Annotated in this window: 98 protein-coding genes, 1 pseudogene and 1 riboswitch (1 of these 100 only partly in view); of the genes and pseudogenes, 70 read left to right on the top strand and 29 right to left on the bottom strand. The window is 68.2% G+C overall.

Annotated features, from left to right (window positions below):
- Positions 1 to 596 carry the start of a HelD family protein gene (locus ACZ7KI_RS28630; RefSeq protein ID WP_470276163.1) on the bottom strand. Its footprint begins 1,519 nt before the window's first position, so the window shows 596 of its 2,115 coding nt (coding positions 1–596); it begins with the start codon at positions 594 to 596; its stop codon lies beyond the left edge, outside the window.
- Positions 597 to 719: 123 nt separating this feature from the next.
- Here ACZ7KI_RS28630 and rsmD point away from each other — a divergent pair, with 123 nt between their 5' ends.
- The 13 genes from rsmD to ACZ7KI_RS28695 all read left to right on the top strand — a co-directional run bounded on the left by rsmD (position 720) and on the right by ACZ7KI_RS28695 (position 10,538).
- Complete coding sequence (gene rsmD, locus ACZ7KI_RS28635; RefSeq protein WP_470276164.1) at positions 720 to 1,274, top strand: 16S rRNA (guanine(966)-N(2))-methyltransferase RsmD; 555 nt, start codon at positions 720 to 722, stop codon at positions 1,272 to 1,274.
- A gap of 53 nt (positions 1,275 to 1,327) precedes the next feature.
- A complete protein-coding gene (coaD, locus tag ACZ7KI_RS28640) occupies positions 1,328 to 1,810 on the top strand; it encodes a pantetheine-phosphate adenylyltransferase (RefSeq protein ID WP_470276165.1) in 483 nt (160 codons plus the stop codon).
- A gap of 99 nt (positions 1,811 to 1,909) precedes the next feature.
- A complete protein-coding gene (locus ACZ7KI_RS28645; protein ID WP_470276166.1) occupies positions 1,910 to 2,614 on the top strand; it encodes a ribonuclease domain-containing protein in 705 nt (234 codons plus the stop codon).
- Positions 2,615 to 2,681: 67 nt separating this feature from the next.
- The gene (locus ACZ7KI_RS28650; protein ID WP_470276167.1) at positions 2,682 to 3,197 is read left to right on the top strand and encodes an RNA polymerase sigma factor; all 516 of its coding nucleotides are present in this window, start codon (positions 2,682 to 2,684) and stop codon (positions 3,195 to 3,197) included.
- Positions 3,197 to 3,961 (top strand): hypothetical protein, encoded by a 765-nt coding sequence (locus ACZ7KI_RS28655; RefSeq protein WP_470276168.1) that lies wholly within the window; start codon positions 3,197 to 3,199, stop codon positions 3,959 to 3,961. Before ACZ7KI_RS28650 ends, ACZ7KI_RS28655 begins: the two co-directional genes overlap by 1 nt.
- 121 nt (positions 3,962 to 4,082) lie before the next feature.
- On the top strand, positions 4,083 to 4,808 hold the full coding sequence (locus ACZ7KI_RS28660; RefSeq protein ID WP_465501541.1) for a DivIVA domain-containing protein: 726 nt from the start codon (positions 4,083 to 4,085) through the stop codon (positions 4,806 to 4,808).
- A 905-nt stretch (positions 4,809 to 5,713) separates the two neighbouring features.
- The gene (locus ACZ7KI_RS28665) at positions 5,714 to 6,331 is read left to right on the top strand and encodes a YceD family protein (protein WP_470276169.1); all 618 of its coding nucleotides are present in this window, start codon (positions 5,714 to 5,716) and stop codon (positions 6,329 to 6,331) included.
- Between the two features lie 72 nt (positions 6,332 to 6,403).
- Positions 6,404 to 6,586, top strand: coding sequence for a 50S ribosomal protein L32 (rpmF, locus tag ACZ7KI_RS28670; RefSeq protein WP_005160412.1), 183 nt, complete (start codon positions 6,404 to 6,406; stop codon positions 6,584 to 6,586).
- A gap of 15 nt (positions 6,587 to 6,601) precedes the next feature.
- Positions 6,602 to 7,348: a ribonuclease III gene (rnc, locus tag ACZ7KI_RS28675; RefSeq protein WP_470276170.1), complete on the top strand. Its 747-nt coding sequence runs from the start codon at positions 6,602 to 6,604 to the stop codon at positions 7,346 to 7,348.
- Between the two features lie 79 nt (positions 7,349 to 7,427).
- Positions 7,428 to 8,288, top strand: coding sequence for a bifunctional DNA-formamidopyrimidine glycosylase/DNA-(apurinic or apyrimidinic site) lyase (mutM, locus tag ACZ7KI_RS28680; protein WP_470276171.1), 861 nt, complete (start codon positions 7,428 to 7,430; stop codon positions 8,286 to 8,288).
- A gap of 66 nt (positions 8,289 to 8,354) precedes the next feature.
- Positions 8,355 to 8,795 carry a helix-turn-helix domain-containing protein gene (locus ACZ7KI_RS28685; protein WP_037311474.1) on the top strand — a complete coding sequence of 147 codons (441 nt, stop codon included), beginning with the start codon at positions 8,355 to 8,357 and terminating at the stop codon, positions 8,793 to 8,795.
- 1 nt (position 8,796) lies between these two features.
- Positions 8,797 to 9,360, top strand: coding sequence for a hypothetical protein (locus tag ACZ7KI_RS28690; protein WP_470276172.1), 564 nt, complete (start codon positions 8,797 to 8,799; stop codon positions 9,358 to 9,360).
- Positions 9,357 to 10,538: an MAB_1171c family putative transporter gene (locus ACZ7KI_RS28695; protein ID WP_470276173.1), complete on the top strand. Its 1,182-nt coding sequence runs from the start codon at positions 9,357 to 9,359 to the stop codon at positions 10,536 to 10,538. The genes ACZ7KI_RS28690 and ACZ7KI_RS28695 overlap by 4 nt, the downstream gene beginning before the upstream one ends.
- 69 nt (positions 10,539 to 10,607) lie before the next feature.
- Here ACZ7KI_RS28695 and ACZ7KI_RS28700 read toward each other — a convergent pair whose 3' ends face one another.
- The 3 genes from ACZ7KI_RS28700 to ACZ7KI_RS28710 are packed head-to-tail and all read right to left on the bottom strand — an operon-like array spanning position 10,608 to position 12,555.
- Complete coding sequence (locus tag ACZ7KI_RS28700) at positions 10,608 to 11,297, bottom strand: ABC transporter permease (protein WP_470276174.1); 690 nt, start codon at positions 11,295 to 11,297, stop codon at positions 10,608 to 10,610.
- Positions 11,294 to 12,181 (bottom strand): ABC transporter ATP-binding protein, encoded by an 888-nt coding sequence (locus ACZ7KI_RS28705; protein WP_470276175.1) that lies wholly within the window; start codon positions 12,179 to 12,181, stop codon positions 11,294 to 11,296. The genes ACZ7KI_RS28700 and ACZ7KI_RS28705 overlap by 4 nt, the downstream gene beginning before the upstream one ends.
- On the bottom strand, positions 12,178 to 12,555 hold the full coding sequence (locus tag ACZ7KI_RS28710) for a GntR family transcriptional regulator (RefSeq protein ID WP_470276176.1): 378 nt from the start codon (positions 12,553 to 12,555) through the stop codon (positions 12,178 to 12,180). Before ACZ7KI_RS28710 ends, ACZ7KI_RS28705 begins: the two co-directional genes overlap by 4 nt.
- Positions 12,556 to 12,719: 164 nt before the next feature.
- On the opposite strand from ACZ7KI_RS28710, the gene ACZ7KI_RS28715 reads away from it, so the two are divergent.
- Together ACZ7KI_RS28715 and ACZ7KI_RS28720 are read left to right on the top strand one after the other, a co-directional pair.
- Positions 12,720 to 13,043, top strand: coding sequence for a PadR family transcriptional regulator (locus ACZ7KI_RS28715; protein WP_470276177.1), 324 nt, complete (start codon positions 12,720 to 12,722; stop codon positions 13,041 to 13,043).
- On the top strand, positions 13,040 to 14,260 hold the full coding sequence (locus ACZ7KI_RS28720; protein ID WP_470276178.1) for a DUF1700 domain-containing protein: 1,221 nt from the start codon (positions 13,040 to 13,042) through the stop codon (positions 14,258 to 14,260). Before ACZ7KI_RS28715 ends, ACZ7KI_RS28720 begins: the two co-directional genes overlap by 4 nt.
- 110 nt (positions 14,261 to 14,370) lie before the next feature.
- Here ACZ7KI_RS28720 and ACZ7KI_RS28725 read toward each other — a convergent pair whose 3' ends face one another.
- Complete coding sequence (locus tag ACZ7KI_RS28725) at positions 14,371 to 14,895, bottom strand: YflT domain-containing protein (RefSeq protein ID WP_470276179.1); 525 nt, start codon at positions 14,893 to 14,895, stop codon at positions 14,371 to 14,373.
- A gap of 228 nt (positions 14,896 to 15,123) precedes the next feature.
- Between ACZ7KI_RS28725 and ACZ7KI_RS28730 the strand changes: the two genes are divergently transcribed.
- The 13 genes from ACZ7KI_RS28730 (at position 15,124) to ACZ7KI_RS28790 (ending at position 31,299) form a co-directional block, all read left to right on the top strand.
- Positions 15,124 to 16,488, top strand: a complete 1,365-nt coding sequence (locus ACZ7KI_RS28730; protein ID WP_470276180.1) for a glutamine synthetase family protein — start codon at positions 15,124 to 15,126, stop codon at positions 16,486 to 16,488.
- A complete protein-coding gene (locus ACZ7KI_RS28735; protein WP_470276181.1) occupies positions 16,469 to 17,182 on the top strand; it encodes a gamma-glutamyl-gamma-aminobutyrate hydrolase family protein in 714 nt (237 codons plus the stop codon). Before ACZ7KI_RS28730 ends, ACZ7KI_RS28735 begins: the two co-directional genes overlap by 20 nt.
- Positions 17,179 to 18,543, top strand: coding sequence for an aldehyde dehydrogenase family protein (locus ACZ7KI_RS28740; RefSeq protein WP_470276182.1), 1,365 nt, complete (start codon positions 17,179 to 17,181; stop codon positions 18,541 to 18,543). Before ACZ7KI_RS28735 ends, ACZ7KI_RS28740 begins: the two co-directional genes overlap by 4 nt.
- 3 nt (positions 18,544 to 18,546) lie before the next feature.
- Entirely contained in the window at positions 18,547 to 19,314 is a 768-nt protein-coding gene (locus ACZ7KI_RS28745) for a 3-oxoacyl-ACP reductase (protein WP_470276183.1), read from the top strand.
- Positions 19,315 to 19,672: 358 nt separating this feature from the next.
- Complete coding sequence (locus tag ACZ7KI_RS28750) at positions 19,673 to 20,047, top strand: four-helix bundle copper-binding protein (protein WP_470276184.1); 375 nt, start codon at positions 19,673 to 19,675, stop codon at positions 20,045 to 20,047.
- 125 nt (positions 20,048 to 20,172) lie between these two features.
- Positions 20,173 to 20,266: riboswitch (glycine riboswitch) on the top strand.
- A 141-nt stretch (positions 20,267 to 20,407) separates the two neighbouring features.
- On the top strand, positions 20,408 to 23,242 hold the full coding sequence (gcvP, locus tag ACZ7KI_RS28755) for an aminomethyl-transferring glycine dehydrogenase (protein ID WP_470276185.1): 2,835 nt from the start codon (positions 20,408 to 20,410) through the stop codon (positions 23,240 to 23,242).
- Between the two features lie 8 nt (positions 23,243 to 23,250).
- On the top strand, positions 23,251 to 24,342 hold the full coding sequence (gene gcvT, locus ACZ7KI_RS28760; RefSeq protein WP_470276186.1) for a glycine cleavage system aminomethyltransferase GcvT: 1,092 nt from the start codon (positions 23,251 to 23,253) through the stop codon (positions 24,340 to 24,342).
- Positions 24,343 to 24,359: 17 nt separating this feature from the next.
- Positions 24,360 to 24,737 (top strand): glycine cleavage system protein GcvH, encoded by a 378-nt coding sequence (gene gcvH, locus ACZ7KI_RS28765; RefSeq protein WP_465460971.1) that lies wholly within the window; start codon positions 24,360 to 24,362, stop codon positions 24,735 to 24,737.
- Position 24,738: 1 nt separating this feature from the next.
- Positions 24,739 to 26,007 carry a serine hydroxymethyltransferase gene (gene glyA, locus ACZ7KI_RS28770; protein ID WP_470276187.1) on the top strand — a complete coding sequence of 423 codons (1,269 nt, stop codon included), beginning with the start codon at positions 24,739 to 24,741 and terminating at the stop codon, positions 26,005 to 26,007.
- Positions 26,004 to 27,005, top strand: a complete 1,002-nt coding sequence (lipA, locus tag ACZ7KI_RS28775; RefSeq protein WP_470276188.1) for a lipoyl synthase — start codon at positions 26,004 to 26,006, stop codon at positions 27,003 to 27,005. Before glyA ends, lipA begins: the two co-directional genes overlap by 4 nt.
- A gap of 16 nt (positions 27,006 to 27,021) precedes the next feature.
- Positions 27,022 to 28,395, top strand: a complete 1,374-nt coding sequence (locus tag ACZ7KI_RS28780) for an L-serine ammonia-lyase (RefSeq protein WP_470276189.1) — start codon at positions 27,022 to 27,024, stop codon at positions 28,393 to 28,395.
- Between the two features lie 88 nt (positions 28,396 to 28,483).
- Positions 28,484 to 29,206, top strand: coding sequence for a FadR/GntR family transcriptional regulator (locus tag ACZ7KI_RS28785; protein ID WP_470276190.1), 723 nt, complete (start codon positions 28,484 to 28,486; stop codon positions 29,204 to 29,206).
- A gap of 152 nt (positions 29,207 to 29,358) precedes the next feature.
- On the top strand, positions 29,359 to 31,299 hold the full coding sequence (locus ACZ7KI_RS28790) for a transglycosylase domain-containing protein (RefSeq protein WP_470276191.1): 1,941 nt from the start codon (positions 29,359 to 29,361) through the stop codon (positions 31,297 to 31,299).
- A 184-nt stretch (positions 31,300 to 31,483) separates the two neighbouring features.
- Here the strand turns inward: ACZ7KI_RS28790 and ACZ7KI_RS28795 are convergent, their stop codons facing one another.
- The 3 genes from ACZ7KI_RS28795 to ACZ7KI_RS28805 all read right to left on the bottom strand — a co-directional run bounded on the left by ACZ7KI_RS28795 (position 31,484) and on the right by ACZ7KI_RS28805 (position 35,700).
- Positions 31,484 to 32,140 carry an O-methyltransferase gene (locus ACZ7KI_RS28795; RefSeq protein WP_465504465.1) on the bottom strand — a complete coding sequence of 219 codons (657 nt, stop codon included), beginning with the start codon at positions 32,138 to 32,140 and terminating at the stop codon, positions 31,484 to 31,486.
- 142 nt (positions 32,141 to 32,282) lie between these two features.
- Positions 32,283 to 34,556 carry an NACHT domain-containing protein gene (locus tag ACZ7KI_RS28800; protein WP_470276192.1) on the bottom strand — a complete coding sequence of 758 codons (2,274 nt, stop codon included), beginning with the start codon at positions 34,554 to 34,556 and terminating at the stop codon, positions 32,283 to 32,285.
- Between the two features lie 316 nt (positions 34,557 to 34,872).
- On the bottom strand, positions 34,873 to 35,700 hold the full coding sequence (locus ACZ7KI_RS28805; protein WP_465504466.1) for an ABC transporter ATP-binding protein: 828 nt from the start codon (positions 35,698 to 35,700) through the stop codon (positions 34,873 to 34,875).
- Positions 35,701 to 35,787: 87 nt separating this feature from the next.
- Here ACZ7KI_RS28805 and ACZ7KI_RS28810 point away from each other — a divergent pair, with 87 nt between their 5' ends.
- Positions 35,788 to 37,116 (top strand): aminotransferase-like domain-containing protein, encoded by a 1,329-nt coding sequence (locus tag ACZ7KI_RS28810; RefSeq protein ID WP_470276193.1) that lies wholly within the window; start codon positions 35,788 to 35,790, stop codon positions 37,114 to 37,116.
- Between the two features lie 4 nt (positions 37,117 to 37,120).
- Here ACZ7KI_RS28810 and ACZ7KI_RS28815 read toward each other — a convergent pair whose 3' ends face one another.
- From ACZ7KI_RS28815 to ACZ7KI_RS28825, 3 genes are all read right to left on the bottom strand, one after another.
- Positions 37,121 to 38,935: a hypothetical protein gene (locus ACZ7KI_RS28815; protein WP_470276194.1), complete on the bottom strand. Its 1,815-nt coding sequence runs from the start codon at positions 38,933 to 38,935 to the stop codon at positions 37,121 to 37,123.
- Between the two features lie 113 nt (positions 38,936 to 39,048).
- On the bottom strand, positions 39,049 to 41,034 hold the full coding sequence (locus ACZ7KI_RS28820; RefSeq protein ID WP_470276195.1) for an SDR family oxidoreductase: 1,986 nt from the start codon (positions 41,032 to 41,034) through the stop codon (positions 39,049 to 39,051).
- Positions 41,035 to 41,092: 58 nt separating this feature from the next.
- Complete coding sequence (locus ACZ7KI_RS28825) at positions 41,093 to 41,311, bottom strand: hypothetical protein (RefSeq protein WP_037303652.1); 219 nt, start codon at positions 41,309 to 41,311, stop codon at positions 41,093 to 41,095.
- Positions 41,312 to 41,528: 217 nt separating this feature from the next.
- Here ACZ7KI_RS28825 and ACZ7KI_RS28830 point away from each other — a divergent pair, with 217 nt between their 5' ends.
- Complete coding sequence (locus ACZ7KI_RS28830) at positions 41,529 to 42,752, top strand: NAD(P)/FAD-dependent oxidoreductase (RefSeq protein WP_470276196.1); 1,224 nt, start codon at positions 41,529 to 41,531, stop codon at positions 42,750 to 42,752.
- 47 nt (positions 42,753 to 42,799) lie between these two features.
- Here ACZ7KI_RS28830 and ACZ7KI_RS28835 read toward each other — a convergent pair whose 3' ends face one another.
- Entirely contained in the window at positions 42,800 to 44,044 is a 1,245-nt protein-coding gene (locus ACZ7KI_RS28835) for a Bcr/CflA family multidrug efflux MFS transporter (protein ID WP_470276197.1), read from the bottom strand.
- 230 nt (positions 44,045 to 44,274) lie between these two features.
- Here ACZ7KI_RS28835 and ACZ7KI_RS28840 point away from each other — a divergent pair, with 230 nt between their 5' ends.
- The 6 genes from ACZ7KI_RS28840 to ACZ7KI_RS28865 are packed head-to-tail and all read left to right on the top strand — an operon-like array spanning position 44,275 to position 50,810.
- Positions 44,275 to 45,135: a fumarylacetoacetate hydrolase family protein gene (locus ACZ7KI_RS28840; protein ID WP_470276198.1), complete on the top strand. Its 861-nt coding sequence runs from the start codon at positions 44,275 to 44,277 to the stop codon at positions 45,133 to 45,135.
- Positions 45,135 to 46,439, top strand: a complete 1,305-nt coding sequence (locus ACZ7KI_RS28845) for an enolase C-terminal domain-like protein (protein ID WP_470276250.1) — start codon at positions 45,135 to 45,137, stop codon at positions 46,437 to 46,439. Before ACZ7KI_RS28840 ends, ACZ7KI_RS28845 begins: the two co-directional genes overlap by 1 nt.
- Positions 46,432 to 47,190 carry an SDR family NAD(P)-dependent oxidoreductase gene (locus ACZ7KI_RS28850; RefSeq protein ID WP_470276199.1) on the top strand — a complete coding sequence of 253 codons (759 nt, stop codon included), beginning with the start codon at positions 46,432 to 46,434 and terminating at the stop codon, positions 47,188 to 47,190. Before ACZ7KI_RS28845 ends, ACZ7KI_RS28850 begins: the two co-directional genes overlap by 8 nt.
- 40 nt (positions 47,191 to 47,230) lie before the next feature.
- The gene (locus ACZ7KI_RS28855; RefSeq protein WP_470276200.1) at positions 47,231 to 48,274 is read left to right on the top strand and encodes a sugar ABC transporter substrate-binding protein; all 1,044 of its coding nucleotides are present in this window, start codon (positions 47,231 to 47,233) and stop codon (positions 48,272 to 48,274) included.
- Positions 48,271 to 49,794: a sugar ABC transporter ATP-binding protein gene (locus tag ACZ7KI_RS28860; protein WP_470276201.1), complete on the top strand. Its 1,524-nt coding sequence runs from the start codon at positions 48,271 to 48,273 to the stop codon at positions 49,792 to 49,794. The genes ACZ7KI_RS28855 and ACZ7KI_RS28860 overlap by 4 nt, the downstream gene beginning before the upstream one ends.
- Positions 49,791 to 50,810, top strand: coding sequence for an ABC transporter permease (locus tag ACZ7KI_RS28865; RefSeq protein ID WP_470276202.1), 1,020 nt, complete (start codon positions 49,791 to 49,793; stop codon positions 50,808 to 50,810). Before ACZ7KI_RS28860 ends, ACZ7KI_RS28865 begins: the two co-directional genes overlap by 4 nt.
- Positions 50,811 to 51,011: 201 nt before the next feature.
- Here the strand turns inward: ACZ7KI_RS28865 and ACZ7KI_RS28870 are convergent, their stop codons facing one another.
- Positions 51,012 to 51,722 carry a FadR/GntR family transcriptional regulator gene (locus tag ACZ7KI_RS28870; protein ID WP_400935533.1) on the bottom strand — a complete coding sequence of 237 codons (711 nt, stop codon included), beginning with the start codon at positions 51,720 to 51,722 and terminating at the stop codon, positions 51,012 to 51,014.
- Between the two features lie 106 nt (positions 51,723 to 51,828).
- On the opposite strand from ACZ7KI_RS28870, the gene ACZ7KI_RS28875 reads away from it, so the two are divergent.
- Genes ACZ7KI_RS28875 through ACZ7KI_RS28885 form a run of 3 tightly spaced genes read left to right on the top strand, consistent with a single transcriptional unit; the run spans position 51,829 to position 53,920 of the window.
- Positions 51,829 to 52,131: an L-rhamnose mutarotase gene (locus ACZ7KI_RS28875; RefSeq protein WP_470276203.1), complete on the top strand. Its 303-nt coding sequence runs from the start codon at positions 51,829 to 51,831 to the stop codon at positions 52,129 to 52,131.
- Positions 52,128 to 53,099 (top strand): aldo/keto reductase, encoded by a 972-nt coding sequence (locus ACZ7KI_RS28880; RefSeq protein ID WP_470276204.1) that lies wholly within the window; start codon positions 52,128 to 52,130, stop codon positions 53,097 to 53,099. Before ACZ7KI_RS28875 ends, ACZ7KI_RS28880 begins: the two co-directional genes overlap by 4 nt.
- Positions 53,096 to 53,920, top strand: a complete 825-nt coding sequence (locus ACZ7KI_RS28885; RefSeq protein WP_470276205.1) for an amidohydrolase family protein — start codon at positions 53,096 to 53,098, stop codon at positions 53,918 to 53,920. The genes ACZ7KI_RS28880 and ACZ7KI_RS28885 overlap by 4 nt, the downstream gene beginning before the upstream one ends.
- 84 nt (positions 53,921 to 54,004) lie before the next feature.
- Here ACZ7KI_RS28885 and shbA read toward each other — a convergent pair whose 3' ends face one another.
- The 4 genes from shbA to ACZ7KI_RS28905 form a co-directional block, all read right to left on the bottom strand.
- Complete coding sequence (shbA, locus tag ACZ7KI_RS28890) at positions 54,005 to 54,664, bottom strand: RNA polymerase sigma factor ShbA (RefSeq protein ID WP_470276206.1); 660 nt, start codon at positions 54,662 to 54,664, stop codon at positions 54,005 to 54,007.
- A 249-nt stretch (positions 54,665 to 54,913) separates the two neighbouring features.
- Positions 54,914 to 55,210: a DUF202 domain-containing protein gene (locus tag ACZ7KI_RS28895; RefSeq protein ID WP_470276207.1), complete on the bottom strand. Its 297-nt coding sequence runs from the start codon at positions 55,208 to 55,210 to the stop codon at positions 54,914 to 54,916.
- Positions 55,211 to 55,223: 13 nt separating this feature from the next.
- Positions 55,224 to 55,574, bottom strand: a complete 351-nt coding sequence (locus ACZ7KI_RS28900; protein WP_470276208.1) for a YidH family protein — start codon at positions 55,572 to 55,574, stop codon at positions 55,224 to 55,226.
- Between the two features lie 10 nt (positions 55,575 to 55,584).
- Positions 55,585 to 56,040: a GtrA family protein gene (locus ACZ7KI_RS28905; RefSeq protein WP_470276209.1), complete on the bottom strand. Its 456-nt coding sequence runs from the start codon at positions 56,038 to 56,040 to the stop codon at positions 55,585 to 55,587.
- 171 nt (positions 56,041 to 56,211) lie between these two features.
- On the opposite strand from ACZ7KI_RS28905, the pseudogene ACZ7KI_RS28910 reads away from it, so the two are divergent.
- Both ACZ7KI_RS28910 and ACZ7KI_RS28915 read left to right on the top strand, forming a co-directional pair.
- Positions 56,212 to 56,412 (top strand): annotated as a pseudogene (locus ACZ7KI_RS28910) (hypothetical protein); the annotation flags it as partial.
- A gap of 96 nt (positions 56,413 to 56,508) precedes the next feature.
- Positions 56,509 to 56,814 carry an iron-sulfur cluster biosynthesis protein gene (locus ACZ7KI_RS28915; RefSeq protein ID WP_465504487.1) on the top strand — a complete coding sequence of 102 codons (306 nt, stop codon included), beginning with the start codon at positions 56,509 to 56,511 and terminating at the stop codon, positions 56,812 to 56,814.
- Positions 56,815 to 56,893: 79 nt separating this feature from the next.
- On the opposite strand, the gene ACZ7KI_RS28920 is transcribed toward ACZ7KI_RS28915, so the two are convergent.
- Complete coding sequence (locus ACZ7KI_RS28920; protein WP_470276210.1) at positions 56,894 to 58,018, bottom strand: glycerate kinase; 1,125 nt, start codon at positions 58,016 to 58,018, stop codon at positions 56,894 to 56,896.
- Positions 58,015 to 58,980 (bottom strand): 2-hydroxyacid dehydrogenase, encoded by a 966-nt coding sequence (locus ACZ7KI_RS28925; protein ID WP_470276211.1) that lies wholly within the window; start codon positions 58,978 to 58,980, stop codon positions 58,015 to 58,017. The genes ACZ7KI_RS28920 and ACZ7KI_RS28925 overlap by 4 nt, the downstream gene beginning before the upstream one ends.
- Positions 58,981 to 59,137: 157 nt before the next feature.
- Here ACZ7KI_RS28925 and ACZ7KI_RS28930 point away from each other — a divergent pair, with 157 nt between their 5' ends.
- The 13 genes from ACZ7KI_RS28930 to ACZ7KI_RS28990 all read left to right on the top strand — a co-directional run bounded on the left by ACZ7KI_RS28930 (position 59,138) and on the right by ACZ7KI_RS28990 (position 68,257).
- Positions 59,138 to 59,665: a hypothetical protein gene (locus tag ACZ7KI_RS28930; RefSeq protein WP_470276212.1), complete on the top strand. Its 528-nt coding sequence runs from the start codon at positions 59,138 to 59,140 to the stop codon at positions 59,663 to 59,665.
- A 196-nt stretch (positions 59,666 to 59,861) separates the two neighbouring features.
- On the top strand, positions 59,862 to 59,984 hold the full coding sequence (locus ACZ7KI_RS28935; RefSeq protein WP_470276213.1) for a hypothetical protein: 123 nt from the start codon (positions 59,862 to 59,864) through the stop codon (positions 59,982 to 59,984).
- A gap of 108 nt (positions 59,985 to 60,092) precedes the next feature.
- Positions 60,093 to 60,902, top strand: coding sequence for a CoA transferase subunit A (locus tag ACZ7KI_RS28940; protein WP_470276214.1), 810 nt, complete (start codon positions 60,093 to 60,095; stop codon positions 60,900 to 60,902).
- The gene (locus tag ACZ7KI_RS28945) at positions 60,899 to 61,654 is read left to right on the top strand and encodes a CoA-transferase subunit beta (protein WP_470276215.1); all 756 of its coding nucleotides are present in this window, start codon (positions 60,899 to 60,901) and stop codon (positions 61,652 to 61,654) included. The genes ACZ7KI_RS28940 and ACZ7KI_RS28945 overlap by 4 nt, the downstream gene beginning before the upstream one ends.
- A complete protein-coding gene (locus ACZ7KI_RS28950) occupies positions 61,651 to 62,829 on the top strand; it encodes a thiolase family protein (RefSeq protein ID WP_470276216.1) in 1,179 nt (392 codons plus the stop codon). The genes ACZ7KI_RS28945 and ACZ7KI_RS28950 overlap by 4 nt, the downstream gene beginning before the upstream one ends.
- Positions 62,830 to 62,857: 28 nt before the next feature.
- Positions 62,858 to 63,592 carry a protocatechuate 3,4-dioxygenase subunit beta gene (gene pcaH, locus ACZ7KI_RS28955; RefSeq protein WP_470276217.1) on the top strand — a complete coding sequence of 245 codons (735 nt, stop codon included), beginning with the start codon at positions 62,858 to 62,860 and terminating at the stop codon, positions 63,590 to 63,592.
- Positions 63,592 to 64,140: a protocatechuate 3,4-dioxygenase subunit alpha gene (pcaG, locus tag ACZ7KI_RS28960; protein ID WP_470276218.1), complete on the top strand. Its 549-nt coding sequence runs from the start codon at positions 63,592 to 63,594 to the stop codon at positions 64,138 to 64,140. The genes pcaH and pcaG overlap by 1 nt, the downstream gene beginning before the upstream one ends.
- A gap of 7 nt (positions 64,141 to 64,147) precedes the next feature.
- Positions 64,148 to 64,927 carry a 3-oxoadipate enol-lactonase gene (gene pcaD, locus ACZ7KI_RS28965; protein WP_470276219.1) on the top strand — a complete coding sequence of 260 codons (780 nt, stop codon included), beginning with the start codon at positions 64,148 to 64,150 and terminating at the stop codon, positions 64,925 to 64,927.
- On the top strand, positions 64,924 to 65,328 hold the full coding sequence (pcaC, locus tag ACZ7KI_RS28970; protein WP_037303613.1) for a 4-carboxymuconolactone decarboxylase: 405 nt from the start codon (positions 64,924 to 64,926) through the stop codon (positions 65,326 to 65,328). Before pcaD ends, pcaC begins: the two co-directional genes overlap by 4 nt.
- A 9-nt stretch (positions 65,329 to 65,337) precedes the next feature.
- Entirely contained in the window at positions 65,338 to 66,144 is an 807-nt protein-coding gene (locus ACZ7KI_RS28975; RefSeq protein WP_470276220.1) for an IclR family transcriptional regulator domain-containing protein, read from the top strand.
- Positions 66,137 to 66,706 carry a nucleotidyltransferase family protein gene (locus ACZ7KI_RS28980; protein WP_470276221.1) on the top strand — a complete coding sequence of 190 codons (570 nt, stop codon included), beginning with the start codon at positions 66,137 to 66,139 and terminating at the stop codon, positions 66,704 to 66,706. Before ACZ7KI_RS28975 ends, ACZ7KI_RS28980 begins: the two co-directional genes overlap by 8 nt.
- Before the next feature lie 31 nt (positions 66,707 to 66,737).
- The gene (locus ACZ7KI_RS28985) at positions 66,738 to 67,610 is read left to right on the top strand and encodes an AAA family ATPase (RefSeq protein WP_470276222.1); all 873 of its coding nucleotides are present in this window, start codon (positions 66,738 to 66,740) and stop codon (positions 67,608 to 67,610) included.
- A gap of 71 nt (positions 67,611 to 67,681) precedes the next feature.
- The gene (locus tag ACZ7KI_RS28990; protein ID WP_470276223.1) at positions 67,682 to 68,257 is read left to right on the top strand and encodes a TetR/AcrR family transcriptional regulator; all 576 of its coding nucleotides are present in this window, start codon (positions 67,682 to 67,684) and stop codon (positions 68,255 to 68,257) included.
- Here ACZ7KI_RS28990 and ACZ7KI_RS28995 read toward each other — a convergent pair.
- A complete protein-coding gene (locus ACZ7KI_RS28995) occupies positions 68,247 to 69,281 on the bottom strand; it encodes a nucleoside hydrolase (RefSeq protein WP_470276224.1) in 1,035 nt (344 codons plus the stop codon). The genes ACZ7KI_RS28990 and ACZ7KI_RS28995 overlap by 11 nt on opposite strands.
- A gap of 100 nt (positions 69,282 to 69,381) precedes the next feature.
- Here ACZ7KI_RS28995 and ACZ7KI_RS29000 point away from each other — a divergent pair, with 100 nt between their 5' ends.
- The 3 genes from ACZ7KI_RS29000 to ACZ7KI_RS29010 all read left to right on the top strand — a co-directional run bounded on the left by ACZ7KI_RS29000 (position 69,382) and on the right by ACZ7KI_RS29010 (position 72,883).
- Complete coding sequence (locus ACZ7KI_RS29000) at positions 69,382 to 70,593, top strand: FAD-dependent oxidoreductase (RefSeq protein WP_470276225.1); 1,212 nt, start codon at positions 69,382 to 69,384, stop codon at positions 70,591 to 70,593.
- Positions 70,594 to 70,674: 81 nt separating this feature from the next.
- Complete coding sequence (locus tag ACZ7KI_RS29005) at positions 70,675 to 71,778, top strand: vWA domain-containing protein (RefSeq protein WP_470276226.1); 1,104 nt, start codon at positions 70,675 to 70,677, stop codon at positions 71,776 to 71,778.
- Positions 71,771 to 72,883: an XdhC family protein gene (locus ACZ7KI_RS29010; protein ID WP_470276227.1), complete on the top strand. Its 1,113-nt coding sequence runs from the start codon at positions 71,771 to 71,773 to the stop codon at positions 72,881 to 72,883. Before ACZ7KI_RS29005 ends, ACZ7KI_RS29010 begins: the two co-directional genes overlap by 8 nt.
- Here the strand turns inward: ACZ7KI_RS29010 and ACZ7KI_RS29015 are convergent.
- Positions 72,861 to 73,340, bottom strand: coding sequence for an Lrp/AsnC family transcriptional regulator (locus ACZ7KI_RS29015; protein WP_470276228.1), 480 nt, complete (start codon positions 73,338 to 73,340; stop codon positions 72,861 to 72,863). The two genes, ACZ7KI_RS29010 and ACZ7KI_RS29015, sit on opposite strands and share 23 nt — an antisense overlap.
- Before the next feature lie 70 nt (positions 73,341 to 73,410).
- On the opposite strand from ACZ7KI_RS29015, the gene ACZ7KI_RS29020 reads away from it, so the two are divergent.
- From ACZ7KI_RS29020 to ACZ7KI_RS29050, 7 genes are all read left to right on the top strand, one after another.
- Entirely contained in the window at positions 73,411 to 74,346 is a 936-nt protein-coding gene (locus ACZ7KI_RS29020) for a threonine ammonia-lyase (protein WP_470276229.1), read from the top strand.
- Positions 74,347 to 74,427: 81 nt separating this feature from the next.
- On the top strand, positions 74,428 to 75,093 hold the full coding sequence (locus ACZ7KI_RS29025) for a TNT domain-containing protein (protein ID WP_470276230.1): 666 nt from the start codon (positions 74,428 to 74,430) through the stop codon (positions 75,091 to 75,093).
- A gap of 227 nt (positions 75,094 to 75,320) precedes the next feature.
- Positions 75,321 to 75,851, top strand: a complete 531-nt coding sequence (locus ACZ7KI_RS29030) for a (2Fe-2S)-binding protein (protein ID WP_037303592.1) — start codon at positions 75,321 to 75,323, stop codon at positions 75,849 to 75,851.
- Entirely contained in the window at positions 75,851 to 78,289 is a 2,439-nt protein-coding gene (locus ACZ7KI_RS29035) for a xanthine dehydrogenase family protein molybdopterin-binding subunit (protein WP_470276231.1), read from the top strand. Before ACZ7KI_RS29030 ends, ACZ7KI_RS29035 begins: the two co-directional genes overlap by 1 nt.
- Positions 78,286 to 79,140 carry an FAD binding domain-containing protein gene (locus ACZ7KI_RS29040; RefSeq protein WP_470276232.1) on the top strand — a complete coding sequence of 285 codons (855 nt, stop codon included), beginning with the start codon at positions 78,286 to 78,288 and terminating at the stop codon, positions 79,138 to 79,140. Before ACZ7KI_RS29035 ends, ACZ7KI_RS29040 begins: the two co-directional genes overlap by 4 nt.
- A gap of 22 nt (positions 79,141 to 79,162) precedes the next feature.
- On the top strand, positions 79,163 to 79,795 hold the full coding sequence (locus ACZ7KI_RS29045) for an SRPBCC family protein (protein ID WP_470276233.1): 633 nt from the start codon (positions 79,163 to 79,165) through the stop codon (positions 79,793 to 79,795).
- A 42-nt stretch (positions 79,796 to 79,837) separates the two neighbouring features.
- A complete protein-coding gene (locus ACZ7KI_RS29050; RefSeq protein ID WP_470276234.1) occupies positions 79,838 to 80,896 on the top strand; it encodes an NAD(P)-binding domain-containing protein in 1,059 nt (352 codons plus the stop codon).
- Here the strand turns inward: ACZ7KI_RS29050 and ACZ7KI_RS29055 are convergent.
- The gene (locus ACZ7KI_RS29055; protein ID WP_470276235.1) at positions 80,865 to 81,731 is read right to left on the bottom strand and encodes an alpha/beta hydrolase; all 867 of its coding nucleotides are present in this window, start codon (positions 81,729 to 81,731) and stop codon (positions 80,865 to 80,867) included. The genes ACZ7KI_RS29050 and ACZ7KI_RS29055 overlap by 32 nt on opposite strands.
- 170 nt (positions 81,732 to 81,901) lie before the next feature.
- On the opposite strand from ACZ7KI_RS29055, the gene ACZ7KI_RS29060 reads away from it, so the two are divergent.
- The 4 genes from ACZ7KI_RS29060 to ACZ7KI_RS29075 all read left to right on the top strand — a co-directional run bounded on the left by ACZ7KI_RS29060 (position 81,902) and on the right by ACZ7KI_RS29075 (position 88,063).
- A complete protein-coding gene (locus ACZ7KI_RS29060) occupies positions 81,902 to 85,705 on the top strand; it encodes a non-ribosomal peptide synthetase family protein (protein ID WP_470276236.1) in 3,804 nt (1,267 codons plus the stop codon).
- A 17-nt stretch (positions 85,706 to 85,722) separates the two neighbouring features.
- Positions 85,723 to 86,469, top strand: coding sequence for a maleate cis-trans isomerase family protein (locus tag ACZ7KI_RS29065; protein WP_470276237.1), 747 nt, complete (start codon positions 85,723 to 85,725; stop codon positions 86,467 to 86,469).
- Positions 86,470 to 86,523: 54 nt separating this feature from the next.
- Positions 86,524 to 87,102: a TetR/AcrR family transcriptional regulator gene (locus tag ACZ7KI_RS29070; RefSeq protein ID WP_465504519.1), complete on the top strand. Its 579-nt coding sequence runs from the start codon at positions 86,524 to 86,526 to the stop codon at positions 87,100 to 87,102.
- Positions 87,103 to 87,196: 94 nt separating this feature from the next.
- Positions 87,197 to 88,063 (top strand): NAD(P)-dependent oxidoreductase, encoded by an 867-nt coding sequence (locus tag ACZ7KI_RS29075; protein WP_470276238.1) that lies wholly within the window; start codon positions 87,197 to 87,199, stop codon positions 88,061 to 88,063.
- A 4-nt stretch (positions 88,064 to 88,067) separates the two neighbouring features.
- Here ACZ7KI_RS29075 and iolD read toward each other — a convergent pair whose 3' ends face one another.
- From iolD to ACZ7KI_RS29110, 7 genes are read right to left on the bottom strand one after another with little or no spacing between them, the layout of a single operon-like run.
- Entirely contained in the window at positions 88,068 to 89,912 is a 1,845-nt protein-coding gene (gene iolD / locus ACZ7KI_RS29080; RefSeq protein ID WP_470276239.1) for a 3D-(3,5/4)-trihydroxycyclohexane-1,2-dione acylhydrolase (decyclizing), read from the bottom strand.
- The gene (gene iolB / locus ACZ7KI_RS29085) at positions 89,909 to 90,799 is read right to left on the bottom strand and encodes a 5-deoxy-glucuronate isomerase (RefSeq protein ID WP_470276240.1); all 891 of its coding nucleotides are present in this window, start codon (positions 90,797 to 90,799) and stop codon (positions 89,909 to 89,911) included. The genes iolD and iolB overlap by 4 nt, the downstream gene beginning before the upstream one ends.
- Complete coding sequence (iolC, locus tag ACZ7KI_RS29090) at positions 90,796 to 91,728, bottom strand: 5-dehydro-2-deoxygluconokinase (protein WP_470276241.1); 933 nt, start codon at positions 91,726 to 91,728, stop codon at positions 90,796 to 90,798. The genes iolB and iolC overlap by 4 nt, the downstream gene beginning before the upstream one ends.
- Positions 91,725 to 92,510 (bottom strand): ATP-binding cassette domain-containing protein, encoded by a 786-nt coding sequence (locus ACZ7KI_RS29095; protein WP_470276242.1) that lies wholly within the window; start codon positions 92,508 to 92,510, stop codon positions 91,725 to 91,727. The genes iolC and ACZ7KI_RS29095 overlap by 4 nt, the downstream gene beginning before the upstream one ends.
- Positions 92,507 to 93,541, bottom strand: a complete 1,035-nt coding sequence (locus tag ACZ7KI_RS29100; protein WP_470276243.1) for an ABC transporter permease — start codon at positions 93,539 to 93,541, stop codon at positions 92,507 to 92,509. The genes ACZ7KI_RS29095 and ACZ7KI_RS29100 overlap by 4 nt, the downstream gene beginning before the upstream one ends.
- Entirely contained in the window at positions 93,538 to 94,524 is a 987-nt protein-coding gene (locus ACZ7KI_RS29105; protein WP_470276244.1) for a substrate-binding domain-containing protein, read from the bottom strand. Before ACZ7KI_RS29105 ends, ACZ7KI_RS29100 begins: the two co-directional genes overlap by 4 nt.
- Before the next feature lie 24 nt (positions 94,525 to 94,548).
- Positions 94,549 to 95,439 carry a sugar phosphate isomerase/epimerase family protein gene (locus ACZ7KI_RS29110; protein WP_470276245.1) on the bottom strand — a complete coding sequence of 297 codons (891 nt, stop codon included), beginning with the start codon at positions 95,437 to 95,439 and terminating at the stop codon, positions 94,549 to 94,551.
- Between the two features lie 140 nt (positions 95,440 to 95,579).
- Here ACZ7KI_RS29110 and ACZ7KI_RS29115 point away from each other — a divergent pair, with 140 nt between their 5' ends.
- Positions 95,580 to 96,578 (top strand): LacI family DNA-binding transcriptional regulator, encoded by a 999-nt coding sequence (locus ACZ7KI_RS29115; RefSeq protein WP_470276246.1) that lies wholly within the window; start codon positions 95,580 to 95,582, stop codon positions 96,576 to 96,578.
- Between the two features lie 13 nt (positions 96,579 to 96,591).
- Positions 96,592 to 97,593 carry a Gfo/Idh/MocA family protein gene (locus ACZ7KI_RS29120; RefSeq protein ID WP_470276247.1) on the top strand — a complete coding sequence of 334 codons (1,002 nt, stop codon included), beginning with the start codon at positions 96,592 to 96,594 and terminating at the stop codon, positions 97,591 to 97,593.
- The last annotated feature ends 405 nt before the right edge of the window (positions 97,594 to 97,998 follow it).

A 97,998-nucleotide genomic window follows, 5' to 3' on the forward strand; every position in this document is an offset into this window, starting at 1 on the left:
CGGATGACCTCGTCCTGCTCCTTCTGGATGGTCGCGACGATGTCGCGCATCTTCTCGCCACGCGAACGTCCGAGCGCGGCCATCAGCGCGCCTTCGCCGACGATCTGCATGTCCTCGGGGACCGCGTCGGCGATCAGGACGTCGTCGTCGACGTCGAGCACGTTCTGTCCCGAGCACCGGATCACCCGGCGCCGGACGACGTCCATCGGCTCCTCGGCGGTCGCCTGGTAGAACGCCGCCGCCGCGGGCGCGCGCCAGTCGGTGACGAGGTTGTCGAACTCGGCGTCGCGGATGCCGAGACGGCCGACGTAGATGTGGTCGTTGTCGAGGTGGTCGAGCCTGCCGAACACCAGGCCCTCGTACTCCGCGTCGAGGGTCTGGAGGGTCTGGTTGGCGTGATAGACCATCATGTCGCGCTCGAACAGCATCGACGCCTGTTCGAAGATGGCTTCACGACCCGCGCCATGGCCGATCTCATAGCCCTTGGTACGCATGGCCTCAGCCTGGGCACGCAATTCGGCGAGCCGGGTGTAGACCTTGTCCACATGGGCTTGCTCGATGGCGATCTCGGCCCGTCTGACCCGAGGTTCGGACACGCAACGCTCCTAAACGCTTCTATCGCCTCCGAGGGCGAAGGACGACTCTACGCGAGGTGAGCGGCGGGTTCACCAAGTCCCGTCCAACGTCCACGGCGGATGCCGTTGAGGCACGATGCTCCAATGACCAGGATCGTGGCGGGGACCGCGGGCGGCAGGCGGTTGAAGGTCCCTCCGAAGGGCACGAGGCCCACGTCGGAACGCGTACGCGAAGCGCTGTTCAACGCGTTGGAGGTCGCCGGCGAACTGCAAGGGACCCAGGTCCTCGACCTTTACGCCGGTTCGGGCGCGCTCGGGCTGGAGGCGTTGTCGCGCGGCGCGGCGGGCGCGCTGTTCGTCGAGTCCGACCGCCGCGCGGTCGAAGTGCTCAAGGGGAACGTCGCCGCGCTGGGGCTCGGCGGCACGGTCCGCGCCGGGGCAGTCGAGTCCGTCGTCGCCGCCCCGGCGCCGGAAACCTTCGACGTCGTCCTCGCGGATCCGCCGTACGCCGTGGATTCCACCCGCCTGGGGGAGGTCATGGCCGCGCTCGCGGCAGGCCGGTGGGTCGCGGACGGTGCGCTGGTGGTGATCGAACGGGCCGCGCGGGACGGCGAACCGGACTGGCCGCCGGGGTTCGAGCCGATGCGGACGAAGCGCTACGGCGACACCGCCCTCTACTGGGCGGAATATCAGGTGTGAGACGGCGCACGGATGAACGCGCAGGGGGCCCCGCTCCTTGGTAGCGTCCGCGCATGCGGCGTGCGGTCTGTTCCGGGTCCTACGACCCGGCCACCAATGGACATCTCGACATCATCGAACGGGCGGCCAAGCTCTTCGACGAAGTCGTCGTCGCGGTGGGGGTGAACAAGAGCAAGAAAGGCCTGTTCACCGTCGAGGAACGGATGGACATGCTGCGCGAGATCACCGCGAAGCTGCCGAACGTGCGCGTCGACTCCTGGCAAGGCCTCCTGGTCGACTACTGCCGCGAGAACGACATCGTCGCCGTCGCGAAGGGGCTGCGCTCGGTCAGCGACTTCGACTACGAACTCCAGATGGCGCAGATGAACCGCGAGCTGACCGGGCTCGAAACGCTGCTGATGGCGAACAACCCGGCGTACGGCTTCGTGTCCAGCTCGCTGGTCAAGGAGGTCGCCGCGCTCGGCGGCGACATCGAGCACCTGGTTCCGCCGATAGTGTTCAAACGGCTCATGGAGAAGTACGCCGAACGAGATTGACCCGAACGGCCGAAGCCGTTGGTCGGTCAGCGGTGAGCGGCGGTGAAGAGTTCATCTCGGCGCCTTCTGGTGAATACGCGATCGGGTTACGGTCCGAAAATGACCAACAAACGATCGCGGATCTCCGCCGCGCTGCTCGTTCTGGTAGTCACCTTCTTCGGGGGGATCGGTGCCGCGCAGGCCACGGCCGCGGACACGCCCGTCTCCCTCCAACAGAACCCCTGTGGGGATCTCACCGGATTCAAGCATTCGGCGCTCTCGTCGCTGCCCGCCGAGGCCACGACGACGTACAACCTCATCAAGAAGGGTGGCCCGTTCCCGTACCCGGACAAGGACGGAACGGTCTTCTCGAACCGGGAGAACATCCTCCCGAAGTGCGCTTCGAGCTACTACCACGAGTACACCGTGCCGACCCCGGGCTCGCCCGACCGCGGCGCGCGCCGCATCGTCACCGGGTCCGGCGGCGAGTTCTTCTACACGGGCGACCACTACGCGACCTTTTCCGTGATCGACGTCGACGGCACGCCCGCGCCGACGCCGACCTGCGGTGACACCTCGAAGCTCGCCAAGGTCGGCTACTCCACGCTGTCCGCCGCGGCGAAGTCCGTCGTGAACAAGGCCCGCAACGGCGCCACCGGCACGGTCTACGAGAACCGCGAAGGTGTGCTGCCGTCGTGCGCCGCCGGGTACTACCAGCTGTTCCCGGTGGGCACGAACGACCGCGTGATCTCCGGCAAGGGCGGCGAGATCATCTACACGCCGGACCGCTACGCGACCTTCAAGCTGGTGAATCTCGTCGGCTGACCCTCCCATGCAACATTTCGTGCCTCCCCGTCCGTGAGTTACACCGGAACACTGACGAGGAGGCACGATGCGGTCTGGGGACGATGCGAGCTTCAGGGAGTTCGCCAGGGAAAAGGCGCTGCCGCTGAGGCGGACGGCGTACTTGCTCTGCGGCGACTGGCATCTCGCGGAGGACCTGGTCCAAACCGCGCTCATCAAGCTCTACCGGGTCTGGCCGAAGGTCCGCCGGAAAGGGCCCGTCGACAATTACACGAGGCAGATCCTGATGCGCTGCTGGCTCGACGAGCGGCGACGACCATGGCGGAGCAGAGAGAACCGCGACGGCGTCGTCCCCGAAGAGTCAGTGGCCCCGGCCGATGCCGGGATCTCGGATTCGCTGCTTCGCGCCCTCGCCGAGGTTCCACCGAAACAGCGTGCCGCCGTCGTGCTGCGCTACTGCGCCGATCTCCCGGTCGCGGAGGTCGCCGTCGCGCTGCGTTGTTCGGAAGGGACGGTCAGGAGCCAGGCCGCGCGGGGACTCGACGTCCTGCGCGCGGCCCTGCAGAGACAGCACGACGAGGCTGTCTCCGGGAGGAGCGCGTGATGGACGAACTCGAAAACAGGCTGCGGGGGATCAAACTGGCCGAGCCCCCGCTCGGCTTCGACCCGGACGAGGTCGCCGGGACGGCGGCGAAGAAGGTGCGAAACCGGCGGGCGGTGGCGGCGACGGGGGCCGCGACGCTGGCGGTGATCGCGGCGGCGGTGGTGTTCGTGGCGCCGGGCGAGGGTCCGGCACGGATCTCGCCAGCCGCTTCCTCGGCGCAGCCCGCGCCGAAGGACGACCTCCAGCACCTGAAGGAGGTGCTGCCGAAGGTGATCACCGGCGCGAAGAACATCGAAGTGGGGAACTTCGCGGCGGCGCAGGGGGACCTGAAGACCTCGCAAATCAGGTACACCGACGCCGACGGGAGGCAGCGGGGCGTCAACCTCACGATCAGCGGTCCGGAGAGCACGAAGGGGGGCTATCCGCGTGAAGACCGGTGCAACCCGGAGAAAATGGCCGACGGGATCGGGCCGGACAGGAAGCCGATGCGGTGCGTGGAGCTTCCCCAGCCGGACGGAAGCTTCGTGGTGATCTCCGAAACCACTCCGAAGTCGTCCGGAGCCGAGGAGGGCGACATCATCGTCGGCCAGGGTGTCTCCACCGGGAAGGTCATCAGCCGCAACGCGATCGCCTTCCGGCTTGGCGGGGGCGCGGTCAACGTCTTCGATCTCGGCACGCTGGACGACGACACCCGTGGTGGCCCGTCCCTGACCGACCAGCAGCTGCTGGCGCTGATCCTGGATCCGGCGTTCGACCCGAGGTGATCATGGCGCGCGGTACCGGGCGGGACACGCCCGGTACCGCGCGCTTTCACCCCTTACGGCGGTGATGAGGGCAAACTGAGCGCAGGGAATGTGGGGATCGCTGTTAGGTAGGGAGTGGGCCGTGTACCGGGTTTTCGAGGCGCTCGACGAGCTCGTCACCATCGTGGAGGAAGCCCGCGGCGTGCCGATGACCTCCAGTTGCGTCGTACCGCGGGGGGACACCCTCGAACTGCTCGACGACATCCGCGACGCCCTGCCGGGTGAAGTGGACGACGCGCAGGACGTCCTCGACAAGCGCGACCAGCTGATCCAGACCGCCCGCACCGAGGCTGCGGAGACGATCTCCACGGCGAACACCGAGGCGGACCGCACGGTCGCCGAGGCGCAGGCCGAAGCCGAGCGGATCCTCGCCGACGCCCGCGCCCGCGCCGAGCAGATGATGAGCGACGCGCACGGCGAGGCCGAGCGCATGGTCGCCGCCGGACAGGCGGAGTTCCAGAACCTCACCGACCGCTCGCGGGCCGAGTCGGAGCGGATGATCCAGGCGGGCCGCGACGCCTACGAGCGCGCCATCGAGGACGGCCGCGCCGAGCAGGCCCGGCTCGTCTCGCAGACCGAGGTCGTCCAGGCCGCGCACGGCGAGGCGGCGCGCATCGTCGACGAGGCGCACGTCGAGGCCGACAAGCAGCGCAGTGACTGCGACGCCTACGTCGACGGCAAGCTGGCCGAGTTCTCCGAACTGCTGGCGACCACGCTGCGGACGGTCGACTCCGGGCGCAACCACCTGCGGTCCCCGGTCAACCTGCCGGGCAACAGCCGGACCTCGCTGTACGACTACCAGTCCTAGCCGCGGTCGCCACACGCGCCAACCTGACCAGAAAAGTCCGTGAAGGCCTCCTTCCCTACGATCAAGGCAGGGTCTCGGCAAAGTCGCGATCTTGCAGGTCAGGCGACTATTCCTGCACTGTCACGGGCCGCGCACCAGGGGCGGAGCTTGATCAACGGAAGATCGGGGACATTGAGTGTCCCCGATCTTCCGTTGATCAAGGTCGGGCCGGGGTAGAGCAGGCCTGATTCTGGACACCAGTCGGGCTTCAGTGCCCACAAGGGACACCGCCACCCGATCGACTGTCCGATTGATGCCGCTAAATACGTTTCCGTGCGGGGTCGTGAGTGTTAATGAGGGTTATTGAGGGGTAAGTCAAACGTGTCGTGTCGCGGGCTGTGGTCGCTGCTGCCTACGCGTTTCCCCGGTGGTGAAGGCTTCCTTGCCTACGCTGACGGTAGTGAAGGAGCCCTTCACTACCGTCAGGCGTGATCCCTGGTGACAGTGGGACGGCTGTGACATCAACGTCCCGTCTTGAAGTCCGTGAAGGCCTCCTTGAGGGACCCAGAGTCCCTCAAGGAGGCCTTCACGGACTTACCACCCACCACGCCACCTTTGCCTTACCCCTCAATAGAACGACCCACATCACTCACGACCCCCTCGCCACACCCCACAACTCGCCCAAATCGGGCACATTTGCCCCGAAAAGTGTCCCTTATGGACAGTCAGGAGCCAGGTGAGGCCCCTTTTACGTGAACCCGCTCCCGCCGGGTACGCCACGACACGTTCGCCTTGACCCGCTCTAGTAATGGAGCTGACCTGCAAGATCGCGACTTTGCCGGGACCCTGACTTTCAAGGTAGGGAAGGAGGCCTTCACGGACCGTGCCCGTAAACCGGTGGCGGCACCTGCGTACCCTGGTATCCGATGTCTGAGAACAAGTCGCCGCAGGCCAGGCCTGCGCAGCTGGACGGCCGGAACCCTTGGGTGCTCGACACCCGTGAACTCGGCCGTCACGCCGGCCTGAGCAAGGCCGTCCACCGCGCCATCCCCGTCGAGACCGCACTCGGGGTGCCCGACGTCATCACCATCGACGCCGGCTCCAGCCTGGAGCTCGACCTGATTCTCGAGTCCGTCGTCGAGGGCGTGCTCGTCAGCGGCACGGCGTCCGCCGTCGCGACGGGTCACTGCTCGCGGTGCCTCGACCCGATCACCGAGGACGTCGAGGTCGACCTGACCGAGCTCTTCGCCTACCCCGGCTCCGCGACCGAGGAGACCACCGACGAGGACGAGATCCCTCGCCTGGTGGACGACCGGATCGACCTCGAGCCGACGGTGCGCGACGCGGTGGTGCTCGCGCTCCCGCTGGCCCCGCTGTGCACCGAGGACTGCCAGGGTCTGTGCATCGAATGCGGCGTCAAGTGGGCCGATCTCGAGCCCGGGCACGGGCATGAGAAGATAGACCCTCGGTGGGCCACGCTGGTGAGGCGTTTCGGCGACGAAACGGGCGATGACCAGGCTGATGGCCCCGGAAAGCAAGCCTGACGAGCACCAGCTCGTTCCGGAGAAGCAAGTTCGCTCGCGACCGCGGGCAGACCGTCTGAAGGAGATCTACTCGTGGCCGTCCCGAAGCGGAAGATGTCGCGATCCAACACCCGCGCGCGCCGCAGCCAGTGGAAGGCGGCTCCGGTGCAGCTGGTGCCCTGCTCCAACCGCGCCTGCAAGCAGCCGAAGCTCCAGCACATCGCGTGCCCGGCCTGCGGCCAGCACAACGGTCGCCAGGTCGTCGAGCCCGCCTGATCGGCGGCTGACGACATGGGGGGTAAGTCGGCCGGTGGACCGCCCGCCGACCCCGCACCGTTGCTCGAAGCGCTCGGGATCACCATCGAACCCGAGCTGCTGACGCTGTCGCTGACCCACCGTTCTTATGCCTATGAGAACGGTGGGTTGCCACCGAACGAGCGCTTGGAGTTCCTCGGGGACGCCGTGCTGGGTCTGGTCGTCACCGACCACCTCTACAACACGCATCCCGACCTGGCCGAAGGTCAGCTCGCGAAGCTCCGTGCCAGCGTGGTCAACATGCACGCGCTGGCCCGGGTCGCGCGCGGCCTCGGCGAAGGTGGGCTGGGCAAGCACCTGTTGTTGGGCAAGGGCGAAGAGCTCACCGGCGGCAGGGACAAGCCGAGCATCCTCGCCGACGGGCTGGAAGCCGTCATCGGTGCCGCGTATCAGCAGCACGGCATCGACACCGCGCGTCAGCTCGTGCACCACCTGTTCGATGGCCTGCTCGCCGAAGCACCGCTGCGTGGTGCCGGACTGGACTGGAAGACCAGCCTCCAGGAGCTGACGGCGTCGGCAGGGCTCGGTGTTCCCGAGTACAAGGTCGAGGACACCGGTCCCGATCACCGCAAGGAGTTCAGCGCCACCGTGCTCGTCGGCGGGCGTGAACTCGGCTACGGCTCGGGGACGACGAAGAAGGAAGCCGAGCAGAAGGCCGCCGAGACGGCCTGGCGTCAGCTTTCGGCCGAACTCGACATCGAGCAGCCGCCGAAAACGACCTGAATCCGCCCTCCCTCGTGAGTGGTAATGACGGTTCCGACCACCATTACCACTCACGAGGGCCGGTGGGAGAATCGACGTCATGCCCGAACTCCCCGAGGTCGAGGTGGTCCGCGCCGGACTGGAGGCGCATGTCTCCGGTCGGACGATCACCGAGGTCGAAGTCCTGCACGCTCGCGCGATCCGCCGCCACGAACTCGGCGCCGAGGACTTCACCGGACGGCTTTCCGGTACCAAGATCGTCGCCGCGCGCCGTCGCGGCAAATACCTTTGGCTCGATCTTTCGGACGGCCAGGCCATGCTCGCCCACCTCGGGATGAGCGGCCAGATGCTCGTCCAACCCGATGACGCGCCCGACGAGAAGCACCTTCGCGTGCGTTTTCGCTTCGCCGACAACGGTCCGGAGCTGCGCTTCGTCGACCAGCGGACCTTCGGCGGTCTCGCCCTCGCGGAACTCACCGAGGTCGACGGGACGGCGCTGCCCAGCACCATCGCGCATATCGCCCGCGATCCGATGGACCCGCGGTTCGACCTCGACCAGGCCGTCCGCGCGCTGCGGTCACGGCGGACCGAGATCAAACGCGCCCTGCTCGACCAGACCCTCGTCTCCGGTATCGGCAACATCTACGCGGACGAAGCCCTCTGGCGGTCGAAGCTTCACTGGGCCCGCCCGACCGACAGGCTCACCGCGGCACAGGGCCGGACGGTCCTCACCGCCGCCAGTGAGGTGATGGCCGCCGCACTCGTCGCGGGCGGGACGTCCTTTGACGCGCTGTACGTCAACATCAACGGCGAGTCCGGGTATTTCGACCGTTCTCTCGACGCCTACGGCCAGGAAGGCCTGCCCTGCGGCCGATGCGGGACACCGATCCGGCGCGATCCCTTCATGAACCGTTCGTCCTTTTCGTGCCCGCGATGCCAGCCGCGTCCGCGCTTGAGGTGAAAACTGTCGTGTACGGCGCGGGCGTCGCGTCAACTAGCATGAACGGGCACGACATGTAGGGAGTGGATGGTGGCCGCGACCGAGCCCGGCAAGACGACGCTCGCCGAAAAGATCGACAAGCTGTTCCAGATCGTGCTGAGACCCGATCGCGAGCCGTACAGTCACGAAGAAGTCGCCAAGGCCTGCCGAGAGGCCACCGGCGAGAGCTTCTCGACGACCTACCTGTGGCAGTTGCGCACCGGTCGCCGCGACAACCCCACGAAACGCCATCTCGAGGCGCTGGCCCAGTTCTTCGGCGTCTCGCCGGCGTACTTCTTCGACGACGAGCAGAGCGCCAAGATCGCCGAGGAACTCGCGCTGCTCGGCGCACTCCGTGACGCCGGCGTCCGCGATGTCGCGCTGCGCGCCGTAACACTTTCCCCCGATGGACTCGACACCATCAGCGACATGATCGACGCGATCGCCCGCAGGGAATCCGGACGGGGCGGCACGAAGAGGGAGGCGTGAAGTGGACCGCCGCCATAAAGAGTTGTGGCGCCGCTGCCGGAGTCTCGCCGACGGCGTCTCCCTTCCCGAACCCTTCGACGCCGAGGCCTTCATCGCCGAACTCGCCGCCGAACGCGGACGGCCGATCGAGTTGATGCAGGTCAACGTCCCCTCCAGTGGCCCGTGCGGGCTCTTGATGAGCACCGAGCGCGCGGACTACATCCTCTACCCGACCAACACCACCGCCCTGCACCGGCGGCATATCCTGCTGCACGAGGTCGGCCATCTGCTGTGCGGCCACGTCGGCTCCGACTCCGGCACCGACGGCATCGCGCTCGACGCCGCCGCCAGCAAGGCCCTCATGCCGAACCTGTCGCCCGAACTCGTCCGCCGCGTCCTCGGCCGCACGAGCTACAGCGCCGTCGAGGAACAAGAGGCCGAACTGCTCGCCAGCCTGCTGGCACAACGTGTCGCCAGGACGGCGGTGCGTGGTACGGCGCATACCGACGAGAGCGGAAGCGACCTCGCAGGCGGGATGGCCAGGGTCGACAATCTCTTCGGCAGCCGGAAGCGACGCCTGCCATGACCGAGACCATCGCGTACTTCTGTTGCGTGGTGGCCTTCGCGGGCTTCGGTTACAAGCTGATCCAGGCTCGCCATACCCAGCCGTTGCGGCGGATGTGGTTCCTCAGCGGCTTCGGGATGTGCATCGCGGGCGGGATCATGCTGCTCACCCCCGCCATGGAGAACGCCGTCGGCATCGAGGAACCCATCGGCAGCCTCCTCAACCTCGCGGCCGACCTGCTCAAGATCGGCGCTATGGGCTTCGCGGTCGCGTTCGCGCATTCGCTGAAACTGGGGGAGGGCAAGCGGATCGGCTGGCACGCCGTGCTTTCCTGGCTCGTGGTCGTCGCCGAGACCGCGCTCTTCTTCTTGTCCGACAGCTATCGCGTCGGCGAGCACACCGCCGCCGGGCCGGGCAGGCTCGGCTGGTTCGTCGCGTACAACGTGCTCTTCCTCCTTTACGGGCTGATCAGCCTGCTGACCTTCTCGATCGTCTTCGCCCGTTTCGCCCGCCACGCCGAGCCCGGACCGCTTCGCATCGGGCTGTGGCTGCTCGTCGGCGGCGGGGTCGCCGCGCTGGGCTGGACCTTCTGGGACGTTGACGACATCTACATCCTCGCCACCACCGGCGAGGTGAACGCCGGTGAGGAAACGGTTTCGTCGATCCTGGCGGCGCTGAGCGTCGGGCTCGCCGGGGCGGGCGCGACGCTCAGCGTGTGGGGGCCGGCGCTGGCGACGCCGTTCCGCCTGCTCGGCACGTACCGGACCTACCGCCGGATCGAGCCACTGTGGACGGCGATGCGCGAAGCCGTCCCGGGAATCGCGCTGGACCCTGGCCCCGGTATGCCGGGCGGCGTCGAATTCGCCCTGTACCGCAGGGTCATCGAGATCCGTGACGGCCACCTCGCGTTGCGCCCGTACTTCGATCCGGACGTGCCACCGGTCGCTGAAGCCGAGGCCCGCAAGGCGAAGATCCCCGAAGCCCGTGTCCCCGCGACGATCGAGGCCGCGGCCTTGGCCGCCGCGCTCGTCGCCGCCGAGACGGGCCGCCGGTACGCCCCCGACGACGTTCCGGCGACCTACCTCGACGAGCCCGACATCGCCACCGAAGCGGCTTGGCTGGTCGAGGTCACGCACGCCTGGCGACGGTCCACTGTGGTCGGACGTATTCGCGAACGGGCGCGCGAGACCGCGGCGTAGGCGGGCGGCCAGCACAGCCCGGCCCGACCATGACAGAACTCCTTGGTGTGGAAGGGTTTCCTGGCCAGGTCAGACGGTGACGCGGCGCATGGTGGCGAATCCGCCGACGGCCGCGACACAGACCAGCAGTGCGAGCACCCCGGTCATCCCGCCCACGGTCAATGTGCTGAAGAACGCGCCGATCTTCGACCAGGAATCGGTCCAGCTGAGCACCAGCACCCCGGCCAGTAGCACCAGTACCTGTGCGGCGGAGAACAGGACGACGCCCACGACCGCCGCGCGGCGGTAGATCAGGCCGTACCACATGCCGTAGACGAACATCAGCGTCAGCAACACGAACGACGTGAGCAGCGTGAGGTACCAGGAGCCGTTGAGCAGCCAGGGGACCCGGAAGTAGTGGAGGCCGAGCCCCCAGCCGCCGGTGCCCGCCTCGATCGCCTGGAACACGGCGATCCCCACCGAGTACAGCGCGGACAACCCGATGATCAGCAGGATGGTGCCCAGGTAGTACGACCGCCTCGACACGCCCAGCGCCAGCCCGAACGGCAGCGATTTCGTCATGCTCAAGGCGCCGCAGACGAGCATGAAGACGTAAATCGTCGCCAGGCCGCCCGAGTAGTTCTCTTCGGGAGTATCGGGCAGCAGCGAGAAGATGGCGAGGTTGACGAAGAACGCGAAGAACGTGACACCGATCGGGAGGACCACGAACTGGATCCGGTCCACCAGGTGGTAACGCGCGACGTTGATCAGGATGTTCATGCGGACGCCTCCTCGGCGATCTGTCCGGTGGAGGTGTGCACCATCAATTGCTGCAGTGACAACGGTTCCAGCTTCAGATGCAGGGCCTGTGCCCGCGCCTTCGCCGCGGCGTCGAGCGCGTCGGCGACGGTGACCGAAGCCCGCGAACCGATCTTGCGGCGGTGCAGTACCCGGCGTCCGGCGACGAAGTCTTCCACCGCCGTCGCCGGGCCGCTGACCGTGGCGGCGGTGCCGCGCAGGTCGTCGGCGGGCGCGTCGAGGACGACGCGGCCCTTGTCGATCATCACGACGTGCTCCAGCAGATCGGCCACCTCGTCGATCAGATGCGTGGAGAGCAGCACCGTGCGCGGATGAGTCGCATAGTCGTCGAGCAACCGGTCGTAGAACAGTTGCCGCGCGACGGCGTCGAGGCCCGCGTAAGGCTCGTCGAGGAGAGTGAGTTCCGCCCGCGCCGCCAGTCCGATGGTGATCGACAGCGCGGATCGCATCCCTCGTGAGAGCTTCTTGATCGGCCGCTTCAGTGGCAGATCGAAGTCGCGAAGCAGTGTGTCGGCCAGTTCGGCGTCCCAGTTCGGGTAGAACCACGACGCCGCCGCGAGGGCGTGCCGCACCTTGAAGTCCGGGAACTGCTGGTCCTCGCGGACGAGCACCAGGCGCTGGAGCACCCGTTCGTTCTCCACCGGGCTTTCGCCGAACACGCGGACCGTGCCCGCGCTGGCGAACTCCTGCGCGGTGATGATGCGCAGGAAGGTGCTCTTGCCCGCGCCGTTGCGGCCCAGCAGGCCGGTGATCTTGCCTTCTTCGATGTCGACCGTCACGTCGCCGAGCGCGAGGTGGTCGCCGTAGCGCCGGGTCAGGCCGGTGGTCGAAATGGTCGGCGTCATGCGTCCGGTCCTCCGTTCTGGTGTCCGTTCCCGCGGATGAGCGAGATCAGGGTTTCGTCGTCGATGCCGAGGCGCCTCGCTTCGACGAGCATCGGGTCGAGATACTGCTCGGCGAACCGTCTCCGCCGGTCGGTGAGCAGCTTCTCCCGTGCTCCGGCGGCGACGAACATCCCGATGCCACGGCGTTTTTCGAGCAGGCCGTCGTCGGCGAGCACGTTGATTCCCTTGGCCGCCGTCGCCGGATTGATCCGGTAGAAGGCGGCGAGTTCGTTGGTTGACGGCACACGTTCCCCCTCGGCCAGGCTTCCCTCGGCGATGTCGTCGGCGATCTGTTCGGCGATCTGCGCGAACAGGGGTGTTCCTTCGTCGAGCACGACACCTCCGTCCCCAGAGTCGTGCACCCGATGTCGGGTGCGGTGGTTCATTACTGGACTAAGTAACCCATGAACCACCCGATGGGCGCAAGTGGCTTCCGCCGTGCGCACTACTGTGCAGTGCGTGGTACCTTCTGTTGCGTAAGACTGGGAGGGACGCGACTGTGGAGATCAGTCAGCTACTCAAAGGCGTGCTGGACCTCGCCGTTCTCGCCGTACTTCGCGGAGAGGACGGCTACGGCTACGACGTGCTCCGAAGACTTCGCGTCGCGGGGTTGCAGGAAGTCGGCGACGCTTCGGTGTACGGGACGCTCCGGCGGCTGTACAAGGCAGGCCTGCTGACGTCGTACGTGGTGCCGAGTGAAGAAGGCCCGCACCGCAAGTACTACAGCCTCAACGAACCGGGTCGTCAACGCCTCGAAGAGTCGGGGCAGACCTGGCGGAGTTTCGCCAAGACAATGAACAGCCTGTTGGGAGAGGCAGCATGAGCACGCAGAATCCGACCGCCGTGCGGGTGTATCTGGCGAGGGTCAGGAGCGCGCTCGCCGACCTGCCCGAGAGCGAAGTCGAGGAGATCCTCGAAGACGTCCGTCCCCATCTCGCGGAGATGGAGGCGGAACTGGGGGACAACGCAAGAGTCGACGCCCTGATCGAACGTCTGGGCAGCCCCGAGAGCTACGCCGCCGAACTGCGGGCGTCCGGTGGCTACCCGCCGCGTCCCGCCGAAGCGGGCGACAAAACCACCGCGCTGACCGCGAAGACCGGGATCGGCGGAGCGCGTTTCGCGTTCTGGGGCTTGATGTTCTCGGTCGGCGGATTCGCGCTGTTCGGTTTCGCGGCCGCGGTGTGGGTCCGGGTGGAACCGTTGCTGGGCCTGCTTTTCGTGGCACCCGTGTTCGCGATCAGCGTCACCTACGTGGTGCGGAAGGGGGTCGGCCCGATCGCGGAACTGCCCGAGGTCGGCAAGCTCCGCGAGTTCGGGACGTCGTTCCAGACCGCTCGCGACGGTAAGGCGCTGGCCTTCCTGCGTTCGCTCAAGCCGGCGTGGTGGGTGCTGTGCGCGGCGGTGCTGGTCGTGTTCGGCCTGCTGCTCGTGCTGCGCGACACCGAGGCCGTGCTGTTGCTGCCGCTGCTCATCGTCGCGGGGGCCGCGGCGGTGTGGGCGGGGCCGAAGGTGAAGGGCGACCGGCGGTTGCTGTGGGTGCTGGTGCCGGTCTCGGCGTTCGTCATCGGCAGCATGCTCGGTGGCGCGGGCGCCGCGGTCGACCTGATCGCGAAACGGTCTTACGGCAGCGGCTCGCCGTATAGCGGCTACACGCCGAACTACAACGACACCTACGGCAATCCGCAGCTGATGTACGGCAGCCAGAGCGTGGAGAACATCTACGCGTTCGACGGCGAGGGCAAGCCGCTGACCGAAATCTACCTCTACGACGAGGAGGGCCGCCCGCTCAGCACCACCCGGTACGCCTGTGAGAAGAACACGGGCGAGAAGCGGAAGGTCGGCGACGACAACCGCTATCCGCGGCCACGGGTCGATCGGGGTGTCCAGGACGGCGAGGGAAACCTCAACGGCTACAACGGTTCCCGCGGTTACTGCCAGGAGAAGACCGACGTCCCGTTCAGCGCGGCGATCCCGAAGGGCGCGCCGATGCCGCCCGCTTCGGCGGCCCCGCCGTCGAACTCCACCCAGCCGACGCGCTAGGTGGTCCGGGTGGAGGCGGCTGTCGGGGGCGCCTCCACCCACTTCTCGCGGATGCGGAAAGCCGCGAGCCGGCACCTCGCGATGAGGTGCCGGCTCGCGTGGGAGCAGGCTCAGCGGGTGAACGCGCTCCTGGCGGCCAGGTCGGCCAGCAGGGCGCGGCCCTTCTCGGCGTTGCGCGGCTGGGCCAGGACGTCGTAACGCCGGGCGACCAGCTGGCTCTGCGAGACGAACCCGCGCTTGTTCTTCGAATTCGCGTACCCCAGCGCGCCGAACAGCAGGTTGAACCCGATACCGCTGACGAGGCCGACGAAGATCGGCACCAGTCCGGCGCCCGGGTTCAGCAGGCTCAGCACCAGGCCGAGGAACATACCGAACATCGCGCCCGCGAGCGCCGAGCTGGTCAGCACCTTGCTCCAGCCCATCCGCCCGGCGATCCGCTCGACCAGCATCGGTTCGACACCGACGATGGTGACGTCGGTGATCGGGAAGTCCGTTCCCGCGAGGTGGTCGACGGCACGCTGCGCTTCGGAGTACGACTCGTACGAGCCGATCGGCCACCCGCTGGGCAGCGTCGGGAGCTGAGCCCGTCCCTGGGGCTCGGTGAACGTGGTCTGCTGCGTGAATGCCTGTGTCATTCCTTCTCACCTCTCTTGATCCGTACAACGTTCCGGATGTGCGGATCTCCTCCCGATACGGCGGGATTCACAGCATCTTCTCAGCCGGGCATCACAGACAATCCGCCCAGGGATCAATTACAGTCCGCAATGGATAACGAACTAGACCATTGACCGAGTTGACCAGGCCAGGCTGACCGGGTAGGAAGAACCCGCAAAGGTACCGCTTCGAACCTTTAGGTGAGGCTGATGGCGAACAGGCGCGGCATGCTCACGCTGGATCGGCTCCGGGAACTCGTCGAGGACGGCACCGTCGACACGGTGTTGGCGGCGATCACCGACATGCAGGGCAGGCTGCAGGGCAAACGCTGCGCCGCCGAGTACTTCCTCAACGAGGTCGTCCCGCACGCCACCGAAGCGTGCAACTACCTGCTCGCGGTCGACGTCGACATGAACACCGTCGACGGCTACCCCATGTCGTCCTGGGAGACCGGCTATGGCGACTTCGTCATGCGCCCGGACTTCGAGACGCTGCGCCTGCTCCCGTGGCAGGAAGGCACCGCCCTCGTCCTCGCCGACCTCGAACGCGTGCAAGGCGGGGCGGTGGCTCCTTCGCCCCGCCAGATCCTGCGCGGGCAACTCGACCGGCTCGCCGCGCTCGGTCTCGCCGCCTACGTCGGCACCGAACTCGAGTTCATCGTCTTCGACGACACCTTCGAGTCCGCATGGGACAAGCGCTACCAAGGCCTTCGTCCGGCCAACCAGTACAACGTCGACTACTCGATGCTCGGCACCTCGCGGATCGAGCCGCTGCTGCGCCGGATCCGCAACGACATGGGCGGCGCGGGGCTGTACGTCGAGTCGGCCAAGGGTGAGTGCAACCCTGGCCAGCACGAGATCGCCTTCCGCTACGCCGACGCGCTGACCACCTGCGACAACCACAGCGTCTACAAGACCGGGGCCAAGGAGATCGCCGCGCAGGAGGGCAAGAGCCTCACGTTCATGGCGAAGTACAACGAACGTGAGGGCAACTCCTGCCATATCCACATCAGCCTGCGCTCGATCGGCGGCGAGGCCGTGCTGGCCGGTGACGGCCCCGGCGGGTTCTCCCCGCTGATGGAGCACTTCCTCGCCGGTCAGCTCGCCGGATTGCGTGAGCTCACTTACTTCCTCGCGCCGAACATCAACTCCTACAAGCGTTTCGTCCCCGGCAGTTTCGCGCCGACCGCCGTCGCGTGGGGCATGGACAACCGCACGTGCGCGCTCCGTGTCGTCGGCCACGGCGAATCGCTCCGCACCGAGAACCGCGTTCCCGGCGGCGACGTGAACCCGTACCTCGCGGTGGCCGCGCTGATCGCGGCCGGGTTGCACGGTATCGAGAACGAACTGGAGCTGGAGCCGGAGTTCCACGGCAACGCCTACGGCTCCGACAAGCCGACCGTGCCGACCACCCTGCGGGAGGCGGCCGCGCTGCTGGACCAGAGCGAGCTCGCCAGGACCGCGTTCGGGGACGAGGTCGTCGACCACTATCTGAACGCGGCGAAGGTCGAACTCACCGCCTACGACGCCGCCGTCACCGACTGGGAGAGGATCCGTGGCTTCGAACGGCTGTGAACCCGTCATCGGTCTCACGTCCTATCTGGAGCCCGCGAAGTTCCTGGTGTGGGAGACCGAGGCGGCGCTGCTGCACCGCGTCTACGTCGACGGGATCGTCGCGGCGGGCGGGATCCCGGTCCTGCTGCCGCCGGTGAGCGACGCGCACGACAGGCTGGTGTCCGCTGTGGACGGTCTCGTGCTGGTCGGCGGCGCCGACGTCGATCCGGCGCGGTACGGCCAGGAGCAGCATCCGACGACCTACCTCCGGCCGAACCGGGACGCCTTCGAGTTCGGCCTGCTGCGGTCCGCTTTGGCCGCGGGCAAACCGGTGCTCGGCGTGTGCCGGGGGCTGCAGGTGCTCAGCGTCGCGCTCGGCGGCACGCTCACCCAGCATCTCCCGGAAACGTTGGACAGCAAGGATCACCAGCCCGCGCCCGCGACCTTCGGCACCACTACGGTGACCCTTGCCGGGGGCAGCCGGGTCGCCTCGATCCTCGGCACCGAGACCAAGGTGCCGTGTTACCACCATCAGGCGATCGACAAGCTCGGCGACGGACTGGTCCCGGTCGGCTGGGCCGCCGACGGCACCATCGAGGCGGCCGAACTGCCCGGCGACGGGTTCGCGCTCGGCGTCCAATGGCATCCGGAACAGAACCCCGACGACATCAGGCTTTTCGAGGCCCTCGTAGCAGCGGCGAAGGAGACGAAGTGACCACCTTCGAGGTCATCAACCCCGCCACCGAAGAGGTGGTGAGGTCGGTCGAGCTGACCTCGGCCGAGGAGGCCGATGCGGCCATCGCCCGAGCGCAGGCGGCGTTCCCCGCCTGGCGTGCGGTGGCCCCCGGAGACCGGGCGCGGCTGCTGCGCCGCTTCGCCGACGCGGTCGACGCCGACATCGAGAATCTCGCCCAGCTCGAAGTCGCCAACGCGGGCCACACGATCGGCAACGCGCGCTGGGAGGCTGGCAACGTCCGCGACGTGCTGACGTACTACTCGGCGTCGCCGGAACGCTTGAGCGGCAAGCAGATCCCGGTGCCCGGCGGGGTGAACATGACATTCCACGAACCGCTCGGCGTGGTCGGGGTGATCGTGCCGTGGAACTTCCCGATGCCCATCGCGGGCTGGGGTTTCGCGCCCGCGCTCGCCGCCGGGAACACCGTCGTCCTCAAACCCGCGGAACTCACCCCGCTGACCGCGATCCGGCTCGGCGAACTCGCCCGTGAGGCGGGGATCCCCGAGGACGTCTTCCAGGTGCTTCCCGGCAAGGGATCCGTGGTGGGACAACGTTTCGTGGACAACCCCGCGGTACGCAAGGTCGTCTTCACCGGCTCCACCGAGGTCGGCAAGCAGATCATGGCGGGCTGCGCCGCGCAGGTGAAGCGGGTGACCCTGGAACTGGGCGGGAAGAACGCGAACATCGTGTTCGCCGACGCCGATTTGGAGAAGGCCGCGGCCTCGGCGCCCTACGGCGTGTTCGACAACGCCGGACAGGACTGCTGCGCGCGGTCGCTGATCCTGGTGCAGGCGAGTGTGTACGAGAAGTTCATGGAACTGCTCGAACCCGCCGTGAACGGCGTCGTCGTCGGGGATCCCCGGCTGGAGATGACCGAGATGGGGCCGCTGATCTCGGCCGGGCACCACGCGAAGGTGTCGTCCTATGTGGACGATTCCACGCCGGTGGCGTTCCGGGGGAGCGCGCCGCTGGGACCGGGCTACTGGTTCCCGCCGACCGTCGTCACCCCGCCGGACCTGCGGCATCCGCTGGCCGCCGACGAGATCTTCGGCCCGGTCGTCGCCGTGGTCCCGTTCGCCGAAGAAGCGGACGCGGTGACCATGGCCAACCACACCGAGTACGGCCTGTCCGGCTCGATCTGGACCCGCGACGTCGGCCGCGCCTTCCGCGTCGCGCGCGGCGTCGAAGCGGGGAACCTTTCGGTCAACTCGCATTCGTCCGTCCGGTACTGGACGCCGTTCGGCGGGTTCAAGCAGTCCGGGTTGGGCCGCGAACTCGGCCCGGACGCCGTGGATGCCTTCACCGAGACCAAAAACGTCTTTATCAGCACGGAGGACTGAGCAATGGTGCAGCGTTTCGAAGGCCGCGTCGCGGTCATCACCGGCGGCAGCAGCGGTATCGGACTCGCCACCGCCCGCAGGCTGGCGAGCGAGGGCGCGAAGGTCGTCATCGGCGACATCTCCGCGGAGACGGGCAAAGCCGCGGCCGACGAGGTCGGCGGCCTGTTCGTGCAGGCAGACGTCACCGACGCCGATCAGGTCGAGACCCTGTTCCAGACCACAGTGGACGAATTCGGCTCGGTCGACGTCGCGTTCAACAACGCCGGCATCTCCCCGCCCGAAGACGACTCGATCCTGACCACGGGCATCGACGCCTGGGAGAAGGTGCAGAAGGTCAACCTGACCTCGGTGTACCTGTGCTGCAAGGCCGTGCTGCCGCATATGCAACGGCAGGGCAAGGGATCGATCATCAACACGGCGTCGTTCGTCGCGGTGATGGGCGCGGCGACGTCGCAGATCTCTTACACCGCGTCCAAGGGCGGGGTGCTGGCGATGAGCCGGGAGCTGGGCGTGCAGTTCGCGCGGGAGAACATCCGGGTCAACGCGCTGTGCCCGGGCCCGGTGAACACGCCGCTGCTGAAGGAACTGTTCGCGAAGGACCCCGAGCGGGCCGCGCGACGGCTGGTGCACGTGCCGGTCGGGCGGTTCGCGGAACCGGAGGAGATCGCGGCCGCGGTCGCGTTCCTGGCCAGCGACGACGCCTCGTTCATCACGGCTTCGCAGTTCCTGGTGGACGGCGGGATCTCGGGCGCCTACGTCACGCCTCTTTGATCCCGCATTTAGTCCTCTGAATGTGTGCTCCGGAGTTTTTCGGCGTGGCCTACGAGTCAATCGCGCCCTGACCGTCCACAAGGGACCCTCCTTGGTGACCGAATGCCCGATTGATGGCTCTCTGCCGGAAGGTCACCACGAGCCTCAGTGGCACCACCAGTCGCAACGGCGGCGCGTGAAGGTCCCTTCCCTCGGCTCAGCCGAGGAAACTCGGCCATCATGTACTTCACCGCGAGCAAAGTTGCGGCCCATGCGTCACTCGTCCCGGTGGCCGGGATGGCGCGCCGCTGACCTGCGCTGTAGGTCTGGGACCGGGAGCCGTCCGGCTCCCGCGACCTGGAACAGCGGAGGCACGGAAATGACCCGGCAGATGAGCACCGCCATGCGTGACTGCATCGACCTGTGCAACGAGTGTCACGTCCGGTGCGAGGAGATGATGACCCGCTGCATGGAGGTCGGCGGCGCCAAGCTCGGGATGATGATGGTGACCTGCGCGGACATGTCCCGGATGAGCGCCGATATGATGATGCGCTGTTCGGCCATGGTCGCCGACCTCGAGATGATGCGCATGTGCGCGAAGATGTGCGGCCTGGCCTCCCAGATGATGCGCATGTGCGCCCAGGAATGTGCCAAGACCGGTGACGCCGAACTCGCCGAGGCCGCCGACATGATGACGCGCTGCGCCGAGCTGTGCGGCACCATCACCGCCGAGATGATGATGGAGAACGCCTGATCGCTCCAGCCGCGCCCGGGCACATCGGGTGTCCGGGCGAACGGCACAAGTGACATGTCCTGCCTGAAGTAGACGCGCGCCGAACACGCCAGGTACGGTGTGCGCACAACTTCAGACAGGGCCGTTGAGCTGGAGCGGGAGAGCCCTCACGAACGTGGTGGGGCACCGAAGGAGCAAACTCCCCGGAATCTCTCAGGTATCCACTACCGCTTCCGCGAGGCCACTCTGGAAAGCAGGCGCGCAAGTGCGTCTCACCCAAGGTGAAAGCCGCATTACCGTGCGGTGAAACTCTCAGGTGCCATGACAGAGGGGGAGTTCCCAGCGCACCGGTCTATCCGGCGCCTGACCCAAGGAGCTCCCTTGACCAGTACGTCCTTCGACGACCGGCACATCGGCCCCTCGGAGTCCGAGCAGGCCAAGATGCTCGCCGAGGTCGGCTACGGCAGCCTCGATGCCCTGGTGCAGGCCGCCGTGCCGTCCGCGATCAGGGTCACCGGTGACCTGGACCTTCCCCCGGCCGCGTCCGAGGAGGACGCCATCGCCGAGCTTCGCGCGCTCGCCGCGCTCAACAAGCCGATGACGCAGATGATCGGTCTCGGCTTCCACGACACGGTCACCCCGGCGGTCATCCGCCGCAACGTGCTGGAGAACCCGGCTTGGTACACGGCGTACACGCCCTACCAGCCGGAGATCTCGCAGGGCCGCCTCGAAGCGCTCCTCAATTTCCAGACCATGGTCTCCGAGTTGGCCGGTCTCGCCACCTCGAACGCCTCCCTGCTCGACGAGTCCACGGCTGTCGCCGAGGCCGTCATGCTGATGCGCCGCGTGTCGAAGGCGAAGTCCAACAAGGTCGTCCTCGACGCCGAGTGCCTGCCGCAGACCATCGCGGTCGTGCGCACCCGCGCCGAGGCGATGGGTGTCGAGGTCGAGGTCCGCGACCTGCTCACCGGCCTTCCCGAGGAGTTCTTCGGCGTCGTCGTCCAGTACCCGGGTGCCTCCGGCGTGCTGCGTGGCGCGGGCTTCTACTCCGCCATCTCCGAGACCGCGAAGGCCGCCGGCGCGCTGTACACCGTCGCCGCCGACCTGCTCGCCCTCACGCTGGTCACCGCGCCGGGTGAGTTCGGCGCGGACATCGCCGCCGGTTCGACGCAGCGCTTCGGTGTCCCGCTCGGCTACGGCGGGCCGCACGCCGGATTCATGGCCGTCCGCGCCGGGCTGGAGCGTTCGCTGCCGGGCCGCCTCGTCGGGGTCTCGGTCGACGCCGACGGCAACCCCGCGTACCGCCTCGCCCTGCAGACCCGTGAGCAGCACATCCGCCGCGAGAAGGCGACGTCGAACATCTGCACCGCGCAGGTCCTGCCCGCCGTGCTGGCCGCGATGTACGCGGTCTACCACGGTCCCGACGGCCTCAAGCGCATCGCGACGCGTGTTCACGGACTCGCCGCCGGTCTCGCGGACGCTCTCCGCACCGGGGGCGTCGAAGTCGTCCACGAGGGCTTTTTCGACACCGTTCTCGCCCGCATGCCCGGCCAGGCTGAAGCCGTCGTCGCCGTCGCCCGTGAGAACGGGATCAACCTCGGCCCGGTCGACGCCGACCACGTCCGCATCGCCGTCGACGAGGTCACCACGCCCGCGATCATCGCCAAGGTGCTCAACGCCTTCGGCATCGACACCCCCGCCGCCGACGACGCCCGCGCGCTGCCCACCGGCCTCGAGCGCGAGAGCGAGTACCTCACCCACGAGGTCTTCCACTCGCACCGCTCCGAGACCGCGATGCTGCGGTATCTGCGCGGCCTCTCCGACCTCGACTACGCGCTCGACCGCGGCATGATCCCGCTCGGCTCCTGCACGATGAAGCTCAACGCCACCACCGAGATGGAGCCGATCAGCTGGCGCGAGTTCGCGGGGATCCACCCGTTCGCCCCGGCCGAGGACGCCGAGGGCTACCACGTGCTGGTCGAGCAGCTGGCCGGCTGGCTGGCCGAGGTCACCGGCTACGACAAGGTGTCGCTGCAGCCGAACGCGGGCAGCCAGGGCGAACTCGCCGGTCTGCTGGCGATCCGCGCCTACCACCACGCCAACGGCCAGACCGAACGCGAGGTCTGTCTGATCCCGTCGTCCGCGCACGGTACGAACGCCGCCTCCGCCGTCATGGCCGGGATGCGCGTCGTCGTGGTCAAGTGCACCGACGAGGGCAACGTCGACCTCGACGACCTGCGCGCGAAGGTGGACGCCAACCGCGACACGCTGTCCGCGATCATGGTCACGTATCCGTCCACGCACGGCGTGTACGAGCACGGCATCGACGAGCTGGCCAAGATCGTCCACGACGCGGGCGGCCAGGTCTACGTCGACGGCGCGAACCTCAACGCCCTGCTGGGCTTGGCGAAGCCGGGTGAGTTCGGCGGCGACGTCTCGCACCTGAACCTGCACAAGACCTTCTGCATCCCGCACGGTGGCGGCGGCCCCGGCGTCGGCCCGGTCGCGGTCCGCGCGCACCTCGCGCCGTACCTGCCGAACCACCCGCTGCTGGAGAAGGCGGGTCCCGAAACCGGCGTCGGCCCGATCAGCGCCGCCCCGTTCGGCTCGGCGTCGATCCTGCCGATCTCGTGGGCGTACGTCCGCATGATGGGCGCGGGCGGGCTCACCGCCGCGACGCAGGTCGCGGTCCTCGCCGCGAACTACGTGGCCAAGCGGCTCAACCAGCACTACCCGGTGCTGTACACCGGCCAGGACGGCTTGGTCGCGCACGAGTGCATCCTCGACCTGCGCGGGCTCACCAAGGAGACCGGCGTCAGCGTCGACGACGTCGCGAAGCGCCTCATCGACTACGGCTTCCACGCCCCGACCATGTCGTTCCCGGTCGCGGGCACGCTGATGGTCGAGCCGACGGAGTCCGAAGACCTCGGCGAGATCGACCGTTTCTGCGACGCGATGATCGCCATCCGCGCGGAGATCGACGCCGTCGCGCAGGGCCGCTGGTCCGCGGACAACAGCCCGCTGCGCAACGCCCCGCACACCGCGGAAACCCTGGTCGGCGACTGGGACCTGCCGTACGACCGCGAACTGGCGGTGTACCCCGCCGGAGTGAATCGCAAGGCCAAGTACTGGCCCCCGGTGCGCCGCATCGACGGTGCGCGCGGGGACCGTAACCTCGTTTGCTCCTGCCCGCCGCTCAACGCCTACGAGAACTGAGGCACTTGATGTCGAAAGAGACGTCCCTGCACGGGGTCCACAAAGGACTGGGTGCGCTGTTCACCGACTTCGCGGGCTGGTCGATGCCGATCCGCTACAGCAGCGAACTGGCGGAGCACAAGGCCGTCCGCGAGGCGGCCGGGCTGTTCGACCTCTCGCATATGGCCGAGATCGAGGTGACCGGCCCGCAGGCTGCCGAGACCCTGGACTACGCCCTGGTCGGCAACCTGTCCGGCGTCAAGCCGGGCCGGGCGCGCTACACGATGATCTGCGACGAGAACGGCGGCGTGCTCGACGACCTGGTCGTCTACCGCCTCGCCGACGAGAAGTTCCTGGTCGTCGCCAACGCGGGCAACGCCGACGTGGTCGCCGAGGCGCTGGCCGAGCGAGTCTCCGGCTTCGACGCGGTCGTGGAAAACAAGTCCGAGGACGTCGCGTTGATCGCCGTCCAGGGCCCGAAGGCCGTCGAGATCCTCGGCGCCGTCACCGACGCCGACCTCGGCGCGCTCAAGTACTACGCGAGCGTCCCGGCCGTCGTGAAGGGTCACGACGTCCTGCTGGCTCGCACCGGCTACACCGGCGAGGACGGCTTCGAGCTGTACGTCCCGGCCGGTGAGGCTCCCGCCGTCTGGCGCATCCTGACCGACGCGGGCGAGCCGCACGGCCTGCTCCCGGCCGGCCTCGCCTGCCGCGACACCCTGCGCCTGGAAGCTGGAATGCCGTTGTACGGCAACGAACTCAGCCTCCAGCTGAGCCCGTTCGAAGCCGGTCTCGGCCGCGTCGTCAAGTTCGAGAAGCCTGGTGACTTCGTCGGCAAGGCCGCGCTCGAGGAACTGTCCAAGAAGGACGTTCCCCGCGTGCGCGTCGGGCTCAAGGGCTCCGGCCGCCGTGCCCCGCGTCACGGCTACACCGTCCTGGCGGGCGAGACCGAGATCGGCGAGGTCACCAGCGGTGCCCTTTCGCCCACCCTGGGCTACCCGATCGCCATGGCCTATGTGGACCGGGAGCACTCCGAACCCGGCACCGAGCTTTCCGTCGACATCCGGGGTCGTATCGAACCCGTCGAGGTCGTCGCCCTGCCCTTCTACTCCCGCGCCTGAAAGGCCCTTGAACGACCATGAGCATCCCCCAGGACCTGAAGTACACGAAGGAACACGAGTGGCTGCGCGTCGAGGACGGCGTCGCCACCGTGGGTATCACCGCCTTCGCCGCCGAGTCGCTCGGTGACATCGTGTTCGTCCAGCTGCCCTCGGTCGGTGACACGGTCACCGGCGGCGAGGTGTTCGGCGAGGTCGAGTCGACCAAATCCGTCAGCGAGCTGTACGCGCCCGTGGACGGCGAGGTCGTCGAGGTGAACGAGACCACAACGGACACCCCCGAGGTCATCAACTCGGACCCGTACACCGAAGGATGGCTCCTGAAGGTGCGTCTGTCCGGCGACGTGCCCGCCCTGCTCGACGCCCAGGCCTACGCCGTGCTCACCCAGGAGAGCTGAGATGTTCAATTCCTCCCTGTCCGAAGTGGACCCCGAGGTCGCCGCGGCCGTCGCCGCCGAACTCGACCGCCAGCAGTCGACCCTGGAAATGATCGCGTCGGAGAACTTCGCCCCGGTGGGCGTGCTCGAGGCGCAGGGTTCGGTGCTGACCAACAAGTACGCCGAGGGCTACCCCGGCCGCCGCTACTACGGCGGTTGCGAGCACGTCGACGTCATCGAGCAGCTGGCGATCGACCGCGCGAAGGCCCTGTTCGGCGCCGAGCACGCCAACGTCCAGCCGCATTCGGGCGCGCAGGCCAACGCCGCCGCCATGGTCGCCGTGCTCAACCCCGGCGACACCATCCTCGGTCTCGACCTCGCCCACGGCGGTCACCTGACCCATGGGATGAAGATCAACTTCTCCGGCAAGCTCTACAACGTCGTCGCCTACCATGTCGACAAAGAGACCGGCATCGTCGATGTCGCGGAGATCGAGCGGCTGGCCAAGGAGCACAAGCCGAAGCTGATCATCGCCGGCTGGTCGGCGTACCCGCGTCAGCTCGACTTCGCCGAGTTCCGCCGCATCGCCGACGAGGTCGGCGCGAAGGTCATGGTCGACATGGCGCACTTCGCCGGTCTCGTCGCCGCCGGGCTGCACCCGAGCCCCGTGCCGTACGCGGACATCGTCACCACGACCACGCACAAGACCCTCGGCGGCCCGCGCGGCGGCATCATCCTGTGCCGCCAGGAACTCGCCAAGAAGATCAACTCGGCGGTGTTCCCAGGCCAGCAGGGCGGCCCGCTGGAGCACGTCATCGCCGCCAAGGCCGTCGCGCTGAAGGTCGCCGCGAGCGAAGAGTTCCGCGAGCGTCAGCAGCGCGTGCTCGAAGGCGCGAAGATCCTGGCCGACCGCCTTTCGCGCACCGACTGCGCCGAAGCGGGCGTCCGCGTGCTGACCGGCGGCACCGACGTGCACCTGGTGCTCGTCGATCTGGTCAACTCCACTTTGGACGGTCAGCAGGCCGAGGACCGGCTGCATTCGGTCGGTATCACGGTCAACCGCAACGCCGTCCCGTTCGACCCGCGCCCGCCGATGGTCACCTCGGGCCTGCGGATCGGCACCCCGGCGCTCGCGACCCGCGGCTTCGGCGCCGAGGACTTCGCCGAGGTCGGCGACATCATCGCCGAGGCGTTGCGCCCCGACTTCGACGAGGATCTGCGCCAGTCGCTGTCCGCTCGCGTCGAACTGCTGGCGAAGAAGCACCCGCTGTACGCGGACCTCAACCGATGAGCGCGGTCCCCGAGGGGCGCAAACTTCTCCGGCTCGAAGTCCGCAACGCGCAGACTCCGATCGAGAAGAAGCCGTCGTGGATCAAGACCCGGGCGCGGATGGGTCCGGAGTTCACCGAGCTCAAGGGTCTGGTCAAGCGTGAAGGTCTTCACACCGTGTGCGAGGAAGCGGGCTGTCCCAACATTTACGAGTGCTGGGAGGATCGTGAGGCGACGTTCCTGATCGGTGGGGATCAGTGCACGCGGCGTTGTGATTTCTGTCAGATCGACACGGGTAAGCCTGCTGCGTTGGATCGGACTGAGCCGCGCAAGGTGGCGGAGTCGGTGCAGGCGATGGGGTTGCGGTATTCGACGGTGACCGGTGTCGCGCGCGATGACCTGGATGACGGTGGTGCGTGGTTGTATGCGGAGACCGTGCGTCAGATTCACGCGTTGAATCCCGGTACGGGTGTGGAGTTGTTGATTCCGGACTTCAACGCCGATCCTGATCAGTTGGCTGAGGTGTTCGGGTCGCGGCCGGAGGTGTTGGCGCACAACGTGGAGACGGTGCCGCGGATTTTCAAGCGGATTCGGCCTGGTTTCCGGTATGCGCGGTCGCTGGAGGTCATCACGAAGGCTCGTGAGGCCGGCCTGGTGACGAAGTCGAACCTCATCCTCGGTATGGGCGAGACCCCCGACGAGGTCGCGCCCGCGATGAAGGATCTGGTCGACGCGGGCTGCGAGATCTTGACGATCACCCAGTACCTGCGGCCCTCACCCCGGCATCATCCGGTGGACCGCTGGGTCAAGCCCGAGGAGTTCGTCGAGCACTCCAACGCCGCCGAGGCGATGAGTTTCGCCGGTGTGATGGCCGGACCGTTGGTGCGGTCGTCGTACCGGGCGGGGCGGTTGTTCGCGCAGACCAAGGCTCACCGCGGCGAGCCGCTGTCGGAGAACCTCGCACACCTGGCCGCCGAAGGCCCCGCAGCACAGGAAGCCAGCTCACTGCTGGCCAGATAGGAAGGAGGGCAGATCAATGGCGATCAGCGTCTTCGACCTGTTTTCGATCGGCATAGGCCCCTCCAGCTCCCATACGGTGGGCCCGATGCGGGCGGCGTTGACCTTTGTGGACGGTCTGGCCGCCGACGGCGACCTGACGGCCACGACCCGCGTCCAGTCGGAGCTTTTCGGTTCGCTGGGCGCGACCGGGTTCGGGCACGGCAGTGACAAGGCCGTCCTGCTCGGGCTTTCCGGGGAGCGTCCGGAGGAGATCGACACCGGCACGGTGCCGGGCAAGATCGCCGGGATCCGGGAATCGGGCAGGCTGCGGGTGCGGGGCGAGCACGAGATCGTGTTCGTCGAGGACACCGACCTCACCATGCACCGGCGGAAGTCGTTGCCGGCGCATCCGAACGGGATGATCTTCCGCGCGTTCGACGGTGACGGGAAGGTGCTGCGCGAGCGCACCTACTACTCCGTCGGCGGCGGCTTCGTCCGCGACGAGTCCTACGAGACCGACACCGTCGTCGTCGAGGACTCGACCCGGCTGGAATTCCCGTTCCGCACCGGCGCGGATCTGCTGAAGCACTGCGCGGACACCGGGCTGCCGATCAGCGAGATCATGCTGCGCAACGAACTCTCCTGGCGCACGCGCGAGGAGGTCCGTGAAGGCCTGCTGGAGATCTGGCAGGTCATGGTGGAGTGCGTGCGCAACGGCTGCGAGCACGAAGGCGTCCTGCCAGGCGGGCTGAAGGTGCCGCGCAGGGCGAAGGCGTTGCACGAGAAGCTGCTCGCCGAAGACGGCGTCGGCGATCCGCTGTACGCCATGGACTGGGTGAGCCTGTACGCGCTGGCGGTCAACGAGGAGAACGCCGCGGGCGGCCGTGTCGTCACGGCCCCGACCAACGGCGCCGCCGGGATCATCCCCGCCGTTCTGCATTACTACCAGCGGTTCATCCGCGGGTCGTCGGACGACGGCATCGTGACGTTCATGCTCACCGCGGGCGCGATCGGCTCGATCCTCAAGCAGACGGGTTCGATCTCCGGTGCCGAAGTCGGTTGCCAGGGCGAGGTCGGTTCGGCCAGCGCGATGGCCGCCGCCGCGCTCACCGAGGTCCTCGGCGGCTCGCCCGCGCAGGTGGAGAACGCCGCCGAGATCGGCGTCGAACACCACCTGGGGCTGACCTGCGACCCGGTCGGCGGGCTGGTGCAGATCCCGTGCATCGAGCGCAACGCCGTCGGCGCGTCCAAGGCGATCCACGCCGCGCGGATGGCGATGCGCGGCGACGGTTCGCATGTCGTGACGCTGGACAAGGCGATCAAGACCATGCGAGAGACCGGAGCCGACATGAGCGTGAAGTACAAGGAGACCGCGCGCGGCGGCCTCGCCGTCAACGTCATCGAGTGCTGACCTCTCGCATTTAGTCCTCTGGATGCGGTCCATGCGTGTGCAACTACCGCATCCAGAGGACGAAACGCGGGCGGCCTAAACTCGGGGAGTGGAGTCGAGCACGGTCGTGAACGCGGGTGACGCGCTGTTCCGCCCGGTGCGCGCGGGCAACGCCTTCGAGGAGACCGTCGAAAGGCTGCTCCAGGCGATCCGGCTCGGCGTGGTGGGCGCGGGGGAGCGGCTGCCTTCGGAACGGGAACTCGCCGACCGGCTGGGCGTCAGCCGGGTGACGCTGCGGGAAGCGATCCGCGCGCTGGCCGACGCCGGCTACGTCGAATCGCGGCGCGGGCGTTATGGCGGCACGTTCGTCAACGACGTCCTGCCCGATCCACCCGCCGCCGACGGGCGGAAGGTCGACAACGCCACCTTGGAGGACGCGCTCGGCCTGCGGCACGTCCTGGAGACGGGTGCCGCCGAGATGGCGGCGTCGCGTTCCCTCACCCCGGCCGACCGCCAGCACCTGACCGGCACCCTCGCCGAGGCCGCCGCGGCCGACCTCGGCGATTACCGGCGCAAGGATTCGCGGCTGCATCTCGCGATCGCCGAGGTCACCGCGTCCGGCTCGCTGACAACGGCGATGGCCGACGCGCGGACGCGGGTCAATCAGCTGCTCGACATGATCCCGCTGCTCGAACCGAACCTCGAGCACTCCAACGCCCAGCACGAGGCCATCGTCGACGCGATCCTCGCCGGGGATCCCGAGGCGGCTCGCCAGGCGATGACCGAGCACGTCGAAGGCACCGCTTCGCTGCTTCGCGCCTTCCTCGCCTGACCTCTTTCCGGGCACCCCACCCCGCGTTTCGTCCTCTAAATGCGGTAGTTGGCATCGCGAACCACCGCATTTAGAGGACGAAATGCGGGAGTCAAGCCACGATCTGGTGATTTTCCCACAACCTTTTCCCTCGGTCGGCCGTCTTAGCCTGCGTGGAAAACCCGGATGACGAAACCGCACCCGAGTCGGAAACCACGGCAACCCCGGCGCCGGAAGGGAAGAAACGCAGGTGGCGCCGGATCGCCGCCTGGACGTTCGGCCTCCTGATCGGCATCCCGGTCGTCGCGTTCGGGATCGCGTACGTCCTGCTCGACGTCCGCAGCCCCCAGGAGGTGCTCGCGGACCTCGACAAGACCGTCGTCCTGCAGAACGCCGACGGTTCCGAACTGCTCAAGGTGGTCCCGCCCGGCGGAGACCGGCTGTTCGTGCCCTACGACGCCATCCCGCCGAAGCTGCGCGACGCGATCGTCGCGACCGAGGACCCGACCTTCTGGGACAACGAGGGCTTCGACCTCACCGGACTCGGCCGCGCGCTGGTGACCGGTGTCGGCGGTGGCTCGGGCATCACCCAGCAGTACATCAAGAAGTCCACCGGCAATGAGGACGCCACCCTCACCCGCAAGTTCTCCGAACTGGTGCTCGCCACGAAGATCACCCAGCAGCAGACCAAGAAGGAGATCTTCGAGAGCTACGTCAACATCATCTCGTTCGGCCGCGGCACCTACGGCCCGGCGTCGGCGATGAACGCCTACTTCGGCCGCAAACTCGACGACTCGATGACGTGGAGCGAGGCGGCCTTCCTCGCCGGGATGATCCAGTCGCCCTCGGTGCACGACCCGTACGCCTCCACCCACGAGCACGCCATGAAGCGCTGGTCGTACGTGGTGAACAAGCTGGTCGCCCGCGGTTACGTCAGCCAGGCCGAAGCGGTCACGATGACCTATCCGGAGGACGCCGTCCAGGCGCCCTCGGAGACCCGCGCCGGCCGCGTCACCTACGAGAAGTACCACATCAAGCAGCAGGTCCTCGCCGAGTTGGAACAAGTGGGCTTCCCGCTGGACCGGCTCCGCGGCGGCGCGATGAAGGTCGAGACGACCATCGACCCGCGTGCGCAGGCCTCGGCCGAGAAGGTGGTCAAGGAGCGGCTGCAGGGGCAGCCGGAACACTTCCGTGCCTCGCTGGTCGCGGTCGAACCCGGGACCGGCGCCATCCGCGCGTACAACGGTGGCGGCTGGAGTGTGCACGACTACGCGGGCACGCCGTACGGCACCGGTTCGGCCTTCCATCCCTTCACTCTCGCCGCCGGACTCAGGCAGGGCGTCAACGTGGACGAACCGGTGAAACCGCCGCCCCAGGTCGATTTCCTCGGCGAGACCTTCAAATTCCAGGACCAGTGCGGTGAGGCCGGGAAGTGCACACTGCGCGACGCGCTCGCACGGGATGCCCAGGGACCGTTCGTCGACCTGGCGAAACGACTCGGCGCGGAAGCGGTCCGGAACGGCGCCCGCGCGGCGGGTATCCCGGAGGCCGTCGACGGCGCGGTGACCCTGCGCGAGAAGGACGGGTTCCTGATCGGACCCGGAATCGCGGTCGGCCGCTATCCCTTGCGGCCCAGCGACATGGCCGGTGCCTACGCGACGTTCGCCGCCGAGGGTATGCGCGCCACCCCGCATCTGGTGTCGAAGATCCGGGACGAGCACGGCGAGATCGTGTGGGAGCGGCCGCCGGACAAGGCGCCCGCGTTCGACGACGACGAGTCGCTGAGCCGCCGGATCGCCGGCACGATCAGCCGCGTGCTGATCACCGGTCTGCAGGGCCGCCCGGCGGCGTTGAAGACCGCCGACTTCCGGTTCAACGAAACCGACGACAACGCCAGTGGCTGGGCGGTCGGGTACACGCCGCAGCTTTCGACGGCGGTCTGGGTCGGCTCGGACGAACCACGCCGGATGCGGGACGCCGCCGGGGAGAAGCTGACCGGCAAGACCATCCCGGCCGAGATGTGGCAGCGCTTCATGAGCGGCTACCACCAGGGGCTTCCGGTGCGGTGGGCGGAACCCGCCGAGACGCAGGCGGCTCCGGCACCGACCCGGTGACTCAGGCGAGCACGGCGCCGGTGCCGGGTGGGTCAAGTTGGTCGTGGGGGGGGGGGGGGGGGGGGGGAGAAAAAAAAAAAAAAAAAAAAAAAAAAAAAAAAAAAAAAAAAAAAAAAAAACCCCCCCCCCCCCCCCCCCCCCCCCCCCCCCCCCCCCCCCCCCCCCCCCCCCCCCACCACCCGGGCTAGGACTTCACGAGCGCGATGGTCAGCCCGTCGTAACCCTTCGCGCCGACCGTCTGGAACGCCGTCGCGTCGACGCGTGGTTCGGTGGAGATCATCTCGTGCAGCCGCCGGATCCCCTGGATGTTCGGGTCTTCGCTGGCGGCGTTGGCCACCGCGCCGCCGCGGACGACGTTGTCGACCACGATCACGCCGCCGGGCCGGACGATTTTCAGCGACGCTTCGAAGTAGGCCGGGTTGTTGACCTTGTCGGCGTCGATGAACGCCAGATCGATCGGGCCCTCGACCGACGGCAGGAGGTCCAGCGCCTTGCCGACGCGAACGTCGACCAGCCCGCCGAGCCCGGCCGTGTCGATGTTCTCCCGCGCGACGGCGGCGTGCTTCGGATCGAACTCGAGCGTGACGAGTTTGCCTTGCGGCGGCAGGGCGCGCGCGAGCCAGATCGTGCTGTAGCCGCCGAGTGTGCCGATTTCCAGGATGGACCGCGCGCCGATCATCCTGGCCAGCAGGTTGAGCAGCTTCCCCTGGTTCGGCGCGACGGCGATCGAGGGGAGCCCGGCCTCTTCCGAGGCCTTCAGCGCGGCTTCGAGAGCGGGATCGGACGGGACGAGCACCCCGGACAGGTACTCGTCCACTTCGGACCACAGTTGCTGTGACATGGCACCTCCAACGCCAGCCTACTGGTTCTAGGACTGATGAGGCGGCGCGTTCCAGGATCTATAGACGAGTATCCTAGAACGAACCGCCTCTTTGTGATCGCCAGATCCAGGAACGACCTAGACGACTTAATTGGGTGTCAAACTACTTTAGATGAAAAGTACTGGGGGCTTCGAGGTATTGGCGAGCTTCTGCCCCTCTTCCTTTTACGGGAATGTAGAGAGTATTTTTACCCGAGGAATTTCGCCGCATAAAATCTCTCGATAGCAATTTTTCAATTACGCCTGGAACGAGCTGTTGTCTCACTTGATCAAGGCCTCGATAGAGCGCCTCTTCTTTTCTGCCGGATCCCGCCTGCGAATAGATCTTTTTGAGAATAGTGAGCGCAACCGCGTTTTCAGGGTCAATCGGCATGCGAAGGATTCCCGCAGTGGTCTGCGAATTAGTTGAAAATTCATCTACAATAGTAGACTCTGGTATTCTCCGCTGGAGCCAAGCTGGTATCGAAGCAAAACCATCAACGAAGCCGATCATGCAGTCCTGGAATGTTGGGCAGGCACCGGCGTCTGCAACATTGCTGAGATCGAGATGATTTATTAGGCAATCTCTAAAAGTAGTATTTGTGAGTAGGTTTCCGCCGTCCACCGACAGGTGCTCGATCAAAACACCGTCTACCATATAGCCACTTGCTTCGTTGTCATCGGGAAACATATCGTCGACAACGCGGACAAGGTCAAAAATGACCGCGTCGAGCCAGCCGCTGGCCTCTCGATGTTGCATGGCCGCTTGCAGGGCGCGCTTGGTGATTCCTTGCTGGCCTAGACTGTGGGCTGCTACTTCTACTGACAGATCATTTGCTGCTGTAACCCAACTGGCTGAGTTGGCGAGTGGATGCCTTTCATTCCTGAAGTCGATTGTATACGTTGCTAGATCCTCGCCATAAGCTGTGGACGCTATCGCTCTGTCTACAAAGACGCGTGAGTCGTCATGTGACGAGTCTTCTAGTAGTGCAAGCCCGGGCAGTCTCAAGAGTAGTTGGACACCTTCTTCATCCGGCCTGTAGCTGTTAACCTCGAGAAACGCCCGTTCCATGTCTGCCATCTTTACGGGGCCAAGGTCTCCGCCTCGCGAGCGGGCGAGGGTGGCGACCCGGGCGATTATCTGCTGGATCATTTCTGGCCGAACCGCGGAGAACATCTTTGCTTCGCGAGTGCATATGGACGCGAGCATCGAACGCCATGCTTCCGCTGGTGTTCTTGCTGCTTGTGTTGAATTCGGCTCAAGTGCGCCGAGGGAATGCAGGTAAGCTAGAAGAAGGGGGCGATTGGGGATCCATTCTGGAATGGCGAACTTATCACTTACCTTGGCCATGTACAATTTTAGTTGCTCGTCGGTGAAGTCCTCGATTCGATATCGCTGAGTCGCGTGCTCAAATCCGAGAGTTTCGAGCATTTCGGAATAAGACGAAAAATAATGGGATCGACCACAAATTAGGATACCTGCCTGCGGAGGTGCTTCCTGGATTAAGTTGCGAATTGCAGACAGTGCTTGCCAGCGTACCGACTTCAAGTCCGACACCCCGCCCATCCAGCGTGCGGGGGCAACTTCATCGAATCCATCAAGAAGGAGGGTGCATGCGCCGGAGCGCCATGCTGAAATGAGTCCGCGGTCTCCATTGAACCCGATTTCTTCGGAGTGGCGTCGAAGGATTTCTGCGGATGTTCGCAGGCCTACGCAATCTCGAAGGTTGATGTGTACCGGAAATAGATCTCTGGTGGCAGACTTTCGATATTTCTTTTTTAGGTCTTCGTATAGCTGCTTGAGTGCATAGCTTTTGCCTACTCCAAACTCGCCGCTGAGGAGGATTCGCTGTCCTGCTGCTACCTTCTCGCTCATTTCCGAGACTGATATTGCATTGCCGTCCGATGCGCGAAATTTCGGTGCCACTTCGGCCTTTAATGAAATTGTAGATGAAGTGTACGCAACACTTCCAAAGGGCGCGTCGTCGCGGCACCTCAGATAACCATCTGCATCGCATATGCGCTTCTTCAGGGTAGCGATACTTATTGCAAAGATTGGCACGCTGTACTTGCGTGATTCAGCTTCGACCGCTCCACGCTGGTCTGCTGTGGGCTCCTCTCGGGTGACAAACCATCCTTTAATCGCCTTGTATCTATTTTCTTGCAGTCGGCCGAGGCTTCTGACAATGTCGCGAAGTTTTTCGGCGTCCTTCTCGGCCTTTGCCTTATCGCGACGAGTTGTAAATTCAAATACTTGGATTGATTCGTCGTTGACGAAGACGGCGTCTCGTTCGCGTCCGTCGCGATTTGCGGATCCCTGCATTCCTAGGGGGTCGTAGATTGCGCGAGCGATCTCTAGTGCGCGGCTCTCAAAGTCCGCGCCGGTTTCAGAACTCAATTCAGCAGCACCAACCTCTCGGTGACGGGGTACTAGCTGACTCGTAAAATATCGGTCTGTCTGTTACGCAAAGTTATGAACGTGATGCAATCGAAGTCTCGGGCAGGGTTGTGTCAGCCGTGTCACCCGAGAGCGTCTGATGCAGTCTTAGCTGCCCTTGGTAGTCATTTGTATTCAATGTGTTCAATGTACTTCAATGCCACGCCACCTTGCTCTATCTGTCAGCTTGCTGGAGGTTGCTAACGTCAGCGGTTGTCATGGTGAGCTCGCCGTCGCACATCGTGATGCGCCTACTGTAAGGCTGGCTTCACCGCGATCAGGCGGCGCGGCGGCCGGCTTTCGGGATGACCAGCGGCGTCCCGGTCTCGGGGCACGGCATGACCCGGCACGGCAGTTCGAAGATCTTTTCGACGTTGTCGGCGGTCACGACCTCTTCGGGCGCTCCGGTCGCCAGGACCTCGCCGTCCCGCATCGCGATCATGTGCGTCGCGTACCGGGCCGCGTGGTTGAGGTCGTGCAGCACCGCGACCAGTGTGCGGCCCTGTTCCTGATGCAGCTGCGCGCACAGGTCGAGGATGTCCATCTGATGCGCGATGTCCAGATAGGTCGTCGGCTCGTCGAGCAGCAGGAGGTCGGTCTCCTGTGCGAGCGCCATCGCCATCCAGACGCGCTGCCGCTGGCCGCCGGACAGTTCGTCGACCAGCCGCTCGGCGAGGTCGTCGACGCCGGTGGCTCGCATGGACTCCGCGACCACGGTGGCGTCCTCACGGGACCACTGGCGCAGCAGCCGCTGGTGCGGGTACCGGCCGCGCGCGACTAGGTCGGCGACGGTGATGCCGTCGGGCGCGATCGAACTCTGCGGCAGCAGGCCGAGCCGCCGCGCGACCTCCTTGGCGGGGAACGAGCTGATCACCTGGCCGTCGAGGAACACCGAACCCTGCCGGGGTTTGAGCATCCGCGCGAGCGCGCGCAGCAGGGTCGTCTTCCCACAGGCGTTCGGGCCGACGATGACGGTGAACGACCGGTCGGGGATGACCACCCCGAGGTCTTCGGCCACGGTCCGGCCGTCGTAGGCGAGCGTCAGCGCGTCCGCGTGCAGGCGGGACGTCGTGCTCTGCTCGGTGAGGGTTTCCACGGTCTCCACGCAGGTTAGGCTAACCTAGGCGCTCGCCTTTGTGGTGTTCCGTAGGTCGCAGTCGGCTCACAACCTCCTCCGATGACATCATGAGGCGTGGAGGACTACCGGATAGTCGCGGACGAGATCTCCGCCGACATCGAGGCCGGGAGGCTGCGTCCGGGTGACCGGCTGCCGCCGCAGCGGAGGTTCGCCCGCGAACGCGGAATCGCGAATTCGACGGCCGCCAGGGTGTACGGCGAACTCGTCCGGAGAGGCGTCGTGGTCGGCGAGGTCGGCCGCGGCACGTTCGTCCGCGCCGCGAGGCCGCCGCTGGAGCCCGCGCTCGCCGAGCCTGGGGGCGCGCTGATCGACCTCGAACTCAACTTCGCCGTCCTCCCGGAGCAAACCGCGCTGGTCGGGAAGGCGCTGGAGCCGCTGCTGCGTGACGACGTCCTGTCGGCGGCGCTCCGCCCGGGAAGTGTCACCGGCTCGAAGCAGGCCAGGGACGCCGTTGCCGGGCTCTTCGCGAAGGACGGTTGGGAGCCGGAGGTCCTCTTCGCGGGTAGCGGCCGCGAGGCCATCGCGGCCGCCATCGCCGCCTTCGTGCCGATGGGGGAACGGCTCGCGGTCGAGGCGATCACGTATCCCGTGGTCAAAGCGCTCGCCGGACGGCTCGGCGCTCAGCTGGCCCCCATCGAGACCGATGACCAGGGCCTCGTACCCGAAGCGCTGGAAGCCGCGCACGCCGCCGCGCCCGTCCGCGCGCTCTACGTCCAGCCCACGCTGCACAACCCGCTGGGGTCCACAATGGACGAAGGACGGCGCGTCGCGCTGGCGGAAACCGTGCGACGGCTGGACATCCCGGTGATCGAGGACGGGATCTACACCTTCCTCCGGCCTGAGGTCCGTCCGTTCGCGACGTACGCGCCGGAACGCACGGTGTTCGCCGACAGCATGTCCAAACGGCTCGCGCCCGGGCTGACCACCGGTTTCCTCGCCGTCCCGGCGGAATGGACGGAGCGGCTCGCCGCGGCGGTGCGCTCGGGCGGCTGGGTCGCGCCCCGGTTCGCCGTCGAAGCCGCCACCCGGTGGATCACCGGCGGCACCCTGGAAACGGTCGAGCGGGCCAAACGACTCGACGCCGCCGAACGCCAGCGGGTGACGGCGGCCCGGCTGGCCGGGTTCACGCTGCGCGCGGATCCGCGGGCGTATCACTGCTGGTGGGAACTCCCCGAGCACTGGCGTGCCGAGACCTTCGTCGCCGCGGCCGCGCGGCGCGGGATCGCGGTCACTCCGGCGGCCGCGTTCGCCGTCGTCCCGGGGCACGCGCCGAACGCGGTGCGGCTCGCGGTGTCGTCGCCGCCCCTCGAGACGCTTTCGGCCGCCTTGGACGTCCTCTCCGGGCTCGCCACCGGCCGTCCCGAAGACGGCGGCGTCGACTGACGCGTCAGGGGCGCGGGCCGGGAGCCCACTTGCCGATGAAGCTGCCGCAGGTGACGGTCTGCCCGGTGAGCCGGGACCGCAGCGCGTTTTCCAGCCCCAGGTAGTCGAAGATCGGCGCGTCGGCCGCGACCTCGGCGGGCACCGGACCGCCCCTGGTCAGGGACGGCGTGCTCACGGTCTGGAACAGCACCAGGTAGTCGCCGTCGCGGTTGAGGTCGTCCGCGGTCGTGAACATCCGTTGTGGAGCGTCGGCGACGATCTCCAGCGGCAGCGGCCATTCCAGCGGGAACGGGTTGCGCAGGCCGAACGCGGGGTAGGCGAACGGGTTGTCGGGCAGGATCGCCGTGCGCGCCGCGGGGAACCGGGTGACGCAGTCCCGGATCTGGGCTACGTAGGTGAAAGTGCCGGGGTTGGTCCGGATGCCCCGCATCGATGGCGTCACCGTGCCGAGGTCACCGGTCAGCTTCTCGTGTGCCATGTCGAGGTACGCGGCTTCGTCGTGGTGCGCGACGACGGCCCAGCCCGACGCCAGCACCGCGACCAGCCCCATGGCCGTCGCGCCGGCGAGGCCGATCCCGCGGGACGGCGCGGGCATCGGCGGCAGCGCGTCGGCCAGCAGCAGGATCGCCGTCAGCGCCAGCGTTCCGGTGAACAGCGTCGGGGTGTCGTTCCCCCACGACAGACTCGTCATGAAGCCGGTCGCGAAGACCAGCGCGCCCATCCGCGGGAACCGCCGTGCCGCCACCCAGTTGACCAGCAGCGCGACCCCGAGGATCCACCAGAGGACGTCCGCCCAGCGGGACGCGCCGGTGAAGTGTCCATCCACGACGGTGCCGACCAGCACCGCCATGCCCGCCAGTAGCAGCAGCCGGGCGAGGACCGCGCCGGTGAGTCCGGCGCGGTCGCGGAAGATCGCGAGCAGAGCGAGAAGCACGCCCGCGATCGCGAAGAAGGTCAAGCCCCGTACCGGTGGCAGCATGAGGGTCTCGGGATTTTCCACCCACAGCCCGAGAAGCCGTTCACCGTACGCGGGAACGCCGCCGGTGAGCTGCTCGGCCATCGCGGCGAGCCCACCGTCGATCGTGACGATTCCGAGGTAGAAGAGAAGGAAAGCGCCGAGCGCCAGCAGATCCCATGCCAGCCGCCCCCACCAGCGCCCGGCGCGGAAAGCGCCATCCCGCGTCGACGGATGCGACAACAGCCAGACCAGCGCGATCACGGGCACCGGCGCGAAGCTCTGTTTGACGAACACCGCGGTCCCCAGCAGGACCAGCCCCAGTCGTCGTGGCCACGCCTTGCCGTTGCGCAGTCCCGAATCCAGCGCCCAGGCGCCGCAGGCGGTCAGGAAGATGCCGTCGATCGTGTGCCACGCCATCAGCGGGAAGGCGTTGAGGTTCACCAGCGAGGCGGCCGCCGTCAGCCCGGTGAGCCCCGGCCCCCAGTCGCGGACGCGGCGCCGGGTGACCAGCACGGCGAACGCGATGGTCGCCAGGATGATCTCCAGCATGCTGAGCACGCTGGAGACGAAGAACAACGGTCCCGGCAGGACGAAGTCGACGACATGCAGGTAGGCCGAACCCAGCGGCCGGGCGGAGATGATGTCGGAGTGCGGCACCTCGCCGTGCAGCACCCGCCACGCCTGGGCGAGGATGAAACCCTGGTCCGAGGGATGGAAACCGAAGCGCCCCACGCGCAGTTCGGTGGCGACGGCGAGCGCCAGAACCCAGGCCGCGTGCAGGGAAAGCCGCAGCACTGTCCTGGACGGACGCACCACCGCCGTATCCGGTCCGGTCGGCAGCGGGGGACTGGCGACTTCCACACTGCCCCTTCCCGGCTCGTCCCTACCTCGGCCCGTGCCCGCCGACCCCGGCGTATCGGAAACCGATGGTAGCGGCCGGGGGAGTCCCCCGATCGAGCCCGGCCGCGGGGAAGTCAGGGACGGCGGCGCCAGACCAGCCTGGTGACCGCGCCCGCGACCGACGCGAGCGGAGCCTTTTTGGGCAGGCCACGGGTTTCCGGGGCGGACTCCGGCATCGCGCGGTAAACGAGATGCGCGAAGAACCGGGTCGTCTTGGGTGCGACGAGGGTCACCAATTCGGCGGCCTTGCCTTCGGGCAGGTTCAAGATCTCCGGTCGTTCTTCGAGGGCTTTCACCACGAGACCGGCGGCGCGCTCGGGCGAACTCGCCGGCATGCCGCGGTAGGAGCCGGTCGGCGCGATCATGTCGGTGCGCACCAGCGGCATCCGCACGGAGGTGAAGGTGATCCCGTCGGAAAGCGTTTCCCGGCCGGCGGTCAGCCCGAACTCCTCCAGCGCCGCCTTCGACGCGAGGTAAGCGGAGAACCGCGGGGTGTCCGTCTGCAGTCCTTGCGTGGTCACGTTGACGACGTGGCCGAAGCCGCGTTCCGTCATCGACGGCAGCAGGCCGAGGATCAGCCGCACGGGGCCGAAGTAGTTGATCGCCATCGTGCGCTCGAAGTCGTGGAACCGTTCGGTGGACAGCGAAAGCGAGCGCCGGATCGAGCGGCCCGCGTTGTTGACCAGCATGTCGACCGCGCCGTGCGCGGCGAGCACGTCCTTGACCAGCGCGTCGACCGCGTCGCCGTCGGTGAGGTCGCACGGGTACGCGGACGCCTTCCCGCCCGCCGCGACGATCTGTTCGCGGACCTCTTCGAGTTGGTCGGCGCGCCTGGCCACGAGGATCACGTCGGCGCCCTTCGCGGCGACGGCCAGCGCGGACGCTCGCCCGATCCCCGAAGAGGCGCCGGTGATCAGCACCTTGCGGCCGTCGAGCGGTTCCGGTCCCGGACGGCGGCGGCCGCGATCGGGGTCGAGCTGCCCGAGCCAGTACCGGTAGAGCGGACCGGCGTACTCCTTCAACGGGGGCAAGGTGATTCCGCTGCCTTCGAGCGCCGCCGTGGTCGCGCTCGTGTCGAAGTCGACCTCCATGCTCAGATGCGGCAGGACTTCGAGCGGGATGCCGAGTTCCTTCAGCACCGCCGCGCGGGCGGAACGGCCGCCGGGGAGCCGGTCCACACCGGCCGCCGCGGACTTCGCCAGGCGGGTTCCGGCGCGCTTGAGCGCTCCGGACGGTCGCGGCGGAAGGACGGCGGAGATCTTCGGCGCGCCCGCGGCCCGCGCGAAGGCGTTGTAGACCTCGTGCAGTGGCTGGGGGCGCGGCGACGCGAGATGGTAGGTGCTGCCACTGGGCGCGTCGACGTGCATGAGGTGTTCCATCGCTTCGACGACGTAGTCGACCGGCACGATGTTCGTGGCGCCGAGATCCGGGGCGGCCAAAGGAAGGCGAAGGCGTAGTTTTTGTTGCAGCGCGGCGAGACGCGAGATCGCCGGGAGGAAGTAGTACGGGCCGTCGATCTTGTCCATTTCACCGGTGCGCGAATCACCGGCCACGGCGGACGGCCGGTACACGCGGAACGGCGTCTTCCCGTGCCGTCGCACGAGTTTCTCGGCCTCGAACTTCGTCGCGTGGTACGGCGACGCGAAGCTCTGGCCGAGGTCGAAGTCGGCTTCGGTGAAACGCCCGGCGTACTGCCCGGCGACCGCGATCGAAGAGACGTGGTGGAAGAGCCCGGTGTTCGCGGCGGCGGCGAACTCCAGGACGTTGCGGGTGCCGTCGACGTTGGCGGCGCGGTTGGCCGCCTCGTCCGCGGTGAGGTCGTAGATCGCGCCCAGGTGCACGACGTGGTCGAGGGGACCCACCTTGGCGGGGTCGATGCCCAGCGTGGGTTCGGTCAGATCGCCGGTGACGGGAACGAGCTTCTCGTGGCTCGGGAGCTTCCCGCGTGAGGTCTCCCTCACGAGAACGTGGACGGCTGCGGTCTCCGGTCGCCGCAGTAGGCGCGCGACCAGGCGTTTTCCCAGAAAGCCCGTCGCGCCCGTCACGAAGTAGGTGGTCATGGCCTGCTCCTTCCGAACGGAGCAGACTCTACCTACTCGGAAGTAGGAACGGTAGTTGTCATTCGTGGTGGTCCGGATGTTCCGCCACCGCGACCACGGCGTCGCGGAGCGCGGCGCGCAGGCGCCCCACGTCCAGCGGCCCGAGTACGGCGGCCTCTCCGGGTGGCGCCACGAGCACGATCTTGTCCGCGCTCACGAACACCGTCACGTCCCTGCGCCTGCCTGCCAGATCCCGGCAGCCGACCGACCATTCGTCGCGGGGTGCCAAGGTCCTCATCCTCCCGTTTCCCATGATCTCCCTTTCTCGTCCGAGGCTGGGACGGGGCGGTCCGAGGGGCGTGACGCGGATTACCCGACGTTCCTACTGATGGGTTAACCGATCCTTCGGATCGTGATCGACTTCCGGACCGGCTAGGCCGGACGGGCTGCCGTGTCCGGGCGGGGACGCCCGATCGGGAGTAGCGTCCGAAGAGAGCCTGCTCGGGAGGTCGTGAATGTCCGAACCCAGGAAGATCGTCATCGTCGGAGCCGGTCTCGCGGGAGCGACGGCCGCGGGAACGCTGCGAGAACGGGGCTACGCGGGCGAGATCCTGCTGCTCGGCACCGATACACATCGCCCGTACGAATTACCGGCGTTGTCCAAAGGACTTCTGATGGGCAAGGCCGACGAACCCGATTGGGTGCACGACGCGGGTTTCTACGAAGAGAAGGAGATCGCGCACAAGAGCGGGGCGACCGCGACCAGGATCGAACTCGGCGCGCGGCTCGTGACCGACGACGCGGGCGGCGAGCACCGGTTCGACCGGCTCGTGCTCGCGACCGGCTCCCGGCCGCGGTCGTTGCCGGTCCCCGGTGGTGACCTGCCGGGACTGCGGACCCTGCGCACCCTCGACGACGCGCTGGCGCTGCGTTCGGCGTTCAAGGACGCCGAACGGGTGGTGATCGTCGGTGCCGGCTGGATCGGGACCGAGGCCGCGGCCGCCGCCAGGGAACACGGTGCCGAGGTGACCGTGGTCGACCAGGTCGGCTCGCCGCTGCTCGCGGTACTGGGCGAACAAGTGTCCGGGGTGTTCAAAGACCTTCACACCGAACACGGCGTGAAGTGGCGGCTGGGTGAAGGCGTCGCCGAATTCACCGGCGGTCCGGACGGAGTGACCGGTGTCCGCCTGACGAGTGGTGACGAGCTTCCGGCCGACGTCGTCCTGGTGGCCGTCGGTGCGGCGCCGCGGATCGACCTCGCGCACGCCGCCGGACTGGAACTGTCCGACGACGGCGGTGTCTGCGCCGACGCCGGTTTGCGGACCGCCGCTCCCGACGTCTACGCGATCGGCGACATCGCCGCGCATTTCCATCCGCGCTACGGGAAACGCGTCCGCGTCGAGCACTGGTCGAACGCGAAATGGCAGGGCGAGCACGTCGCCGGGAACCTGCTCGGCGAGAACGAGCCGTACCTGAAGAGCCCATATTTCTTCTCGGACCAGTACGACCTGGGCTGCGAATATCGTGGTCTCGCCGATCCCGAAAGCGATGAACTCGTGGTGCGGGGCGATCTCGCGGCGCGGGACTTCACGGCGTTCTGGTTGCGCGACGGGCAGGTGACCGCCGCGATGAACGTCAACCAATGGGATGACGGGGACGCGTTGAAGGCCTTGGTCGACGGACGCGCGACGGTGACCGCGGACCAGTTGAGGACGGCTGATCTCAAGACCTTCGCTTGACCCCTCTGGATGCTTTCATAGCACGCGTGAGGCCAGAACTCGGCCGCTTAGACCTCCTGAGGGACCAAAGCCCGCGAAGACCGCGTCATGGTCCCGAAGGCCACCAGCGCGAGGACGCCGAACGCCGCCATCGTGATCCCCATCGGGACCGCGGTGCCCGCGCCGCCCAGTCCGACCAGCGGCGTCGCCAGCCCGCCGACGACGAACTGCAGCACACCCAGCAACGCCGACGCCGAACCGGCGGACCGTGCCTGTTCGGCGAGCGCCAGCGAACTCGCGTTCGGCGCCACCATGCCGATGCTCGACACCAGGACGAACAGCGGGATCAGGAGCCCGATGAGGCTCAGGTCCAGCGCCACCGCGGCCAGCACGCCGAAACCGGCGACCGCCGCGATGACGAGGCCGACGGTCAGCAGCGTCCGCTCCGGGAAGCGTCCGACGATTCGCCCGTTCAGCTGGCCGACGAGCACGATGCCGATGCCGTTGAGACCGAACACCAGGCTGTACGCCTGCGGGCTCAGGCCGTAGACGCCCTGGAGCGCGAAGGACGATCCGGAGATGTAGGCGAACAGGCTGCCGAACATCAGCCCGGAGGCGAGGGCGTAACCGAGGAAACCGCGATCGCGGAGCAGGCCGGCGTAGGTCCTCAGTACCGAGCCGAACCGGGCGGGTGTCCGGCGTTCCTCGGGGAGGGGTTCCGCCAGCAGGAAGAACACGACGGTGAGCAGGATCGCGCCGAACACGGTCAGGCAGATGAACACCCCGCGCCACGAGGTCCAGGTGAGGATCTGGCCGCCGATGATCGGTGCCAGGATCGGCGCGAGCCCGTTGACCAGCATGAGCAGCGAGAAGAACTTCGTCATCGCCGTGCCGGAGTAGAGGTCGCGCACGGTCGCCCTGGCGATGACGATGCCGGCCGCGGCACCGAAGGCCTGGACGGCGCGGGCGGCGATGAGCAGGTCGGCGCTCGGGGCGAAGGCGCACAGCAGCGATCCAACGATGTAGAGCGCGAGTCCCGCCACGAGCGGTTTGCGACGGCCGATCGCGTCGGACAGCGGTCCGAGGATCAGCTGGCCGAGGGCGAGGCCGATGATGAACGCGCTCAGCGTGAGCTGGACGGTCGCGTCCGCCGCGTGCAGTTCTCCCGCCATCTGCGGCAGCGCGGGCAGGTACATGTCGATGGACAGGGGCCCGAAGGCGGACAGGCCGCCGAGGATCAGGACGAACCGGGCGCGTCCGGTCGGTATCGGTCGCGCGATGGGTTCCGCCATTCGCTCGGGCGCGATGGTCATGCTCTTCCCTTCCCCAGTGATGGTTCCGCCGGGAACAACTTGCTTAGAGTAGGTAACTATTCCGACTGTGATTCATGGCACTCGGACCTGCGACGACTGATCGGATCACTTTTCCGAGCAAATCCGGATGACCTCTAGATCTGGGTCGAGGTCGTCGGGTATACATCGGATGTCTGTTTGTTGCTGTTGGAGCCGTTGATTCTTGGCGGTTCGGCCGGAAGGGAAAATCCGTGCAGCTGTTGCGTCTCGGGGAGCCGGGAAGTGAGCGTCCGTTCGTACGTGCCGGGGATGGCACGCTGCGCGACCTCGCGGGTCTGACCGCCGACATCGATGGCACCTTCTTCGCGGGCGACGGCGTCACCACGGTCGCGGCCGCGCTCGCCGCCGGTGAGGTGCCGGAAGCCGATGAGTCAGCGGCGCGCGCCAGGGTCGGCGCGCCGATCGCGCGGCCGGGCAAGGTCGTCTGCATCGGCCTCAACTACCGGCAGCACGCCGAAGAGTCCGGTGCCGCCGTGCCAGGTGAGCCGGTCGTCTTCATGAAGGCCCCCGACGTCGTCGTCGGCCCGGAAGACGACGTGCTCGTGCCGCGGAAGTCGACCAAGACCGACTGGGAGGTCGAGCTCGGCGTCGTCATCGGCAAGACCGCGCGCTACCTCGACAGCGTCGAAGAGGCCCTTGAGTACGTCGCCGGGTACACCGTCTCGAACGACGTGTCCGAGCGCGAGTTCCAGCTCGAACGCGGCGGCACGTGGGACAAGGGCAAGTCGTGCGAGAACTTCAACCCGCTCGGCCCGTGGCTGGTCACCGCCGACGAGGTGACCGATCCGCAGGCGCTCGGCCTGCGGCTGTGGGTCAACGGCGAGAAGAAACAGGACTCGTCCACCAAGGACATGATCTTCACGGTCGCCGAGATCGTGCACTATCTGAGCCAGTTCATGGTGCTGCGCCCCGGCGACCTCATCAACACCGGCACTCCGCAGGGGGTCGCGCTCGGTCAGCCGGACCCGAAGCCGTACCTGCGCGAGGGTGACGTCATCGAGCTCGAAATCGACGGCCTCGGGCGTCAGCGCCAGAACGTGAGGCAGGCATGATGGCGAAGATCGTGGGCATGGAGGTGCTCGACATCCGCTTCCCCACCTCGCGGGAGCTGGACGGCTCGGACGCCATGAACCCGGACCCGGACTACTCGGCCGCGTACGTCGTGTTACACACCGACGGCGGTCCTGATGGATACGGTCTCGCCTTTACCATCGGTCGCGGCAACGACGTCCAGGCCGCGGCGATCCGCGCGCTGGAACCCCACGTCGTCGGCCGCGAAGTACCCACCGGTGCGGCCGGGCTCGGCGAGCTGTCCCGCGCCTTGATCGGTGATTCGCAGCTGCGGTGGCTCGGCCCGGAGAAGGGGGTCGCGCATATGGCGATCGGCGCGGTGGTCAACGCCGCCTGGGATCTCGCCGCGCGCGTCGCCGGGCTCCCGGTCTGGCGTTTCGCCGCCGGGATGTCGCCGGAGGAGCTGGTCTCCCTCGTCGACTTCCGCTATCTGTCCGACGCGCTGACCGAACAGGAGGCGCTCGACATCCTGCGCGCCGCCGAACCCGGCCGTGCCGAGCGGATCGCTCGGATCGAGCGCGACGGATACCGCGCGTACAGCACGTCTCCCGGCTGGCTCGGTTACTCGGACACGAAGCTCGTCCGGCTCGCCGAACAGGCGGTCGCCGACGGTTTCGAGATGATCAAACTGAAGGTCGGCGGCAATCTGGAGGACGACGTCCGCCGGATGAAGCTCGCCCGCGAGACGGTCGGCCCGGACATCCGGGTCGCGGTCGACGCGAACCAGCGCTGGGACGTCGGGACCGCCGTCACCTGGATGACCGCGCTCGCGCCGTACGACCCGTACTGGATCGAGGAGCCGACGTCGCCGGACGACGTGCTCGGGCACGCCGCGATCGCCAAGGCGCTCGCCCCGATCCGCGTGGCGACCGGTGAGCACGTCCAGAATCGCGTGGTGTTCAAGCAGCTCCTGCAGGCGGGCGCGATCTCGGTACTGCAGCTGGACGCCGCCAGGGTCGGCGGGTTCAACGAGAACCTGGCGATCCTGTTGCTGGCCGCCAAGTTCGGCGTCCCGGTGTGCCCGCACGCCGGCGGGGTCGGGCTGTGCGAACTCGTGCGGCATCTGTCGATGTTCGACTTCGTGGCGGTGTCCGGCTCGGACACCGACCGGTCGATCGAGTGGGTCGACCACCTCCACGAGCACTTCACCGATCCGGCCGTCGTGGCGCGCGGACGGTATCTCGCCCCGTCCGCGCCCGGCTTCTCCGCGCGGATGCACGACGCGACATTGCGCCGGTTCACCTTCCCCGACGGTCCAGAATGGACGGAGACTGCCAGTGAGTGAGTTCGAAGGCCTCGTCGCCGCAGTCACCGGCGGCGCGTCCGGGATCGGCAGGGCCACCGCGGAGCTGCTCGCCTCCCGCGGGGCGACGGTCGCGGTGCTCGACCTGAAACCGGACGACCTTCCGGCAGGCCTCACCGGCTTCCGCTGCGACGTCGGTTCCGACGACGAAGTGCGCTCCGCGATCGACGCGGTGGCCGAGCGCTTCGGCAGGCTGGACATCCTGGTCAACAACGCCGGTATCGGTGCGCAAGGTGACGTCACCGCCAACGACGACGACGAATGGCACCGGGTGCTCGACATCAACGTCGTCGGCATGGTCCGGCTGGCACGGGCGGCGTTGCCACACCTGAAGAACTCCCCGTCGGCCGCGATCGTCAACACCTGCTCGATCGCCGCGTGGGCGGGGCTGCCCAACCGCGCGCTGTACTCGGCCAGCAAGGGCGCGGTGCTCTCGCTGACCCTGGCGATGGCGACCGATCATCTCGCCGACAAGATCCGGGTCAACTGTGTCTGCCCCGGCACCGCGGACACCCCGTGGGTCGGCAGGCTGCTCGACTCGGCGGGTGACCCGGAAGCCGAACGGGCCGCGCTGGCCGCCCGCCAGCCGATGGGCAGGCTGGTGACCGCGGACGAGGTCGCGAACGCGATCGTGTACCTCGCCAGTCCGCTGTCGGCTTCGACCACCGGCACGGCGCTCGCCGTCGACGGTGGGATGTACGGGCTGCGTCCGCGCGGCCCGGTCCAGCAGTAGCTCGATACTCCGGTTCCCGGCTGTCATCAAGGAGGATGCGGTGCGTACGAGAGTGATCAAGGTGGCCGCCGCGGCCACCGCGCTCGGGCTGGCGCTGTCAGCCTGTGGGTCCACAAAGGACAATGCGGCCGCACCGGGAGCCGGTGGGGCGCAGGGCGGCAAGGTCGGCGCGACGATCCCGTTGCTGACCTCGCCGTTCTGGCAGGCCTACAACAACTACGTGCCGATGAAAGCCAAGGAGCAGGGCGTCGACGCGCTGCCGACGGTCAACGCGGACAGCGACTCGGCGAAACAGATCACCGACATCAACACCCTGCTCAACCAGGGCATCAAGGGTCTCGTCGTGACGCCGCTCGACTCCGCCGCCGTCGTGGCGGGCCTGAAGGCCGCGGAGAACAAGGGCGTCCCGGTGGTGGCCGTCGACGTCGCGCCGGAGAGCGGCAAGGTCGCGATGGTGGTGCGCGCGGACAACAAGGCGTACGGCACCAAGGCCTGCGAGGCGATCGGCGCGAAGGTCAGTTCGGGCAAGGTCGTGCAGATCATGGGCGATCTCGCCTCGGTCAACGGACGCGACCGCTCCGAGGCTTTCCGGCAGTGCATGAAGACGAAGTTCCCGGGTGTCCAGGTGCTGGAGATCTCCGCCGAGTGGAAGGCGGACAAGGCTTCGTCCGGTTTGGACAGCCTCCTGACCGCCAACCCGGACATCAAGGCCGTGTACATGCAGGCGGGCGGCGTCTACCTGGCGCCGACGCAGCAGGCACTCAAGCGCAAGAACCTGTACTTCCCGGTCGGCGACCCGAAGCACGTCGTGCTGGTCAGCAACGACGGGATCCCGCAGGAACTGGCCGCGATCCGCGCGGGTGAACTCGACGCGACCGTCTCCCAGCCCGCCGACGACTACGCCAAGTACGGCATGTACTGGGTCAAGAAGGCGATGGCGGGGGAGACCTTCAAGGCGGGGCCGACCGACCACGGCAGCACCGTCGTCGAGGTCCGGCCCGGGATACTGGAAGACCAGCTCCCCGCGCCCGTCGTCACCAAGGAGAACGTGGACGACAAGGCCCTCTGGGGGAACAACCTGTGAGCGCGCTGCCCGCCGGCTCCGCCGCCGTACCGGTGGTCAGCGCACAGGGCGTCGGTAAACGCTACGGCCCGACCGTGGCGCTCTCCGACGTCAGCCTCACCGTGCACCCCGGCGAGTCGCACGCGCTCGTCGGCCGCAACGGTGCGGGGAAGTCCACGCTGGTCTCGATCCTCACCGGGTTGTCCAAAACGGACACCGGACGGGTCGAGTTCGGCGGCGTCCCCGCCCCTCCTCTGTCCAAACAGGACGACTGGAAACGCGCGGTCGCCTGTGTCTATCAGCACGCGATGGTCGTCCCGCAGCTGACCGTCGCGGAGAACCTGTTCCTGAACCGCCAATCGGGGAAGGGGTTCGCGATCGGCTGGCAGCGCCTGCGCCGCCAGGCGAGGGAGCTGCTCGACTCCTGGGACGTCCACGTCGACGTCGACACCCCGGCCGGCGAGCTCTCGGTCGAAGACCGGCAATTCGTCGAGATCGCCAGGGCGCTCTCCTACGGTGCCCGGTTCATCGTGCTCGACGAGCCGACCGCGCAGCTGGACAGCCAGGCGATCGAACGGCTCTTCGAGCGGATGCGCCAGATGCAGGCGAACGGGGTGACCTTCCTGTTCATCTCGCATCACCTCCACGAGGTGTACGAGGTGTGCCAGGCGGTCACCGTGCTGCGCGACGCCAAGCACATCCTCACCGCTCCGGTCTCCGAGGTCGGCCGCGCGGAGCTGATCGACGCGATGACCGGGGAGCAGGGCGGGCTTTCCGTCCGCGACGCCTCGACGCGGGAGGCGCTGGATTCCGGTGCGGACGAGGTGCTGACCGTCGACGGGCTTTCCGGTGACGGGTTCGCCGACGTGACCTTCCGGATCCACCGCGGCGAGGTGATCGGGCTCGCGGGCAGCAACGCCAGCGGCAAACACCAGGTCGCCGAAACCGTGTACGGACTGCGTACGGCGTCGTCCGGGACGATCCGGGTCGAGGGGAAGCCGTTGAAGCCGGGCGACATCCCGGCCGCGATCCGCGCCGGGATCGGCTGCGTGCCGAGGGACCGGCATCAGGAAGGACTGGTCCTCGAACACTCCATCATGGACAACGCCACACTGTCTATTTTGGACCGTATGGGCAAGGGTGGCATCGCGTCACCGAGTGCCAGGTACGAGCAGGGCTCGAAGGCGCTCGAGGACTACGACATCGTCGCGGCCGGCGCCGACCAGCCGGTGTCCGATCTTTCCGGCGGCAACCAGCAGAAGGTCGTGCTGGCCCGCGCGCTCGCCGGTGACCCGCGGCTGGTCGTGCTGATCAACCCGACCGCCGGCGTGGACGTGAAATCGAAGGAGGCCCTGCTCGCGGTCGTCGACCGGGTGCGGGCCGAGGGCAAGGCGGTGCTGATCGTCAGCGACGAGCTGGACGATCTGCGCCTGAGCGACCGGGTGCTGGTGCTGCGCGCCGGTGCCGTTGCCGCCGAACACCGGGCGGGCTGGTCCGACGGCGACCTGGTGGCCGACATCGAAGGAGTCGAGCGCGGATGACCGAACTGATGACGGATCCGAAAGCGGCCTCCTCGGTGCGACCACCGCCGAAGCGCCGGAAGTTCAAATGGCTGAGGGAACTGGCACTGGTGCCGGCGCTCATCGTGGTGCTGATCATCGGAGGACTGATCAGTGACACGTTCCTGACCTTCGGCAGCATCGTCGGCATCCTGTCCGCCTCGGCGGCGTTGTCGATGGTGGTGCTCGGCGAATCGCTGGTCCTGCTCACCGGGAAGTTCGACCTGTCGCTGGAATCCACCATGGGGATGGCGCCCGCGCTCGGCGCGATGCTGGTCATCCCGGTGGCGGCTTCGGGCTTCGGCACCGAATTCCCCGGCTTCGCGGGCATTCTCGCCGTGCTGGTGGCCGGTGCCGCCGTCGGCTTCGTGAACGGCTTCCTGATCGTCAAGCTGAAGCTGAACGCCTTCATCGTCACGCTGGCGATGCTGACGGTGCTGCGCGGTACGCAGATCGGGTCCACGCAAGGGAAGACGCTGTTCGACCAGCTGGACGTGTTCACCGCGCTGGCGACGACCACGTTCATCGGGCTGCCGATGTCGGTGTGGCTGGCCGCGGCCCTGTTCGCCGTGTTCGGGCTGGGGCTGCGCTATCACCGGATCGGCCGGTCGCTGTACGCCATCGGCGGCAACCGGGAAGCCGCGCGAGCCGCGGGTATCCGCGTCGACCGGATCTCGTGGGGTGTCTTCGTCGTGGCCGGGGTGCTGGCCGCGCTCGGGGGCCTCGCGTACACCGGCTACGTCGGCGCGCTCGGCGCCGATCAGGGCGACGGATTGATCCTGCAGGTGTTCGCGGCTGCGGTGATCGGCGGTGTCTCGCTCGACGGTGGGAAGGGCACTCTGGTCGGGGCGCTCACCGGCGTGCTGCTCCTGCAGACGGTCACCAACCTGCTGCAGGTCGCGCAGGTGCCGCCGGAATGGCTGAAGGCGATCTACGGCGTGATCATCCTGGTCGCGTTGATCATCTCCCGCTATGCCGGGGGAAAGGCCCAGACGTGATGTTTGTCGCGCGGTGGGCGAAAACGCGCCGAAGGGGCGCCGTTTGCCTTCCACGGCGCGGTGGGCGAGGAGGCGCCCCTTCATCGCGTTTCCGGGGCCTCCGGCCAAAAGAGGCGCGCGACGGTGAAGTCTCCGTCGGGCGCAGGGCGCCCTTGGGGAGACCGTGTGGCCACTTCGGTGGCCGGTTGGGAGAGTGTTGTGTCAGGAAGCTTCGGCGGCCGTGGTGGGATCGTCGGCGGTGCCGAGGGCGTTGCGGAGCCACTGCTCCACGCCCGCCACGTGCACGGTGGCCCACGAACGAGCCAGTTCGGGTTCGCGGGCGGCGATGGCCTCGTAGATCGCCGTGTGCTGCTCGCGGGTCTTCGCGACGGCGCCTTCCTGCGTGAGACCGCGCCAGATACGGGCGCGGGCGGTGGGGCCCGACAGGCTGTCCAAGAGCGAACACAGCACCGGATTCCCGGAGCCGTCGGCGATCTTGCGGTGGAATTGCAGGTCGTTCGCGACCAGCGCCTCCACCGTCGGCGAGTCGGCCAGTTCGTCGAGCAAGCGGCCTAGTTCCGCGATGTCCTCGTCGCTCATGTGCATCGCGGCCAGCGCCGTCGCCGCCGGTTCCAGGATCCGGCGGACGGCGAGGAAGTCCAGCACGGTGTCGTCCCGGTGGAAGTCCACCACGAACGTCATCGCGTCGAGAAGGAGATTCGGTTCGAGGCTGGTGACGTATGTCCCGTCGCCCTGGCGGACGTCGAGTACGCGGATCAGGCACAGCGCCTTCACCGCTTCGCGCAGCGAGCTGCGGGACAGGCCGAGCCGCTGGGCCAGTTCGGCCTCCTTCGGCAGCCTGTCGCCGGGAGCAAGCTCACCGGAGATGATCATGTCCTTGATCTTGTCGATCGCGACATCGGTGACCGGCATCTTCCACCGCCCTCCCCGAAGACCTCGGATGTTTGTGTGTCAGTTGACAGAGTGCCATGTTTCCCGCTGAGGAGGAGCGTTGACCCACGGTGTCGCACTACAAAGGGTGGCACTCCACACCCGGTTGAAGCCGGGCAAGGAGGCCGAATACGAGTCCGTCCACGCCGTCATCCCGCCCGATCTCGACGCCGCGCTGCGTGCCGCGGGGGTGCGTTCGTGGCGGATCTGGCGTGCCGGTCTCGACCTGTTCCACCTGGTGGAAGTCGAGGACTACGCGAAGATGCGCGCGATACTGCGCGATCATCCGGCCAACATTCCCTGGCAGGCGCGGATGTCGGAACTGCTCGACGTCGAAGACGACTACTCCGGTGCCGATTCGGGTCTCGGCCTGGTTTGGGAGCTTCCGTGAAGATCTCCCTGTCCCCGCTCGGGCTCGGCTGCGCGCAGCTGGGCAACCTGTACCACGCCATCACCGACGAAACAGCCGAAGCGACCGTCCGGCAGGCATGGGACGAAGGCATCCGCTACTTCGACACCGCCCCGCACTACGGTCTCGGCCTGTCCGAACGACGGCTGGGAGCGGCGCTTTCGGCGTATCCCCGCCCGGACTACGTGGTGTCGACCAAGGTCGGCCGCGTGCTGGAACCCGATCCCGATGGCGCTGCACGGACCGACAGTCAGGGTTTCGTCGTGCCCGCGGCCTACAAACGCCGGTGGGACTTCAGCCGTGACGGGATCTTGCGGTCGCTTGAGGACAGTCTCGAACGGCTCGGCCTCGACCGGGTGGACGTCGTGTACGTGCACGACCCGGACGAACATTTCGAAGACACCGTCAACGGCGCGTTCCCCGCGCTGCTCGAACTGCGGGAGCAGGGTGTCGTCGACGCCATCGGCGCCGGGATGAACCAGGCGCCGATGCTCGCCGAGTTCGTCCGCCGCTTCGACCTCGACGTGATCCTGCTGGCCGGCCGGTACACCCTGCTCGACCAGCCCGCGCTCGACGATCTTCTGCCGCTGTGCGCGGAACGCGGGGTGGACGTGGTGGCCGGTGGAGCGTTCAACGCGGGCATCCTCGCCACGGTGTCGCCCGGCACGATGTACGACTACGCCGAGGCGCCCGCCGAGCTGGTCGCGCGGGCACAGGCCATCGCCGGAGTCTGCGAGCGGCATGGCGTCGAACTCCCGCAGGCCGCCTTGGGACTGCCCGCCGCGCATCCGGCGGTGGTGTCCGTCGTCGTCGGCGCGCACGACCCGGGTCAGGTGCGGCTCAACGCCGAGCGGTTCCGGCGGCCGGTGCCACGTGAGTTGTGGACGGACCTGATCCGTGCGGGACTGTTGCGTGAGGACACCGTGCTGCGACCGGAAGGACTGTCGTGATCGACGCGCACCACCACCTCTGGGACCCATCGCGGCGGCACTATCCATGGCTGGCCGGTGCCGCCTTCGAACCGATCCGCCGTCCGTACACAGTGGACGATCTCCGCGCGGTGACCAAGGCGGCGGGGGTGAAGAAGACCGTGCTGGTGCAGACGGTGCCGTCAGTGGAGGAGACGCGCGAGTTCCTCGCGACCGCTTCGGCCGAGCCCTTGATCGCCGGGGTCGTCGGCTGGGTCGATCTCACCGCCCCCGATGTCACCGACCGCGTCGCCGCCTTTTCCGGGCCACTGGTGGGAATCCGGCATCAGGTGCAGGACGAGGCGGATCCGTCGTGGCTGACCAGGCCCGAAGTCCTGCGTGGTCTCGCCGCCCTCGGCGAGGCCGGACTGGCCTACGACCTGTTGGTGAAGCCGCCTCAGCTCGCGGCGGCCCTTGCCGCGGCGAAGGCGTTACCTGATCAGGTTTTCGTTCTCGACCACGCCGCGAAGCCACCGATCTCCGCCGGGGAATGGCAGCCGTGGGCGGACGGTGTCGCGGCCCTGGGCGCCTTGGAGAACGTGTACTGCAAGCTTTCGGGACTGGTGACCGAGGCGGACTGGGCGCACTGGAAGGTCGGACATCTGGCGCGCTGGGCCGAGCACGTACTGGAGTGTTTCGGGGCTTCGCGACTGATGTTCGGCTCCGACTGGCCTGTCTGTGAGCTCGCGGCCGCGTACGAGGTCGTCGTGGACACGGCGGTTTCGCTGACCGGTTCGCTGAGCGACGCCGAGCGGCTGGAGTTCTTCGACGGCACGGCTCGGCGGGCCTATCGGCTCACGTGAGCGGCGGGTCGGAAAAGTGAGAGGCGCGGGGGCCGGGCGCCGGGTAGCCGCCGATCAACGACCTGCGACAGGGGGAAGGAAAGATCAGAATTCGTCGTCGGGGGTGACCATCGTCCGCAGGCGGGCCAGTGCGCGGTGCTGCGTCACGCGCACGTTGCCGGCGGAGATACCGAGAGCCTCGGCGGTTTCGGCGGCGGAGAGGCCGACGGCGATGCGGAGCGCGAGGATCTCCTGCTGCACTCGCGGCAGATTGGAGAGCAGGCGGCTGAGCCGGGCACCCAGGTCCAGGTGCAGGGCGTGCGTTTCGGGCTCGTTGTCGCCGATGGGCCGTTCCGGCAGTTCCGGTACCGGTTCCGACCGGTCTCGGGAGACCGCGCGGTAGGCGTCGGCGACCTTGTTGGCGGCGATCGCGTGCACCAGGTAGAGGAACGAGCCACCGCGATCCTGATAGCCCGGCAGTGCCTTCAGCACGGCCATGCACACTTCCTGCGCGACGTCGTCCGCCGACAGGTAGGACAGGTCGCGGCCGCCCATTCTGGCGCGGCAGTAGCGGACCACGACGGGGCCGATCATCCGTAGCAGCGCTTGGATCGCGGCGGGATTCCCGTCGCCCGCGTCCTTGACGAGAGGATCGAGATCCTCCTTCGTCAACCGTCCGCCCGGTCGAGGCAGGTTCTCCGGTGTCGTATAGCCGGGGACCGCATCGGTGGTGACGGTTCTGGACGCGCTGGAGATTGCTTGCATGGTCGTCCTCCCCGGCCGACCCTGCGACCGTCGCTGTCGAGGGGCCAACAATCCGTAACGATTGAGGCGGCAAATGCTCCGGAAGATCAGATTCACCTGCCGCCGTTGCGACGCAGCGTAATCGTAGGCGTCGATCGAACGGCAGTAAAGATTTCAACTAGAGATAGCCCATTCGCCGGAGTCGGCTTAATACAACCGAGACTCTGTGTCGCGAAAAGGGTGCTCGCGATCGCTCGATGTGCGTGGCGGTTAGCGCACCGCGATCAAAGCGGCCGCCGTCGCTACGACGAGTGCCGACGCGGTGACAGCCAAGGCAGGGTTAAGAGATTTCGGGGTGACGGTCCCGCGCAGTGCCCGTTCACGAACCGCTCCGATGACGGCGAGGGTGATCACCGTGGCGCCGGCGACCACGACGGGGATGATCGCCGTCCCCCAGCCCCGGCGGGCGGCCGAATGCAGCAGCAGGAGTGTGCAGGCAGTAGCCGCGAGCGCGGTCCGGCGCCAGGCCAGTCCTGTCCGTTCCGCTTGCGCTCCGTGATCGCTCACGCGTCCGCCGGGTTCACGAGAAGATCACCAGCGCCGCGGCCGTCAGTGTGATCACGAGGATCCCCGCCGTCAGCACGATCAGCATCCCGCTCTTCGGCAGCGGCCGCCCCGCCCGCATCGCGGTCTGCACCTGCCGCCAGCGCGGATACGCGCTCGCCGCGAGCACGGCGGCCAGTACGACGCACAGTCCGGCGAGAACGGTGCTCAGCGCTGTCGGGTCCGGTACCAGCTGGTGCACGGCGACGCCGCCGGCGAGCAGGCCCAGCGCCGTCCGGAGCCAGGCGAGGAAGGTCCGCTCGTTGGCGAGGGTGAATCGGTAATCGGGTTCCGAACCGCCGTCGTGCGGGCCGTTGATCTCTGCCACGTGACGAAGACTAAGCCTTCTGGCGCGGGAAGACCCACCAGCGAAGGACCGCGAAGCGCGCGATGCCGCCCACGACGCTGGCCGCGAGCAAGGCGCCCGTCTGCTCCAGCGCGGTCGGCTCGGAGATCACCGCGTCGAGGGACGCGAGCACGATCGAGCCGTACGCGGCGTAGAAGGCGAAGGTCACCACGTCCTGGAAATGCCGTTTGCCCGCATGACTCTTCCGGGCGGCGAAGGTGACCCGCCGGTGGAACTCGGTGTTCCCGACCGTCGTGACCGCGAGCGCGACCAGATTGGCCAGCTGGGGACCCGATACCGGCTGAAGGACAAGGAAGAGCACCGCTTGGAGGCCGGTGGCGGCGACCCCGGCGACGACGTACCAGGCGGCATGGTTGCCGAGCTCGTGATGCCGTTCCGGCGCGCGCCGGATGATCCGGTGCCCTGGCGCCCACCTGGTGGTGGTCATGAAGACGACGCTACCCCTCGCTTCACAAATTTGTGAAGCTGCTAAAGCCGCTGAGAACTGTGATCCGCCCGACAGCGTCGTCGTTTGGCCTCCGGCGGCATCGGGTAGGCCACAGGGACCGGGTCGAGTACAGCACGGCCCGGCCAACGTCCGACGAGGAGGGAACGGCCGATGGACGACCGCGAGACGGCTGAGCCGGAAACCTTGAGCCCTGCCGAGGCGCTCGACGAGGACGAACTCCGGGTCGATCCACTCGAAGAAGGCGTCGAGCCACCCGAGCACTGGAGTGGCGCCGACCGTTTCGGGACGACGCCCGCGGAGATCCGCGAAGGGGAGTCGCACGCCATGCGGCTGGCCGAAGAGGAGCCTGACGTCGGCGAAAAATGATCTTCACTCAGACGGCGGGCCGTGCCGTCACCCCCTAGCGTGGTCCGTCAAGTGCAAGACCGCGACGAAGGAAGGGCAGAGATGCTGACAGTCACCGAAGCCGCCGCCGAGGCGATCACCGCACTGACCGGGCAGGAGGGAACCGAGGACGGCAGCGGACTGCGTTTCGCGATGCACTCCCAACAGGGAGACAGTCCGCAGCTCGCGGTTTCCGTCGCCCCGCAGCCCGAAAGCGGCGACAAGGTGCTCGGCGCCGACGGGGGCCCGAAGGTTTTCCTGGAGCCGGAAGCGGCAGCGTTGCTCGACGACAAGGTGCTCGACGTCCAGCAGGACGAGACCGGCGAAGTCGCCTTCGCCGTGCTCCCGCAGCCCCAGCCTGGCAGCTGAGCGGGTGCCGTTTGACTGTCCACAAGAGGTCGTGAGTGCTAATGAGGGCTCTAACCTTCATTAGCACTCACGAGTCCCTTTAAGGCCGGGCCCAAGCGCGGACCAGCTCGCCAGCCCGTTCGCGCAGGAGTTCCGCCGCGTGCGCACGCGCGTGGTCGAGCGAAGGCGCGTGGTCGATCAGGGCGGCGCTGCCCACGACCCCGAGGCCGGCGAGCTGGCTCTGATCCAGCTGGATCCGTCCGGCGAGCACCATCAGCGGCACCGAATGCTCGTGCGCGCGGGCCGCGATGCCCGCCGGGGCCTTGCCGTCGAGGCTTTGCTCGTCGAGCGAGCCCTCACCGGTGATGACCAGGTCGGCGCGCTCGATGGCGTCGGCGACGCCGGTGAGCCCGGCGATGAGCTGGAAACCGGATTCCACTCGACCGCCAAGCCCCGCGATCGCACCGGCTGCCACCCCGCCACCCGCCCCCGCTCCGGGGATGTCGGAGACGTCGGGCGTCCCGGCGTTCCGCAGCGCTTGTGCCCAGCGGGCCAGCGACGCGTCCAGTTGCTCGACTTCGCGTGGTCCGGCGCCCTTCTGCGGTCCGAAGATCGCGGCGGCGCCACGCGGTCCGAGCAGCGGATTCGTCACGTCGGTGGCGACGGCGACGGTCACCGAGCCGAGCCGCTCGCGCACCGGCCCGAGTTCGGCCGAGGCGACGCGGCCCAGCGGGCCGCCACCGAGTCCGACCGGCGCCCCGAACGCGTCGAACACCCCGGCGCCCAGTGCCGCCAGCATCCCGGCGCCGCCGTCGGTGCTCGCGGTCCCGCCGACGGTCAGCACCAGCCGCCGCGCGCCGTTGTCGATCGCGTGCGCGAGCAGCTCGCCGACGCCCCAGGTGTGCGCGGCCAGCGCCACCTCAGGGCTCGGCTCGACGAACTCGATCCCGCACGCGCGGGCCGACTCGATGTAGGCCGTTCCGTCGAGTGTCACGTAGCGCGCGTCGACGGTGTCGTCGAGCGGCCCGCGAACCGGGAGTTCCACGAGCTGGCCACCCGCCGCCACGAGGACGTCGAGCGTCCCCTCGCCGCCGTCCGCGACCGGGCAGGCGGAGATTTCGGCCTCGGGCAGTGCGTCGCGGACGCCATGGGCGATCGCCTCCGCGGCCTCGACCGCGGTCAGGCTTCCCTTGAATTTGTCGGGCGCGATGACCACACGAGTCATGGACGAACCTCCGTCAGCGGGTTTCCGCCGGTGAGCACCGACGCGACGTTCTCGGCCGCGAGCACGGCCATGGCGGTACGGGTCTCGACCGTCGCCGATCCGAGGTGCGGCGTCAAGACGACGTTTTCGCGATTCAGCAGGCGGGGCTCGACGTCGGGCTCGGCTTCGAAGACGTCGAGCCCCGCTCCGGCGATCTCCCCGGCTTCGAGCGCGTCCGCCAGCGCCGCCTCGTGCACGACGGGTCCGCGCGTAGTGTTGATGAGATAGGCGCCCGGTTTCATCGTCTTCAGCGCGTTCGCGTCGATGAGGTGCCTGGTCTCCGGCGTGAGGGGGCAGTGCAGCGAGACGACGTCGGCGCTTTTCAGCAGTTCGTCGAAGGACACGTACTCCGCGCCCAAAGTCCTCTCGACATCTTGGGTGGCCCGCGACCGTCCTGAGTAGACGATCCGCATGCCGAAACCGAGTGCCCGCCGCGCGACCGCCTGACCGATCTGGCCGAGCCCGACGACGCCGAGTGTCTTGTCCTGCAGTCCGGAACCGAGCAGGAAACCCAGGTGGAACGACCACGGGGTGCGCGACCGGAGCAGCCGCTCGCCCTCGCCGAGCCGTCGCGTGACCGCGAGGATCAGCCCGAACGTCAGATCCGCGGTGGCGTCGGTGAGCACGCCGGGGGTGTTGGTGACCGTGACGCCGCGTCCGGCCAGCGCCGGGACGTCGATGTTGTCGTAGCCGACGGCCACGTTCGCCACGACTTTCAGCGCCGGGCCCGCCGCGTCGGCGACCGCGCCGTCGATCCGGTCGTGCAGCATGCCGACGATCGCGGACGCGCCTCGGACGAACTCGCGTAGTTCGTCCGGCCTCAGCGGCCGGTCCGCACGCGACAGCTTCACCTCCCCGACGTCGGCGAGCGCTTTCAGCGCTTCGTCGGGAATCCACCGGGTCACCGCGATCGTCGAGGCCACGCGGCCAGCCTAATGGGTGGCATTTGGTATCCCAAATGCACGAATCCCCGTTATGAGGGAGGCGCTTCCCCTATGTGGGGGAGTCGTCACGGCCCGTCGTACCGGGATGGTCGTAACCGCGGAAAGTTTCCGTGAGCAGGGGATTCCAGGGGTGGAAATGAAACGATCACGAGAACTCGCGGCCATCGGAGCCGTGATGATCATCGCCACGACCCTCGTCGCGTCGGGCCAGGCGTCGGGGGTGGAAGAGAGCAAGGGGAAGCCGGCCGAACCGAGCCTGATCGGCAGCGCCAAGCTGCTGCGCAAGGACGGCCAGGACGTCCGGTTCACCTTCGACGCGCGTGGTCTCTTCCCGGAAAGCAGGGGGACGTTCCGGGTGAGCCACGCGGGTGAAGGGTTCTCCGCCTACTTCCAGGGCAGGGTCGATTGCCTGGTCGTCGGCGGCCCGGTCGCCGTGGTCACCGGCATCGTCGAAGACACGAACGTCCCGGAGCTCAAGGACCACCGGGTCGGGATGACGGTGTACGACAACGGGAGGCGCGACAGGGTCGGCTACAGCTGGGGTCCCGACCCCGAACACAAGTTCGTCGTGCCGCCCTGTGTGAGCAGTGCTCCGTTCGAGACCGTCGAGACAGGGGACTACAAGGCCGTCGAGTGGTTCCCGCCCGGTAGCGGGATCAGCTGATCACAAGAGGTCGGCCACCTTCTTCGCCGCCTTTTCGTAGAGTACGCCGCGTTTCTTCATCTCTTCCTCGGCGTTGTAGGGCACGAGCTGCCCTTCCGTTGTGACGCCCGGCTCCCGACTTCCCGCTGACACTGCGAGGGGTGGCCAGCCTCCATCGAGTCCTCGACACCGAACCGGCCCCCCAGGTACGCCACCTTTGGGTTACTTCCTCGCCCGCGCCGAACAGCTCGTGCGGACCAGCCCGCTGGCCGTCGATCCCGGACTGCAGGCCTTCGCGATTCGCCGGTATCGCTCTTGGCTGGGAGGCCGGATGAGCTGATCAAGATTCACCGGTCGGAAGCAGTGCCCTGACCCGGCCGCCTGTGCTATGTTCATATGCAGAACATGTGTGCGCGATACGAACAAGGCGAACAGGTGGGGAGTGGGGATGGCGGAGCTGCTGTCGTTGAAGGACGCCGTGGCACGACTGGTGCGTGACGGGGACACCGTCGCGCTCGAGGGCTTCACGCACCTCATCCCCGTGGCCGCCGGTCACGAGATCATCCGGCAGCGCCGCACCGGGCTGACGCTCGTCCGCATGACCCCGGACATCGTCTACGACCAGCTCATCGGTGCCGGCTGCGCGAGCAAGCTGATCTTCTCCTGGGGCGGCAATCCCGGGGTCGGTTCGCTGCACCGGTTCCGCGACGCGGTCCAGCACGACTGGCCGGTGCCCTTGGAAATAGAGGAACACAGCCACGCGGGCATGGCGAATCGGTACGTCGCCGGTGCTTCGGGCCTCCCATTCGCGGTGCTGCGCGGCTACACCGGCACCGATCTCGCCGCGCAGACCGACACGATCAAGCCGATCACCTGCCCGTTCACCGGCGAGCAGCTCACCGCCGTCCCCGCGCTCAACCCGGACGTGTCGATCGTGCACGCCCAGCGCGCCGACCGGTCCGGCAACGTCCAGATCTGGGGTATCACGGGCGTGCAGAAGGAGGCGGTACTGGCGGCGAAGCGCTCACTGGTCACCGTCGAGGAGATCGTGGACGAGCTGGAGCCCCGGCCGGGCGCGATCGTGTTGCCGTCGTGGGCGGTCACCGCCGTCGCCGAGGTTCCAGGCGGCGCGAAGCCGTCGTACGCGGCGGGGTACTACGAACGGGACAACGACGCCTACCAGGCATGGGACGTGATCGGCCGGGACAGGGAGAGCTTCACCCGCTGGCTCGACGAGCTGACGGGAGTGAAGGCATGACCGGCTACACCTCCGACGAGATGATGAGCGTCGCCGCCGCTCGCGCGCTCGGCGACGGGATGTCCTGTTTCGTGGGCATCGGCCTGCCGAGCACGGCCGCGAACCTCGCCAGGCGCGGGCACGCGCCGAACCTCACGCTGATCTACGAATCCGGCTGCCTCGGCGCTAAACCCACCCGGCTCCCGTTGTCCATCGGCGACGGCGAACTCGCCGACACCGCGGACGCCGTGGTCAGCGTCCCCGAGGTCTTCAACTACTGGCTCCAGCCCGGCCGGATCGACGTCGGCTTCCTCGGCGCCGCCCAGCTGGACAAGTTCGGCAACATCAACACCACCGTCATCGGCCCGGACTACGCCAACCCCAAGGTGCGCCTGCCCGGCGCGGGTGGCGCGCCGGAGATCGCCGCGTCCTGCCGCGAGGTGTTCGTGGTGCTGCGGCAGAGCACCCGCACCTTCGTCGAGAAGGTCGACTTCGTGACGTCGTTCGGCCACGGCACCGGCAAGGGTGACCGCGAACGGCTCGGCCTTCCGGGCGCAGGGCCGACGCTGGTGGTCACCGACCTCGGCCTGATGCGGCCCGACCCGGACACCGCCGAGCTCACGCTCACCGAACTGCATCCCGGGGTCGAGGTCGATCAGGTCGTCGAGGCGACCGGGTGGAAACTGAAGGTGGCAGGCGACCTGGGCACCACCCCGGCGCCGACCGAGGCAGAACTCCGCATCCTCCGAGACCTCAAAAGGGCGAGCGCATGACCGACGTCTTCCTGTTCGACGCCATCCGTACCCCGTTCGGCAAATACGGCGGCGCCCTGTCCGGGGTCCGCCCGGACGACCTCGCCGCCACCGTGCTGCGGGCGCTCGGCGAGCGCAACGACCTCGACCCGGCCACCGTGGACGAGGTCGTCCTCGGCGACGCCAACGGCGCCGGCGAAGACAACCGGAACGTCGCGCGGATGGCGGCACTGCTGGCCGGCTGGCCGACGAGTGTCCCGGGCGCCACGGTCAACCGGCTGTGCGGCTCCGGCCTCGACGCGGTCATGCAGGCCAGCCGCTCGATCCAGGTCGGCGACGCTTCGCTCGCCGTCGCGGGCGGGGTCGAGTCGATGAGCCGCTCGCCACTGGTCATGCAGAAGCCGGAAAAGGCCTTCCCCGCCGGCAACCAGACGCTGTACTCCACCGCGCTCGGCTGGCGCATGGTCAACCCGAAGATGCCCGAGCAGTGGACGGTCTCGCTCGGTGAGTCCACCGAGCAGCTCGCCGAGCGCTACGGCATCGGCCGCGACGAGCAGGACGCCTTCGCCGTCCGCAGTCACGTCAACGCCGCCCGAGCCTGGGACGAAGGCTTCTACGACGATCACGTCGTCGCGGTCGAGGGCGTCGAACTCACCCGTGACGAAGGCATCCGGCCGGACTCCAGCCCGGAGAAACTCGCAAAACTCAAGCCCGTCTTCCGTCCACAAGGGACGGTCACGGCGGCGAACGCCTCGCCGCTGAACGACGGCGCGTCCGCGTTGCTGCTCGGTGACGAGGCGGCCGGGAAACGGCTCGGCAAGGCGCCACTGGCGAGGATCGCCGGCCGGGGCGCGGCAGGCGTCGATCCCGACGTCTTCGGCATCGGCCCGGTGCGCGCGGCCGAGATCGCACTGGAGCGCGCGGGCATCGGCTGGGAAGACCTGGCCGCCGTCGAACTGAACGAGGCTTTCGCCGCGCAGTCGCTGGCCTGCCTGCGCGACTGGTCGAAACTCGACCCGGAGATCGTCAACGTCAACGGGGGCGCCATCGCGATCGGGCATCCGCTGGGCGCCTCCGGCGGCCGCATCCTCGGCACGCTGGCCCATCACCTGCGCCGCTCCGGTGGCCGGTGGGGGCTGGCGGCCATCTGCATCGGCGTCGGCCTGGGGCTGGCCGTCGTCCTCGAAGCCCAGTGATCCACTGACCCGCGCTGGAGGGAACAGCATGTCCGCACCCGCAGAACTGAGGCTCCCGCGCTACCGGCGCGATCCGGAGGGGACACATCCGCCGCTCGACTACGCCGGTTACCGGTCGACGGCGCTGCGGCATCCCAAGGAACCGCTGATCGTGCTCCCGCATCTGCTGACCGAGGTGACCGGGCCGGCACTGGGGCCGGGGCGCGTCGGCGAATTCGACAACGACCTCACCCAAGGGCACGCGGGGGAGCCGCAGGGCCAGCGGATCATCGTCACCGGACGGTTGCTCGACGGCGACGGGCGGCCGATCCGGGATTCGCTCGTGGAGATCTGGCAGGCGAACGCGGGCGGCCGGTACCGGCACACCGGGGACCGCTGGCCGTCGCCGATCGACCCCAACTTCGACGGCGCGGGCCGGACGCTGACCGACAGCGAGGGCCGCTACACCTTCACCACCATCAAGCCGGGCGCGTACCCGTGGAAGAACCACGACAACGCCTGGCGCCCGGCGCATATCCACTTCTCCGTGTTCGGCAGCGCGTTCACCCAGCGGCTGGTCACGCAGATGTACTTCCCGGAAGACCCGCTGTTCTCGCAGGACCCGATCTTCAACTCCATCCCGGATGAGAAGGCGCGGCAGCGGATGATCGCGCGGTTCGACCTCGACCGCACCGAGGCCGAATGGGCGCTGGCCTTCCAGTTCGACATCGTCGTCCGAGGCCGCGAGGCGTCGGTCTTCGAGGACGAGGAGGACGAGCACTGATGCCGGAGACGACGCCTTCCCAGACCGTCGGCCCGTACCTGTCCATCGGCCTGCCCTGGCCGGACGGGCCCGATGTCGTCCCCGCCGGCGAACCGGCCGCGATCCGCGTCCACGGCCGAGTCCTCGACGGCGCGGGCGACCCCGTGCCGGACGCGATGATCGAGACCTGGCAGGCCGACGCCGACGGCCGGTTCGATCACCCCGACGATCCGCGCGGAGCCGTCGCGAGCGGATTCCGGGGCTTCGGGCGCTGCCCGACGGACCCGGACGGGAACTACGAGATCCGGACGATCAAACCCGGGCCGGTGCCCGGACCGGCGGGCAGCACGCAGGCTCCGCACATCGACGTCTCGGTACTGGCCCGCGGCCTGCTGCACCGCGTCGTCACCCGGATCTACTTCGAGGACGACGACAACTCCGCGGATCCGGTGCTGGCTTCGGTCCCGGAGGCGCGCAGGGGCACCCTGATCGCCGCCAAGACCGGCGACGGCTACCGGTTCGACGTCCGGTTGCAGGGCGAAGGGGAGACGGTGTTCTTCGATGTCTAGATTTTCGATGTCTGAGCCTGTAAAGGTGCACAGCGTCGCGGACGGGCCCGTGGGCGGCCCGGTCGTGGTGTTCAGCGGGTCGCTCGGCAGTGACCACCGCATGTGGGAGCCGCAGGTGAAACCCTTGGTGGACAAAGGGTTCCGGGTAGTCCGCTACGACACCCGCGGGCACGGCGCGTCCCCGGTGCCGCCCGGGCCGTACACGCTCGAAGACCTCGGCGGTGACGTGCTCGCGCTGCTCGACGAGTACGGCGCCGAACGCGCCCACTTCGTCGGGCTCTCCCTCGGTGGGATGACCGGGATGTGGCTGGGCGTGCACGCGCCGGACCGGATCGAAAGCCTGGTGCTGTGCTGCACGTCCGCGAAACTCGGGCCGCCGAAGATGTGGGCGGACCGGGCGAAGACGGTCCGGGAGCACGGCACCGGAGCGGTCGTCGAAGCCGGGGTCGGCCGCTGGGTGACGGCGGGTTACGCCGCGGCCCATCCCGACCGCGCGGCGTACCTGCGCGAGATGATCGCCGCGGTCCCGGCCGAGGGTTACGCGGCCTCCTGCCGGGCCATCGAAGAGATGGACCTCGTCGGTGACCTGCCCAAGATCGCGGCGCGGACCCTGGTCATCGCCGGAGCCGAGGATCCGGCCACCCCGGTCGAGCACGCCGAGGTGATCGCGGGCGGTATCGCGGACGCCCGGCTCGAAGTGGTCGAAGGTGCCGCGCACCTGGGGAACTTCGAAGAGCCCGAACCCTTCACCGCGCTGATCCTCGACCACCTGGAGCAGGTCCGATGAGCGACGACGCCTACGAGACCGGGATGCGGGTGCGGCGAGAAGTCCTCGGAGACGCCCACGTCGATCGCGCGGTGGCCCGCACCACCGAGTTCAGCCGCCCCTTCCAGGATTACATCACCCGGGGCGCCTGGGGCTCGGTCTGGTCGCGCGACGGGCTCGACCGCAAGACCCGCAGTTGTGTCACCCTGGCCGCGCTCACCGCGTTGCACGCCCATGACGAACTCGCCATGCACGTCCGGGCAGCCGTCCACAATGGACTCACCGCGCAGGAGATCTCCGAGGTCCTGCTGCACACCGCCGTCTACGCGGGCGCTCCCGCCGCCAATGCCGCGTTCGCCGTCGCGCAGCGGGTACTGGCCGAACTCGGTGAGCCTGCCGCCCAGGAAGAGGGTGGCCGTTAGGGTTCTCATATGGACGAAGGCGAGGTGACCGAGCGCGGAGCGCACCATGTCCAGTCGCTGGAGCGCGGACTGGCGGTGATCAAGGCGTTCAACGCGGACGCGGCGGAGCTGACCTTGAGCGACGTCGCTCGTGCCACCGGGCTGACCAGGGCGGCCGCCCGCCGGTTCCTGCTCACCCTCGTCGACCTGGGGTACGTGCGCACGGACGGCAAGTACTTCTCGCTCACGGCAAGGGTGCTCGAACTCGGCTACTCGTACCTGTCGAGCCTGTCGCTGCCCGAGGTCGCCCAGCCACACCTGGAGCGGTTGTCCGCCGAGGTACACGAGTCCAGTTCGGTCTCGGTGCTCGAAGGCCCGGACATCGTCTACGTCGCCCGCGTGGCCGTTTCCCGGATCATGACCGTCAGCATCAACGTCGGCACCCGTTTCCCGGCCCACGCGACGTCGATGGGACACGTGCTGCTGGCCGACCTCGAGGGCGAGGACCTGCACGGCTACTTCGACGCGGCCAAACTCGAAAAACTGACCGCGCACACGCTGACCAGGCAACAGGATCTGCTCGCCGAGCTGGAGCGGGTGTACCGGCAGGGTTACGCGATGGTCGACCAGGAACTCGAAGAAGGCCTCCGCTCGATCGCCGCGCCGATCCGGAACCGGCGCGGCCGGGTCGTTGCCGCGGTCAACCTGTCCACCCACGCCAGCCGCACGACACGGGAGTCGGTCGAACGCGAACTGCTGCCCCCGTTGCTCGAGGCGGCACGGGCCATCGAAGCCGATCTTGCCTCGGCACCGCCGAGCAAGGCCGGACATGGCTGAAATCGCCGGGCTGCTGCTAGCGGCCGGGGCCGGGCGCCGGTTCGGCGGGCCGAAGGCGCTGGCCGTCCTCGATGGAGAACCGTTCGTCGTCCGGGCGCTGCGGGTGCTCACCGACGCGGGCTGCACGCCGGTGCGAGTGGTGCTGGGTGCCTCGGCCGCCGAAGTCCGGGCGCTTCTGCCCGATCCCGGGTCCGCCGTCGTGGCCGACGACTGGGAGTCCGGTATGGGCGCGTCGCTGCGTGCGGGCTTGAGGGCGCTGGAAGCGACCGGTGCCGAAGCCGCCGTCGTGCATCTCGTGGATCTGCCCGGTGTCGGTGCCGAAGTCGTCCGCCGGGTCGCCGACGGCGCCGGCTCCGGCAGCGTCGCGCGGGCGGCCTACGACGGCGTCCCCGGTCATCCCGTCGTGCTCGGCCGCCGCTGGTGGCCGGAGAGCGTGGCGGGCGCGTCCGGGGACAAGGGCGCGCGCGACTGGCTCAAGGGTCGCCCGGATCTGCGGCTCGTCGAATGCGGCGACCTCGGCGCCGGTCACGACGTGGACCACCGCGAGGATCTTCCAGGCTGATCTCCGGCTCCGCGAGGCCTACGATCGGGGCGTGACCGTCGAATCGCCGGAGAAACTGGCCGAAGCCCTCGAAGCGGTCGGCTACCTCGCCGACGACGGCATCGCCACGGCCGGGTTCCTCGCGTTGCGGCTCGGCCGTCCGCTGTTCTGCGAGGGTGAACCGGGCACCGGCAAGACCTCGCTCGCACTGGGACTGGCCGAAGCGCTCGACATACCCCTCATCCGGCTTCAATGCCACGAGGGGATCGACGCGGCACAGGCACTGTACGAATGGGACTTCCCCCGGCAGCTGCTGCATTTGCGCGCGCTCGAAGCCTCCGGCGACGGCGGTCTCGACGTCGAGACCGCCGAGCAGTCCCTCTACACCGAGCGTTTTCTGCTCTCCCGGCCGCTGCTGAAGGCGTTGCAGACCGCGCCGTGCGTGTTGCTGGTCGACGAGATCGACCGGGCGGACGACGAGTTCGAAGCGTTCCTGCTGCAACTCCTCGACGAGAACGCGGTGACGATCCCCGAGTTCGGCGAGGTGCGGGCCGAACATCCGCCGCTCGTGGTGCTCACCTCCAACCGGACCCGGGAAGTGCACGACGCGCTGAAGCGCCGCTGCCTCTACCACTGGCTCGAACATCCCGGCCTCGCCCGCGAAATCGAGATCCTGCGCCGCAAGATCCCTGGCCTTGGCGAGGATCTCGCCGCCCAGGTCGCGACGGCGGTGCACCGGCTCAGGGCGATGGAGCTGCTGAAGCCGCCCGGCGTGGCGGAGTCGATCGACTGGGCTCAGGCCCTGCTCGCGCTGGGCAAGTCCGAACTGGACGCCGCGGTGGCCGCGCGGACGCTCGGCTCGGTCCTCAAGTACAGCGAAGACCTCGACCGGGTCCGGGCCAAGCTGGACGAACTCCTCGCCTGAGCAGGCGTGCGGGTTACCATGGCCAAGCGGAACGCCGATCCGGTAACCGCGACGTGACGAGGAGCGACGTGGTGGGCAACGGCGAGGGGCGCAGGTCGAAACGGGCGGACGCCCGCCGCAACGAGAAGACCCTGCTCGACGCGGCCGCCGCCGTCTTCGTCACTTCGGGCGTCGAGGCGCCGGTCCGCGACATCGCGGCCAAAGCGGGCGTCGGGATGGGCACGATCTACCGGCACTTCCCGACCAGGTCGGATCTCATCATCGCCGTTTACCGGCACCAGGTCGACGCCTGCGCCGAAGCGGGTCCGGAACTGCTGGCGTCGAGCGATTCCCCGTACGAGGCGTTGCGGCGCTGGATCGACCTCTTCGTCGATTTCCTGGTCACCAAACACGGTCTCGCCGCGGTGATGCAGTCCGACAACGCCGGGTTCGAGACGCTGCACACCTCTTTCCTCGACACGCTCCTGCCCGTCTGCACCCGGTTACTCGAAGCGGCGGCCGAAGCCGGCGAGATCCGCGCGGACCTCCAGGCGTACGAGGTCATGCGCGGGATCGGGAACCTCTGCATCGGCGCCGACAGCGATTCCCGCTACGACGCGCGACGGCTGGTCGGCGTCCTCATCGCGGGGCTGCGCGTCAGCCGTTGAGCATCTTCAGGAAGCCGTTCTCGTAGGCCGCGGGATCCGCGTCGTAGCCGACGTTCTGCGGTGTTCCCTCCGGTGTCACGTAGGTGCGTCCCGCCGCGGCGCCGTCCTGCCGCACGTCGACCTTCGCCGGACGCAGCTTCACCGGGCTCACCGCGTCGAACACCTCGGACGAGGCGAGGGTGTCCCACCAGTACGCCGACCCGTCCTGGACGTAGGGCGTGAGATCGGGCTGCGTGACGATCGCGTGTACCAGTTTCGCTTCCGCGGTACGGCCTTCCCGGCCCAGACGCTCCACATAGGACGGTGTGATCGGGACGTCGTTCGTGGCGTCCAGCGGCACGATGTCGACGCGGCGGAGCCGGGCGAAGACCTTGTCCGCCGACGCGGGGTCCAGCCACATGTTGACCTCTTGGGTGCCGTCGAACTTTTCCGCGCCGGGACCGAACAGGTTGCCGGGGACGTCGAAGGCGCCGCCCATCACCGCGAGCCGCGAAATCCGCTGTGCCACACCGGGAACGTCCAGCGCCTTGGCGACATTCGTGAGCGGGCCGGTCGCGATCACGACGACCGGCTTCGCCGACTTGAGTACCGTCGCGGCGAGCAGCGTCGACGCGCGGACGCGTGACGGGCGATCCGGGACCCCCGCGTCGCCGAGCGCGCCGTTGAGGATGCTCTCGGTCCAGGCGCGGCCATCGGCGGGCATCGGGTTCACGCCGGTGCCGGAACCGTCGGCGACCGGAATGCCGGAGAGACCGCATTTCCCGAGCGCCGTCCGGACATGGGTCAGCGCGCGGCCTGGGGTTCCGGCGCCGTTGTTGGTGACGGTGACCGCGCGCAGGTCGATGCGGCGCTGTTTGTGCGCTTGACACAGATACGCGAGCGTCGCGATGTCCGCGAAATCGGAATCGCCGTCGTACACGACCGGGACGGGGGAGGACGTCGGCGTCGCCGAGGCGGCCGGGGCGGCGGCCACGCCGAGGGCGCAGACGAGCAGGGCGGAAAGCACGGCACGAGACGGGAACATGGCGTCACCGTAGCGAGAAACGCGGTTTTCGAGTAGGACCAAGGTCCTCTTCGGTGCCGAATCCATGGCACCGGGTCGCCGGGCGCGCTACAACTCGATTATGGAACGTACACAGTGTTGTGTGGTGGGGGGCGGTCCGGCGGGGATGGTGCTCGGCCTGCTTTTGGCGCGAGCCGGGGTCGAGGTCACCGTTCTGGAAAAGCACGCGGACTTCTTCCGCGATTTCCGCGGTGACACGGTGCATCCCCCGACCTTGATGTTGCTCGACGAACTCGGCCTCGGTGAGCGGTTCGCGGAACTCCCGTCGAAACGGCTGGAGAAGATGCGGATGCACATCGGCGACACGATGATCGTCGCCGCCGATTTCAGCCGCGTTCCCGGGCCGCACAAGTACATCGCGATGGTGCCGCAGTGGGATTTCCTGAACCTGCTCGCGGAAGCCGCCACCGAGGAGCCGACCTTCACCCTGCGGATGGGCGCCGAGGTGACGGGCCTGCGTGCGGGCGGCGGTGTGCGGTACCGCGATTCCGACGGCGCCGAGCGGGAACTGGCCGCGTCGCTCGTGGTGGGCTGCGACGGCCGCGATTCCCTGGTGCGCGCCGCGACCGGGCTCGTGCCGAAGGAGTACGAGGTGCCGATGGACGTCTGGTGGGTTCGCGTGCCCAAACTCGACGACACCGGCAAGGAGGCCCAGGTGTTCGGCCGGTTCGAAGGCGGGCTCGCCGGCGTGACCATGGACCGCGGCGACTACTACCAGACGTCGTATCTGATCAGGAAAGGCCAGGACGCGGCGCAGCGGGCCGAGGGCATCGAGAAGTTCCGTGAACGGATCGGCGGCCTGTTCGGCTGGGGAGACGGCGAACTGGAGGCGATCCGCGACTGGGACGACGTCAAACTGCTGAAGGTCCGGATGTCGAAGCTCCCGCGCTGGTACTCCGGCAGGGTGCTCTGCCTCGGCGACGCCGCGCACGCGATGTCGCCGGTCGGCGGGATGGGCGTCAACATCGCGGTACAGGACGCTGTGGCGGCCGCGCGGATCCTCGCCGCCCCGCTGCTGCGCGGCACGCTGACCGCGCGGGACCTCGCCCGCGTGCAGCGCCGCCGGGCCGTCGCCGTCTCACTCGCCCAGAAGCAGCAACTGGGCGAGCACAAGATGCTCGTCGAGCCCGCGCTCGACGGCACGCTGACCGGTCGCACGGTGCCGTTCCCGCTCCGGCTCTCCGACCGCTTCCCGCAGCTCACCGCCGTCGCCGCCTTCCTCGGCGGCATCGGCCCCTTACGGGAGAAAACCCCGGTCTTCGCGCGCCGCTGACCCCGCGTTTCGTCCTCTAAGTGCGGTACTTGCGCGTGCAACTACCGCATTCAGAGGACGAAACGCGCGCACAATGGGGGTGTGAGCGATCCAGTGGCGGGTTTCGTCGGCTTCGCGGAGGCTTTGCGCGAAGCGGGCTTGCCGTGCGACGCGCACCGGGTCCAGGCGTACCTCGCGGCCGTGGGCGAGGTCGACCTCGCCGATCCCGGGCAGCTGTACTGGGCTGGACGGCTGACGCTGTGCGCCGATCCCGACGACCTCCCACGTTACGACGCCGCCTTCGATGGCTGGTTCACCGAGACGGAAGCCGGACCGCGCCGCCGGGGCCGGGAAGCGGCCCCGAAACGGGCCAGGATCGCCACGCTCACGCAGGCGCCAGGCCAAGGCGAGTCCGGCGCGGAACCCGACCGGCTCCGCGTGGCGGCGAGCGACGACGAGATCCTGCGGCACCGAGACCTCGCCGAGCTGACCGTCGCCGAACGCGCTCACCTGCGGGAACTGCTCGCGAAACTGCGGCCCGCCCTCCCGCCGCGGTCATCGCCGCGCCGCCGTGCCGCCCGGCGAGGCGCCCTCGATCCGTCGCGCACTCTCCGGGCGATGCTGGCAGGCGGCGGCGAACCCGTGCGGTTGGCATACCGGCGGAGGGGCGTGAAGCCGCGCCGTCTCGTCTTCCTGATCGACGTCTCCGGCTCGATGGGCCCGTACGCCGACGCCCTGCTGCGGTTCGCGCATGTCGTGTCCCGGAGCACTCCCGGCCGCGTCGAGGTGTTCACCCTGGGTACCCGGCTCACCCGGGTGTCCCGTCAGCTGCGGCTGCGCGATCCCGAACACGCGATGCTCGCCGCGGCCGCCGCGGTCCCCGATTTCGCGGGCGGGACCAGGCTCGGCGAGACCCTCCGGGCCTTCCTCGACCGCTGGGGGCAACGCGGTGTGGCCAGGCGTTCCGTGGTCACCGTGTTCTCCGACGGCTGGGAACGGGGCGACCCGGGACTGCTCGGCGAGCAGCTCGCCAGGCTGTGCCGGCTCGCGCACGTCGTATTCTGGGTGAATCCCCATGCGGGGCGGGCGGGTTACGCTCCCGTGCAGTCCGGCATCGTGGCCGCGCTCCCGTACCTTGATCGGTTGCTGGCCGGGCACAGCCTTGCCACGTTGGAACGACTGCTTGTGGAGATCGCCGATGCGTGACGTACTGGACGAACTGCACCGCCGCTGGGCCGCCGGTGAGACGGTGGGGGTCGGCACGGTGGTGGCGACGTTCTCGTCGGCGCCGCGGAGCCCCGGCGCGGCGATGCTCGTCGCCCCGGACGGCACGGTCACCGGCAGCGTTTCCGGTGGCTGCGTCGAGGGAGCGGTCTACGAACTCGCGCAGCAGGTGGTCGCCGAACGCGCACCCGTGCTGCAGCGCTACGGCGTCACCGACGACGACGCCTTCGCCGTCGGGCTGACCTGCGGCGGGATCATCGACATCTACGTCCAGCACGTCGACCGCGACTCGATGCCGGAACTCGGTGACGTCGTCGAATCGGTCCACAGTGGACAGCCGGTTGCCGTGGTGACGGTGGTCGAGCACGAAAGTCCCGGACTGGTCGGGGAGCATCTGATCGTCTGGCCGGACCGCGTCGCCGGTTCGCTCGGCTCGTCGCGGATGGACGACGCCGTCGTGGACGACGCGCGCGGCATGCTCGCCGCCGGCCGCACCGGCACGTTGCACTACGGGCCGGACGGGCAACGCCGCGGTGAGGGGATGGCGGTCTTCGTCAATTCCTTCGAACCGCCCGCGCGCCTGCTGGTCTTCGGCGCGATCGACTTCGCCGCCGCGATGGCGAAGATGGGCGCGTACCTGGGCTATCAGGTCACGGTCTGCGACGCGCGGCCGGTGTTCGCGACGAAGAGCCGGTTCCCCGACGCGCACGAGGTCGTCGTCGACTGGCCGCACCGGTACCTCGCGGCCGAGGTGGAAGCCGGCCGGATCGACGGCCGGACCGCGATCGCCGTGCTCACCCACGACCCGAAGTTCGACGTGCCGCTGCTGGAGGTCGCGTTGCGTCTCGACGTCGGCTACGTCGGCGCGATGGGCTCGCGCAAGACCCACGACGACCGGTTCGCGCGGCTGCGCGAGGCCGGGCTGACGGAGGCGGAACTCGAACGGCTGTCCTCGCCGATCGGCCTCGACCTCGGCGCGCGGACGCCGGAGGAGACGGCCGTGTCGATCGCGGCGGAGATCATCGCACTGCGGTGGAGTGGTTCGGGTTCGCGGCTCGCCGAACTCAGCGGCCGGATCCACGGCTGACGCCGGGCACGGGGACGGCCTGACTCGACTTGACCACCTCAAAGGCGGGCAAGGTCTCGAAGCGTTTGACGTGCTCCTCGAACAGCTTCCTGGACAGGTACCGGCTTCCCTTGAGGTCCGGGGTGAGCAGGACGACGACGTAGTCCCACTGCCCGACGATGCTGTAGCAGTGCTGGACGCGGGGTTCGGCCAGCATGCGCGCGCGAAAAGCGGTGTGGTGCTTCTCGTCGTCGTCGCTCAGCGCGACCAGGACGACCGACGTCATCCCGGCGCCCAGCGCCTCCGGATCGAGTACGGCGACCTGCGCACGGATCACGCCCGCGGCTCGTAACCGGGTCAGCCGTCGCTGGACCGCGCTCGGGGAAAGGCCGACGGCGTCACCCAATTCGTGCAGCGGGCGGGCCGCGTCCACCTGGACGAGGTCCAGCAGCAGGTGGTCGATCTCGTCCAGTGGCACGCAAGATTTTTGCACGTGAGCGGGAAAATTTACAATCGGGATGATCGGCGTACCGCCTAACTTCGACGTCATGACCGACATCGACCTGCAGCTGGACCACGTCGCCGAAGCGGCGAAGGTGATCGACCCCGTTTTCCTGAATTCACCGCAGTACAGCGACGAACAGCTGAACGAGCGCCTCGGCAGGCGCGTGCTGGTGAAGATCGAGACGCTGAATCCGTTGCGCAGCTTCAAAGGCCGCGGCGCGGAATACTTCGCCGCCGGACTGGAGCCGGGGACGACCCTGGTGTGCGGGACCAGCGGCAACTTCGGGCAGGCCATCGCGTTCGCCGCGAGGAAGCGCGGCCTGCGCGCCGAAATCTTCGTCCCCGCCGACATCTCGCCGGTCAAACTGCGGCGGATGAAGGCACTGGGCGCGAGGGTACGCCGGGTCGACGGCGAGGCGAAGCTCGCCGCGGCCGCCTTCGCCGCCGAAGCCCCGGACCGCGTCTTCGCCGTCGACGGCCGTGATCCCGCGATCTCCGAAGGGGCGGGCACGATCGGCCTCGAACTGGCGGCGGAGCGCGGGATCGACACCGTCGTGCTCCCGGTCGGCGACGGCGCGCTGATCGCCGGGGTCGCGCTCTGGCTCAAGGCGCATACGCCGGACGTCCGGATCGTCGGCGTCGGGGCCAGGTCGGCGCGGGCCATGGTGACGAGCTGGCGGGCGGGCGAGCCGATCACCGTCGAGCGGGCCAACTCGTTCGCCGCCGGGATCTCGATCCGGACCCCCGAGGCGGAATCCGTGCGGCGCCTGCGGTCACTGGTCGACGACTTCGTGCTGGTCAGCGACGACGAGTTGCGCGCGGCGATGCGGCTGGGCGCGGAAACCCTCGGCGTCGTCCCGGAACCCGCGGGCGCGGCAGGCCTGGCCGCACTGACCGTGCACGACCTTCCGGGTGACCTGGTCGCCACCGTGGTCACCGGGGCGAACGCGGACCTCTCGGTGCTCGGCATGGCGAGGTGAGTCCGCCGGAACCAGCCGGTCGGCTCAACGACGTCAGTCGATCAGCCGTCGCCGGCCCAGCGCGAGGGCTGGTGTGCTCGGATGATGTTGCTGAGACGCACCTTGACGGTGTTCGCCGCCATCGGCCTGCTCCTCGCCCCGGTCACCACGCAAACCGCCGCCGCCCAAACCACCGCCCAGACCGGCACCCCGGACAGCAGGCTCATCGAATGCTCGGAGGCCGATCACCACGGTGACAAACGGCTCGGCCCGGAGAGACTCCCCGTCCTGGGCGACGTCGGCTTCCAGCTCATCGGCTACCGCCGCACCGGGACGCTGACCGAGCAGCGTTTCCTCGACACCTATTACGACCCGGCGGCCTCTTCGTGGCGCTATCCGCCGAAGAACGGCTACGTCCTGCGCCCCGACGGGACGCCCATCCAGTACGTGATCACGTTGACACCGGGCAAGCGAATCGACCGGTACGGCAGCGAGTACGGCTCGTTCCTCGCGCCGAAGGGCTCTCCGTACGCTTCGAGGGCGATCCCGCCGCAGAGTCTCGACTCCGCGCCTGCCGCGAGCTGCAACTATCACGCCTATCGGGTGGCGAAGTCCTTCGCGGTCCAGTCCGGTCCGATCGCCGCGTGGTTCGCCCAGCCGGGTGGTGGACTCCAGTACCAAGTGGACGGTGCGTTGCTGCCCGGTTCACCGCCTTCGGTCAATGTCGGATGGTTGATCGCCAACGGATTCCTCGAGCGCTTGAAGTAAGGCTCACAAGTCCGCACTTACGGTGAAAATCGTTGACTCGAAACGCGTCTGCGGTTCCGGCCCGGAGCGACCCCCTGGTGGGGGTTGTCCCGGCCGGGCAGAAGTAGCACGCTCGACTGTGAGTCCGATCACGGTCCGCCCGCGGTCGGTCCGTGCCAACCGAATGACCGGCCGCTCCCGAACGACCCCGGACCCAGCGCGGGGTTTCTCTCGCTTTTGGAGGCCTGATGCGCATCACCGTCACCGTCGACGGCACCAGCTACACAGACGACGTCGAGCCCCGCACCCTCCTCGTGCACCATTTGCGCGAACGGGTCGGGAAGGTAGGCACCGTGGTCGGTTGCGACACCAGCAACTGCGGGGCCTGCACCGTCCACCTCGACGGCCACAGCGTGAAATCCTGTTCGGTACTCGCGGTGCAGGCCGATGGCTGCGAGGTCACCACGATCGAAGGACTCGCCCGCGACGGCGAACTGCATCCGGTGCAGAAGGCCTTCCACGAGAACCACGCGCTCCAGTGCGGTTTCTGCACGCCCGGCATGATCATGCAGTCGATAGACCTGCTCGCCGACAATCCCGATCCCGACGAGAAGGCCGTCCGGGAAGGACTCGAAGGCAACCTGTGCCGCTGCACGGGTTACCAGAACATCGTCCGCGCGGTGCGCGACGCCGCGCACCAGATGCGGCCCGGTGCCGGTCCGGAGGCCGAGCGGCTCGCCTCGGACACCGCTTCCCGCGTCGGCGCGGGTGGTGAGTGATGACCTCCACGATCGAGCCGGAGATCGGTAGGGCCCGCCGCCGCAAGGAGGACGAGCGGCTCATCACCGGCAGGACACGGTGGACCGACAACCTGACGCTGCCGGGGATGCTGCATCTCGCGGTGCTCCGCAGCCCGTTCGCGCACGCCAAGATCGTGTCGATCGACGTCACCGAGGCGAAGTCCGCGCCAGGGGTCGTCGCGGTGTTCACCGGGAAGGATCTCGACCCGGAAAGCGCCATCGGCATGCCGTGCGCGTGGCCGATCACGCCGGACATGAAATCGCCGAGGCGACCGATCTTGGCTTCGGAAACGGTGAATTTCGCCGGTGAAGGCGTCGCGGTGGTCGTCGCCCGCACGTCGGCCGAAGCGCACGACGCGCTCGAAGCGATCGACGTCGAGTATGACGAACTGCCGGTCGTTCTCGGACTCGAGAACGCGCTCGCCGAGGGCGCCCCGCTGGTGCACGAAGAGCTCGGCACCAACCAGAACGCCGTGTGGGTCTTCGACTCCGCCGACGCGGGAACGGGTTCCAGCGTCGAGGACGCCATCAGCGACGCGGAAGTCGTGGTCAAACGCCGGTTCCGCCAGCAGCGGCTGATCCCGGCGTTCATGGAACCGCGGGCGTGCGTCGTCGATCCGACCGGCAGCCAGCTGGTCATGTGGTCGGCCACCCAGGTGCCGCACATCCTCAAGACGATGACCGCGGCCACGCTCGGCCTGCCCGAGCACAAGGTGCGGGTGATCGCGCCGGACGTCGGCGGCGGGTTCGGCGGCAAGATCGCCGTGCTGCCCGAAGAAATGATGTCGACGCTGATCGCCAAGCGGCTCGGCAAACCGGTCAAGTGGACCGAGTCGCGTTCGGAGACGATGGTCGCCGCGCATCACGGCCGCGACCAGATCCAGGACATCACCATCACCGCGAACCGTGACGGCACGGTGACCGGCCTCAAGGTCGAACTGCTCGCCGACATGGGCGCGTATCTCGGTCTCGTCGGCCCCGGGGTGCCGATCCTCGGCGCGTTCATGTTCAACGCCATCTACAAGTTCCCGGCGTACCACTTCGCCTGCACCAACGTGTTCACCAACACCACGCTGACCGACGCCTATCGCGGCGCCGGGCGGCCGGAGGCCACGTTCGGGATCGAGCGGATCATGGACGAGCTCGCCGTCGAACTGGGCATGGACCCGATGGAGCTGCGCGAGAAGAACTGGATCAAGCACGAGGAATTCCCGTTCACCACGGTGGCCGGGCTGACCTACGACTCGGGCGACTACGAAGCCGCCACCGCCAAGGCCAAGGAACTGTTCGACTACGACGGCCTCCGCCGTGAGCAGCGGGAACGACGGGAATCGGGTGATCCGGTCCAGCTCGGCATCGGCATCTCGACGTTCACCGAGATGTGCGGTCTCGCGCCGTCGCGGGTGCTCGGTTCGCTCGACTACGCGGCGGGCGGCTGGGAACACGCGGAGATCCGGGTGCTGCCGACCGGCAAGATCGAGGTGATCACCGGCTCCTCCGCGCACGGACAGGGCCACGAGACGGCGTGGAGCCAGATCGTCGCCGACAAACTCGGCGTCCCGTTCGAGGACATCGAAGTCCTTCACGGCGACACCCAGTCCTCGCACAAGGGAATGGACACCTACGGCTCGCGGTCGCTGGTCGTCGGCGGGATCGCGGTGATCAACGCGGCCGACAAGGTGCTCGCGAAGGCGAAGCCGATCGCCGCGCACCTGATGGAGTGCTCCGAAGACGACCTCGAATTCGAGGCGGGCAAGTTCTCCGTCAAGGGCACGGATTCGTCGACGTCCATCCAGGACATCGCGTGGGCCGTGTTCTCGGCGCACAACCTGCCGGACGGCGTCGAACCCTCGCTGGATTCGGCGGACACGTTCGATCCGGAGAATTTCTCCTTCCCGCACGGCACGCATCTGTGCGCGGCCGAGGTCGACACCGAGACCGGACGGGTGCGGTTGCGGTCCTACGTCTGCGTCGACGACGTCGGCGTGGCCGTCAACCCGCTGATCGTCGAAGGCCAGGTGCACGGCGGGCTCGCGCAGGGCATCGCGCAGGCGCTGTTCGAAGAGGCCGTCCACGACGAAGGCGGGACGCTGACCACCGGGACCTTCGCCGACTATCTGCTCCCGTCGGCGGCGGATCTGCCCAACTTCACGACCGACCGCACCGAGACACCGTCGACGACGAACCCGTTGGGCGCCAAGGGAGTCGGTGAGGCCGGCACGATCGCCTCGACGCCTGCCGTGGTCAACGCCGTCATCGACGCTGTCCGGCACTTCGGGGTGAACGACATCGAAATGCCGTTGACCCCGATGCGGGTCTGGCACGCCATCCAGCACGGGTCCGCCTCGGCGGGCGGCCTCGGTTCCGAAGCCGGTGGCGGTCTCGGTTCGATCGACGCCTCCGGAGGTGCCCAGTGATCCCCGCCCCCTTCGACTACGTCGCTCCGTCCACAGTGGACGAAGCGATCAGCGCGCTCGCCGAGGCGGGCGAGGACGCCAAGGTACTGGCGGGCGGGCAAAGCCTGCTGCCGGTGCTGCGGATGCGGCTCGCCACGCCGACCACGCTGATCGACCTCGGGAAGATCGGTGAGCTGCGCGGGATCACCGAAGACGGCGACGCGCTGGTCATCGGCTCGATGACCACGCATTACGACGTCCAGCGGGACACGCTGGTCGCCGAACACGCCGCGCTGCTCAAGGCCGCCACCGACACGGTGGCCGATCCGCAGATCCGTCACCGCGGCACGTTCGGCGGTGCCATCGCGCACGCCGATCCCGCCGGTGACCTGCTGGCGCCCGTGCTCGCGCTCGGCTGTGAACTCGTCGTCGCCGGACCGGGCGGGCGGCGGACGGTGCCCGCGGCCGACTTCTTCCAGGACATGTTCACCACGGCCCTCGCGGCGGACGAGATCCTCGTCGAGGTCCGCGTCCCGAAGCACACCGGTTGGCGTGCCCACTACGAGAAGTTCAACCGGGTCGCGCAGGCGTGGTCGATGGTCGCCGTCGCGGCCTGTGTCCGCACCGAGGCGGGGACCATCGAGGAGGCGCGGGTCGCGCTCACCAACATGGGCTCCATACCGGTGCGGGCGGCCGGGGTCGAGGCGGCGCTCGTCGGCTGCGCGGCCACCGCCGAGGCGATCCGCGGCGCGGCCGAACACGCGGCCGAAGGGACCAACCCGACGGCCGACGGCAACTCCGACGTCGAATACCGGCAACATCTCGCGCGGGTGCTGACCGGCAGGGCGGTCCTCGCCGCGGCAGGTTCGTAACCACGAGAAGGGAGGTCGGCCCGTGCGGCTCGACCACGAATTCACCGTCCCGGCCCCGGTCGACGAGGTCTGGCAGGCCGTCGTCGACCCGGAACGGGTGGCGCCGTGCATGCCGGGCGCCACCATCACCGGGGTCGAAGGCGACACCTTCAAAGGCACGGTGAAGGTCAAGCTCGGGCCGATCTCCTTGCTCTACAAGGGATCCGGCGAGTTCGTCGAAAAGGACGCGGACGCGAAACGGGTGGTGATCAAGGCGTCCGGCAAGGACGCCCGCGGCGCGGGTACGGCGTCGGCGACGGTGACGCTCACCTTGACCGAGAAGGACGGCGTCACCCATGGCGCCGTCGCCACGGAGCTTTCGGTCACCGGCAAACCGGCGCAGTTCGGGCGCGGGATGATCTCCGAGGTCGGGGGCAAGATCCTCGACTCCTTCGCGGACTGTCTGTCCGGCAAGCTCGGCACGCCCGAGCCCGAGAAACCCAAGGAACGTCCGCCGTTGCAAGCGGTCAAGCCGGTGTCGGAGGGCGAAGCCATCGACCTGATGGAGTACGCGGGCGAATCGGTGGCCAAACGGGTCGCGCCCGTGCTGGTCGTGCTCGCCGGCGTGCTCGTGATCGTCGCGATCGTGCGGGCTGTGACGCGGCGGACACACTGACGGAGAAGGAAATAGCCGGGGCCCGCCACCGTTGAACCCGGTATGAAGGCGGATCACGAAGTCGACGTGGCGGTGATCGGCGCGGGCCAAGCCGGTCTGTCCGCGGCATACCACCTGCGTCGCGCGGGATTCGCCAACGAGGCGGGCTTCGTCGTGCTCGACCACGGCAAACGCCCCGGTGGCGCGTGGCAGTACCGCTGGCCTTCGCTGGTGATGGAGAAGGTCCACGGCGTCTACGACCTGCCCGGGATGGCCTTCGGTGTCCCGGATCCGAAACTGCCCGCGGCCGAGGTCGTCTCCGAGTACTTCGGCCGCTTCGAACGCACCTACGACCTTCCGGTCCGTCGCCCCGTCGACGTCCTGTCGGTGAGCGCCGAGGAAGACCGCCTGGTCGTGGCGAGCGCGACCGAGACGTGGGCCGCCCGCGCGGTGATCAGCGCCACCGGCACCTGGGACCGGCCGTTCTGGCCGTACTACCCGGGCCAGGAGACTTTCCGCGGCCGTCAGCTGCACACCGCCGACTACACCGGCGTCGGCGACTTCCGCGGCAAACGCGTCGTGGTGGTCGGCGGCGGTTCGTCGGCCGTCCAGTTGCTGCTGGAGATCGCGCCCTCCGCCCGGTCGACGCGCTGGGTGACCCGGCGTCCGCCGGTCTGGCGCGACGAGCCGTTCAGCGAGGACTGGGGCCGCGAGGCCGTGGCCAAGGTCGACCGGCGGGTCCGGGAGGGCCTTCCGCCGGAAAGCGTCGTCAGCGTGACCGATCTGGCGGTGACACCCGAGGTGCGGGCGGGGCTGGACGCGGGGATCCTCGACCGCCGCCCGATGTTCGAGCGGATCACCCCGGACGGCGTGCAGTGGGCGGACGGGACCTTCGAGCCCGCCGACGTCATCCTGTGGGCCACCGGTTTCCGTGCCGCCATCGACCATCTCGCGCCGCTGCGCCTGCGCGCCGCGGGTGGCGGGATCCGGATGGACGGCACCCGGGTCGTCGCCGAACCGCGGCTGCACCTGATCGGCTACGGGCCGTCCGCCAGCACCGTCGGGGCGAACCGCGCGGGCCGGGCGGCCGTCACCGAGATCCGGCGCCTGCTCGGACGCTGAGGTCGTCGAGGGTCTCGGCCAGCCCGGCGGGCTTCCGGAAGAAGCCGGCGTGGCTGCTGTCGAGTTCGCGGACGTCGAACGGGTTGTCCGGGGTGAGCGCGTCGCCCTCGGCGATGTAGAGGTCCTGGACGGCGAGCGGCATGGAACGGTCCCTGGTCAGCTTGACGAAGGTGCGCGGGATCCGGCCCCAGGACTCCTTGTCGGCACGGAGGTCCCATTCGGGCCCGGTCAGCCAGAACACCTCGTCCGGCTGGCTCGTGACGACCACCTGGAGGAACTCGTCCTCGGTGAGTTCGCCGGAGATGGCGTCCCGCAGCGCGGCACGCTGCCCGCGGTCGGCGCCCCGCCAGTTGACCCGGAGGAAACCCTGTCGCGCCGGATCGCCGACGAGGAGCGGCGCCGTCGCCTTGAACAATTCGGCGGACGACCATTCGGGCAGTGCGGCATATTCCCCCGGCGCGCGGTTCACCGGGCACTGGGCGGCGATGTAGACGATCCGGTCGATCAGCTCGGGGATCGCGTTGGCGGCGCCGGTGACCGGGAGCCCGCCGAAGCTGTGCGCGACCAGGATCACCGGGCCGTGGTGGCGCACTCGACGAACGGCGTCGACGACCTGTCCGACGAAGTCGTCCAAGGTCAGTCCGCTCATCACCGACGGTTCCGCCGCGAAGGTTTCGAGGTCCTGTTCGTGGTAGGCACGGGTGAAACCCGCGCCGCGGCCGGGGAGATCGATCGCGAGCGTCCGGTGCCCGCGCGCCGCCATTTCCCGCTGGGTCGCCGTCCAACTGTGCGCCGCGCTTCCCGAACCGTGCACGAAGACAAAAGTGGGAATCATGGTTTCGAGTGTCCTGGATTCGGGCGTCTCATGAGCGTCCTCGCCCCAAAGGGTGGCAAAGAAGGGACGGCTGGGCGCTTTTCGGATTTTCGTTTATCGGCCGGTATCTCGGGAACACCGCGCCACTCCTTTGACCAGGGGAACGAAAACCACGGAATTCGCACTGGGGGATGACCATGACATCGATCGGCAACGTCGCACCGCATCATCGGGTCCGTTCCGGCACCTGTCTCACGGATCTGCTCGGATACTGGTCGGAAACGCGGCCGGAGGCGGTGGCCGTCGTCGATGGTGACCGCGAAATGACTTTTCGCGGCCTCGAAGAAGCGACTACGGACCTCGCCGTTCATCTCACGCGCCTGGGAATCGGCGCGAACGACCTCGTCGGCCTCTACGTCGAGCCATCCGCGGCCCTGATGGTCGGCGTGTGGGGCATCCTCGGCGCCGGCGCCGCTTATCTGCCGTTGTCCCCGGAATACCCGGAAGACCGGCTTCGCTACATGCTCGAAGACAGCCGCGCCGGCGTCGTCGTCACGCAGCCGCACCTCGTCGCGCGGCTCACCGGGCTGGTGCCCGCCGGGACACGGATCGTTTCCGTGACCGACGTCCGCGGCGAGACCGGGGAGATCCCGCACAAGCCTCGTCCGGACTCACTCGCCTACGTCATCTACACCTCGGGCAGCACCGGCAAACCGAAGGGCGTGATGATCGAGCACCGCGGCGTCGTGTCCCAGATGCGCTGGCTGCGGGCCTGCGGTCACCTGGGCCCGGGCGTCACGGTGCTGCAGAAGACGCCGATGAGCTTCGACGCCGCGCAGTGGGAGATCCTGGCGCCCGCCGCGGGCGCCCGGGTGGTGATGAGCGCGCCCGGCGCGTTCCGGGATCCCGAGGCCCTGATCGACACCGTGGTGAAGCACGACGTCACCACGCTGCAGTGCGTCCCGACGCTGCTGCAGGCACTGCTCGACACGGAACGCTTCGGCACCTGCACCACGGTGCGGAAGCTGTTCTCCGGCGGTGAGGCGCTCACGCGCCAGCTGGCCAGGGAAATCGTCCGCGAGCTGCCGTCGGCGCGGCTGGTCAACCTCTACGGGCCGACGGAATGCACGATCAACGCGACCGCCCACCTCGTCGACCCGGACACGATCGACGAAGGCGCGGGCACGATTTCGATCGGTGTGCCTGTCGACAACACCCAGTGCTTCGTGCTCGACGCCGATCTCGCGCCGGTCGAGATCGGGGAGACGGGTGAGCTGTACATCGGCGGGATCCAGCTGGCCCGCGGGTATCTGAACCGGCCGGAGCAGACGAGCGAACGGTTCGTGCCGAACCCGTTTGTGCCGACCGAGCGGCTGTACCGCACCGGCGACCTCGCCTACTGGAATCCGGACGGCACCATCCAGTTCGTCGGCCGCGCCGACAACCAGGTCAAACTGCGTGGCTACCGCGTGGAACTGGACGAGATCACCGTGGCGATCGAGGAGCACACCTGGGTGCGCCGGGCCGCGGCGGTGGTGACCGACGACGCGCGGACCGGCTCGAAGGCACTCGTCGCCTGCGTGGAGCTGAATCCGAGGGAAGCCGCGCTGATGGATCAGGGCAACCACGGCGGGCACCATCAGTCCAAGGCCAGCAAACTGCAGGTCAAGGCGCAGCTGTCCCATCCGGGGGTGCGTGACACCGGGGATCGTCCGGTCACCGTGTTGCCGGGGAAACAGGAGACCGGCCGTCAGTGGCGGGAGGTGTTCGCCCGCAAGACCTACCGGTACTACGAGGGCGGCGCGGTCACCCGCGACGACCTCGCCGCGCTCCTGACACCGCGCCCGGTCGGCACGTACTCCCGCGAACCCGGCGAGCTCTCGTTCGCCGAACTGGGTGAAATGATGCGGTGGTTCGGCAGATTCACCAGCGACGAGCGTCTGCTGCCGAAATACTCCTACGCCTCGCCGGGCGCGCTGTACGCGACGCAGTTGTATTTGGAGACCAGCGGTCTCGACGGGCTCGGTGCCGGGATCTACTACTACCACCCGATCGACCACACACTGGTCCTGATCGCCGAGAGTGCGACCACTGGGCACTCGGTGCATTTCATCGGCCGCACCGGAGCCATCGAACCGGTCTACAAGAACAACGTCCGTGAGGTCCTCGAATTCGAGGCAGGCCACATGGTCGGCGTATTCGAGGAGATCCTGCCCGGGTACGGTCTCACGATCAGCCCGGCGGCGTTCGACACCCGGGTGGCCGGCCGCGTCGGTGCCGCCGCCGACGACCACTATCTCGGCACTTTTTCCTGGCACGCCAACGACGGCACGCCGCGACCGGAGGACACCGAACTGTTCGTCCAGGCCCATCCGGGCCGGGTCGAAGGGCTGCCCGCCGGTACCTACCGGTGGCGGGACGGGGATTTCGAGCGGCTCTCCGACAAGCTGATCGAGCGCAAGCACGTGATCGCGATCAACCAGCAGGTGTACGAGCGCGCGGCCTTCGGCATCACCGCCGTCAGCCGCGCGAACGAGGAACGGCTCGAGTACCTCGGCCTCGGCAAGAAACTGCATCACTTGCAGCGCAACGGTTCGGCGCTGGGCTTCATGTCGTCGGGCTACAGCTCGAAGAGCGGGAACCCGCTGCCCGCCGCCCGGCGGATCGACGACATCCTCGCCGGGCAAGGGATCGCGCCCGGGCCCTCGTACTTCTTCGTCGGCGGCAAGGTGAGCCAGGAGCAGATACGTGACGAGGGGATGCGCGAAGACGCGGTGCACATGAAGGGGCCGGCGGAGATCATCCGCGACGAGCTGGCCCAGACCTTGCCGGACTACATGATCCCCAACCGGGTGCTGGTGCTGGACGAGTTGCCGTTGACCGCCAACGGAAAGGTCGACGCCAGGAAGCTGGCGGAGAGCGACGCCGTCCGTTCCGCGAGCGGCGACACGCCCTATGTCGCACCTTCGACGGCCCACGAGCGGTGGCTGGCCGAAGTGTGGGGCAAGGCGCTGAAGTACGACAACGTCTCGGTGCGGGACGACTTCTTCGCCGCCGGCGGCAACTCGCTGACCGCGGTCTCGCTGGTGAACCGGATCAATCGCGAGTACGGCACCCGGTTGCCGCTGCAGGTCGTCTTCGAATGCCCGAAGCTGGCCGAGCTGGCCGCCCGGATCGGTGAGGATTCCGCCAAGCCGTCGTCGCGGCTGGTCCCGCTGGCGACCGGCGGCGGCAGCCCGGTGTTCTGCTGGCCGGGACTCGGCGGCTATCCGATGAACCTGCGGCCGCTGGCCGCGCGAAACGGTCTGGGGCGGTCGTTCTACGGCGTGCAGGCATACGGCGTCAACGAGGGTGAGACGCCCTACGCCACCGTCGAGGAGATGGCCAAGGCCGACGTCGCCGAGATCCGGCGCGTCCAGCCGGAGGGCCCCTACACACTGTGGGGTTACTCGTTCGGCGCGCGGGTCGCCTTCGAAACGGCGTGGCAGCTGGAACAGCAGGGACAGCGGGTCGACGACCTGCTGCTGATCTGCCCCGGCAACCCCGAGCTCGGGGACGGCGGCGAACGGGTGGCGAGTTATACGAATCCGGCCTATCTGACGATCCTGCTGTCGGTCTTCCTCGGCTCGATCTCCGGGCCGGAACCGCTGGCCTGCCGGGAAACCGTCCGCGACGAGGAAGGTTTCACGGCCTTCGTGGCGAACCTGCTGCCGGCCCTTGACGAGCGGCTGATCCGGCGGATCATCCGTATCGTCGAGGAGACCTACGGGTTCGACTACACCTTCCGCGAACTGGCGCGGCGGCGGATCGCGGCTCCGGTGACCCTCTTCAAGGCCGACGGCGACGACTACTCGTTCGTCGAGAACAGCTCCGGGTATTCGGCCACGCCGCCGGAGGTGATCACGCTCCAAGGCGATCACTACAGCGTCCTCAAGGAAGACGGGGTCGGCGAACTGGTGTCGGCGATCCGCGCACGGAGCAGGAAATCCGCCTAGACGAAGGAGAACCAGCTGTGCCCGACTCCCTCGGTCCCCGCCTCAAGGTCGGTGTCGTCGTTCCGTCCACCAACACCTCGGCCCAGCCGGAACTGGACGCGATGCGCCCCGACGGCGTCACCAACCACATCGGCCGGATGATCATCGACGACGACTCCATGGTCGACCAGCCCGGATTCGAGCACGTCATGCGCGGCATCCGGAAGTCGACACATCCGGCGATCCGGGGTGTCCTCAGCTGCGATCCCGGTTGCGTGATCATCGGGGTCTCCCCGGAGAGCTATGGGGAAGGGCCGGAATCGCACGCCCGCGTCCTCGGCTCGATGGTGGAGGCCGCGGGCGGGCGCCCGGTGACGATGAGCCCGGACGCGATCAACGCGGCACTCACGGTCCTCGAAGTCCGGCGGATCGCGGTCATCACGCCGTACCTGCCGGTCGGCGACGACCCGGTGAGCCGCTTCTTCACCGGCAACGGCTACGACCTGCTGGGTGTCCAAGGCCTCGGCGCGCCGAGCCCGGTCAAGATCGCCCACGTCTCCGAGACCGACCTCCGGGACGCGGTCAAGGAAATCGACGGCGCCGACGTCGAAGCGATCGTCCAGGTCGGCACCAACGTCGCCATGGCGCGCCTCGCCGCGGCCGCCGAGTTCTGGCTCGGCAAGCCGGTGATCTCGAATAACGTCGCCCTGTACTGGCACGCCCTGCGCCAGAATGGCATCGACGACCGCGTGCGTGGCTTCGGCTCCCTGCTGGCCGAGCACTGAGCGCATCCGGCCCCATATTTGACCGAGCGTTACAGAACATGTCATGCTGGGCTCATGCCACGTCCGAAGGGATTCGATCCCATCGAAGTACTCGACGCGGCCGTCGACACGTTTTGGCGCAAGGGGTACGCGGCCACCTCGGCCCAGGATCTGGTGGACGGCACCGGTCTGGGCCGGGGAAGCCTGTACCACGCGTTCACGAGCAAGCAGCGCCTGTTCCAGGAGGCGCTGCGCCGTTACGAGGACACGTCCGCCACGCGGGTGGAGGAGATGCTGGTCGCGCCGGGCACGATCCGGGAGCGGATCCGGCGGGTGCTGATGGACGTCGTCGACGACGAGACGGCGGAGCCGTCCGAGCATCGCGGCTGCCTCGCCGTCAACGCCGCCCTCGAACTCGGCGGGATCGACGAGGAGGTCACCGCGCGCGTCCGCCACAACTTCCAGCGGGTCGAGGACGCGTTCCACGTCGAGTACGCCGCCGCGCGGCAGGAGGGCGAGATCGGCGCGAGCCGGGATCCGCGGGCGCTGGCGCAGTTCACCCTCGCCGCGATGTACGGCCTGCGGGTGCTGGGCAAGACCGCGGACCGGCAGGTACTCACCCAGGTCGTCGAAACCACCATTCAGGCGTTGTGATGTTCCAGGTTTCGTAGCGAATCCCCTCAGTCCACGCGTGGTTTCCTTCGCGCGTGTTCTTTAACGAGCGTTCCACAAGGAGTGAAGGCAAGTCATGACGGAAACCGTCGCGGTGCTCGGCACCGGAATCATCGGTGCGGCGGTGGCCCGCAACCTGAGCAAGGCGGGCTTCGCGGTCCGCGCTTGGAACCGCACCCCGGCCAAGGCCGAAGCACTGACCGGGGACGGAGTCCAGGCGTTCGCGAGTGCCGCGGACGCGGTTGAGGGCGTACAGGTCGTGATCACGGTCCTCACGGACGGCCGGACGGTGCTCGAAGCGATCCGCGCGGCCGCCCCCGCCGCCGGCACGATCTGGGTGCAGCTCAGCACCGTCGGCGACGCCGTCGACGAACTCGTCGCCTACGCCGATGAGCAGGGCCTCGTCTTCGTCGACGCGCCGGTGCAGGGCACCCGCCAGCCCGCCGAACAAGGTCAGCTGATCGTGCTGGCGGCGGGCGTGCCCGAGGCGCGCGAGACCGTCCAGCCGCTGTTCGACACGATCGGCAAGCGCACGTTGTGGGTGGGCGACGACGGCCGCTCCGGCGCGGCGAGCCGGCTCAAACTGGTGCTGAACACCTGGGTGATCGCGCTGACCCACGGCGTCGGCGAGGCACTCGCGCTGGCCGAAGGCCTCGGTGTCGACCCGAAGCACTTCGTCGACGTCGTCACCGGCGGCCCGATGGACAACGGCTACTTCCAGGCCAAATCCGCCGCGATCCTCAAGAACGACTACACCACCGCCTTCTCGGTCGACAACGCCGAGAAGGACTCCCGGCTGGTGCTCGAAGCCGCGGCTCGCGCGGGTGTCCGGATGGACGTCGTCGAGGCGGGCCGGGCCCGCTTCGCCCGCGCGTCCGAGGCCGGGCACGGCGACGAGGACATGGCGGCCGGCTACTTCGCCAGCTTCGAAGAGCGCATTTAGTCCTCTAAATGCGGTGCCTCAGGTACCTGAGCTGCGCGGCTTTGCTCTCCTCGAAGTCTCCTCGGCCGGAAAGATGCTCCGGAACGCCGACCTCCCACCAGGCGCCTGCCTCGGTCCAGGAGTTCGGCTGGGTCCGGACCACGACCACCGCCGGCCGGTTTTCGGCCACCGCCACCTCTCGCGCCTTCGCGTAGGCCGCCCGTACATCGTCCAAAGAGGACGCGGTGAACACCGCGCACCCCAGCGATTCCGCGTGACGTGCGAAGTCGACTCGCGGCGGTGACGCGTGCGCTGTGCGGCAATCGGCGAGGAAGTTGTTGTACGGTTTGCCGCCTTGGCCCTTCTGTAGCCGGGCGATGACCGCGTAGCCGTCGTTGTCGCAGACCACCGCCACGAACGGATGCCCGGCGAAGGCCGCCGAGAACAGTTCCGAGTTCAGCATCAGGTACGAGCCGTCGCCGAGCATCGTGGTCACCAGTCCATCGGTATGCGCCATCGCCGCACCCCAGGCGCCCGCGAGTTCGTATCCCATGCACGAGAACCCGTACTCGACGTCCATGCTGATCGACCCCGACCCACGCCAGCCGCCGATCAGCTCTCCCGGCATCCCGCCGGACGCGGTCATCACGTAGTCGCGCGGTTCGGAGAGGTCGTTGACCACGCCGACGACCTGGGCGTAGGTCGGAACCTCGCCGGAAACGGTGCGCAGGGAGTCGACATGCGCGTCCCACCGGCCGCGTTCCGCCGCGGCGCGTTCTTTCCACAAAGGATCGACTTGCCAGCTTTCCAGCTGGGCGGCCAGCTCCGAGAGACCGGCGTCGGCGTCGGCCACGATGGCCAGCGCGCCGTGTTTGACCGCGTCGAACCGGGCGGCGTTCAGGGTGATCAGCCGGACGTCGGGGGAGAACACCGTCCACGACGCGGTGGTGAAGTCCTGCAAGCGGGTGCCGACGGCCAGGACGACATCCGCTTCGGCGGCCAGGACGTTCGCGGACGCCGAGCCGGTGACACCCAGCGGACCCGCGTGGAGCGGATGCCTATGGGGAACCAGGGTCCGCCCGGCGGTGGTCTCGGTGACCGGGACGCCGTGGTGTTCGGCGAAGGCCAGCGCGCGCTGACCGGCGCCGGAGTACCGGACGCCGCCCCCGAGTACCAGCAACGGTTTCCGGGCCGCCCACAGCACGCCCGCCGCCTCGGTGAGGGTCCGCCGATCGGGCCGGGGGCGCGGCGGGCGATGAGTCACCGGTTCGAACAGCGTGTCCGGGAAGTCGTAGGTCTCCACCTGGACGTCCTGGGGCAGCGCGAGGGTCACCGGACCCGCGTCCGCCGGATCGGTCAGCACCCTGGCGACCTGCGGCAGCGTCGAAAGCAACTGCTCCGGCCGGGTGATCCGGTCGAAATACCGGCTCACCGCGCGGAACGCGTCGTTGACCGTGGCTGTCGGATCACCGAAGTGCTCCACCTGCTGCAGCACGGGATCCGGCGCGCGGCTGGTGAAGGTGTCGCCGGGAAGCAGCAGCACCGGCAGCCGGTTGGCGTGCGCGACCCCGGCCGCGGTGACCATGTTCAGCGCGCCGGGCCCGATCGACGACGTCACCACGCCGACCTGGCGCCGATGCTTCGCCTTGGCGTAACCGACGGCCGCGAGCGCCATGCCCTGTTCGGTCTGGCCGCGCCACAGCGGGAGCTCCTCGCGGTGTTCCTCCAGCGCGGTGCCGAGACCGAGCACGTTGCCGTGCCCGAAGATCGCGAACACCCCGGGGAACAGGGGGACCTCCCGGCCGTCCATCGCCTCCGACCGCTGCGCGAGCAGCCAGCGCACCAGCGCCTGTGCGGTGGTCAGTTTCATGACACCCGTCCTTCGTGGCTCGTGACCGGGCAGCGCGGGTCGAGGTCCTGCTCGTTCCAGGTCTCGCGGACCCAGCCGTGCGCGGGGTCGTCGCAGAAGGCCATCGACCGCTCGTCGGCCGGCCCGGCCAAGACGTTCAGGTAGTACATCGGGTACCCCGGCGCGGCGACACAAGGGCCGTGATAGCCGCGCGGGATCAGGAAGACGTCACCGTCCCGGACCGCGACGTCCTCGTCGAGTTCGCCGTCCGAGGTGTACGTCCGGTGCAGGCCGAAGCCCTCGCGCGAAGGTGTCACGCCGTCGCGGCCGGCGACGCGGAAGTAGTAGATCTCCTCGTTGACGACCTCGCATTCGGACGCCTCGTCGTGTTTGTGCGGCGGATAGGACGACCAGTTGCCGCCGGGGGTGATCAGCTCGCACGCGTTCAGTTTGTCGGCGTGGTCCCAGACGCCGGGCACGCCGAAGTTGGTGACCTGCCTCGTGGCCTGCCCAGCCCCGCGGACCTCCACCGGGACGTTCTCGGCCGGTCCATAGCGGGGTTCGAGACGGCGGGTGCAGCGCGCCATCGGCAACGCCACCTCGATGCCGTCCACCGTCGACAATTCGACTTCGGCATCGCGTGGCACGTAGGCGAAATCGGTGACCCGGGTGAACACCGAGTCGCGTCCGGCGAGTTCGAAGACCTGTCCGTCGACGCGGACCGTGCACGCGCCGGACAACGGCAGGACGAACGCCTCGTAGTCGCCGGTGCGCACGACCCGCTTCCCACCCGCGCGCAGCGCGAGCACCCGGAGCCCGCTGTAGGTCCAGCCCGCCGAATCCGGGGTGAGCCGGACCGGGTCCCGCTCGTCCGAAAGCGTCCCGAGTGGACGGTGCAGCTTGCTCACAGCAACTCCTCGATCTCGTCGGCGGTGGGCATGGCGTCGGCGCAGGCCAGCCGGGACGCGACGAGCGCACCGGCCGCGTTGGCGTAGGTGGCGATGCGTACCGGATCCCAGCCGGACAGCAGACCGTGGATCAGCGCGCCACCGAATCCGTCACCGGCGCCGAGCCCGCATACGACCTCGACCCGCTGCGGCGGCACCGTCCAGCGCCCCTCGGCGGTGGCCACCAGAACACCCTCGGCGCCCTTCTTGATCACCGCCAGTTCCACGCCCCTGGCCAGCATCCTGGACGCGGCCTCATCGGGATCCGCCGTTCCGACGGCGACCTCCGCCTCGGCGCGGTTGCCGACCGCGACCGTGACGTGGTCGAGCATCCAGCCGATCTCCTCGCGCGCGGTCTCGGTGCCGGGCCAGAACATCGGCCGGAAATCGAGATCGAGCACGGTATGCGATCGCCGTCCGCGCCGCCGGAGCATCTCGCGCTGGGTCCCGCGTGCCGGTTCGACGGACACACCGGTCCCGGTGACCCACAGCAGCGGCACCGTTTCCACGATGTCCCAGGGCACGTCGGCTTCGTCGAGCGTCAGATCCGGCGCGACCGGGGACCGGTAGAACAGCAGCGGCGGATCCGCGGGCGGGTTCAGTTCGCAGAACACCACCGGCGTCTGCAGCCCCGCCGAGGTCCCGACGTGGTCGGGTGACACACCGAACCCTCGCAGCGCCTGCCGTACGTAGTCGCCGAACCCGTCCGGGCCGACCTTCGTCAGCACCGACGTCGAGCGGCCGAGCCGCGCGGCGGCGACCGCGACGTTGGTCGCGGTGCCGCCGAGCGATTTGGCGAAGGTACTGACCCCGGCCAGCGGCACGCCGCTCTGTTCGGGGTAGAGGTCCACCCCGACCCGGCCGACGGTCAGTGCTTCGAGAGTGGTCATGAAGGGGACTCCACGGCTCGCAATTCGTGTTCGAGGGCTTCCAGTTCCGCGCCGCCCGCCATCTGCCGGGTCAGTTCGGCGAGGTCGATCTCGGACTTCTCGTAGGAGCCGAGCGGCGCCCCCCGTTTGAGCAGCAGGAACCGATCGGCCACGGGATACGCGTGATGCGGGTTGTGCGTGATCAGCACGACGCCGAGCCCGCGAGCACGGGCCTGCGCGACGTACTTGAGGACGACACCGGCCTGTTTCACGCCCAGCGCCGCTGTCGGCTCGTCGAGGATCAGCACCTTCGCCCCGAAGTGGACCGCCCGCGCGATGGCGACGCACTGCCGCTCGCCACCGGACAGCGTGCCGACCGGCTGCTCGACGTCACGCAGGTCGATGCCCATGTCGGACAACGCCTTCTTGGTCGTCTCGCGGCCCTTCTTCCGGTCCAGCGCCCGGAACGGGCCGAAGCCGACCGTCGGTTCGGAGCCGAGGAAGAAGTTCCGCCACACGCTCATCAGCGGTACGACCGCCAGATCCTGGTACACCGTCGCGATACCGCGATCGAGCGCCTCCCGTGGCGACGCGAACTCGACCGGCTCGCCCTCGACGAGGAACTCGCCCTCGTCGTGCCGGTGGACCCCGGCGAGAATCTTGATCAAGGTGGACTTGCCCGCACCGTTGTCGCCGAGTACGCAGGTGACCTCGCCCGCGTTGACGACGGTGGACACGTCCCGCAAGGCGATCACGCTGCCGTAGGTCTTGCCGACGTCCCTGACCTCGAGAAGATGGTTCATCGCCGTACCCTTTCCGCGCGCCGCCGGAAGGCGTTGTTGACCAGGACCGCCGACAGCAGCATGACCCCGAGGAACAGCATGAACCAGTCGCTGTCCCAGCGGGCGAACACGATGCCCTGCCGTGCCATACCGAAGATCAGCGCACCGATCGCGGCACCGATCGCCGAACCGAAACCGCCGGTCAGCAGGCAACCGCCGATCACGGCCGCGATGATGTACTGGAATTCCAGCCCGATGCCCTGGTTCGCCTGGACACTCGCGAACCGCAGGATGTTGATCGAACCGACCAGCCACGCGGCGAGCGCGGTGGTCATGAACAATATGATCTTCGTGCGCACCACCGGAACCCCGACCGCGCGGGAACTGGGCGCGTTGCCGCCGACGGCGAAGATCCAGTTGCCGAACCGGGTCCGGACCAGCAGCCAGGCCGCCAGTACGGCGAACCCGATCCACCAGACGATCGAGATCTGGAACGCGGTCCCGCCGATGTCCACTGTGGACGCGAAGATGAAACCGGCGGATTCGTAACCGTCGGTCGAGCGCATCCCGGATACCTGGACGGTGCCGGTGACCAAGCGCGTGACGCCGAGGTTGAGCCCTTGCAACGCCAGGAACGTGCCCAGGGTGACGATGAAACTGGGCAGTCCGGTGCGCATCACCAGCCAGCCGTTGAACGCCCCGACCGCGAGCGCGAAGACCAGCGACGCGAACAGCGCGAGCCAGACGTTCCAGCCTGCCTGCGTCGCCAGTGTCGCGGTGACGAGGGCGGTGGACGCGGTCATCACGCCCGCCGAGAGGTCGAACTCGCCGCCGATCATCAGCAGCGACACGGCGACCGCCATGATGCCGAGGGTCGAGGCGTCGTCCAGCCAGGTCGCCACTCCGCTGCCGCTGAAGAACTGGTCGGTGACGACGGTGAAGAACAGGAAGACGACGACGGCGCCGAGCAGCGCGCCGATCTCGGGGCGGACGACCAGCCTGTCGAGCAGCCGGGGTTTCGCGATCCGTTCGTCGAGGGTGGTGGTTGTCATCGCGTGCCCCTTTGCACGTACTGGCCGACGGTGTCCACAGTGGATTTGTCGACCAGGTCGGGACCGGTGAGCACCGGCTTCCCGCCGCCGACGACGTTCGCGTTGTCCCGGTAGAGCTTGAGGAACTGCACCGGGAGATAGCCCTGTTCGTACTGCTGCTGATCGACCGCGAACACCACGTCGCCCGCCTTGATCGCGCCGACGACGTCGGTGTTCAGGTCGAACGTGCCGACCTGGGCGGGCGAGCCGACCGCCTTGATGGCGCTCACCGCCCGCGCGGCGACCTGCGAGTTCAACGTCAGGACGGCGTCGAGGGAGGAGTCGGTCTGCACCGCGCCCCTGATCCGGGATTCGGCGTCGGCAGGGTTGCTGATGTCGACCTGCAGGGTCTGCACGTCGCCCGCGAACCCGGCCTTGGCGCCGTCGCAGCGCTGGGCCTGCCCGACGTTGCCCGCTTCGTGGACCACGCAGAGCAGCTTCTTCTTGCCGAGGTCCTTGAACTTCTTCCCGGCCTCCTCGCCGGCGATGGTCTCGTTCTGCCCGACGTGGGTGAGCGCGCCGTACTCCGCGCTCTTGTCCTCGCCGGAGTTGATGGTGATGACCGGGATCCCGGCGCGGACCGCGTTCTCGATCGAGGTCTTGAGCGCCTCCGGGTTCGCCATTGACACCACCAGCCCGCCGACCCGCTGCGCGACCGCGTTGTCGATCAGCTTGGCCTGGTTGCCGGGGTCTCCGTCGGAGTTGTACTCGACCTGGACGTCGAGCTGCCTGCCGGCCTCCTCGGCACCGTTCTTGACCACATTCCAGAACGCGTCACCCGCGGTGCCGTGCGAGATGACCGCGACCCGCAGCGGCCCGCTGGGCTGTGTCGTCGCCGGGCCGGCGCCCTCGACGGGTTTCTCCTCGGCCTTCGGCCCGGTGCACGCGGACAGGAGCACCAGCCCCGCCGCGGCCACCAACGCCGCTTTAAAGCGATGGGACATCGTCGTCTCTCCTCGCTTCTTCCGTTACCTGGCAGCCGGGAGCCGGCTGACGATCTCACCGAGATGGGCCAGGCTCCTGGTCACATCCCGTTTCGGCAGGTCTTCCGGGCTCCCCTCGCTCAGCGCGGTGTCCTGTTCGAGCACGTACCACCCGGCATAGCCCGCCTCGTGGACGGACCTGACCATCGCTTCGATGTCGACGTCCCCGTCACCGAGCGGGACGTACAAACCTTGGCCCACCGCTTCGGCGTAGGGAAGCCTGCCTGCGCGGACGTCTTCGGCGAGCGCGCCGCGTACGTCCTTGAGGTGCAGGTGACCGATCCGATCCGGGTGGCGTCCGGCCAGCGCGACCGGATCGGTACCGCCGATCAGGAGATGTCCGGTGTCCAGGCACAGCGGGAGAGCGGAATCGGCGAGGAAGCGCTCGACCTCCTCCTCGGTCTCCACCTGCGTCCCGACGTGCGGATGCAGCACGGTGCGAAGACCGTGCCGCGCGGCGATTTTCGCGATCTCATCCGAGGTTTCGATCAAGGTCGCCCACTCGGCATCGGTCAGCTTCGGCTTGTCGTCGTAGCCGTCGAGTCCCGTCGCGGCGGCGAGCACGAGCAGGTCGCCACCGCAGGCGGCGAACAGCGCCGCCGACTCTTCCGCCTCCGCCAGGGCGGCTTCGGGGTCTTTGTGCAACACGACGGCGAGAAAGCCGCCGACCAGGTCGAGCCGGTACCCGCCCAGCAGCTCGCGCAGCGCGGCCGGGTCGCGCGGGAGATACCCGGGAGGGCCGAGTTCGGTGGCGCGCACCCCCAGTTCCGCCATCTCGCCCAGTACGGTCCCCGCCTCGAGAACGCGGCCCCAGCCGGGGACTTCGCAGACACCCCAGGAGATCGGGGCGGCGGCGATTCGGATCCGGGATGTCATCGGCGACCTCCGGGTAGGGGGAGCGGATTAGAGCGCTCTATTGATTAGAGCGCTCTAATCATGTAGCGTCCGTCACAGCAAAGTCAAGGGCAGGGTTCGGCTGGTTTCAGCCGATTTCGGCAGGCAGGGGAGAGCGGCGAATGGCACGACCGACGATGGAGGACGTCGCCGCGAAAGCGGGGGTTTCCCGCGCGCTCGTGTCACTGGTGATGCGCAACGCGCCGAACGTCTCCGACGAACGGCGGACGCGGGTGCTGTGCGCGGCGCACGAACTCGGCTACGAACCGCACGCCATGGCCAGGTCGCTGGCCAGCCGGACCTCCACCGTCCTCGGCGTGATGGTCTCCGATCTGCGCAACGCCTTCTTCGCCGACGTCGTCGAAGGGCTCGACGCCGCGGCCGAGGCCGCGGGCTTCAACCTGATCCTCAACACCGGTGGCCGCAGTCCCGCGCGCGAACGCGCCGCGCTGCGGAACCTGCTCTCCTTCCGGCCGGCCGGGGTGATCCTGCTGTCACCGGTGCTGCCCGCGATGGCGATCGAGGAAGCGGCCGCACAATGCCCGGTCGTCCTCGTCTCGCGGACCTCGCGCGTACGGGACGTGGACACGGTGAACGACGACGGTGAGGCAGGTTCCGCGCTGGCCGTCGAGCATCTCGTCTCCCTGGGGCACCGGCGGATCGCCCATCTGGACGGTGGCGTCGCGGCCGGTGCGGCCGCCCGGCGCCGGGGATATCAGCAGGCGATGCGGCGGCACCGCCTGCACCCGATCATCGTGCGCAGTGAACACACCGACACCGCCGGGGAAAAGGCCGTGCACGAACTCCTCGGTGACTACGCGCGCGCGGACCTGCCGACGGCTTTGGTGGCAGGAAACGACTTCAACGCCGTCGGCGCGATCTCCGCGCTGGAGGAGGCCGGCCTGCGGGTGCCGGAGGACGTTTCCGTGGTCGGTTACGACAACACCTCGCTCGCCGCGTTGCGCCATCTCTCACTGACCACAGTGGACCAGCCACGCACCGAAATGGGACGGCTGGCCGTCGAGGCCCTGCTCGAACGAGTCCGGGGCGAACGCACCGAACCGGTCCGGCATCTGCTGCATCCGTCGCTGGTGGTCCGCTCGACCACCGCCGCGCTCTAGAAAGGGCAAGAGAATGAGGTTGGGACTTGCCGGCACCGGCCGGATCGGCACTTCGCACGCCGAAACCTTGAAGGGCTTCGACGAGGTTTCGTCCGTGGTCGTCGCCGACGTCGACACCGCGCGAGCCCAGGCGGCCGCGGCCAAACTCGGTGTCGAAGCGGCGGCGGACCTCTCCGCGCTCTTCGCGTCCTCTTTGGACGGACTGGTGATCGCGGCGGCGACGGACGCCCATCCGGAACTGATCCTCCGGGCCGTGGACGCGGGCATCCCGGTGTTCTGCGAGAAACCCGTCGCCGCCGACATCCCCGGCACGCGCGCGGTGATCGACAAGATCTCCGGTTCGGCCGTCCCGGTGCAGATCGGTTTCCAGCGCCGGTTCGACGAGGGCTACGTCGCCGCCCGCGCCGCGGTGGCCTCGGGTGAGCTGGGCTGGCTGCACACCCTCCGCGCCACCACCCTGGACCCGGCGCCGCCGCCCGCGGAGTACGTCGTGCATTCCGGTGGCCTGTTCCGCGACTGCGGGGTGCACGACTTCGACGTCGTCCGGTTCGTCAGTGGCCGTGAGGTCGTCGAGGTCTACGCCGTCGGGGCGAACAAGGGCGAGCAATTCTTCGTCGACGCCGGTGATGTCGACACCGCGGCCGCGACCCTGACGCTGGACGACGGCACGCTGGCCGTCGTCTCGCTGACCCGCTACAACGGCGCCGGCTACGACGTCCGGCTGGAGGTGCTCGGCTCGGCAGGGAACGCGGTGGTGGGCTTGGACGAGCGCACGCCGCTGACCTCGGTGGAGCCCGGTGTCCAGCCCCTGCCCGGTCCGGCCTATCCCGGATTCATGGAGCGGTTCCGCCCGGCGTACGTCAGCGAACTGAAGGCGTTCCTGGAGGTCGCGGCCGGTCGCGCACCGAGCCCGTGCGGTGCCGCCGACGCACTGGAGGCCTTCTACATCGCCGAAGCCTGCGAGGTCTCCCGTCGCGAACGCCGACCGGTCCGCGTGGACGAGGTGCGCGTCTAGCGTTGGAAGTGGTGATTTATGTTTCGTTGAGGGGTAAGGCAAAGTTGCCATAGACGACACCTCATACGGCGCGTTCTTTCGCGACACGTTGGCCATGTTTCCGTGAAGGAGTCCTTCCCTGCCCTCAAGGTCAGGATTGTGGCAAGTCGCATAACCGCTGGTCGGGGCCGCTGTCATAGCGGGACAAGGCAAACGTGTCGTGGTGGAGCTGGCTGACACGAGAGGTTCGGCCCGATACTCGACTGTCCATAAGGGACAAATTTCGAGGCAAAAGTGACCGATTCAGGTAATTTACACGGTTTCACGAGGAGGTCGTGAGTGATTTGGGTCGTTCTATTGAGGGGTAAGTCAAACGTGTCGTGTCGCGGGCTGTGGTCGCTGCTGCCTACGCGTTTCCCTGGTGGT

The sequence above is a fragment of the Amycolatopsis sp. NPDC039088 genome (genome assembly GCF_055598845.1).

Excerpts from the sequence above, each read along its gene's own strand:
- rsmD (WP_470276164.1), top strand. The coding sequence starts at position 720 with ATGACCAGGATCGTGGCGGGGACCGCGGGCGGCAGGCGGTTGAAGGTC.
- coaD (WP_470276165.1), top strand. The coding sequence starts at position 1,328 with ATGCGGCGTGCGGTCTGTTCCGGGTCCTACGACCCGGCCACCAATGGA.
- ACZ7KI_RS28645 (WP_470276166.1), top strand. The coding sequence starts at position 1,910 with ATGACCAACAAACGATCGCGGATCTCCGCCGCGCTGCTCGTTCTGGTA.
- ACZ7KI_RS28650 (WP_470276167.1), top strand. The coding sequence starts at position 2,682 with ATGCGGTCTGGGGACGATGCGAGCTTCAGGGAGTTCGCCAGGGAAAAG.
- ACZ7KI_RS28655 (WP_470276168.1), top strand. The coding sequence starts at position 3,197 with ATGGACGAACTCGAAAACAGGCTGCGGGGGATCAAACTGGCCGAGCCC.
- ACZ7KI_RS28665 (WP_470276169.1), top strand. The coding sequence starts at position 5,714 with ATGTCTGAGAACAAGTCGCCGCAGGCCAGGCCTGCGCAGCTGGACGGC.
- rnc (WP_470276170.1), top strand. The coding sequence starts at position 6,602 with ATGGGGGGTAAGTCGGCCGGTGGACCGCCCGCCGACCCCGCACCGTTG.
- mutM (WP_470276171.1), top strand. The coding sequence starts at position 7,428 with ATGCCCGAACTCCCCGAGGTCGAGGTGGTCCGCGCCGGACTGGAGGCG.
- ACZ7KI_RS28685 (WP_037311474.1), top strand. The coding sequence starts at position 8,355 with ATGGTGGCCGCGACCGAGCCCGGCAAGACGACGCTCGCCGAAAAGATC.
- ACZ7KI_RS28695 (WP_470276173.1), top strand. The coding sequence starts at position 9,357 with ATGACCGAGACCATCGCGTACTTCTGTTGCGTGGTGGCCTTCGCGGGC.
- ACZ7KI_RS28700 (WP_470276174.1), bottom strand. The coding sequence starts at position 11,297 with ATGAACATCCTGATCAACGTCGCGCGTTACCACCTGGTGGACCGGATC.
- ACZ7KI_RS28705 (WP_470276175.1), bottom strand. The coding sequence starts at position 12,181 with ATGACGCCGACCATTTCGACCACCGGCCTGACCCGGCGCTACGGCGAC.
- ACZ7KI_RS28720 (WP_470276178.1), top strand. The coding sequence starts at position 13,040 with ATGAGCACGCAGAATCCGACCGCCGTGCGGGTGTATCTGGCGAGGGTC.
- ACZ7KI_RS28725 (WP_470276179.1), bottom strand. The coding sequence starts at position 14,895 with ATGACACAGGCATTCACGCAGCAGACCACGTTCACCGAGCCCCAGGGA.
- ACZ7KI_RS28730 (WP_470276180.1), top strand. The coding sequence starts at position 15,124 with ATGGCGAACAGGCGCGGCATGCTCACGCTGGATCGGCTCCGGGAACTC.
- ACZ7KI_RS28745 (WP_470276183.1), top strand. The coding sequence starts at position 18,547 with ATGGTGCAGCGTTTCGAAGGCCGCGTCGCGGTCATCACCGGCGGCAGC.
- ACZ7KI_RS28750 (WP_470276184.1), top strand. The coding sequence starts at position 19,673 with ATGACCCGGCAGATGAGCACCGCCATGCGTGACTGCATCGACCTGTGC.
- gcvT (WP_470276186.1), top strand. The coding sequence starts at position 23,251 with ATGTCGAAAGAGACGTCCCTGCACGGGGTCCACAAAGGACTGGGTGCG.
- gcvH (WP_465460971.1), top strand. The coding sequence starts at position 24,360 with ATGAGCATCCCCCAGGACCTGAAGTACACGAAGGAACACGAGTGGCTG.
- glyA (WP_470276187.1), top strand. The coding sequence starts at position 24,739 with ATGTTCAATTCCTCCCTGTCCGAAGTGGACCCCGAGGTCGCCGCGGCC.
- lipA (WP_470276188.1), top strand. The coding sequence starts at position 26,004 with ATGAGCGCGGTCCCCGAGGGGCGCAAACTTCTCCGGCTCGAAGTCCGC.
- ACZ7KI_RS28780 (WP_470276189.1), top strand. The coding sequence starts at position 27,022 with ATGGCGATCAGCGTCTTCGACCTGTTTTCGATCGGCATAGGCCCCTCC.
- ACZ7KI_RS28795 (WP_465504465.1), bottom strand. The coding sequence starts at position 32,140 with ATGTCACAGCAACTGTGGTCCGAAGTGGACGAGTACCTGTCCGGGGTG.
- ACZ7KI_RS28820 (WP_470276195.1), bottom strand. The coding sequence starts at position 41,034 with ATGACCACCTACTTCGTGACGGGCGCGACGGGCTTTCTGGGAAAACGC.
- ACZ7KI_RS28825 (WP_037303652.1), bottom strand. The coding sequence starts at position 41,311 with ATGAGGACCTTGGCACCCCGCGACGAATGGTCGGTCGGCTGCCGGGAT.
- ACZ7KI_RS28830 (WP_470276196.1), top strand. The coding sequence starts at position 41,529 with ATGTCCGAACCCAGGAAGATCGTCATCGTCGGAGCCGGTCTCGCGGGA.
- ACZ7KI_RS28835 (WP_470276197.1), bottom strand. The coding sequence starts at position 44,044 with ATGACCATCGCGCCCGAGCGAATGGCGGAACCCATCGCGCGACCGATA.
- ACZ7KI_RS28845 (WP_470276250.1), top strand. The coding sequence starts at position 45,135 with ATGGCGAAGATCGTGGGCATGGAGGTGCTCGACATCCGCTTCCCCACC.
- ACZ7KI_RS28865 (WP_470276202.1), top strand. The coding sequence starts at position 49,791 with ATGACCGAACTGATGACGGATCCGAAAGCGGCCTCCTCGGTGCGACCA.
- ACZ7KI_RS28870 (WP_400935533.1), bottom strand. The coding sequence starts at position 51,722 with ATGCCGGTCACCGATGTCGCGATCGACAAGATCAAGGACATGATCATC.
- shbA (WP_470276206.1), bottom strand. The coding sequence starts at position 54,664 with ATGCAAGCAATCTCCAGCGCGTCCAGAACCGTCACCACCGATGCGGTC.
- ACZ7KI_RS28905 (WP_470276209.1), bottom strand. The coding sequence starts at position 56,040 with ATGACCACCACCAGGTGGGCGCCAGGGCACCGGATCATCCGGCGCGCG.
- ACZ7KI_RS28915 (WP_465504487.1), top strand. The coding sequence starts at position 56,509 with ATGCTGACAGTCACCGAAGCCGCCGCCGAGGCGATCACCGCACTGACC.
- ACZ7KI_RS28920 (WP_470276210.1), bottom strand. The coding sequence starts at position 58,018 with ATGACTCGTGTGGTCATCGCGCCCGACAAATTCAAGGGAAGCCTGACC.
- ACZ7KI_RS28930 (WP_470276212.1), top strand. The coding sequence starts at position 59,138 with ATGAAACGATCACGAGAACTCGCGGCCATCGGAGCCGTGATGATCATC.
- ACZ7KI_RS28940 (WP_470276214.1), top strand. The coding sequence starts at position 60,093 with ATGGCGGAGCTGCTGTCGTTGAAGGACGCCGTGGCACGACTGGTGCGT.
- ACZ7KI_RS28945 (WP_470276215.1), top strand. The coding sequence starts at position 60,899 with ATGACCGGCTACACCTCCGACGAGATGATGAGCGTCGCCGCCGCTCGC.
- ACZ7KI_RS28950 (WP_470276216.1), top strand. The coding sequence starts at position 61,651 with ATGACCGACGTCTTCCTGTTCGACGCCATCCGTACCCCGTTCGGCAAA.
- pcaH (WP_470276217.1), top strand. The coding sequence starts at position 62,858 with ATGTCCGCACCCGCAGAACTGAGGCTCCCGCGCTACCGGCGCGATCCG.
- pcaG (WP_470276218.1), top strand. The coding sequence starts at position 63,592 with ATGCCGGAGACGACGCCTTCCCAGACCGTCGGCCCGTACCTGTCCATC.
- pcaD (WP_470276219.1), top strand. The coding sequence starts at position 64,148 with ATGTCTGAGCCTGTAAAGGTGCACAGCGTCGCGGACGGGCCCGTGGGC.
- pcaC (WP_037303613.1), top strand. The coding sequence starts at position 64,924 with ATGAGCGACGACGCCTACGAGACCGGGATGCGGGTGCGGCGAGAAGTC.
- ACZ7KI_RS28975 (WP_470276220.1), top strand. The coding sequence starts at position 65,338 with ATGGACGAAGGCGAGGTGACCGAGCGCGGAGCGCACCATGTCCAGTCG.
- ACZ7KI_RS28980 (WP_470276221.1), top strand. The coding sequence starts at position 66,137 with ATGGCTGAAATCGCCGGGCTGCTGCTAGCGGCCGGGGCCGGGCGCCGG.
- ACZ7KI_RS28995 (WP_470276224.1), bottom strand. The coding sequence starts at position 69,281 with ATGTTCCCGTCTCGTGCCGTGCTTTCCGCCCTGCTCGTCTGCGCCCTC.
- ACZ7KI_RS29000 (WP_470276225.1), top strand. The coding sequence starts at position 69,382 with ATGGAACGTACACAGTGTTGTGTGGTGGGGGGCGGTCCGGCGGGGATG.
- ACZ7KI_RS29010 (WP_470276227.1), top strand. The coding sequence starts at position 71,771 with ATGCGTGACGTACTGGACGAACTGCACCGCCGCTGGGCCGCCGGTGAG.
- ACZ7KI_RS29020 (WP_470276229.1), top strand. The coding sequence starts at position 73,411 with ATGACCGACATCGACCTGCAGCTGGACCACGTCGCCGAAGCGGCGAAG.
- ACZ7KI_RS29025 (WP_470276230.1), top strand. The coding sequence starts at position 74,428 with ATGATGTTGCTGAGACGCACCTTGACGGTGTTCGCCGCCATCGGCCTG.
- ACZ7KI_RS29030 (WP_037303592.1), top strand. The coding sequence starts at position 75,321 with ATGCGCATCACCGTCACCGTCGACGGCACCAGCTACACAGACGACGTC.
- ACZ7KI_RS29035 (WP_470276231.1), top strand. The coding sequence starts at position 75,851 with ATGACCTCCACGATCGAGCCGGAGATCGGTAGGGCCCGCCGCCGCAAG.
- ACZ7KI_RS29050 (WP_470276234.1), top strand. The coding sequence starts at position 79,838 with ATGAAGGCGGATCACGAAGTCGACGTGGCGGTGATCGGCGCGGGCCAA.
- ACZ7KI_RS29055 (WP_470276235.1), bottom strand. The coding sequence starts at position 81,731 with ATGATTCCCACTTTTGTCTTCGTGCACGGTTCGGGAAGCGCGGCGCAC.
- ACZ7KI_RS29060 (WP_470276236.1), top strand. The coding sequence starts at position 81,902 with ATGACCATGACATCGATCGGCAACGTCGCACCGCATCATCGGGTCCGT.
- ACZ7KI_RS29070 (WP_465504519.1), top strand. The coding sequence starts at position 86,524 with ATGCCACGTCCGAAGGGATTCGATCCCATCGAAGTACTCGACGCGGCC.
- ACZ7KI_RS29075 (WP_470276238.1), top strand. The coding sequence starts at position 87,197 with ATGACGGAAACCGTCGCGGTGCTCGGCACCGGAATCATCGGTGCGGCG.
- iolD (WP_470276239.1), bottom strand. The coding sequence starts at position 89,912 with ATGAAACTGACCACCGCACAGGCGCTGGTGCGCTGGCTGCTCGCGCAG.
- iolC (WP_470276241.1), bottom strand. The coding sequence starts at position 91,728 with ATGACCACTCTCGAAGCACTGACCGTCGGCCGGGTCGGGGTGGACCTC.
- ACZ7KI_RS29095 (WP_470276242.1), bottom strand. The coding sequence starts at position 92,510 with ATGAACCATCTTCTCGAGGTCAGGGACGTCGGCAAGACCTACGGCAGC.
- ACZ7KI_RS29100 (WP_470276243.1), bottom strand. The coding sequence starts at position 93,541 with ATGACAACCACCACCCTCGACGAACGGATCGCGAAACCCCGGCTGCTC.
- ACZ7KI_RS29105 (WP_470276244.1), bottom strand. The coding sequence starts at position 94,524 with ATGTCCCATCGCTTTAAAGCGGCGTTGGTGGCCGCGGCGGGGCTGGTG.
- ACZ7KI_RS29110 (WP_470276245.1), bottom strand. The coding sequence starts at position 95,439 with ATGACATCCCGGATCCGAATCGCCGCCGCCCCGATCTCCTGGGGTGTC.
- ACZ7KI_RS29115 (WP_470276246.1), top strand. The coding sequence starts at position 95,580 with ATGGCACGACCGACGATGGAGGACGTCGCCGCGAAAGCGGGGGTTTCC.
- ACZ7KI_RS29120 (WP_470276247.1), top strand. The coding sequence starts at position 96,592 with ATGAGGTTGGGACTTGCCGGCACCGGCCGGATCGGCACTTCGCACGCC.